Below are 115,343 nucleotides of genomic sequence, written 5' to 3'. Positions count from 1 at the left end.
GGGCAAGGAATATATGGGCGATCCGAAAATTGTGGATGTGAACATCCGACGTTTGCGGCAGAAAATTGAAAACAATCCATCTGAGCCAGCTTTTTTACAAACAGTGTGGGGACATGGATATAAATGGAAAGGTCAGTCTCAATGATCAAAAAGGGGATTCGCCGACAGATTGTGCTTCACTATTTTTTCGTAGTGTTCTTGGCGCTTCTGTTAGTAGAAGTCATTTTTATGTTTGCACTCCGGTCGTACTATTACGATTCCATTTACAAACATATCGAAAGCCGTATCGAATCGGTAAGTGAATTTGCACCCAAATTCAAAGAGCCGGAACAGTCTTTGCAATCGTATTTGTTAAATACATTTTCTCTGCCCTTCACTGAACTGCAGTTGCTTGATGAACAGGGAAATGTAATTGATAACTCGACGAATTTTGCAGCAGATCTAAGTGTGCAAACAAGTGATGTGACACAAGCATTAGCTGGAGATACGGGCAAATGGATCGGAAAGCAACCGAGTACGGGGCAGCAAGTGATGGCGGTATCTCAAAAACTGGACAATATCGTCGGAGACCAGGTGTATGTTATTCGGTATACGACTTCGCTGGAATTGGTAAATGATAAGCTGTTTACGATTACGCTGTTTTCTCTTGGCATCATGGCAGCTGTACTGGTTATTGTATTTGTGGTCAGTACAGGGCTCGCGAATTCCATTGTTAGACCAATTAATAATATCCGCGATGTATCTGCTCAGATGGCTCAGGGGAGGTTTGATGCACGCATTGAAGGCGATTATCGCTATGAGTTGGGTGAACTGGCTTCGACTCTGAACTATATGGCACAGGAAATTGTCAGAACAAATCAAATCAAGGATGATTTTATATCATCCATATCTCATGAATTGCGTACTCCGCTTACATCTATTAAAGGTTGGAGTGAAACGTTAAATTCTGGCGGTTATGACCCGGAAGAGACGAAAATCGGGATGAAGATTATTTCTAAAGAGACGGATCGACTGATTGGCTTGGTGGAGGAAATCCTCGATTTTTCCAAGCTGGAGCAGAATGCCATGAAGCTTGTGATGGGAACGGTGGATCTACGGGAGCTTTTGCAGGAAATTATGCTGAACGTATGGGCCAAAGCAGAAATGAAGCAGATAAAACTTCAGCTGGATTCGGAGGAAACGGCATATCTCGTCCATGGAGACGGTAACCGTCTAAAACAGGTGTTTTTGAACATTGTGGACAATGCTATCAAGTTTTCGCATGAAAGCTCAATTATTTTCCTGTCTCTACAACGGATTGATGGCAATATCGAGATATCCGTACAAGATACAGGGATTGGAATTAGTGCTGAAAATCTTGCCAGAGTCAGAGACCGCTTTTTCCAGGTAGACCACCAAAACGGTGGTACTGGACTGGGATTGGCAATCTCGCAACAGTTTATCGAGCGCCATCATGGTCAGATGCTCATCAGAAGTGAACTGGGGGCTGGAACTACGATTACGGTTTCATTACCTGCTCTGCAAGCAGAACAATCCGTGGAACCATCACAACTTACTGAAGGACAGATTTAAAGCCTACTTATAGGTGTAATTAGAAAAACAGCCAGTCCTCTCAATCGGGAGGGCTGGCTGTTTTTAATTTGGGGGTACGTTATGAGGTAAAACCTTCGGCACGCAAGCGTGTATTGCGCTCGTAAGCTTCTTTTAGCATACGTGTAGTTTGCGGTCGTACCGCCATCTTACCAAATACCGTTTCATTGGGTCCGATGACCATAATTTCGCCCGGGTTACCTTTAATGACAGCACCATCGCGAATCACAGCACCTTCACCGATAATCGCATGTTCAATATGGACGTTACGTCCAATGCGTGTGTCAGGCATAACGATACTTTCTTTGATGGCTGATCCTTTACCTACCTCGACACCACTAAATACAACGGAGCGTTCTATTCGGCCCTCTACTTGGCAGGAATCATGCAGCAAGCTGCCCAATGGTTGTGTTTGACGGTTAGGTACCTTTTGTGCGCTCAACCTTGTGCGGCGTTCACGTGTATACATCGGCCAGTCCTTGCGTTGAAGGTCGATAGCACAATCATCCTGTAACAAATCCATGTGTGAATCCCATAGGCTTTTAACGGTACCCACGTCCTTCCAATAGCCCTGGAATTCATAAACGTACAAGGATTCTTGGTCCGCTAACATTTTAGGGATGATATCTTTACCAAAATCATGACTGGATTGAGCATCCTGTGCGTCTTCTAACAAGTAATTTCTTAAGTAATCCCATTTGAAAAGGTAAATCCCCATAGAGGCCAAATTACTTTCCGGTTTCTCCGGTTTCTCTGCAAATTCTGTGACACGCAGATCTTCATCGGCACTCATAACACCAAAACGGTGTGCTTCATCCCAAGGTACCTCCATGACAGAAATGGTAGCCGCAGCTCCTTTTTCCTTATGGTGGTTTAGCATTTCACGATAATTCATATAGTAAATATGATCACCGGATAAAATAAGCACATGCTCCGGATTTTGGCTGTCAATATATTCGATATTCTTATGAATAGCATCTGCCGTTCCTAAGTATTCAGCGTTACCTGTGTTATAAGATGGAAGCAGGGTAATTCCTTTGTCATCTGTTTTTGTAAGACCCCATGGTGTTCCATCCCCGATATGTTCGTGCAAGGATTCTGCCTCATATTGCGTCAGTACACCTACAGTATCAATGTCTGAATTTACGCAGTTACTGAGAGGAAAATCGATGATCCGGTAATGACCGCCAAAAGGTACGGCGGGTTTTGCAATCGTTGAAGTAAGGGGAGCAAGACGGCGTCCCTCTCCGCCTGCCAGCAGCATGGCAATGCATTCTTTATTAAACATTTCGTTTCCCTCCCGGTTTAGTTGTCAGTGTAGTACATACATAAACGGTATGGGGTACTCTTGAAACCATAAGGTATATAAGATTCCCCCAAAACTAAGGTTTATTTTTTTCCTAGTCATTTTTCTGTTCATTGTGGCTAGAATGGGGTAATAACTCAGGTCAGCTTTGACCCAAAAGCGAATGCATTACCGATTCATACATTTTTACTTACAAAACATATAAGGGTGGTGACGTGATGACAGACCAAACTCTTCCGCAACAGGCTATTTCATCGGAAGATATTTATTTGTTTCATGAAGGAACGCTTTATCACAGCTACCGATCTTTGGGTTCCCACCTTACTGTGGAGAACGGAGAACAGGGCGTCCGCTTTACGGTCTGGGCTCCTCATGCTCTCCATGTCGGGCTTGCTACAGATCGCAACAACTGGAATGGGGAACAGGATTCCTTATATAGGGTTCCCAAATCCGGTTTTTGGAGTCGTTTTTTTCCGGGGATATCCCAAGGAACTTTTTACAAATACGACATTACGGGGGCAAACGGTGAACGATTCCTGAAAGCAGACCCTTACGCGGTACGTGCTGAAGTGAGACCGGCAACGGCTTCTGTGGTAGCTTCTATAGATGGTTATGCTTGGAACGATGCGATTTGGCGCCGAAAACGTAGAGCACCTTATGGAAAGCCTCTGCACATATACGAGCTTCATCTGGGCACTTGGAAGCAAAAAGAAGATGGTACGTTTTATACATACAGGGAAATAGCTGATCTTCTTGTGCCTTATGTGACCGATATGGGGTATACACATATTGAGCTGATGCCGCTGAGTGAACATCCGTATGATCTTTCCTGGGGCTACCAGCTCACCGGATATTTTGCACTCACAAGCCGGTATGGAGAACCGCATGATTTTATGTATTTGGTGGATCGTTGCCATCAGGCGGGAATCGGAGTGCTGATGGATTGGGTTCCAGCCCATTTTGCCAAGGATGCTCATGGATTAAGGCTGTTTGACGGATCGCCCCTGTTCGAATACGCGGATCCGCTGATTGCGGAAAAGCCCGGCTGGGGAACACTGACGTTTGATTACAGCAAGCCGGAGGTGCGTTCTTTCCTGATATCTAATGCGCTATTCTGGATGGATGTATACCATATTGACGGCCTGCGCGTAGATGCTGTGACGAGTATGCTACGGCTGGATTTTGAAAAGCAGGACGGTCAATATCGTTTTAACTCTAAAGGAGGCATTGAAAATGAGGAGGCTATTGCCTTCCTTCAACAACTGAATGAAACAGTATTCCGCTATTATCCGTATGCTCTGATGATGGCAGAGGAGTCCAGTGCCTGGCCGATGGTGACTTCCCCGGTAAGCGATGGAGGACTCGGTTTTAATTACAAATGGAATATGGGCTGGATGAACGATACGCTTGATTATATCGAAACGGATTTCGATCAGAGGCCGGAGCGCCATAATTTGCTGACATTCCCCATAGCTTATGCGTACAGCGAGAATTTTACACTGCCGTTGTCGCACGATGAGGTTGTTCATGGTAAGAAGTCGCTGCTTGATAAAATGCCAGGTAGCTATGAGCAAAAATTTGCCGGGCTTCGAGCACTTCTCGGTTACCAAATCACCTCCCCGGGCAAAAAGCTCTTATTTATGGGAGGGGAATTCGGCCAATTCATCGAATGGAAGGATGAGGAGCAGCTTGACTGGTTTCTGCTGGATTATGACAGTCACCGTTCGCTGCACGCTTTTACGAAAGCGCTGAATCATTTGTATATTCAGGAAAAGGCATTATGGGAACTGGATCATTCGTGGGATGGATATCAGTGGATTGAGGCGGAGGACCGTGGGCAGAGCGTAATTACGTATTTACGTAAAAGTAAAAAGCCGGGAGATACACTGGTCGTGCTTATTAACTTTCAGCCCGTGCCCAGAGAGAACTACCGAATTGGGCTGGAAAAGGCCGGGAGTTATATCGAACTGCTGAACAGTGATCATAAGGACTTTGGGGGAAGGGACCAGCTGAATACGGGAATAATACGGACCGCCCCCATCCCTTGCCACGGACAGCTTCACAGCTTGGAGGTGACCATACCACCCCTGAGCATCGTTATACTCAAGAAAGCGCCTCGGAGGCCTAAAAAAGGAGATTAAACACATAAGGAGGAAGCACATATGAACATTTTGTTTGCGGCAGCAGAAGCACATCCATTTATTAAAACAGGCGGGTTGGCTGATGTCATTGGCGCACTGCCGAAGGCACTTCGTCAGGCGGGGTGCGACGTCCGAATCATTTTACCTAAATATGCGGGGATTCCCGATACTTATAAAAAGTCTCTGCGTCCGGTAGCGGTGAAGCAAGTAGCCGTAGGCTGGCGTAATCAATATTGTGGAATAGAGGAACTGACATTAGACGGAATCAAGGTTTATTTTATTGACAATGAGTATTACTTCGGTCGTGACGGTATTTACGGTTATATGGATGATGGCGAACGTTTTTCCTTTTTTAACCGGGCGATTTTAGAAGTGCTGCCTGAACTGAACTTTCGGCCGGATATTTTGCATTGTCATGATTGGCATACGGCGATGGTTCCGCTGCTTCTGAATGCTGATTATCGACATTTGCCCTTCTACAGTGATATTCGCACGGTGTTTACGATACATAATCTGCTGTATCAGGGGGATTTTCCGTATGAGGTCTTAACTGAGCTGCTCAACCTGGATGGGAGCTATTTCACCCCCGAGGGTGTGGAGTATCATGGCAGACTGAATTTTATGAAAGGTGGGCTTACGTACTCGGATCATGTCACGACCGTAAGTCCAACCTATGCAGAGGAGATTCAAACGGAATTTTACGGATATGGGCTGGAGGGTCTGCTTCGTAAATTGGGAGATCAGGGTCGCTTAACGGGGATTGTGAACGGAATTGACACCAAAAGCTACAATCCTGCCACGGACAATCGTATTTATACGAAGTACCGCACGAGTCTGACAAAGAAAAAGGAAAACAAAATTGGCCTGCAGAAGGAGCTGGGACTGCCGGTGCGGCCAGACGTACCTATGATTGCCATGGTAACCCGGCTTGTAGATATGAAGGGGCTAGATCTGGTAACGAGAGTGCTTGACGAAATCTTGTATTATGATGATATCCAGTTTGTCGTGCTGGGAACAGGGGATCCGGCTTTTGAGCATTGGTTCCGTGAGGCAGCAGGACGCTATCCACTGAAAATGTCGGCGCAGCTCGCTTTTAGCGAACCTCTGTCACGAAAAATATATGCGGCAAGCGATATGTATCTTATGCCATCAAGGTTTGAACCTTGCGGGATCAGCCAACTGCTGGCGCTTCGTTATGGAAGTATCCCTATTGTACGAGAAACAGGGGGCCTTAATGATACTGTGCAGGCTTACAATGAATCCACAGGTGAAGGAAACGGATTTAGTTTCACGAACTACAATGCACATGATATGTTGAACACCATTCGTCGTGCTGTTCATTTTTATCGCCAATCTGAGCATTGGTCGAAGCTTACACAGACGGCTTTTGCAGGAGAATATAGTTGGGATGTTTCAGCCGAAGCGTATATGGATATTTACCATTTGCTAACAAAAACGGACTGGACAGAGTAGGAACACCACAGTCATGTTAATGAAAAAGGGAATCCCTTTAGCCAAGTTTTCTGGCTGAGGAATTCCCTTTTTTGCTATGATCAGTCGCCCCCACCACCACAGCTACTTCCACATGAAGAGCCACTGCTACACGAAGAATGGCTACCAGAATCGCCTGAATCATGATGAGAAGAGCCTCCATGATGAGAACTGTCAAGAGAGGAATGATGGTGCGAGTGATGTGTATCCCAGTTCGAACAGCCGCTTGCCGAGCTACAGCCGGATGAGCTAGCTAATACGGCATTACCTGTAGCATCCGGGTGCATGTGTATGGCAAATTGCTCAGGTTGATACCATGAATACCACACAAAAGCTAATAACAAATAGTCGACCTGTAAATAGTTGGCCTTAGGCAATTGCTTACCCTCAGGATCATCCACCGCTTTATTCACCCGCTCGCGCAGATGTTGTACAATCTTATGAACCGCTTGTTGGGCCTGCTGTGAAATGGCTATATTCTCCTGCGTATTCCAGCGGTCACCTGCTGGCTGCGCGGAAGTTGTGAGTTTGTAATAGCGCGAAAGCTCGTCGCTCGGTAATGGATGATTAAAAAAAGTTCCCCACAAACTGGCGCTATAGCGGTTCCAGCCAAAGCATTCTACATACAACCAGTCAAACCACGCCCGCTCCTCAGGCATCGGCCGAGAGCCGCCAGAATGAGGCGCATGGTGAAGCATACGACCAAAAAAAGCTTCCGAGAATTGCTGATATTCGCGGGTAAACATCAACATTTCGTGCCATAATTCATCCACATCACTACTGAACATAGGCACTCGATTCATAATCGCGCATAGCATAAAATATCGTTTTAGCTCATGCCAGCGCCAATCATATTCTTGCTCCGTCAGCTCAGGGTGGGCTTCGATTACACGACTCCTTACACTATGAGCATAGGAGGCGGGAATGGATTGCTCCAGTAGCTGCATCAGCTCTGTAATCTCTGGATGACGCTCCTGCGCAAGGGACGAAGGGGATGGGGAGCTGAGGAAAAAAGCATTCCGGCTCCGTGTTTTTCTGTTTCCCCGGTTTCTGCGTATTGCACGGAATATAAACCAAAAAATGATGAGGATCACCACAATAAACAACGTCCAAAAGCTGCTCATACTATCCATGATGGCTGACTACTCCTTTCTGAAAGAACACGGAATTAAGATTTAGCGTTCGTTATTCAGCAGAGCGAATTCTTTTTTTATCCGGGCTAGCAGTTCAGGATTCGTGATTACATCGCAAGCAGTCCATGCCAAAGTTCTCGCAGCCAGCAGCATTCCTTCCATGGCCCGGTCCTGTATCGCCAAATCGCGGAATTCTGGTGTATGCAAGGCATGCTTCTCGTCAATAACTTGAATGTAAGGATGGATAGCAGGGCAATGAAGCGATACATTTCCGATATCCATGGAGCCGTGATCTTCGCCTTCCGTTATATCTTCTTGTGAAATGCCAGCCTGCACCAAATTTGCGGTAAACGCATCGGAAAGTACACGGTTCGTGACCATTTCATCATAAGAAGTCTCATAATTGGAGGTCTCCAAACGACACCCGGCCTGTAAAGCAGCTCCTTCAGCAATTTGAATAACACGGCGAGTCAGTGGGTTCAGTTCTTGACGTGTAGCCGCTCTTACATAAAATTGGGCTGAGGCGTAATCAGGAATAATATTGGCTGCTTGCCCACCCTGGTTAATGATCCCATGGATACGCACTGTACTTTTTACTTGTTGACGGAACGCATTGATGCCATTGAACGTTTGAATCACAGCGTCCAGCGCGTTAATGCCTTCGTGCGGGCTGGCAGCCGCGTGAGCAGATTGACCAAAAAATTCGAATTGTACAGCATCAATCGCCAGTGATTTGCCTGATTTTTCGTAACGGTCATAAGGATGCGTCATAAGTGCTATGTCGCAATCATCAAACAATCCGGCAGCGGCCATAGGGACCTTTGCACCGCGTGTTTCTTCGGCAGGTGTGCCATATACCCGTACTTCTCCACCAGTTTCGTCGATGATCGACTTGAGGCCGACGGCAGCACCAGTACTCATCATACATATCAAATGGTGCCCACAGGCGTGTCCTAGACCTTTCAGAGCGTCATATTCTGCCAGAAAAGCGACAACCGGCCCGGGTTTTGCAGCTTTGTAAGTTGCAATAAAGGCTGTTTCTATGCCCAATACAGGTGCCTGGACCTCAAATCCGTGAAAAACCAGTTCTTCTTTTAAACGGGCAGCGGCCAGAAATTCCTCGTTTCCAAGTTCAGGATTTGCGCCAATATATAACGAAATGTCCTTAAACCGTGGGGCATGCTGCTCAATGGTCTGTTGAATGGTCTGTTTAAAATCCATGCTGAAAACTCCTTTATATAAGCTGTAATGTAGGTACTGCGTTAGGTATGCTGAAATTGTACTATAACATTCATTGCATAATCATGCATATTCATTTATAATGACACAATCTTATTTATTATAAAGAATTTAAGGAGAGAAAAAAAGATTGAAAAAGGCATATCGTTTTACCGCCCTGGTTTTGACGGCGGTTATCTTGCTGTTGACTGGTCTTCCCATGCTCAATGCATACGGAACGGAAGCAAAGCCACAGAAAAAACTTGTAGTGGGCATGAGTGCCGACTTTCCGCCGTATGAGTTTCATAAAGTCATTAACGGTAAGGATACCATTGTTGGGTTCGATGTGGATATCGCCAAGGAAATCGCCAAAGATTTGGATGCGGAGATGGTCCCTGAAGACATGAGTTTTGACTCTTTGCTGCCTGCTCTGCAAAGTGGTCGTGTAGACTTGGTACTGTCCGGTATGACACCAACGGATGAACGCAGAAAGAGTATTGATTTTTCGGATGTATACTATCGCTCCAAGCAAGTCATCATGGTACGCCCAGAGGATAAAGACAAATATCCGACGATGGATGCTTTGAAAGGCGAGAAGATCGGAGCACAAAAGGGAAGTATTCAGGAAGAGATTGCTCAAAAAGTGCCCAATGCCTCTGTAACTTCACTGGATAAAATATCTGACCTGGTACTCCAGCTGCGGACCCAGCGTGTGAACGCTGTCGTGATCGAAGATACGGTTGCTAAAGGATACACGTTAGACGGTACCGTAACCCTTGCCAAGGCTGTGCCTGAGGATGCGGGAGCAGAAACAGCTGTAGGTATCCGTAAAGGGAATGCAGAATTGCTTGCTTCTGTAAATAAAACGTTGGCCCGCCTGAAAGCAGACGGGTCGATTGAGAAGTTTTCCACGGAAGCGAGTGCACTTTCTGCGGATCGTCAGGTTTCTTCTAATAACATTGTAGATATTTTTTGGAAATACCGCAGTTTATACGCTACGGGTATCGGCTACACCTTGTTGCTGTCTGCGCTCGGAGTACTGTTCGGATTCATCATTGGTCTGATCATATCCTTGCTACGTATGAGTGGAGTACGCATCATTGAGTGGTTAGGTACCACTTATGTAGAGATACTGCGTGGCACACCTATGCTGGTGCAACTCATGATTATTCACTACGGGGTTGCTTTGACGCTGGGTGTCAATTTTACTCCACTCCAGTCTGGTATAATCACATTATCTCTGAATAGCTCGGCATATCTGGCTGAAATTTTCCGTGCAGGTATCCAGGCAGTAGACCGTGGACAGATGGAGGCTGCCCGTTCATTGGGTATGGGACGAGGCAAAGCTATGCGTCATGTCATTTTACCGCAAGCGTTTAAATCTATTTTGCCTGCTATCGGTAATGAGTTTATTACGATCATTAAAGAATCATCCATTATTTCGACCATTGGGATGGTGGATATTATGTATCAGGCCCAAGTCATTAAGAACATTACCTACGAAGGATTAAGTCCGTTCGTAATCGCAGCCGCTATTTATTTTGTAATGACATTCAGCTTGTCTAAGCTGCTGGGTTTATGGGAAAGGAAGTTGAGAGCCAGTGATCACCGTTAAACAACTGCGTAAATCGTTCGGCAAGAATGAGATTTTAAAAGGCATTGATATAGATATCGCCAAAGGTGAAGTCGTCGTCATCATCGGTCCCAGCGGTTCGGGGAAGAGTACGTTTTTACGTTGCATGAATCTGCTAGAACAGCCTACGGACGGGGAGATTTTGTTTGAGGGCGAGCCGATTACAGCTCGTGGTCATAATATTAATGTAACCCGGGAGAAGATGGGGATGGTGTTCCAGCATTTTAATCTGTTCCCGCATAAAACAGTGTTGCAGAACCTGACGCTAGCACCAACGCAGGTTAGAAGACAGTCAGGGAAGGAAGCGGAAAAAATTGCGCTAGAACTCCTGCGTACCGTAGGGCTTGAGGATAAGAAGAATACCTATCCGAACCAGCTATCCGGTGGTCAGAAGCAACGTATTGCGATTGCGCGTGCTTTGGCCATGCAGCCGCACGTAATGCTGTTCGATGAGCCGACTTCTGCATTGGACCCTGAAATGGTTGGAGAGGTTCTGGATGTAATGAAGAAGCTCGCCGAAGGCGGCATGACCATGGTAATCGTGACGCATGAAATGGGCTTTGCCCGCGAGGTAGGCGATCGAATCATCTTTATGGATAACGGTCAAATTGTGGAACAAGGTACACCAGAGCAGGTATTTGGTACTCCAAGCCATGATCGCACCCGTGATTTTCTTGCCAAAGTATTGTAAGAAAGTGCTGATATGAGCTATAAAAAAGCCCTCCGTTTGACGGAGGGCTTTTTCTTTTTTTGTCACCATTTCACCATATTTTCGTAACAAATATCGATTTCTTGGTGACAAAATTGTAACGAGTATAGTATGATGTTCAAGGTTCCCAACATTTTCATGCGGATAAGGTTACAAAATTGTGATATTATGCAGTAAGCCAAAACTTACCGGGACAGCATGCGGTTATGACAAACGCTGAATGCTGGGCCCAAACTATGGGAAGTGCGGGGGACGTAACAACGGCAGTCTTTCCGAAACGTCATAAGACGATATGGAATATGCCTAGGGGTGAATTGCACAAGCATAGGGCTTCTCCTGAGTCCGAATCCGACAGCTAACTTCGCAGGCATAACAGAGGAGGTACATATCTTTGAAACATCTAAAACATATTGGAAAAACCATGAAATTTGCGGTGCTTGCCGCAGCCATTGCAGGGCTGGCACAGACAGCTGGAGTAGCGGATGCTGCTTCGCTTCATACTGCCAAAGATGGCGATACCTTCTTTTTGCTTGCTCAACGTTATGGAGTATCAGTGGACGAGCTGACGAAGGCGAACCCAAACATTGCCTCTAACAATATATATGCAGGTCTGCAAATTAAGGTACCTGGTGAAAAAAGTGTGAATGCAGCTTCGGATTCGAAGCCTCAGCTTCTTACGGAGAAAGCACCAGCGAATGAGGGGCCAACGATTGAAGCGTGGGGCAAAACATTTAACTATAGCAAAATAGTTGACGTTAAGGCTACTGCGTATTCTGCCGCAGCCGATGAGAATGGTAAATGGGGAGCAGTGGACTACTACGGCAATCCACTTAAACTAGGTACAATTGCGGTAGACCCGAACGTCATTCCGATGGGCACGAAAGTGCTGGTTACAGGCTATTCCCACCCAGGTTTGCCGGATCATTCTTTTGTAGCTGTCGCTCGCGATCAGGGCAGCGCTATTACAGGAAAACGGATTGATATCTTTATTCCTGGCAACAAATCATTTGTGAACGACTTTGGATTTCAAAATGTGAAGCTGTACGTTATTGATAAATAGCATTATACGTATATACGGTTTAATTAAACATAATATATATTATGTAAACTTAATGCCTGTATCCTACCGCATATAACTAGGTCAGACTCTTATCAGGTCCTATCCATAAAAAAGGCTGTCTTGACGAGCAGAAAACTTCTGCTGGTAAGACAGCCTTTTTACGTTGCTTTAGCTTGTAGCTCAATCCTAAACATATGGTTATTTCTGTTCCGATGTGTGGAGTAGCCGGGGGACTGTCACAAATTTGTAGCCCTTAGCTTTTAGAGAGTGAATTAGACCCGGCAGAGCTTGGACAGTGCCTTGCAAGTTGGAACTTTGACCTCCACCTGCGTGCATTAAAATAATAGAGCCAGGCCCAGTAGCTGGGATCACATTGCGCTGAATTTGTGTTTTACTTAGTCCCTTCCAGTCGAGAGAGTCTACATTCCAATTGACAATCATGTAGCCATGACGACGTGCCCACTGGATTTGAGGCTCCGTGATTTCACCGTAGGGTGGACGAATCAACTTGGGGCGAAAACCTGCGCTGGCTTGTAAAATACGTTCTGTTTTTGTAATCTGGTTGCGAAAGCGTTCTGGTGTGGCCTTCCTAAAATCCGGATGAGTATAGGAATGGTTTCCTATAGCATGGCCTTCACGGATAATACGGCGTATGATCCCCGGATGCTTTTCCGCACGGTGACCGACGATGAAAAATGTAGCTTTGATGCCATTGGCGTGTAATACGTCCAAAACCTGCGGCGTATACCTAGAATCGGGCACATCATCAAAGGTTAGGGCAATTTGGCGGGTGTGTGGGCCGCACATTTTAAAAATGTCCGCATGTTTTTTTCGCAGCATTGCTAATGTAGGAGTTGCTCGATCTATGCTCTGTTGTACAGAAGAAGCAACAGTTGCTTCCTTGGGATGGGGCGTTCCGATGTTGGGAGGCGCATCCGCGTGAACGGGTAAACTTGAAAATGCTAGTAACAGTGCCAAGCCTGGCAACACTCCCCTGTACGGCATATGTATCCCCCCTTTCCGTGCAGTGATACCTAGTGGTGCTCTCGACTATTATGTACCTGTCCTATTAAAAATATGCTGGTTACCAAGTTCGGCTCATAAACGACTGGAAAGAAGTCCACGATGAAACGATTATCAATGAAGATGATGGAGCTAAACGTACATATTCTCTTAAACATGACCGAAAACAGGAGCATTTTCGCAAGTTTTAGCCTTACAACGAATTCGGTATACCGTGACAGCTGGTGTATAATGGGGATGCAATTCATAATTATACAGACATGGAATTGAAGGAAGGATGGATAAAAGTGACCGACTTGTTTACTCCTTATCAATTAAAGGGGCTTTCTTTAAAAAATCGGATTGTCATGCCCCCGATGTGCCAATACAGCGTGGAGGCCAAGGACGGAAATCCAACGGATTGGCATCATGTCCATTATGTGAGCCGGGCAGTAGGAGGCACTGGACTTATTATTGTGGAAATGACAGCGGTCCATCCAGATGGACGTATTACAGATCGTGATTTGGGTATTTGGAGTGACGAACATATTCCTGCATATCGTAAGATTGTAGAGGAAGTTCACAAGTATGGTGCCAAAATTGGCATTCAACTAGGCCACGCTGGACGCAAGGCTGAAGATGCTGAGCAACCTGTGGGTCCTTCCTCGATTCCTTTTAGCGAACGCTTTAAAGAGCCGCACGCCTTAAAGACAGCTGAAGTCAGGGAACTGGTTCAGGCATACAAAGAAGGCGCGCGCCGCGCGGTGGAAGCAGGTTTTGACACGGTCGAGATACATGGCGCTCACGGCTATCTGATCCATCAATTTCATTCGCCTTTAACAAATGCCAGAGAAGATGAATATGGGCAGGATTTGTCACTGTTCGGTGTTGAGGTCATACATGCTGTTAAAGAGGTTCTTCCTGCTGATATGCCTGTGCTTATGCGGATTTCTGCCAAAGAATACGTCGAGGATGGATATAATGTGGAATACATAACAGGCGTAGGGGAACGATATCGTGATGCGGGTGTGGACATTTTCCATATCTCTTCTGGTGGTGAGGGTCCGATTGGTTCTGGCGGAGGCCCGTCTGCGCGTGCCGGCTATCAGGTGGATTTGGCTCATACCATCCGTGAAAAGCTGAATGTACCTGTAATTGCTGTTGGCTTACTGGATGATTATGAGGACGCCCGTCGGGTTGTTCAGCAGAAAGAAGCTGATCTGGTAGCAATAGGCCGTGCCATGCTGCGTGATCCCTATTGGGCGTTGCATGCATCGCGGGAGCTAAAAGTACAGGCCGACATCCCAGAGCCTTATTTGCGCGGCTTTTAGATATTTTTGAAACCCTCTTTGCAAAGCTTGCGTAAACATGTGTACAGAGCTTAAAATTTAAGCATTCAACTCTAGGAGGAACTTCACATGTCTATTTTCAAACGATTAAGAGATCTTACGATGTCCAACATTAACGCCATTATTGACAAGGCAGAAGATCCAATTAAAATGACGGATCAATACATTCGTGATATGCAAGAGGACCTGGAAGATGCAGAGAAAGCGGTAGCCGCTCAAATTGCTATTGAAAAGAGATTCAAACAGCAATACGAAGAACAGGCTGCTTTGGTAAAGAAACGCGAAGAACAGGCACATACCGCTGCAAAAGCACAAAATGTAGATCTGGCTCGTCGCGCGCTGGAAGAAAAGAAATCTGCTGAACAAAAAATGAATGAGTTCAAAGCTGGTTACGAACAGAACAAAGCTGCAGCCGATAACCTGCGTGGCAAGCTGGATGAAATGCGCAGACAGCTGACAGAAATGAAAAACAAGCGCGAGACACTGGTTGCTCGTTATAATGCAGCTAAAGCGCAAACTGAAATTAACAAAGCTATGAACGGTTTTAGCTCTGATACGGCAACTGCCGGATTGAAGCGTATGGAAGAAAAAATGCTGCAAGCAGAAGCACGTGCCGAAGCGAGCAACGAAATGTCTTCTAAGGAAAAATCGTTGGATGAGGAGTTCAAGGAGCTGGATAAGAAAAGCGCCGTGGACGATGAGCTTGCCGCTTTGTTGAAGCAATACGAAAATAAATAAGAACATTTTAGCAGTGCCGCCAAGGGTGATTGCTCAGGAAGCGAAGGAGAAACGTTTTCTCCTTCGCTTTTCCCTGCCTGGAGGCGTAAAACATTATATGAAGGTCAAGAAGATGTGGAGGATGGTATGAAATGCATTTTTTAGAAACGATGAAAGCAATGCTTGTATGGACTGGTGCGGGGGCAATTTTGATCTTCGCATTAATGTATGTCGACTCTTTATTTACGAAGTATAAGGATTTTGCCGAAGTGAAGGCTGGAAATATGGCCGTAACGGTACGAATGATTATGAAGTTAGTTGCACAAGGCTATATCTTGTCAGGCTCTATCGCTACAGCTAATAATTTGCTCGAAGCGCTTGTGTATTCTGTGATCGCCTTTGTCATCCTGCTTGTTTTGGAAGTTATTGTACGTCTGCTGTTGCGGTACTGGGCTCAGTTTGATCTGGATAAAGGTACACAGGAAGGTAAAATTGGTTTCGGTCTGTTTTCAGGAGCGCTGCATCTGGTTGGCGCCTTGATCATTACAGCATGCTTCTAGGCTAAGAAAGGCAGGAATATAACCATGGGTGTGTGGAAACGAATTTCAAATCTATTTGCTAAGCCGGAGCCGCCAAAAGCAGAGAAAAGCATGCTTCACTTAAATCCAGGTGATATCTGTGAAGTGTCGCTTGTCACCTATGAAGTGGTAGGTCGTGTACATAATCGTGCCCGGAATGCCGTTGTTTTGACGCTTCAGGATGGTAATCAAGTCAGTTATCTTCATATTGAGGAACGGGAAACACTGCAATTCGGACTATATCAGGCCATCGACGGCAGACTTGACAACCCCGAGGAAGTGCCGACCATTTTAGAGCTGGATGATACAACGTATCATTTGGAGGAGCAGTATTCTGGGCATGTTACCGTCATGGGCCGTGCTCCTTTCCGACAGGGTGGAGAGCAGCATGTGTGGCAGTACCAGTCTGATGATTACCATCTGTTGCGGGTAGAGTGGCAGGACGGTCGCTTTATGCTTTATGAAGGAGAAGAAGTGATTACCGGAGACGTCAGGGTTATTCGGGCGAGCTAGGAGAGGGTTACACATGAGCAAACGCACCTGGCAGTATGCATTAAAGGTCATTGTGGCGCTGAGCTTGTTCGTATCCGTGTTAAGCGGCTGCGGCGCGCCAAGTGTAAAAGATACGTATCCGTTGGAATCGGTTAGTGGCAGCGGAAACTCGACCTCGTATGTATACCGGGCAGCTGGCAAGACAGTCCCGGAAGTAGCGGAGGAATTGAAAGAACAGCGTACACCGGAACAAATGTCACCGCAGAGCAATGAGCGGATGTTTCTGGTATATAGCGATGAGTGGTACCATTTGCAGCAAGATCCAGCTAAGAAGGAAGATACACTCATTGAAATTGACAGTAAAAAGTATGTCGAACAAAATTACAGTTCAAGCTTTCTAAAAGGATACTTAACCGCAACTGTACTGGATGCTCTGTTTGATTCATTGCGTGGTTCAGGCTCCTATCGAGGCTACTCCAGCAGAGATGTATACCGACCTTCTCAGGGCCAATATCGTGCTCCTACGGTGCAGGAGAAAAAGGCGATTCCGCCGATTACGGTGGAGCGGAAAGGTTCGGTTACCCGTAGAGGAAAGAACTCGGATTCTAGCGTTGGATCAAGCGGAAGTTTGTTCGACAGAGGGTCCAGCAGTTCACCGAGCAGAGGCTCGATTTCACGTGACCGGAGCGACAGTGGCGGTTCCAGCATATTTGATTCGCCGCGTAAATCTTATAGTAAGCCCAAAACACGTAGCGGTTCAGGTAAAATTAGCCGACGAAGTCGACGATAATGGGTATCGTCAATTTATTTGAAAACAAAAGATTCTTGGAACTGTGGTACTGATGCACAGTTCCTTTTTTTATTTTTAGAGATGACGTTGGTGATCATCTAGCGGCACAGCCAAACCTACACTTTTATGGATATAATAATGTAGAGATAATCAAAACTTTGTTTGATTGAAGGGATTGAAAATTAAATGGTACTATCTATTTCTTGGCCAGATCTTTCACAAAGACCATTTAATCTAATGGTGGAACGAAAAATGGAGTGTTCTCCGAATGTCCTGTATCAGGCTTGGACGAAGCGGTTTGACAGTTGGTTTGCAGCCCCAGGATCAGTATTAATGGAGGCTGAAGTGAACATGACCTTCTTTTTCGAAACGCATTTTGAGGGGAAGCGTCATCCACATTACGGAAGATTTCTAAGACTTGAGCAAAACAGACTTATCGAGCTGACTTGGGTTACTGGCGAAGGCGGTACCAAGGGAGCTGAAACAGTTCTCACTGTTGAGCTTAAACCTCGCGGTAATGGCACGCATCTTTACTTAACGCATGCAGGTTTACCAGACGAGAATTCAAGAAACCAACATGAGCAGGCTTGGCCGCTTGTACTTGAGCAGCTCGACAAAAGGATGATGCCAGATAGATAATTCAGAAGGTTCCAGGCTAAAACTGCAACAAGAGGACGATTTTAAAATCGTTCTTTTTATATTTTTTGATGACAAAAATAAATATTTACCTTACATAAAAACAAATATTACCAGTTTACTAGATTATTTCATTGCCACATCTAATAGTAAAATATACAATTACAACAGGCGAAATAAGAGGATGGTGTATCTGTGTTATCTGCTTTTTTATATATATCACTTGGTGTATTCGATGCTTTGGCCGCTGTTATTTTGGTCTTAAAGCTTTATATGCTTCCCGTGAGGGAATATCGTAGAAAAATATTATTTTATGCAATTGGCATAGCTTTGTTTTCCTTTCTAATGAGGGAAGTTATAGGCTTGCCTAAATTAGATTTGCCGCTTCAGTATTTGTTAATGGTTATCTTTTTTAGATTTGGTTTAGGGATCAAAACCCATCTAGCAGCTTTTTCTGCTGGTTCTGGTCTAACGGCCTACATTAATTTACAACTTTTTGTATTTCTGTTTGCGTATTTTTTTGGAGTAGCAGAACCAGGTGCTATTAATGATACTTCTGGCTCTTCTATTTACGTTATTCAGTTATCTTCTATTATTATTGCGTACTTTATTTCTTTTGTGATGGGAAAATATAACTTTGGATTCTCGTTTATAATTCAGCCCCCACATGATTTTTTAAGAGCTGAAAATTACTTATCGTCCCTAAATAAGCTGTTGATTCTAGGTGCTCTAATATCAGCTGCCACCATTTTTATTACTTTGTATATGCTCTATAGCTCAAATACCATAGGATTACTATCCATTTCATTGCTTACTTTCGGCTTGTCGTATTTCTTTTCAGAGAGAGGAGATTACGAGGGTGCTAGAAGCGCTATCAAGGTACATCGCAACGGAAATAAAAAAAGCTGATCCTGATGGTCCAACAAGTGTAGAAGTGATGGAGTATGCGCTTGGTATAAAAATTACCGAAGTATCATCAATACTAATGGTTGCGGTTATCGCTTGGATGACCGGGCATTTTTGGGGATCGTTATTTGCTCTGGTTACTATCATGTTTGTAAGAAGATTTTCAGGAGGGGCACACTTCAGCAATCTTACATTTTGTGTCTGTTTTACAACGGTAATATGTGTAACTATACCCTTCGTCTCTTTAAATTTATCTACAATTTCAATTATTAATGCTTGTTCAATATTAGTGTTTTTAGTTTATGCACCCAATCATTTTATTTATATTCATAAGACCAATAACCACAAATATTATAAAACGGTATGTGTTTTGGTTTGCGCAGTGAATTTTTTTATACAGTCCCACATAATATGCTTAGCTTTAGCTATTCAAGCATTCAGCATTCTTCCGTTATGGAAAGGAGGTGAACGAAAATGGATAAGAGATTGGCGAGAGTTTTAAATATAAGACTGGGAAAATACGCTAACGAATCTACCAAAAATGAAAAAACAGTATTTGGTGCTAAACCGATACCGGCTGAGCTTAAGAAAAAAGAAAAGAACTGATGAAGTACCGCGTTTTCAATTTGGGGCATTGCTTTTATACGATCGGGCTAACCACACAGACTTGCAAGGAAGCTTTTCAGCTATCACGACTTGGTTTTGTGAGATCGAGTCTAACGCATTTGGAGGTACGATTCGAAGAATCTGACTTCACTTGCTCTATTTCTCATAATAAGCTTGAAGCACTTATAAAGTTATGGAAATGACCCGTGGAATTCACGGGTTATTTTTATTGCCATACATACTTAGACTGTCAATAGGGGTAAAAGCAACCGAAGTCGAAGATCTAAACACCCCCTCCCGATTTGCCAGATAACGGTTTTAGCGTTATAACAGAAAGAGGGCATTTTAGAAGAACGGAGTGAGATTATGAATCATACATCATTAAACGCAGAAAAATTCCAGCGTAAAGCAGTTCAGGTGGAAGAGGCACAAAGCAGGATAGCTAGCTATGTTAAACAGGGTGAAAGGGAAGACGTAGAGCTGGAGCAGGCGCATGGACGTTATTTGGCGATGGATTTGACCGCACCACACCCGTATCCCCGTTTTCGTCGGTCAGGTATGGACGGTTATGCGATCCTAGGCTCGGACACCGAAGTGTGCTCATCCGGTCAGGAAATCTGGCTACATGTGATTGATGAAATTCCATGTGGCACCGTATCGGACAAGCGGGTGGAGACTGGAATGGCTGCCCGCATCATGACAGGAGCGCAATTACCTGAAGGAGCGGACACGGTTGTCATGCTGGAAGCGACACAGCTGCGTGAGGAAAACGCACAGACATATGTCGGCTTGAAGAAGCGTATAGAAGTTGGCAAAAATGTGACACAGATTGGTCATGAGATTCAGGAAGGTCGGCTTTTGCTTAGTAAGGGAACCTGCCTGGGAGCAGGGCACATCTCGGTACTGGCTACTTTTGGAGTACACCGGGTACCTGTTTACAGGAAGCCAAGGGTGGCCGTATTTTCTACAGGATCGGAATTACTTGCAGTGGATGAGCCGTTACAACCGGGGAAAATTCGAAACAGTAATACATATATGTTGGCTTCTCAAATTAGAGAGGCAGGAGGAGAGCCGTTTATTTTACAAGCCATTCATGATGATTTGAGCCTTGCCCGTACTTCTGTACGTGAAGCGATAGATGCCTATGATATCGTGGTCACGAGTGGAGGAGTATCGGTGGGGGATTTTGATATTATGGGTGATCTGGTACGACAAGAAGATGTGAATATGCTGTTCAACAAGGTTACGATGCGTCCAGGAAGTGTGACCACAGCCGCAGTAATTGACGGCAAGCTGTTATTTGCGCTTTCAGGCAACCCCGGTGCGTGCTTTGTAGGCTGTGAGCTGTTTGTACGGCCGACGATCCAAATGATGTTATCTTCGGCACATCCATATTTACAAACCTGGACGGCGAAGTTAGGCGCAGATTATATGAAGGTAAACAACTATACACGCTTTGTACGCAGCTCTCTGGAGATACGTGGTGGACAAGTATACGCGATTCCTGCGCGAGTAGATGAATCCAGTGTCATGGTGACCATTAAGGACAGCGACTGTCTGATCGTGATTCCTCCCACAACAGAAGGATTACGCGAAGGTGAAGAGGTGCGTGTACTGGTGTTACAAGGTGGACAGGTGACGTGAATACGAAACATCCATTTGTATGTCAAATCGTCGGATTCAAAAATACGGGAAAAACGACCTTTCTCGGAGGATTGATTCGTTATGTGCAGAAGTCAGGTCTACGCGTAGCAGTGATTAAGCATGATGGACATGAATTTGAAATGGATCATGAGGGTACAGATACGTTCAAGCACCGACAGGCGGGTGCTGAAGGCATAGCTATTGTTTCGGCTGGAAGAACAGCCATTTTAGAGGAGAATAGTCAGCCTGTCACCGGACTGATCCGGCATTTTCAGGCCTATGATTGTGTGTTGCTAGAAGGCTTCAAGCAAGAGGATTATCCGAAGCTGGTCATGGTGCGGGAACAATCGGATGCTCAGCTTACCGATAAGCTGACAAATGTACAGGGAGTAGCGGTTTGGGAGCATCAAATGGATTGGGCTCAAGGTCACTACTCAGATGAAATGATACAGATATATCCTGCCGAGGCCAACGGACCCGCAGGCCGCTGGCTACTCGAACAGATTCAAAAGCAGATAGAAGGAATGAGGAATGAGCAGGGGTGAGACATCAATCGGCTGAGTCGGTTAGAGTCTCTACCCGCCGTTCGATCGCCTGAGACATGGTTTTGTCAGTCAGGTGAGCATACACTTCTGTTGTTTCTGTCGAAGCGTGCCCCAGCTGTTCCTTTGTTTTGTAAATATCATTTTGTAAATAATAGTCAGTAGCAAAGGAATGACGAAGCTTATGCACGGTAAGGTAAGGCTTGCCGAACCGTTTGGCGTACTTAATGATCATTGCCTGAATCGCTCTTTTGGTCATTCGTTTGCCTTCTGTACTGCCGTTAGGACGTGTGACAAAGAGAGCCTTTTCTTTTTTTGGAGCGCGGTAACGGGTATGTCTCAGGGACAAATAAAGTACGAGATCATCTTTGGATTGCTCGCGGAAATACACCGGCGTTTTAAAGGTTTCGTCGTTATTGCCTTTGCGGTACACATATAATAGTTTATTGTTTATGTCTAAATCGTCCAGATTCAGATTGACGATTTCAGATACGCGCAGGCCTGAGTTCAGAATGAGGCTGGCGATGCAGGCATCCCGTTCCTTATTTAGTTCATAGGAGTATAAAGCCTGCTTGTTATCGGCCAAATCTTGACCATAGCCTTCATAAATATAACCGATGAATTCAAGCAGTTCTTCCTCTTCCAGTATTTTACCTTTAAGCTTAGCCGCCGTATCCTTGGGTTTATGTATACGCTTGATTTCGACCTTAGCCATAATGTTGCGTTTGAGCAACGGATAAAAATTTTCATCCTCAGCGATCTGACTTAAATAATGAAAAAGCGAACGCAGAGACGATAGCTTACGTGAAATGGTAATACGGGAGTTGGAGCCTTCGCGCTTAGTAGACAGGAATAATCGAAAGCCTGTAATACTGTCCATATGAAGTGTCTCCAACTCTTCCAGTGTAACTTGGGCATTCGTTTCTCCGGTGGACAAGCCTTCCGCGCGAAGCCATGAAAAGAAAGCTTCGTAATCCCGCACATATTCTAGTAATGTGGAAGGGGACAGGTCGGGCAGCTTATAATCCATAAATTGCTGCACGTACCATGGTAATCCCGGCATTTTTTCATCTAGTTTGCGCCGGTCGATGATCTTTTGTATATTCATTGAGTTCCACCTCGTCCGGTCATAATATATATGTATTTTAGCATATTTTGAACAGCACTGGATGGGATGTAATTCGAAGTTAAAGAACAGATTGAACCGCCAAGAGAGGTGAAAGTATGGGGTATAATATCAAATCGGAACTGAAGCTATCTATTAAGAGTGTACCGGAGTCGCAAAAGGACATTATTGTACAGCTCATGCAATTTTATTTATATGATTTTACAGCCTATCTTCGAATTGATGTCACTGAGAAGGGGACATTCCCGGCTTATCCAGACTTGTATCAATATTGGACGAGCGGTGAACAGAAGCTACCTTTTCTGATTTGGAGACAGGATATTCCTGTGGGTTTTGCACTCGTTGACCGAATGTCCAGCAATCGAGAAGCTGACTACTACATGGCTGAGTTCTTTGTACTTCGTCCTTATCGGCATAATGGGGTTGGGACTTGGGCGGCTCATGAGCTGTTTGGACGTTTTAACGGACGTTGGAAGGTGACCCAAATGAGCACGAATAGGCCGGCACAGTCCTTTTGGCGTAAGGTGATTGGAAGCTATACGAAAGGTGAGTACAGGGAACAGACACATCCGGTAAGAGGGAATATCAGTCAGTTTTTCAATACCTGAAAAATTCGAAATAGAAAGTAAGTAATGAAAAAGAGTCGGGGAGAGTATCCTATCGGCTCTTTTTTGTTGTCAATTCAAGTCTTCTATCCATCTATAGAGCATTCCAATTAGAACCTGCATTGACACTATAAAAACGCAGGTATACAGTTATTAACATAATTCATATATATCTGATTGGAATTATCAACAATGAAACATCGGCTCCAATAATGCAATGTAATCATAACATCACCCATCAGATCGGAGAGTGTTTTTAGGTGAAACGAACAAGTCGATTTGCAAAAATGGTAGCTGTAACCCTGTCGATGGTGCTGGTCTTATCGGCATGCTCGGGTAATAGCGGGGCCAATTCTACGAATACTGAGGCGAATGCAGCGGGAGGCGGGCAAGCTGCAGAAGGTGGAGATCTTACCTATGCACTGGCAACATCGCCGGATTCACTGGACCCGCATAAGAGTGGATTGGCAGTAGCATCTCGGGTATATCGTGCGATATTCGATAACTTGGTGGTAAAGCTACCGGACAATACGATTAAGCCTTGGCTGGCAACCGAATGGAGCGTTTCCGAGGATGGAAAAAGCTATACATTCAAGCTGCGCAAGGATGTTAAGTTCCATGACGGAACTCCGTTCAATGCGGAAGCCGTCAAATTTAGCTATGATCGGATTATTGATCCGCAAGCCGTAGTAGGTAATGCCGCTAACTTGCTGGCTCCCTATGAATCCTCACAGGTGATTGACGAATACACGATTAAATTGAATCTGAAACGACCATCGCAGGCATTTTTGAGCAATTTAAGTGTTCCGGCTGTAGCCATTGTTTCGCCAGCAGGAGTTAGAAAATATGGAGATCAATTCGGTAAGCATCCAGTGGGTACAGGCCCCTTTAAGTTTGTAAAATGGGACGAAAATGCAGAAATCAAAATCGAACGTAACCCGGATTACAAATGGGCACCGGAAACTATTGAGAATCAGGGAGCGCCGTATTTGGACAGCGTGACCTTTAAAATTGTTCCGGAGGAGGCGACCCGGATCGGCAGTGTGCAGAGTGGGCAGGCTTTGGCCGCTGAAACCGTCCCACCGCAGAACATTTTGACGTTGAAGAGTGACCCTAATTTCCAATTGTTGCAGGTCAATACCCTAGGATTGCCATATACACTGTTCATTAACCAAAAGAAGACACCGTGGAATGAATTAAAGGCGAGGCAGGCATTGCAATATGGTATTGATGTGGGGACGATCGTCAAAACGCTGTATCTAGGAACTTATGAACAGGCTTGGTCGCCACTCACTCCAGGTATTTTTGGATATGATAAATCACTGGAAAACGGCTTGCAGCCTGATCTTAACAAGGCCAATCAGTTACTGGATGAGTTGGGGTGGGCTAAGGGAACGGATGGTTTTCGGGTGAAGGATGGACAACGTCTTACGCTGCATTATGTAGACGGCACTCCGAACCGTGAAAAACGGAACGACATTGCAGCCATTATTCAGCAGCAGCTGAAGAAAATCGGTGTTGATGTGAAGATTGAAATTACCAAGGATATTGCAACAGTTGTATATACGAACGGAAACTATGATTTCTACGGAAATAGCCAGGTCAATGTGGACCCGAACGCTTTATATGCTTTTTACCACACAGCGGCAACAAATCAGCGGCCTACACTGCCTAACTTCTCCAATCCAGAGGTCGACAAGCTGTTGGAGCAGGGAGCTATTGAACAGGACGATGCCAAGCGGGAGGAGATTTATAAAAAGGTGCAACAGCTAATACGTGATCAGGCCGTCATCATTCCGATTTATGTTTTCCCTTATACGGTTGGAGCAGCCAAGTCAGTGCAGGGTCTCAAATTCGATTTAGTGGGTTATCCGCTCTTTAACGATGTGCGTATTCAAAAATAGTATTGCTAAATAATTTCTGGGGACCATCCAGTAGGGAAGGAGTGTGGGCTATGATCAGAGCTGTTGCAGAAAGACTGGTTACTTCTTTGTTGGTCATTCTGGGTTCCTGTATTTTGGTATTCAGCATTTTGTATCTGCTCCCGGGGGACCCGGTAGATTCGATTCTTGACCCTTCAACGGCCACGCCAGAGATGATCGCCAATTTGCGTCATAAGCTGGGAGTGGATCAGCCTTTTCATGTTCAGTTTTTGAACTATTTCGGAAATCTGCTACAAGGTGATTTTGGAAAATCACTGCTCAATGCTGATCCGGTGCTGCCTAAAATATGGGTCAATCTCCCGCCTACACTGGCGCTGACGCTTGCCGGTTCTGCTATTTCGGTCATTATCGGTGTCCTGCTCGGAGTGCTGTCGGCCATTCATCGGGATAAGCCGATTGATATCATCGCACGAATCGTTGGATTGTTCGGCATTTCTATGCCCACATTCTGGTCAGGCATTCTGCTGTTGCTTATTTTCTCCATTCACTTGGGATGGCTGCCTGCTATGGGCTCGGGCGGTTGGAAAACTCTTGTGCTTCCGTCTCTCACTTTGGGCATTGTCGGTGCAGGGTTCATTGTCAGAATGGTGCGTAACAGTATGCTGGAAGTCATTAATGAGCAGTTCATCGTAACGCTCCGTTCCAAGGGTTTGTCTGAGAAGGTTATTATGTATCGCCATGCGCTACGCAATGCGTTGATTCCAGCGATAACGATGATCGGGATGCTAATGGGAGAAATGCTGGCCGGAGCAGTTGTGAGTGAGACGGTATTTTCACGGCAAGGCATTGGGCGTTTAATTGCGGACGCAATTATGGCTAAAGACTTACCAGTTGTGCAGGGAGTTGTATTGTTCTCTGCCATCATGTATGTGATCGTAAATCTACTGGTGGATATATCGTATACGTTCATTGATCCAAGGGTTAGACGCTCGGCGTAAGCCGGAAGGATTCAGGGAGGAGGAAGTCGGTTGAGAGAAACAATGGCTGCCAAAACAATTTGGAAGGAAAGAAAGCTGCGGGTAGCTCGGCAAACTGGAAGGTGGCGGCTCGGTGGAGTGTCGGATGGGTTCGTATATGCGGCGGGACTGATTATTGTGTTCGTAATCGTCTGTGCGGCGTTTCCACAATGGATTGCTTCTTATGCACCCACAGAAATGTTAAGCGACCATATTTTACAAGGCCCAAGTGCTTCTCACTGGTTCGGAACGGACTATTTTGGGCGGGATGTATTCAGTCTGGTTGTTCACGGAAGTCGGGATTCTCTGTTTATTGGCTTCATGTCGGTACTCGTCGGCGGTCTGGTGGGTGGAATTATTGGTGCGCTCTCAGGTTACATTGGCGGTACAGTGGATTCGATACTGATGCGATTTATTGATATTTTGATGACTATTCCCGGAATTCTGCTGGCTTTGGCGATTGCGGCGGCTCTTGGCCCAAGCTTGTTCAATATTGTGCTGGCGGTAGCCATATCTGCTGTCCCCGGTTATGCAAGAGTTATGCGAGGCCAAATCATGAGTATAAAAGGACGTTCTTACGTCATTGCTTCGCGTTCCATCGGAGTTACACCTTTCGGCATCTTTTGGCGTCATGTGCTTCCTAATTCCTTGTCCCCTTTGCTCGTGATGGCGACGCTTGGCATCGGTAGCGCTATTTTGGCCGGATCGGGATTAAGCTTTCTGGGACTTGGCACGGTAAAGGAAATTCCAGATTGGGGAACAGTATTGTCTCAAGGACGAGGATATTTGACAGTAGCTTGGTGGATATGTACCTTTCCTGGCCTAGCCATTACGTTGTTTGTGTTGTCAGTCAATATTTTGGGCGACAAGCTGAGAGACCAGTTGGACCCGAAAAAGAACGCAAACTAGCATCAGGAAGCCTATTCTTAAGTGCTATAGAAGGAGGGAGTTCGTTTGTCATCATTGCTGGAGATTGAACATTTGTCGGTCGATTTTCATACTAAAAAAGGTTTGCTGCAAGCACTCGACAACGTATCACTGACGATCAGGGCGGGAGAAACGGTCTGCCTCGTCGGTGAATCTGGCAGCGGAAAAACGATTACCTCCAAGGCGATTATGCGGCTAATCGATTATGAGAACGGACGAATTGCCCAAGGACAAATACGGTTGCAGGGCATAGATTTGACCGTTTTGTCACAGCAGGAATTACGCTCACTTCGTGGTAAAAAGATGGCGATGGTATTTCAGGAGCCGATGTCGGCGTTTGATCCGGTGTACACTATCGGGTATCAGCTGATAGAAATCATCATGGAGCATGACCGGAAGACACGAAAGCAAGCATGGGCTCATGCGGTTCATTTGCTGAACAGGGTAGGGATTCCTGAACCGGAAATTCGTATGAAGCAGTACCCCGGAGAGCTGTCCGGTGGGATGCTGCAACGGGCGATGATTGCAATGGCACTTTCATGTGGCCCTGAGCTGCTAATAGCGGATGAACCAACGACGGCGCTGGATGTAACGATTCAGTCACAAATTTTGCAATTGCTTCAGGAATTAAAGACAGAATTCAACATGTCGATTCTGTTGATTACGCATGATTTGGGTATTGCCGCAGAGGTTGCGGATCGAATTGTTGTGATGTATGCCGGTCGAGTTGTGGAGCAAGCAGTAACGGAAGAACTGTTCGAGCTGCCATTGCACCCTTACACTAGAGGGTTGCTTCGTTCGGTGGCAACACTGGATACAGATCGCAGCAGCAAGCTGTTTTCGATCCCGGGGGCAATTCCGAGCCTGAGTGCATTGCCTTCCGGCTGCTTGTTTCACCCGCGTTGCCCGCATGCGACAGATCAATGCAAAAACGAAGCGCCACCGCTGGCAACCAAGGATGAACGCGAGGTAGCTTGCTGGCATTCGGAGCAATTGGCTGCCTCCGACGAGTGGCATATTACAGAGCTATCGATGAAAGGGCAGATCACGGCAAATGCTGTTGCAAAGGCAACCGAAGTAAAGGAAGAATTGACGAACGTATCTGCTGTTGATGGGGCTAAGGTGAGCAGTCATGGCGTACAGGTAAAGAACTCCCCTAAATCCAATGAGACTATCACGGAAACCGTCCAGAACAAGCAGGACTTGTTTAGAGTGGATGGAATTCGCAAGTATTATCCGGTGAAAAAAAGCTTTCCCGGTCGGACGGGTGCTTCGATCCGGGCGGTGGATGATGTATCGTTCTCAATCCGGCAGGGCGAAACCTTTGGATTGGTCGGAGAATCCGGCAGCGGTAAGTCTACTTTAGGCCGGCTGCTGATGCAGCTGGAACGTCCGACCTCAGGGCAGGTATGGTTCCAGGATCGGGAGCTGACACGTTTAGGAAATTCTGAGTTGCGATCCGTTCGCCGTGATATGCAGATGATTTTTCAAGACCCCTACGGATCACTTGATCCACGGTGGAATGTGGGAGATATCATAGGGGAGCCGCTTGCGGTTCATGAAGGGTTGTATGGCAAGGCAAAGCAGGAACGGGTGGAAGAACTCCTGAGCGCTGTTGGATTATCACCTTCGCTGGTTACTCGGTTTCCGCATGAATTTTCGGGAGGACAGCGGCAGCGAATCGGGATAGCCCGTGCCATTGCTCTGCAACCGCAGTTTATTTTGGCGGATGAGGCAGTGTCGGCTTTGGATGTTTCCGTTCAGTCACAAATTGTCAATCTGCTTCAGGACTTACAGCGTAAGCTGGATACAACCTATTTGTTTATTGCACACGGATTGCACATTGTCCGCCATATTTCAGATCGGATAGGGGTTATGTACTTGGGGAAACTTGTAGAAATTGCGCCAAGTGACGAGTTGTTCAGGCATCCTGCCCATCCGTATACCCGGGGGCTTGTTGCCTCGATACCTAACCCAAATCCGAAAAACCGTCGGGAGCTAATTACGGTACAAGGTGAGATTCCTTCGCCTGCGAAGCCGCCATCCGGCTGTCGTTTTCATACCCGCTGTCCACTAGCGACCTCGCGTTGTCGTGAGGAAGCACCTGAGCTGACAGCGATTAGCACAGGACATTATGCCGCTTGTCATTACCCGGCCTAGGTTCAACCCCTTCCTTTGATCTGCTATCGGCATGATAAGAGAGCTACATTCTACAGGCCGTTCATGGTAAGATAAGGATAGAAGTATATAAATTCAATAGTAAAAGAGGGTAGTATGCTAGATAAATGGGTTCAGGAATTAAAAGATGATGAACAAGAGCTGATTGCGTGGAGAAGACATCTACATCAGCATCCCGAGCTGTCTTTTGAAGAAACGAATACGTCTGTATTTATCGCCGATCAATTGCGCTCTTTTGGTATTGAGGTAAGAACGAATGTGGGTGGAAACGGTGTGCTCGGGTTTTTAGAAGGCGGTCAGCCAGGTAGAACGATTGCATTTCGTGCTGATTTTGATGCACTTCCCATTCAGGATGAAAAGGATGTGCCTTATAAATCGACCGTTCCGGGTGTTATGCATGCCTGCGGACATGATGGTCACACGGCTGCGTTACTTGGAGTGGCACGCGTGTTGAGCCATAACCGTGAGGCGCTGAAGGGAAAGCTTGTGTTTATTTTTCAACATGCGGAAGAAAAACCGCCTGGCGGAGCCAAGTTTATGATTGAGGATGGCTGTCTGGATGGGGTAGAGGCGGTATATGGTATTCACCTCGCATCTGAAATTCCTTTTGGTAAAATTGGATTAAAGAGTGGGCCTGCGATGGCGGCTGTCGACGCGTTTACGATCCAGATCAACGGTAAAGGCGGGCATGGCGCACGACCGCATCAGACGGTGGACTCTATTGTTATCGGCAGTCAAATTGTGAACGGGTTGCAGCAGGTGGTTAGTCGCAGGGTGGACCCTATTGAATCAGCAGTGTTAACGATTGGGGTATTTCAAGCTGGAACTGCCTTTAATGTGATTGCAGATAAGGCTAAAATTGAAGGCACCGTACGTACGTTTAATAAGGAAGTGCGTAAGGAAGTCGAGAATGAAATTCGCAGTATCGTCAAGGGGTTGACTGAGGCTTATCATGCCGGATACGAAATTGACTATCTGAATGGCTATCCTTCTTTGGTGAATGCCGAAGCCGAAACGGAACGTGTACGCGAGCTCATCGGCAGACTGTATGGAGCAGACGCTTTTTTGGATTTGAAGCCGGTCATGGGAGCAGAGGATTTTGCTTATTATTTGGAGCATCGACCGGGAGCCTTCATTCATGTGGGTGCACGCAATGAGGATGAACGAACGCATTTTGCTCATCACCATCCTCACTTTGATTTTGATGAGCGGGCATTGCTCGTCTCAGGGCATATTTTTTTAGCACTGGCGCTTGAATACTTGCAATAATAGGCATATGTTTATGACTGACGACATATTAACGAAGCTGGAACCGCGCATAGCGCGGTTTTTTGTTGTAAATCCAAGTATTTTGACACCCATAAAGAATGAAAATTAAGTAATTAATTCACTATATGAAAAATTCATAATAGAATTAAATAAAAGGTATTAACTCTGAAGGAAGTTCAAACCTCCTATTATAAGCTGCGGAGCAGGAGATAAAATTGTATTATCTTGATTTTTCGTACAAGGAAATGGGAAAAAGATGACGAATCTATTGAGCAAGACACCGATGTAAGCGCTAACAAAACCGGTGTTGCACCGTATTTATTGGGAATGAATGGGGGTGAGTCTGAGAGGACATTTGTCAGAATTGTGAGAAGCAACGATAACGATAGGAACGAATTCAGAATCGGCTGATTACTTTTATCTCAAAATGACTCGCATATTCAATTGATAATGAAGAAGGAGGTTGAATTCATTGACTAAGGCAAAAAACAGGTTGAGAATTGCTTGTTTGGCGCTTGTGGTAGCGGGTGCTTCCTGGACAGGAATGATAGCGCCGACTCATGCTGCTCCAAGTGACGATTACAGTTGGAAAAGTGTCGTTACGGGTGGAGGTGGTGGTTTTGTACCTGGCATTATTTTTAATGAAACGGAAAAAGACCTGATCTATGCCCGTACAGATATTGGAGGAGCTTACCGCTGGAATGCTGCCAATGAGAGTTGGATTCCGCTGACGGATTCTGTGGGCTGGGAGGATTGGAACAAAAATGGTGTCGATGCACTAGCGACTGATCCTGTTGATCCGAATCGTGTATATATAGCTACAGGTACGTATACTAATTCATGGGATAAACAAAATGGGCAAATTATGCGTTCCACCGACAGGGGCAATACGTGGCAGACAACCAAGCTTCCTTTTAAGGTGGGGGGGAATATGCCGGGGCGTTCAATGGGTGAACGTCTGACGATTGATCCAAATAAGAATAATATTTTGTTCTTTGGAGCTCGAAGTGGTAATGGACTATGGAAAAGCTCTGATTTTGGAGCAACTTGGAGCAAGGTAAGCAGTTTCCCGAATCCAGGGACGTATGTACAGGACCCTTCCAATGAATATACCAGCGACATTGTCGGTTTAGCGTGGATCACCTTTGACAAAAAAACAGGCTCTTCCAATAAAGCAACGCAGACGATCTATGTAGGTGTTGCAGATAAAAAGCAAAGTGTCTATCGCAGTACAGATGGCGGGACAACCTGGTCTGCTATAGCGGGACAGCCTACGGGCTATTTGCCACATCACGGTGTGTTATCACCGGACGGCAATCTATATATTTCTTATAGCGATGGAGCAGGTCCATATGATGGATCAAAGGGTGAACTGTGGAAATTGAATACAGCAAGCGGGCAATGGACTAACATTAGCCCCGTAGGTAGCAGTAGTGCGGACAATCATTTTGGATATGGTGGACTGACGGTGGATGCCCAGAAGCCAGGTACACTCATGGTTGCTACGTTGAATGCCTGGTGGCCGGATGAAACGATTTATCGCAGCACTGATAGTGGGGCAACTTGGAGTCCTATTTGGGAATTTGATGGTTATCCGTCTCGTAAGCTAAAATACAATCTGGATATAAGCGGTGCGCCTTGGCTGACTTTCAATGCCAACCCTGCCCCACCGGAAGTATCGCCCAAGCTGGGGTGGATGATTGGAGATCTGGAGATAGATCCATTTAATTCAGACCATATGTTGTACGGCACCGGAGCTACGATTTATGGCTCTAAAAATCTGACCAATTGGGATAAAGGCGGAAAGCTGGATATTTCAGTAGCCGCTAAAGGGGTAGAGGAAACGGCAATTTTGGATCTGGTGAGCCCTCCAACCGGCGCGCCTTTGGTGAGCGCAGTAGGTGATGTCTCTGGATTCAGACATGACGATTTATTCAAGGCTCCAGCTAAAATGCTGGATAATCCGACCTTTACAAGCAGCGAAAGCATTGATTATGCCGAGCTGAATCCTTCTTTTATGGCCCGAGTAGGTAAAGCGGATTATAAAAAAGATCCAAATGCCAAATCCATCGGTTTTTCCAATGATGGAGGAGCCAACTGGTATAAAGCAAATAGCGAGCCTTCCGGTACAGCAGGAGGAGGCAGCATCGCCGTAGCAGCAGATGGTAATGGCTTGCTGTGGAGTACATCAGACAAAGGTGTGTTCTACTCCAAAACTGGCGGCAACTCATGGACAGCAAGCACAGGGATTCCAGCGAATGCAAAGATCGTCTCTGACCGAGTGAACCCTAATAAATATTACGCATTTGCCTCCGGGAAAATATATGTGAGCACCAATGGAGGCGTATCCTTTACGCCATCAGCGGCAACTGGCTTACCGACAGCAGGCAATGCTGATATTGATGCTGTACGAGGAGCAGAAGGAGATGTGTGGTTCGCCGGAGGCTCCGAGGATGGAGGACCATACGGCTTATGGCATTCCAAGGATTCAGGTGTTACATTCACCAAACTCGATAATGTGCAGGAAGCGGATTTTGTAGGCTTTGGTAAGGCAGCGCCGAACCGTACGAATGCAGCGGTATTTATCGTTGGTAAAATTGATGGTACACGTGGATTTTACCGTTCGGACGATGCTGGCGCAAACTGGGCGCGCATTAATGACGACAAGCATCAATATGCTCGAGTGACCAAAATTATTGGGGACCCTCGGGTTTATGGACGTGCTTATCTGGGAACGAATGGCCGTGGCATTCTGGTGGCAGATCGTGTGGGTGGTGATCAGCCATCTACCGGGCAAGCAAGTATTACACCAACGACTGCAACCTATGGATTGAATAACAGCAATACGGATCTTACTGTCAAGCTAACACTTAACGGCAATACGTTAGAAGCTATCAAGCAGGGGAGTGTGGTGTTGAACAAAGGTGAAGATTATACGCTTAGTGAAGAAACAGTCGTTCTTACCAACAAGTATTTATCTAAACTTCCTAAAGGAGAGACAGCACTAAACTTCCATTTTAGTACAGGTAATGATGTGTTGTTTACGATTACGGTGAAAGGGGATACGCCAAGTGAGCCGGGAACAGGCGAGGGCGTTCTGAAGGTGCAAACCTTCAATGGGAATGTATCCGCCACAAGCAATACAATCAGTTCTAAATTTAAAATAACCAATATGGGAACCTCATCAATTTCCCTAGCAGACGTGACATTGCGTTATTATTACACCATTAACGGGGAGAAAGTACAAAATTTCTTCACGGATTGGTCGAGCGTCGGTACAGGGAATGTGATTGCTAGCTTCAAAACATTATCCAATGCGAAGCCAGGGGCAGATTCTTATGCAGAAATCGGGTTTAAATCGGCTGCGGGTTCTTTAGAACCCGGTCAAAGTGTGGAGTTGCAAACCCGGATATCCAAAGAGGACTGGAGCAGTTACACACAAACCGATGATTATTCATTTAATCCCACAGCAAACAGTTTACAAGATTCTGCTAAAATAACCGCTTACCTGTCTGGAAGCAAGCAATGGGGAATTGAGCCATAAATCTTAATAAGGATAATCCTAAGTCAGCCACTCTAATGAGTGAGCTGGCTTTATTTTTGACGACCTTATTGTCCCGCATTCTTTTTTTGGGGAAAAAGCAACGACAAGTTGAAAACAGCAACTAATAGAGATTCAAATTAAATAATATAATTATTTCATTATATGAAAAATTCATAATAGAAACAAAACTCTTTCTCGCATACGATCTCCACAAAACAAACACACCACTTTAAGTAGAAAAAAAGAAATACTTACGGGAACATATGTTCTTTTATCTCAAAAAAGAAACGCTCCTGTCCTTAGACAAAAAGCGTCTCTAATCCATTTTTTATATTTATCATACACCTCAAACAAGATGCCGAGATGCTGAAATTAACAGTGTCATCGTAATGACATTCACAATCGTAGAAAGTAATACTGTTTGTGCGGCAAAATCGGGTTCATTTTTATATTCTTCCGCCAAAATACTTGTATTAACGCCGGTAGGCATACCCGATGCAATGAGCAAGGCTTGAGCCGGAATCCCCTTAAGACCCAACAGCAAGACGAGCATAAAACCGACCATTGGACCAGCAATCAGGCGCAGTACCATACTGATGTACACGGCTGTCCGGCGCAAACGAAAGGGATATTGCACAATTTGTGCTCCCAAAGTAAGCAGAGCCACGGCAACCATCGACTGACTAATATAATTCAAAGGTTCAGCCAGTAAATTAGGCAATGGACTATGCAGCAGATTTAGGAGCAAACCTAGCGCAAGCGCATAGGGAACAGGCATTTTTAAAAAATTAATTAATATTTTTCGAGTATTGGCCTTGCCGTTTTGCACAACAAAAGTGCCGTATGTAAAAGTGACAAAGCTTTGAAAGGTCATAATCAGAGCTTGAACGGAAATGGCCAACGGGTCACCTTTGAACACCAACTGATTGATTGGCAGACCATAATTTCCTGAATTATCTAGCATCACACTATTTGTAAAAGCTCCGCGCATTCCGGGGCTGTATTTCAGAGATCTGGCGACGGTAGTGCTGATTACGTACAGAATAGCTATGTACAAGGCATAAAAAAGTGAAACCTCACCCATGAGCATTAAAGAAATTTCCGAGTTATAAAGACCTGTAAACACAACTGCGGGGGTGATATAGTAAAAATTGATTTTAGCTAAGGTATACAAATCCAGTCGAAAATAATATTGCATGATACAACCAAAACCGATAAGTACAAAAATAGGTAAAACAACGTCCAAAAGAATGGTGCCGAACATGTCTGTTTCATCTTCTTTCTATTATGCGAATGTAAAGGCTGATTCTTAAAAATGCATGTGTAATTCTCATTATACTGTGTAAATAGGTTAGGCGTATAATAAAATTTTATAGTGATTTTGACAATATGGACTGCAGCTATAGTAGTGTCTCACACATTAGATAAGAAAAGATAAAAAATCAGCTTAGAGAAGCCGTTAATACATCTAGGGACATTTGAGCCCGGTCTTTACTATAAGGAGGAATCGCATCATGAGAAACACTTGGACAGCTTTACTAGCGTGTATACTGGTCTTGGGTTTGGCAGCGGGAACCGTTGAAGCCAAGCAGGGACGCGGAAATGATCAGGAGAACAAACAGGAAGCAAAGACGTCTGTTAAAGACGGGAATGAAAAGAGCGGGGAAGAGCTAATCAATCCCCATGACTCAGACAATGATCAGTCCAAAAAACAAAAGGACAAAGCATCCGGGAAAAAGGATGAAAACAGTAAAAAAGACAAACACGCAGAAATCAGAAAAACCGAACCTGTTGCAGTAACAGATGATACATACGAGGAGTCCAAAGACCATAATGGTCACAAGGGACGCAACGGTTACAAAGGTCTGCTTCACGCGGTAGAAAATACGAAGGATAAGCCGGCAGGAGCGGTTATTGCGAATCTGCTGCTTACGAAATACCCAAACCGTTTGACTCCGGAGCAGGTTGCTGAACTTGAATTGATCCGGAATTCTGGTAAAGCACTGACTGAGGCAGCTGAGCTACTGGCTGAAAACGGAAATGTGACTGATGCCGTTTACATGCAGGAGGAGGCGGTACTGGCTAATGTGTCCGATCTGGACAGCCACAAAAAGCTGGGTGAATTCTCGAAGAAGGCCGGACGGCCGTCGGGTATGAAGCTGTTCGTGAATGGTGAAAAATACGATGCCAAACCGATTAACCGCAATGGGACCACACTTGTTCCGTTTAGAACAGCTTCCGAAGCTTTGGATGCAAAGGTTTCCTGGGATCCGAAAGAAAAGGCTGTTACTGTCACCCGTAACGGCGTGTCCGTCAAATTATTTGTTAACAGTCCAAAAGCATATATTAACGGTCAGCCGTATTCTATCGAGCAGCCAGCATCCATAGTGGATGGGACGACAATGGTACCTGTAAGGGTAATCGGAGAGGCCTTGGGGACAAATGTTAAATGGGAGCCTGAGAGCCAGTCCGTTGTTGTATACGAGCAGACAACAACAACACCTGCATCAACATCATAACGTGCTGTAAACAAAAAGGGCCCTGACTAACTGTCAGGCCTTTTTGTTTTACCTTGCAATTAATGATTTCGTATTCTTTTTAATGGTGAGAAGATAGATAGCCTTCATAATACTACCAAGCTATTCGCATTATGTGCTGGTCATGTGTACAATTAAATAGAGAACGCTTAGAAAAGGGAGTGTCATAGATGGATTTAGGATTAACGGGAAAAACAGCCTTTGTTGCAGGTTCCAGTAAAGGACTCGGCAAGGCAAGCGCACGAGAGCTGGCACGCGAGGGTGCGAATGTCGTCATTTCAGGACGGAACGAAGCAGAGCTTCAGCGGACGCAGGCGGAATTACTGGAAACAGCGAGTGGCCGCGTTGAATATGTAGTTTGCGATGTAACAAAACCAGAACATATCTCCCAGGCCATCCGCCGTACAGCTGATTTGTTTGGCACCGTGGATATTTTGGTTAACAATGCGGGTGGGCCTCCTGCCGGTACCTTTGATGATTTTACAGATGAAGTGTGGATGCAGGCCTTTGAACAAAATTTACTTAGTCATATCCGGTTGATCCGTGAAGTGTTACCATATATGAAAAAACAACAAAGCGGTAGGATTTTAAATATTGCTTCTTCCTCAGTTAAGCAGCCAATTCCGGGGTTAATCATTTCAAATACGCTGCGTACTGGAGTTGCTGGATTGGCAAAAACATTGTCTCTGGAATTAGCTCCTCATAATATTCTGGTACATACTGTAGCACCGGGGAGAATTGCAACTGATCGCGTGCGTAGCTTGGACGAGCATCGAGCTGAGAAAACCCAGCAAACGACGGATCAGGTTCGCAAACAAGCAGAAGAGGGCATTCCATTGGGACGGTATGGACAGCCTGAAGAGTTCGGTAAAGTCGTTGCTTTTCTGGCGTCTTCAGCTTCATCCTATTTGACAGGGAGTACCATCCTTGTGGATGGCGGAATGATTAAATCGTTATAAAATAAAGATGCGTGCCAGCCTCAGGTTTAATTGAGTGCTGGCACGCTTTTTTAAAATTTATTTAGGAAGTAGAAAATCTTCATTCACGGACTGTTCAGCCCTCACGGCCTGGAAGCTCACAACCCTCATCGGTACATAAACCACCTGCATCTTGTTTGGACGAGCTGCCGCTTATCATGGTGAAAGGTGAGCGTTCATCCCATGCTTTTTGAAGCGCATCATGAAATACTTCCTCCGGCTGGGCACCAGAAATAGCAAATTTTCGATCAAATACAAAGAATGGCACACCCTGAACACCCAATTCAGCGCCTTCGGCTTCATCAGCTCTAACTTCGTCGGTAAAACGGTCACTGGCTAATATAGCAGCCGCTTCCTTTTGCTCCAAACCAACTTCAGTAGCCAGCGCTACCAGCACTTCATGATCCCCTGTATGCTTGCCTTCGATGAAAACAGCTTGGAATAAACGCTCGCTCAGCTCCAGCATTTTGCCTTGTGTTTGAGCCCAAAGTGTTAAGCGGTGAGCATCAAGAGAGTTCGTCGGCACCATGGCATGAATATTATAATCAAGACCCGCAGAGCGTGCGTTTTCGTTCATTCGATCATTCATAGCCTGAGCCTCTTGCAGACTGACCCCATATTTAGCTGATAGTTCTTCATTGATCGTTTTACCACTATCTCTCACAGCATTCGGGTTCAATTCGAAACTCTTGAATGTCAATTGCACCTCATTGCGATGTGGGAATTGCTGTAATACTTGCTCCAAACGGCGTTTGCCGATATAACAGAATGGACACATATAATCAGACCAAACTTCGATATTCATAAGGAAAAAGCCTCCATGTATACGTATTTTATTGAGTAACTGGGAGTGGTGCTCCCCCCTTTAGAATGTGTATTAAGGTGGAACTTCATTAGTTACAATAAGAATTATAAAGCTAAAGCATTCAACGTGCAAATAATTAATGCTTGTCAAAAAATTAATGCTGTGATATTTTATATGTGTAACCGGTTACACATTGGAGTTGAACCTACACTATGACAACAATTAAAGAAGTCGCCAGCTTTGCAGGTGTTTCCGTAGCGACCGTATCCAGAGTTATTAATGAAACTGGATATGTACATGAGGATACACGGCGAAAGGTAGAGGCTGCTGTGAAGCAGTTAAATTACAAGCCTAATGAAGTTGCACGTTCTTTGTATAAAAAGAAATCCAGATTAATCGGCCTGCTGCTGCCGGATATTACGAACCCTTACTTTCCCTTGTTAGCTCGTGGGGTGGAGGATCGAATGCAGGAAAATGATTTTCGGATTATTTTCGGTAATAGTGATGAAGATCGCCAAAAAGAATTGGATTACATGGATACTTTTGTTCAAAATAATGTCGTTGGTGTTATTTCTTCTACCAATGATCCCGATGCCGATTGTTATGCCAAACTGAAGATCCCGGTCGTTTTTCTCGATCGAACTTCCAGTGACAGCCTCTCCGTATATGCAGATGGAGCCCATGGCGGTTGCTTGGCTGCTCAAGAAATGGTTGCCCGCGGCAGCAAACAAATTACAGTCATGCAGGGCCCTGCACATATTCGTCCAGCACAAGACCGTTTTCGCGGGGCGGTTGAAGAGCTTCAGCAATCCGGAATTGCTTACCATGTGGTCGAGACAACCTCCTTTTCGTTCAAGGAGGCCGAGTCGTGGGCCAAAGAGCTGTTTAGCAAGTACCCGGATACGGACGGAGTTATCGCAAGTAACGATATCGTGGCTACAGCGGTGATGCATGAGGCACATAGATTAGGAAAGAAAATCCCGGATGATGTTCAAATTATCGGGTTTGATGATATACCATTAAGTAGTTTGTTATTCCCGCCTTTGTCAACGATCCGACAACCTGCTTATGAAATGGGCTGGGAAGCAGCAGGGCTACTCATTCAGTTGATTGAGCAGTCGCAAGTAACGAAGTCAAGCGTACCTAATCTTCATTCGAAAGTACTTACCTATTCAAGCATACAATTGCCCGTCAAATTTATAGAACGGGAAACGACAAGAAAGGTGGATCATGATGGCTAAAATTTCAATTATCGGAAGCAGTTCTATGGATCTCGTAGTTACTTCGTCCAAACGTCCCGGTGCTGGTGAAACGGTATTGGGTGAAAGCTTTACAACCGTACCTGGAGGTAAAGGAGCCAATCAGGCAGTAGCCGCAGCACGACTCGGAGCAGACGTTACGATGATTGGACGTGTAGGGGATGACCATTTTGGAGAACAGATTTTACGGAATTTTGAAGAAAATCATGTTCATACTGGCTATGTGAAACCGGTTACACATATGGAAAGCGGTACAGCGCATATTGTACTAGCTGAAGGTGATAACAGTATTGTCGTGGTAAAAGCAGCAAATAATGAAGTGACACCCGCCTATGTGGAAGAAGCACTTGACGTCATTCGAAGTTCGGATATTGTGTTAATTCAACAGGAAATACCGTCGGAAACGGTTGTTTATGTAAGCGAAATTTGTGCGAAGTACCAGGTACCCTTGTTGCTGAATCCAGCCCCGGCTCGTGAAGTGGAAGAAAGCGTAATTGCGAATGCGACCTACATTACGCCAAACGAGCATGAAGCTGCCATTATGTTTAAGGATATGAGCCTGCAAGAAGCGTTGCGCAAATATCCCAACAAGCTGTTTGTGACTGAGGGCAGCAACGGTGTACGATTCTTCGACGGAGAACAGGAAGTCGTGGTTCCTACTTATAAAGTAGAAGCCGTTGATACAACAGGTGCAGGAGATACGTTTAACGCTGCTTTTGCAGTGGCATTGGCTGAAGGAAATTCGTTGGCAGACAGTGTGAAATTTGCTAATCGTGCTGCGTCATTGTCCGTAACCAAATTTGGAGCCCAAGGTGGAATGCCAACCCGACGTGAAGTGGAGGAGCAAATATAATATGAAGAAACATGGAATCCTAAACAGTCATATATCCAGAATACTGTCGGATCTCGGCCACACAGACTATATTGTCGTGGCTGATGCTGGCTTACCTGTTCCTGAAGGCGTTACCAAAATTGATTTGGCCCTTAAATTGGGGGTTCCATCCTTTCAGGACGTCGTTGATGTCATTGCAGCAGATATGGTGATCGAAAAAGTAATGCTGGCCGAAGAAATTAAACAAGAAAATGAACAAGCATTACAGTATATTATGCGCACCTTTGCAGGGGAGCAATTAGAACAGCCACAGCTTAATAAGCAGGCAGCCGTCATTGAGTTTTGCCCTCATGAACAATTCAAGGAGCTGACCCGGTATGCGAAGGCGGTCATTCGTACAGGAGAGGCTAAGCCGTTTGCCAATTGTATTTTGCAGGCAGGAGTTCATTTTGGATAAATCAATGTTGAATAAAAAGGAGGGTACAGCATGCAGATTCAAATGAAAGGAATTCACAAAGCCTTTGGAACCAATCAGGTACTGAGTGGTGTTGACTTTGATCTTCGTGAAGGAGAAGTACATGCCCTCATGGGTGAGAATGGTGCAGGCAAATCAACGCTGATGAATATTTTAATCGGACTGCATCGGCGAGATGAGGGAACGATCATCATTGACGGTCAGGAAACCTATTTTGCCGACCCCAAAGAAGCGGAGCAAAAAGGAATTGCTTTTATTCACCAGGAACTGAATGTGTGGCCGGAGATGACCGTGCTGGAAAATCTATTTATCGGCAAGGAAATGACATCCAAGTGGGGCTTACTAGACAGCTCCAAAATGAAAGCGCTAGCAAATGAACAATTCAGCAAGCTTTCGGTAAATCTTCCATTGAACGGTGAAGCAGGCGATTGTTCAGTGGGTCAACAGCAGATGATTGAAATTGCCAAAGCACTCATGACGGATGCTAAAGTTATCGTGATGGATGAGCCGACAGCCGCCTTAACCGAACGAGAAATTCAGAAGCTGTTCGAGGTTATTACTTCCTTGAAAAAAGATGGTGTTTCGATTGTGTATATTTCACATCGGATGGAGGAGATATTCGCGATCTGTGATCGGATTACCATCATGCGTGACGGGAAAACGGTGGATACTCAGGCGATTCCCGATACGCATTTTGATGAAGTTGTACGGAAAATGGTGGGTAGAGAGCTGACTGAACGCTACCCGGTAAGAACGCCTGCTTTGGGAGAAGTGGTGCTGGAGGTCAAAAATGCTTCGCATAAAGGGTTATTTGAAAATGTGAATTTCACTGTACGATCTGGGGAAATTGTAGGTTTTTCAGGCTTAATGGGCTCGGGACGGACCGAGATCATGCGGGCGTTATTTGGACTGGATGCTTTGGATCGTGGTGAGATTCATGTGCGTGGAAAAAAAGTGTCTATTCGTAAGCCGGATGATGCGGTGAAACTTGGGATTGGCTTCATTACAGAAGACCGAAAAGATGAGGGCTTGGTGCTGGACTTTTCCATCCGGGAAAATATGGTGCTGCCAAATCTGTTCAGCTTTACTTCAAAAGGATTTATTTCAGGTAAAAAAGAGCTAGATTTTGTTAACACTTTAATTAAGCGCTTACAAATTAAAACCCAATCGGGCGAAACAACGGTTCGCAGTTTGTCAGGTGGTAATCAGCAAAAGGTGGTTATTGCCAAATGGGTAGGTATTGGTCCAAATGTGCTCATTCTTGACGAACCGACGAGAGGTGTGGATGTGGGAGCCAAGCGGGAAATCTACCAGTTGATGAACGAGCTGACCGAACGTGGAGTCGCGATTATCATGGTATCCTCGGAACTCCCTGAGGTACTCGGCATGAGCGATCGTATTGTCGTGGTGCACGAGGGAAAGATCAGCGGAGAGCTGAGCAGGGAAGAAGCCACACAAGAAAATATTATGACGCTAGCTACAGGAGGACAGTAATATGACAACTATGAATGAATCAAAAAGCAGCAAAGGCTTTCAAATGTCACAAATCACACAGAAGCTTGGCCCGTTGTTGGGACTCATTATTTTGGTAATTATCGTATCGGTTTTAAATCCCAGCTTTTTGGAACCGCTTAATATTTTGAATTTATTGCGCCAGGTATCCATTAATGCGTTAATTGCGTTCGGTATGACCTTCGTTATTCTCACAGGTGGAATTGATTTGTCAGTCGGCTCCATATTAGCACTATCCAGTGCGTTTGTCGCAAATATGATGCTGGCCGGGTTCGATCCTATTTTGGCGATTATCATTGGCTGTGCATTGGGTGGCGTGATGGGCATGGTCAACGGCTTGATGATTACGAAAGGTAAAATGGCTCCGTTCATCGCTACACTAGCAACCATGACCATTTTCAGAGGATTAACACTCGTTTATACCAACGGTAACCCTATTACAGGACTCGGAGACAGTCTGGTATTTCAATTGTTCGGTCGTGGCTATCAGTTCGGTATTCCGGTTCCAGCGATTACGATGCTCATTACCTTTGCTGTCCTATGGATCATTTTGCATAAAACACCATTCGGACGTAAAACGTATGCCATTGGTGGTAACGAGAAGGCTTCGATTGTATCTGGTATTAAAGTACCGCGTGTAAAAATTTGGATTTACTCTCTGGCTGGAATGCTTTCCGCATTGGCGGGAGCTATCTTGACTTCACGTTTGAACTCGGCACAACCGACAGCGGGTACTTCTTATGAACTGGATGCCATTGCGGCTGTTGTATTAGGTGGAACAAGCCTCTCGGGAGGACGCGGACGAATCGTAGGTACGTTAATTGGTGTGCTTATCATCGGTACACTAAACAATGGCTTGAACTTGCTGGGGGTTAACTCTTTTTATCAAATGGTCGTAAAAGGGATAGTCATCGCTATTGCTGTATTGATTGACCGTAAAAAATCCGCATAATACACCTATCTGCGTAGAAGGAGACACATAAATATGAAAAAGCTTATATTAATCATGACTGCCTTGCTGCTCCTGCTCATGACAGGGTGTTCCTTGGAACCGCCCGAATGGGCCAAACCTAAAGCGGCCGCGAACCTGAAGGACATTAAAATCGGCTTGTCGATCTCAACGCTGAACAATCCATTCTTCGTCTCTCTCAAAGACGGAGTTGTGGCAGAGGCCAAAAAACAAGGAATGCAGGTCATTGTTGTGGATGCACAAAATGATTCGGCGAAACAAAGTAATGACGTGGATGATCTGATTCAACAGGGAGTAAACGCGTTACTCATTAATCCGACAGATTCGTCGGCCATCTCCACTGTGGTACAATCAGCGAATGCATTGAACATCCCGGTTATTACACTGGATCGTTCTGCTGACAAAGGAGACGTAAAAGCACTCGTCGCTTCAGACAACGTAGAGGGAGGACGAATGGCTGCCAGATATGTGATTGATCAAGTTGGAAAAGGTGCCAAAGTGATTGAGCTGGAAGGTGTTCCAGGAGCATCCGCTACCCGTGAACGTGGGAAAGGCTTCCATGAAGTAGCAGATAAGGATCTGAAAGTCATAGCAAAACAATCGGCCGATTTTGATCGGACCAAAGGTTTGAACGTGATGGAAAATCTGCTGCAAGGAAACCCGGACGTACAGGCTGTATTTGCCCACAATGATGAAATGGCGTTGGGTGCGATCGAAGCAATCCAAAGCTCAGGTAAGAACATTCCAGTCATTGGTTTTGACGGTAACGAGGATGCGCTTAAATCAATTAAGGAAGGGAAACTGACAGCCACTGTAGCTCAGCAACCCGAGCTTATTGGACAATTGGCGGTGCAGGCAGCCAAGGATGTACTTCAAGGTAAAACCGTGAAAACATCAATTCCTGCTAAGCTGGAGTTGGTGGACCAATCGAAATAAAATGGGTACTTGACCCGACATATTAAGTCTTCGGACTGATGCAAAACATACGCATCAGTCCTTTTTTTGACTAATCTACGATGATGATACATACCACATAAATGGAAGTTTTTAATTTTTGTATTGTAAGAAGAGACGGTAAAAGATAGAATAACAATTATATGATAATGAGAATCACTATCATATTATGAATTGTATATATCTAAGGAGGACGTATATTGTGCAACAAAGGTACAGATTAAAATGGGAATCCACGCTTTGTCTTGTGGTTCTTTTGATGGTTGTATTGAGTGCATGTGGAAACGCAGCTAGCAACAACCAGACAAACGATAAGACCAGCACTAATGATCCTTCCGGGCAATCCAAAACGGTTGTCATGCGCGAATATACTGATGCTACTGGCAATAAGATCAGTATCCCTGCAAATCCACAGCGAGTCGTCACAACACAATATTTGGATGCTATGCTGGCCTTGGGAGTTAAGCCTGCAGGTGCTGCTTCCCATTTGTTAGAAGGAGAATATTTAAAAGGTAAGATTGACGGAGTTGCGGATATTGGGAACCCGACAAATGTAGAAAAGGTGCTGGAGCTACAACCGGACCTGATCATCACAACAGAAGATACCACGCCAGAAGTGAAAGAGCAGCTGGATAAAATTGCTCCAACCGTAGTCGTTTTGTTTGGAGATGGGGATGTATTTAAGCAACTGCGGGATATCGCAGCCGTGCTGGGTAAGGACAAGGAAGCCGAGCAGTGGATCGCTAGTTTCGACAAAAAGGCTGAAGAAGGTCGAAAGAAGCTGGCTGGAAAATTCAAAAAAGATGAAACGGTTACCATTTATATGACCTACGGTAAGGATGTGCTAAGAGTATATGGAGCGCGAAATGTAGGACATGTCATTTACCGTTCACTGGAATTGAATCCTCCTGAGTACATACGACAGAAGCTGGAAAATGACCCGAAGTTTAACTTTGTATACGATAGCATTTCAATGGAAAAGTTACCCGAACTGTCAGGAGACCGTATTATTATGCTGGTTTATGATGAAGCGACTAAGGACGGAATGCTTAAGCAAATTGAGCAAAGTGCACTGTGGAGAAATCTCCCGGCTGTCAAGAACCACAAAGTGTATTTCATCAAAGCCGACCCGTGGTTTACCTACTCACCGCTTGCTATTGACAAATCGCTGGATGAAGCCGTTAACATGCTTTCCATCGATCCTAAATAATCGCTCGAAATTAGAAAGGAGAAGCAATGACTATGCTTAAACGTTTTTTTGAATACTACCGTCCTTACCGGACTTTGTTCATCATTGATTTCTCTTGTGCCTTGCTGGCTGCACTGCTGGAGTTGGCTTTTCCCCTTGCAGTCAATCGGGTGGTCGATGATTTGCTGCCTAGCGGAAACTGGAAATGGATTTTATATGCCTGTCTAGCTCTACTCGGTATTTATGTCATAAGTGCTGCGCTGAATTACGTGGTTACCTATTGGGGGCACAAGCTGGGCATCAACATCGAATCGGACATGCGTAAAAAGCTGTTTGATCGAGTACAAAAGCAATCTTTTCGCTTTTTTGACAATAACAAAACAGGGCATCTCGTTTCACGTATGACCAACGATCTGATGGATATTGGGGAAATTGCTCACCACGGCCCCGAAGATTTGTTTATCGCATTGATGACACTGGGGGGAGCCTTTGGTATCATGCTCGGTATTAACTGGAAGCTGGCTGTACTGACTTTCATTATTGTACCCCTCATGATTTACTTGTCTCTTTATTTCAGCCGAAAAATGTCTGCTGCTTTCCATCGTATGTTTTCTGATATTGCGGATTACAACGCTCGTATTGAAAATAACGTCAGCGGGATTCGCGTTGTTCAAGCGTTCTCCAACGAAGCCCATGAGATGGAACGTTTTGCTGAAAATAATGGGCGTTTCCGTAAAACGAAGCTGATCGCGTACCGGATTATGGCCTGGAATTCCTCAATTAGTTTTATACTAATGAAGCTGGTTTCATTGTTTGTGCTTGTGTGTGGAACATGGTTTGTTATCGAAGGACAGATGACCTACGGGGAATTTATCGCATTTGTGATGTTGTCTAATGTATTCCTGGGGCCGATTAAACAAATTAATTCTGTCATCGAAACGTATCCGAAAGGGATTGCTGGCTTCCGACGGTATCTGGATTTACTGGAAAGTGAATCGGATGTAGAAGATCTGCCAGGAGCCAAGGCGGTTAGCCATCTTAACGGAGATATTCACTTTGCAGGTGTAACGTTTGGTTACGAGAACAAAGATAAGGTATTACGCAAAGTGGACCTATCTATCCATGCGGGTGAAACCGTAGCACTTGTGGGGCCTTCAGGAGCAGGTAAAACGACACTTTGCAGTTTGTTGCCTCGCTTCTACGATGTCGAGGAAGGCAGCATTACCATTGATGGGATGGATATCCGTGAAATGAAGCTGGAATCGCTGCGATCCATGATTGGTATCGTACAGCAGGATGTATTCCTCTTTGATGGAACGATTCGTGAAAATATCGCTTATGGTAAGCTGGATGCTTCGGAAGAAGAAATCTGGGATGCTGCTCGTCGAGCTCAGATTGAAGACCTTGTTCGCTCATATCCGGATGGTCTGGATACAATGATCGGTGAGCGAGGTGTGAAGCTCTCCGGTGGTCAAAAGCAACGTTTGTCTATTGCCCGGATGTTCCTTAAAAATCCGCCAATTCTCATTTTAGATGAAGCGACATCAGCATTGGATACAGAGACAGAAGCCGCGATTCAGCAGGCGCTGACAGAGCTATCCCAAGGCCGTACGACACTCGTTATTGCGCATCGTTTGGCAACGATCAAAAATGCTGACCGCATTATCGTAGTTGCAGATCAAGGGATTGCCGAGCAAGGCAGACATGAAGAGTTATTAGCAGTAAAAGGGGCATATAGCCGCCTGCACCAAGCTCAATATGGAACGTAAATAGGTCGATATGACGCCGTAAATAGAGAGAGGAATGAACGAGTTTGACAAAGAAAATGTGGATTGTGATGATGCTTCTGTCAGTCATTTTAGTTCTTACCGCCTGTGGTGGAAACGTAAAGCAGCCGGATGAAAAGCAGAATCAAACTTCTAATGAACAAAAATCAGAGGAAACGAAAACAGTCAAAACGATTCATGGAGATATTAAGATACCGGTTCACCCTCAGCGGGTTGTAGTGGATTTGTACCTGAATGATTTATTAGCACTAGGAATTAAACCTGTGGGAAGTGTTAAATATTATCTGGATAATCCGTTTTCGAAGGATCTTGTACAGGGAATTACAAGCATTGGAGACCGCGGAAGTGTATCCATTGAGAAAGTATTGACTCTGCAGCCGGATTTGATTCTGATTGGTTCCAAAGATGCTTCTGAATATGAAAAATACAGTAAAATTGCTCCGACCATCGTGATTCCTTATGGAACGTACAAGAATGTGCATGAGGAACTGACAGCTTTTGGTGAGCTGCTTGGAAAAGAACAGGAAGCCAAAACATGGCTTGCTCAATACGATCAGCGGATGCAGGCTGCACGTGACAAGCTAAAGGGAATTGTTCAGCCTGGGGATACTTTCACCGTAATGGAAGCTTCGGAAAAAGAATACTATGTCTATGGTGATAATTTTGGCAGAGGAGGACAGGCGGTATACAGAGGACTGAATTTGACACCTCCGCCGCTTGTCCAAAAAGAATTATTAGGTGAGACTCAATGGAAATCGGTGTCAAAAGAAGTCATTAATCAATATGCCGGCTCTTATATCTTTCTGACGGTTAACAAGGATTTGGGTGGTTACGAAGGAGACAGCATATGGAAATCACTGAATGCGGTCCGGCAAGGTAAGGTTTTTGAGCTCCAGGAGGATCGATATTGGTACTTCGATCCCATCGCTATTGTAGGGCAAGCTGAAGAAATCGCAGATATGATCGTCCAGCGGAATAAAGAGAACGCCGCACAGAAGTAGTCGCTTCGGTGTTGTTGGCAGCCCTTTGGTATTTATGCCGAAGGGCTTTATTTTTTCACAATAGGGCAGATCATTAGGCATTCCTCGAAATTTGCTATTGAAGCCGTTGCCACATTAATTTACAATAGTAAAGATTGCATGATAATAATTCTCATTATCAACATCATCTTCAACACAGTTCGTGATTAGCTACATACTATTCAACAGTAAGGGTGAACAATAGTTATGAAATTATCAGAATCATCGGATAGCCCTGCTCAAAGTAATCATAACCAGTCGCCGACTCAATTCCACTCGCGACCTTGGGCGGCTTCGCTTATCCTGACAGCTGGGCTTGGACTTTTAGCGTTCGGTATCGCGCTATCCCTATCTTTTGGTGCAGCCTCTATTAGGCTAGAAGAGGTATGGAACGCCGTTTTTCATTTTAAACCCGAGTTACAAAACCATCAAATTATTTGGGAAATCCGTCTACCTCGGATTCTGGGTGGGGTTCTAATCGGAGTTTGCTTTGCCGTAGCAGGTGCAATTATGCAAGGAATGACCCGAAATCCGCTTGCTGACTCGGGCTTGCTTGGACTGAACTCGGGAGCCAGCTTGGCGATGGCGATTTGCTTTGCCCTTTTTCCCGGATCTTCCTTTTTACAGTTAATGTTGTATTCCTTTGTTGGTGCAGCTCTGGCTGTTGTGATGGTATATGGAACAAGCTCCATCTCCAAATCAGGTCTTACGCCAGTTCGTCTTGTATTGGCGGGCGCAGCTGTCACGGCATTGCTGTCTGCCTTAGGAGATGCAATTAGTTTGTACTTTAATGTTGGACAGGATTTAGCCTTTTGGTATGCCGGAGGGCTTAGTGGAACCAAGTGGGTTCAGCTCGGTATAGTTTTGCCTTGGGTTGTGGCAGCTTTTATCGGCGCTCTCATGTTGTCGCGCTCCATTACGCTGCTTAGTTTGGGAGACGAAATTGCGTTAAGTCTAGGTCAGCGAACTGGGGTGGTAAAGGTAGTCGGGATGATTCTTGTTCTGATTCTGGCGGGTGCAGCGGTGTCGTTGGTTGGTTCTATAGGTTTCGTGGGATTAATTATTCCCCATATAACCCGCAAGCTGGTTGGCGTCGATTATCGCTGGATTATTCCATGCTCGGCCATTATGGGAGCTTTACTCATTGTATTTGCCGATCTGGCAGCCCGTATGATTAACGCACCTGAGGAAACACCGGTGGGCGTACTTATTGCCTTAATTGGGGTTCCATTCTTCCTTTATCTGGCACGTAAAGAAAGGAGGGCGCTGTAAGATGAATAACGTTACGAATGGGGCTATTGCCAAAGCTAGTCATCGTAAAAAAATCCATGATTGGATGGTTGTAATTATTCTGATCGTATTGCTCATTGCTGCGTTCACCATAAGCGCGAATACGGGAACTATCCGGCTTTCGCCAATGGAGCTATTTAGAACCTTGTTTGGACAAGGGACTCCACAGCAGGAATTAATCCTCTTTGAATTCCGATTGCCGCGAATGGTTATTTCTCTTCTAATCGGTGCAGGTCTCGCTGTTTCTGGCTGCATCATGCAAGGGGTCTCACGTAACGGCCTAGCGGACCCTGGTATTCTGGGGATTAATGCGGGCGCCGGGCTGATGGTCATGCTGTTTATATTGCTTTTTCCATCTATGCAAACTACGAATTCATTGTTTTTACTTCCCGCTCTTGCGCTGATTGGATCAGGAGCAGCTGCTATTCTCATCTACGCGCTTTCTTACAAGAAAGGCGAAGGAATTTCCCCGACAAGGCTACTGCTGAGCGGAATTGGCGTAGCGGCGGGTATCAGTGCTGCGATGATCATTATGACTCTTAAGCTGACACCTGAAAGCTACACGTTTGTAGCTAATTGGTTAGCAGGAAGCATCTGGGGCTCAAACTGGAAATTCGTAATGGCTCTGTTGCCTTGGCTGATTGTATTGCTTCCTTTCGCATACTACAAAGCAAATGTGATGAATGTGCTTAATCTGGGAGATCAGACGGCATCGGGGTTGGGTACACCTATCGAAAAGGAACGTATTCTCCTTCTCGCTGCTGCGGTTGGATTGGCCAGTTCTAGTGTTTCGGTTAGCGGCGGTATCGGCTTTGTCGGTTTGGTGGCTCCACATTTAGCGAGAAAGCTGGTGGGTCCGAAGCATAAAATGCTGCTGGTAACCTGTGCTTTAGTCGGAGCACTCCTGGTACTTGTAGCGGATACGATCACACGATCCTTACCTTTACAGAAAGAAATACCGACAGGTTTGATTGTAGCCATCATTGGTGCGCCATACTTTTTATATCTGCTGAGTCGCTCCAAAGGGTAACATCACGAAAGGATACCACCTGTCAATTAAAATAACCTTCAACACCACTAAGGAAGTGGGGCTGAAGGTTATTTTTTTCATTTGATTTAGCAGCCTTTCATCTCAACGGGAAGTATTCAAGGCATGAGAGGTTTGATGCAGCTCTCTGATCATTTTATGCAACGTGTAATTTTCCTGACGTGTCACGCCGTGTTGATTTTCCTGAACCAGCAACTGATGGATGTTTCGTTTTAGAATTTCACTTCGACGTTCCAGCATTTCGGTACTCATAAATAAATGAACACTCCCTTTGTCATGAATAAACCTACATTTTTGAAATGAGCATAGGCTGAATATAAGTTTGCCTTTCGACTTCTTTAAGTATATCGTGCTAGATGATCAAGGGAAAACGGAGCGAGACTGCAAATTACTTTTTCTCATCATCCATGCTGTGTCGACAGCGACTCACCCCATGAGTTCTTAGATATACTTCCTGATGCTGGCGATAACAGGAGATTAGACGTAATTAACTTCATGTATATAATTTGACTAGCTCATGTTTTTTGATATAAACGGATTTAGTGTATTAATCCATTTAAAATTTTGCTGAAAGCTATGGAGGGGAGCAACTAGAACTGCAAAGGTGTATTCAATGCAATCATTGGTTTATTCCATATCAGCGAGCTCAGTTAACCAAATTTTGCAGTTCTAAATGTCGGAGTCATTACAACTACCTAATGAAAAGAAAAGAATAAGAGGCTATAACATTTTGGAAGTGAGGAGATACAATAATGATTATTTAAAAATCAAATGAAGAAATTGAGCTCATGAGGGGAGCTGGCCGAATTACGACTATTCTGCCAGTCCGCACCACTTGCCTTTGAGGCCGAACTTTTCAAGTCCTGTGTGTACGCCGTAGACGTATACTGGAAGCCATGATCCGAATGAAGCACGGCTCTGGATACGTCTATTTTGTGTGCATTCATAATACCAATTTCTTTATACCCCGGACCGAAAAGATCCGGAATGGTGGAGAAATAGCTGCTTTATTATCATTATTTGTATTGTGGATATACCGGCTGAACGGCTACCTGCTCAGGATCATGACCGAAGAACAACAGATTCGGCTTAACCTCCTGCACAATCTGCTGAATGCGGGCGATTGACTGGCGTGCCTGTTCACGGTCAAAGCCGTCAAACGGCACGTCGTTTGCGTAATTCTCCTGCGTGTAGGCAACATCAATCGTCAGCATGACCGGACCCGATTCCTTTGTTGTGACCAGCGCGGACTGATGACCCGGCGAATGACCCGGAGTATAGAACAGTTGCAAACCTGGAACCAGCTCATGATCCCCTTGAAGCAGTCGGTAATTCAAGTCCGCCTGCACGCATTCCGGTGGCGCATACTCCAGATTACCGATCGCAGCGTCTGCTTCGGTCTGCTGCACATAAATCGGTGTATTCGGAAAATGCGGATTGCCTCCAGCATGATCCATATGCATATGAGAGATTACGAGGGCATGGATATCGTCCGGTTGATAGCCGATCCGATCCAGTACAGCCACGATACTATCATCGGCTGACATATGGGGAATGAAGCGCCCTTCAAACGGTGTACTTTTAAAATAATTTGGATTGTTGATAAACGAATCCGGCATACCGGTATCAATGAGAATCGGACCGTGATCTGTCTCCAGCAGATACGACCAGATTTGCAGGCGCACCAGTTCACCGGGCTGTGCATGATGGTTGAGTGAGGAGCGATCAATATCAAGCTGACCGATCGGTAACCAGTACAATTTGTTAATCATACAATCATCCTCCAATCTTAGTTTACATAATAATTATTATGTAGTTATGAATCAGGGTTTCGGCTGACAGAAAGTGATGTTTGTATTTTCGTTTGTAAGATCCGGGTGCTGGAGCCTCATGCTGTCGTTGTAATCTCACTCTTTCGAAAATTAATTTTTAATAGTTTAAATGATAAGGCATGTAGGCGTCCAGCAGAAATTTGCCCAGAAGCTGGATCACACGGTCATCATCTCGAAAATCGGTGAAATTCTTGGTGATCCACTGCTGCTATTGGGTGAAAATTACAATCAGCTAGCAGGCTATCATATGGAGATGGTGCACGCGCCGGAAGATGATCCGGATAGCGAGCTGGAAACTGCATATGATATTCATGTTTTGGCCGCTATGGCGATTTTGACTGCTACCGATCGAGAGCAGCGCCCCAGCTTGCTGATGAAGTAGAGAAGTGGTGTTGCATGCAAGACTATTGGCTATTTAGTTTTGTTTTGGATATGAATGAATTACATTCGGAGAACTTTTCTTGAGCGTGTTTTAATTTGTCTACATTGTGGGATCGACCCCCTCTGACCCTATGCCACCCCGTTAAGTGCTTTGAAATGTCTGCTTGAAGGCGATACCAGGCTGGACAAGAGGGGAGCGCTTTATTTATACTTAAAAAGCGCTTAAAAAACAGCGTATAATATAAATTATACGCTGTTTAGGTTTAAAACGACTTTTAGAATCCCTCCTGCATAAGATGTCGATTGGATTGTCGATAAAAATCAGACGAAAATGATCGTTTTACAGTATATTTCGGAATATGAACTGAATTGGAGGCGAACGGGATGAAAAAAGAGTTACGACATGTGGGGCTCGATACAACTGAAGAAACTGATGAAATATATACTGAGGAGCTGGAAGCTTTTTTGATCTGGATGAAGGATGCGGGATATACGATACATACGCAAAAAAATTATATGGGGGATGTAAAGCAATTTTTACGCACGTTGCGTGAAAAACCACTCGATCAGGTGAAGAAGATTCATGTTATGTCGTATTTGTCTAAAGCGCGGGAGGGAGGCGCCGGAGATAGTACGCGGAACCGGAAGCATGCAGCGGTGAACAGTTTTTTTAAAGCGCTACAGGAATTTGAGTTATGCAGCACAAATCCGGCAGCGGGAATTAAAAAAGCAAAAACTGAAAAGAATCGTATGCCCGTCTATCTGGATGAAAAGGATATTCATCCGTTTTTGCTCGCGGTGGAGGGGAAATATGCAAATCGTAATATGGCTATTTTTCTGCTGATGGTCTACATGGGATTGCGGGTGGGGGAGGTTCATTCATTGAATGTCTCGGATTACAGCCGAGAAAGACGTACCTTAGATGTGTTCGGTAAAGGACGTAAGTGGCGTACTCTCCCGGTACCGGAAGCCGTATGTGATTTTGTAGAGCATGCGTTGGAGGGAAGATTGACGCCGTGGAGAGGTAAAGAGGATGCGATGTTCATATCCCAAAAAGGCCGCCGTCTGGCAGTGCGCACCATTCAACAGATCGCTACAGAAACGTTCGAACGATTCCAGCAAGATAAGAGTATAGATCGCCGGGAGGCTTATTCCAGCCATAAGCTGAGACATACATTTGCGACAATGCTATTACGTAAGGGAGCAGATCTGCGTACCGTACAGGAGCTACTGGGGCATTCATCCATTCAGACAACCACAGTATATACACATGTCACTGATCGGGAAAAAGAAAAAGCAATGGATAAGCTGGATATTCAGATACCGATATCAGGATTGTAAGTATAGCATGAAAGTTGAGATTAAACGAAAAATAGTTTACATAATAATCATTATGTAAACTCGTCAGAGGAAGTTACATCCTGACTTGAAAATTACATCAACGGCTTTAGGTCATTATGATCATGAACGTAGTATTCTTTTTCATAGCGTTAGTTTTGTTTTTGATTGATTTGCTCCAACCTGATACTGATTAGCTGCCACCCAATCATTTTGCGCATACGATTTGATTTTGGTTCTTCAACAGCATTCTTCAATAGATTAGCCTCCTTATTTTAGCGATCATCTTATGTTAAGCATGAGAATAATTCAGAATCAGCTGGAAAGCAATAGTGAATTAAAGGTTAGTACGAAATTACCTTGACAAAGGTAATATTTTGCTGCAAAATTGGTAAAACAACTTAATAAAAATGGTTTATAAAGTTGTTTTATGATGTTATAAAAAGAAGGTGCTATGTATGGAAAAAGCTAATACAAATTTAATTAAAGAAATAAATCTGAACCTGGTTCGCAAAGTATTGAAACAGATCAGTAAGACAACAAAACCCCAACTAGCCGCATTGACTGATTTAAGTGTAGTAACTATCAATACCCTTATGCAGGAATTGCTTAATAATGGAGAGATCTTTGAAGATGAAATCGTTCCTTCAAACGGAGGCAGGCATGCGTTAACCTATCGTTTTAATTATGAGTATAGTCTAGCACTGATTATACATATTAATGAAAAACAAGGGACAGATGTAGTGTGTACTACGGTAGTGAATTTAAATGAGGATGCTCTGATGAAAGAAGAGCATCCCTTTCAAATTTTTAATGCTACACAATTTTATTCCACGATTCAAGACATCATTTCTCTCTATCCTTCCATTAAAGTTATTGGAATAGGAATCCCGGGACAATCTGTAAATGGAGAAATTACAGTCAGCAGTTATGAAAGATTAAATGGAATTCGGTTGGCAGAGGATGTGCAAAGCAAATTTGGTTTGCCGGTTATTGTGGAGAATGACGTAAATGCCGCTGTATGTGGTTACGTCTATAGAGAACAAATAGATGAAGATCAATGTGTACTGGCTATTTATTTTCCTGAGAATTCTCCACCAGGAATGGGGATTTATTTGCGAAATGGGGTTTTAAAAGGAAAACATGGATTGGCTGGTGAAATCAAATTCCTTCCGTCGATAGTTTGGGATGAGGGCAAGGGAACGGAGGTTTTCTTCAATAGTATATGTGAAATTATTCAAATATTACAATCTGTATTTGATCCTGATCGAATTGTGATCTATAGAGAGAATATAGAAGAGGTGTCTTTCTTTCATTTTTTAGAATCCTACAAATCTAAGCATAAGATGCCTTTGTATCCTGAGGTTATTCTCTCAGATTTATTTTATGATGATTTTAAAACAGGGTTGAGAGGGTTAACTCTAAAAGAATTGGAACGTCCAATCATTGTCTTTAAATAATGTATATATGTGTAGTGAAGAGAGGGAGAGAAATAATGGCAACGTGTTGCCGCGATACAAAATCCCATAACCGAAATCCAATCAGACTACTCACAGAGAGATCACAATACTGTACAAGTTAAGAACATCCCCAAACAAAAGCTAATTCGAATGAAAGGAGTTAAGAACACGCTTATTGCTTTTTTGTTTTATTGTGGTGTGGAAGCCATGGTGGGCTTATGGGGAGCCAGCTATTTGGTAGGGGCCAGAAACATTACAGCCGAAACTGCAGCTGGCTGGATATCCTTATACTACGGTGGAATTACGATAGGCAGGCTTATTACGGGGTTCGTAACTTTAAAAATAAATAATCGTATGTTAATTCTGGCTGGCCAACTTACTGCAATTACAGGAGGACTCATTTTGTTGCTTCCTTTTTATGCTGTTCAGTTCAGAACAAGTGAATCGTACATTGAAAAAGAGAACTTTGAACGGTTAATCCAAGATTATATCTTAAATCATAAACATCCATGACAAAAATGTGCTTTTCTATAATTTATCACTTGACCTGAAACGCGTTTCATCAGCTAAAGTAAACGTGTAACCTAAAAGAGAAAGAGAGGGCACTCTATGATCTCACTGATTTTACTTTGCTCAGTTATATGGGTTGGTACTTATTGGTGCTTAGCATTATCCGGGCAGCCTAAGGAAGTAAAACCTTACCGCTCCATCGATGATTTTTTTGAATAACTTTGTATGTCCACTTAATAAAGAGGCTTTTTTTACTCGCTTTATTAATGTGTTTAATTAAATGGTTTAATAAGTGTACAGGATTTGCAATGCACCTATTAAATGGATCAAGTTCTGGAACTAAGTTGGATTTACGGAAATAAGGAGGTGTGACTGTGTGGGCGATAGAAGGTATTTCATGTATCATAATTTTAATCATTATGTATTTCATGATCAGTAGTTTGGTACATTCTCCTCATGTTCAAAAGCTTGCAGCACGAATGTTTGAAGATTTTAATAGAGATTTTGATGTTGATCCATGGAAAGAAAATGAAAACCCATAAATTAAACTTGACTAATAAAGATCTTTATATTTTAAGGGGGATTTATATATGTTTAAACTGGTAGTAAGTGATCTGGATGGTACTTTTCTGAATAATAGTAGCACTTTCGATGTCGAATTATTTAATCAGGTGTATGGAGAAATGCAAGAAAATAATATTTCCTTTGTAGCCTGTACAGGCAAGCAGTGTGAAAGAGTAGAAGAATTATTTGGCGAGCACGGAAAAGGGATCTGGATCTTAGGGGACAGTGCTACGCGGATTAAAAAGGATGGAGTCGTCGTCAAAGAGTTTACGATTGAACGCAATTTAGCTTTACAAGCGATAAGAGATATCGAAAGTTTTTCCAATGATTTCATTATCATAGCATGTACAACGGAAGCAGCATTTGTTCATTCTTATATTCAAGACGAATACTATAAAATTGTGAAAGGCTCGTATAAAGAAGTGATTAAAATTGATTCATTTGATCAAATCAACAGTAGCTTTCTTAAAATAACTGTATATGATCCAACTGGAAGAAGTTCCTTATTAAGAAAACATGTTGAAAAGACTCTAATGGATCAAATTTATATCGTTGATTCTGAAGCAAATTGGCTGGATATTACAGCCCTTCATACCAATAAAGGGGAGACGGTAAGAAAACTCCAAGAGATATTGGGGGTTACTGAGGATGAGACCCTGTCTTTTGGAGATGGTGAAAATGATGTGGAACTTATGAGTATAGCAAAATATAGTTTTGCTATGAAAAACGCATGTGATAATACTAAAAATGCAGCCAGTTTTATCACTAAATCCAACGAAGAAAACGGTGTCTTATTAACGATAAAAAAAATGATGGATTTACAAAAGCAATAATATTAATTATCGTTATGGAGAGAAGACCCCAAATTGCCTCATGAAAGGACTATACGTAGCATGAAAAATAAAATACTGGTTTTTGATATTGGTGGCTCTTTTATTAAATTTAGTTTGTATTTTCAAGGTGAATTTATGTGCAAGGGGAAAGTTAAAACTCCATTGGACTCACTTGAGAATCTGCTTGTAGCTTTGAAGCAAATTCATAATCAGTTTATGGATGAATGTGAAGGTATAGCCGTCAGCATGCCAGGTATTGTGAATTCGGAAAGCGGTCACATGGTGCATGGCGGTTCATTAAGATATATAAATGATATAAATATGCTTGACGTTTTTAAGAAAGCGTTTCACAAACCTGTAGCGATTGAAAATGATGGAAAGTGTGCTGCTCTTGGAGAAGCATGGCGTGGTTCATTACAAGGGATTACCGATGGTGTCGTTCTGGTCGTTGGAACAGGGATGGGCGGTGGAATCATCTCTCAAGGGAAATTGTTGAAGGGCCATCATTTATCAGCTGGGGAGTTCTCCTTCATTAGAACGAACAACGAAAATGCAGACAATGATGATTATCTGCTTGGTATGCAAGGGAGTAGTTTTGTTTTAACTAAAACCGTTGCGAAAGCCAAAGACCTTCCTGCAGATTCTATGACAGGTGAAAAGATATTCAAGTTCATTGAAGAAGGTGATGGCACGGTCCAAACGATTTTTCGAGAATACTGTAGGAACATCGCAACACAAATCATTAATTTGCAATCCATACTTGATCCTGAAAAGTTTGTAATTGGGGGAGGCATATCTGAAAATCCTTTACTGGTTATTACCATTAGGGAAGAGCTAGAAAAGCTTTATAAGGATTCTTTCTATAATTTTGTGCGTGCAGATATTGAACAAAGTAGATTAGGCAATGAAGCGAATTTGCAAGGTGCTATATATAACTACAAACAATCCTATCATCTTGAATGATAACAAAAGTTATATTTCGATGAGCGCGGGATTGAGTATTACAAACAAATAAAATAACAATAAAAGAGCGTGCCTTAACTTTGGACACGCCTTTTTTGCATTACAGACGTTTGATATAGGAGCTTTATATAATGAAGCTGGATTGAAGGTTAGAAGCCGAGTTTTACATGAACTTGGATGTCTGATTTATCTTGTCCTATCTAGTAAGGAATCATTAAGTTTACATAATATATATTATGTTTTTTTGTGTGGTAAAATCTGCAAGTGGATCACTCTTATCAAGTGTCCGCTTGCAGATTCAAGTTTCACTGACAATATAAAAGTAACTTATTTTTTATATTGAGGATATACGCATGTGTCTATATTTCATTTTCCGGGGGAGATTCAATCATCACTCCTTCGACATGCTTGCGTCCCAGCAGTTTTCGTTTTTTGCGGTTTTCCTTGGTTTCTAAAACAATATCCAGATCATAGTCGTCAGGATACAATTCAGTAGCAGCGATGTGAAGGGCGAGCCTCTTTTTGTTTATGGTTAGCTTCTGTCCTTGGATTAAAATCCCGACATTCCCCCGTTCATCCTCGGTTTTGTATACAATTCCAGTTCGATCCAGGTAGCCTACGTAAACACTATCACCAAGGGCAAATGGCTTGGTTTTGAGAGGAATTTCTTGTTTCCCCCGTTTTGTGACTGTACCGTCTAAAGCTGCTTTTTTAGGGAGAGGCTTATTTGCATCATCAGACTTTTCATCATCTACAGAAGGGGGAATAACAAACGATTCCTGTGTTTTCCGAGACACTCTGCCTGCAGAAATGGCCTCAGAACGCTCGATAATACGTGTCCACATGCCCAGCTTCAAGGCAATCGCATATGCATAGCTTTCTCCGGCCTCTCCAATGTGAAGTCGGTACAATGGTTGCAGCGTTTCGGTATCAAACTCCATACGAGCATTCTGAAATCCCGGTGTGTTTTCAGCAAAATGCTTGATTTCGCTAAAGTGGGTTGTAGCCACTACTGTCGCCCGGCGACGGTGGAATTCTTCTAGCAACGCGATAGAGAGCCCTACCCCTTCTCCCGGATCGGTACCAGATGCCATCTCGTCAATCAGGATCAGAGTAGAGTTGCCCGTCGTTTCTAAAATGCTAATCATGTTGCGGATGTGTGCAGAAAAGGTGCTCAAAGCATGTTCAATGCTTTGTCCATCCCCGATGTCAACCACAATTTCCTCGAATACAGCCATTCGGCTGCCATGCAAAACAGGTACCAGTAGCCCAGATTGCACCATTAATGTTAATAGACCGACGCTTTTGAGGGCCATCGTTTTTCCGCCTGTGTTCGGTCCGGTGATGATGAGTGAGGAATATCCTTCACCAATTGAGAAATCAAGCGGCACCATGGTATTGGACATCAACGGGTGACGTGCACCTCGGATGTCTATAATCCCGTCAAGGTTAAGTTCGACAGGGACAGCATCCAGAGTCATGGCGTATTTGGCTTTTGCCAATAAAAAATCCAGTACACCTACCGTCTCTGTATTGATGCTTAGTTCCCGATTGTATAACTCAGCCATTGCCGTCAGGTCTCCCAGTACTTTCATTTCTTCTTTTGATTCTTCTGCCATGTTCGCGCTCTGATCGAATTGCAGATTCGTGATCTCGGCAGGTTCAACGTAAACCGTTTGACCACTTCCCGATTCATCCAGTACATTGCCTTTCACTTGTTTACGGAATTCTTTTTTGATTGGAAGCACGTAACGGCCATTGCGCTGACTAATCATATTTTCCTGCATAATGGATCGGTGACGGCTGGTGAGAGAGTCAAGTTTTCTCTTGATACGTTCTTCAGTAACCGCAATTTTTTTGCGAATTTTAGCTAGTTCTTTACTGGCGATATCCGTCACACGTCCCGAATGAATACATCTTTCGATTTCGGATAGAAGTGGCTCCATGCTATACATGGAAGATGCATAAGCGCTGACGGTTGGAGCAGCGTCCGCCTTGGAATGCATATATTTTATTAGTTGAATGCAGCTTCTAATGAATTGAGCCATATGAGAAAAATCGAGCTCGCTGAACATATACCCGGTTCCGAGCAGATGAAGAATGTGCTCCATTCCTTCCAACGAAGGAACAGGGACGCTTGCTCCATGGCGAATGATCTGTAAGGCTTCGTTCGTTTCGTCAAGACGAATCTTAATTGTACGGATATCAGCAATTGGCCGCATAGAAGCAGCGTGACGCTTACCCAGGTAAGAAAAAGCACATTCGGAAACTCTTGTTTTAATTTGATCATATTCCAAACGCAGCATTGTAGTTTCGTTCATGAATAAATCGCTCCTTTAGTTGTGTAGTGTCAGGATTTTGGAAACCTTGCTGTTAAAATAAAAAAGGGCGGAGAATGAACAAAACGTTCATTCTCCGCCCTTAAAGAAAGAGGGAATTTATCATCAAATAAGCCTGTTATGCAGCTTTTGTAGTTCCGAGTTCCGTGTTTCCAATTTATTCACGCAACAGCTCTTTTCTAAGCTATTTGGATCGAATGGAAGACGTTTAAAGGGAAGTTACAAAATCTGAAAACAAAAAAACCGCGCTGAACACAGCACGGAATAGGGCCTGGATGAAGATAATCCCGAAGGCGATTTATGATATCCGCATGTTCTTAACTAATATCAGGGTAACAACAAAGCAACAAACAAACCTGTCCCCGAAGGGTACAAGCGCCTGATGATACTCCCTGAATATGCAATTGCTTAGTTAAGAACGTTCACCGACATCAAAATCTCTCCCTTAATTGAAGATATAACCATACTATACGATTGGACAGGCGTTGAAGTCAAGGTCGACTTCTTTAATTCGATACAATGGTGATCATAAAAATAACATAATATATATTATCCTGAATTTCGAAAGCCCGTAAGATCAAAGAAGCCAGAGACTCACCGCTCAAAAAACCTGTAAGAATCAGGGTGTATTAACAGGGGGAATATTCCAAAACGGCTTACCAGCACGTAGATTCCGGAAGAATTCCAGACGAAACCTTGCAAACGTGTAGCCCCTATGAACCGGTTCGCAGCAATCTTGTTTGAATCGCTCGTACAGGTTATAGGCCAGTAATTTGACGAGCAGGTCAATTTCATTGGCTTCAAAAGAGCCCGTGGCGATTTTATCGATGGCAAATCCGCACTTGGCTTCCTGGATGTAGTTTTCCATACAACACCGCTGGTTGTAAAAGCGCCACAAATCGATGGATTCCCACTCCAGGCTCGTGACGATCGCTTCATACTCCCAATCGGTATCCAGCAGGAGACAAGCTTGGTCGTCCTGAACGACTTTCGCCTTGCGGATGACGGCGACCCGCCGCGGTTTCTTCCAAGACGTGGCTTGGTACCAAAGGGCGATGCCTTCAATGATCCAGTCTTCGTCCACGTAACGTTTCCAATACCGACAAGCGGCCACTTCAGCCGCCAAACGTTTGGTCCATTTCATTTTGCCCACATAGCCGATCTGCCGTCCTTTCCAGAGCGAATAGAAGTCTTCGCCGCCAAAGCCCTTGTCAAACCGGGCGTATTGGACCGGGTGCTGACCTAAGAGGTCAAAGGTCTCTTTCAGAAAAGGGGCGGCCTCGGTGGACGAGTGAACGTTTCCTGCCCGTAGCACGGCATTCAGGCAAAGGCGGGACTGTCCTTCAAAAGCGAGCAAGGGATGATAGCTTTTGCGCCCCGGCTTATGGGCATTCACGCCTTTCGCCGCTTGGGCCTGATTGCCGTAGACCGTCTCCACGGTCGAATCCAAATCGAGAATGAGCTTGGAGGGCAGACAAGGCCGGATCACTTCGAGGTTCACTTGCCGGAGTTCCATTCGTACATTAGGATTCGTTTTTCCCAGCCGATCCAGTTCCTTGTACAGAAGCGAGTGGTGTGGACAGCGTCCACCGAGAAACCGCTGAAGGAGGGAGTCCTTTTGCCATCGGCGAAAGTGAAACAGACGCTCACAGCCCAGTATCCAGCCGACGATGAGGTATAGCAGAATGCGGTGCACTGGGAACAGTGCATTGTGAGCTTTGCCTCCGGATAAGGTTTGGAGCACCTGGCTCAGTTTAATTTTTTCGAGATAATCGAGGAAGATCTTGCTTCCTCCGATGTTTGTGGACTGGTTTAGGGGAAATTAGGTCTTGATTTTATGGATGGGTGTGGTAGACTTCACCTAAAAGGTGCTCCTCTCTTTGGGTGATTTTGTTCTCGACAAACACCATTCTACCAAAGATTTGAGCCCTTTTTTTATTTTTTATAGAAGGTTACTTTCAGGATAATGTACAATTGGTTAAAAGGTAAATTTCCTAATGCAATTGTGGAATTTGAAGTGTATATCCCCACTACAAGGCAAATAGCAGATATTTATGTTGAGCATCAAGATGGAGAGTATGAGGGAATGAAATGGGCTTTTGAATTTCAGCATAGCCCCTCTTACCATTGCCCAATGGGAAGAACGTCATAATTTATTTGAGTCCGTTAGTATTCAAGATTTCTGGATCTTTGATAAGTCCAAATTCATAAAATTTTCTTCGGCTAGAGACTATACAGATGCTAGAAAAAGAGTGGATTTCGATGAATACATTTATAAAAAAACAGGTTTGGTATATTTCTCGATGTCGAAGAAGCCAACTTAACCATTGAGTTCAATTACTCTTTAACATCAAGAACGACCAATGTAAACGGCCACGATAGAAAACAATATTTTACTTATCATAATCCTGAAGATATTTCGGTTCCAATATCTAATGTGAGAGTAAGAAAATGCAAAACATACGATTATTGTGTTTTGGTTTCGGATAGTTTAGAACCATTCATGGAAGATCGATTGAGATATATCCTGAATCTTCTTTTACAAAAAAGTTTACAAGAGCGGGAAGAACTTTTTCTAAAAAAACTGCAAGAAATGGTTAGCTTTGCTAGCGCTATCTATGGAGAAAAGTTTATGAATCGCTTAAAGGTAATTATTGGGGATAGTGATAGGGAATTTTCTTATTATCAAACTTCAGTAGGTTCATTTGATGACGGATCTTATGATAAAGAGAGAACTTCAATAAATTTAAAGATAGCGAAGATATTTCATTAAGAGCATTAACAAAGCTTATTTCCCCTAGTGATTTTGTGCTGATTGGTGCTTTAAAGAGACAGGGGGACATGACTCTACGAGAGTATGTAACAAGTAAACACAAAAATGAGATCTCGTTAGTGGAGTATGTGTATACAGAGCACAGAGACACTCTGGATAGATTAACAAGGAGAAATAAAATCTTGGTAAATAAAATGCTGGAAGAGGTTAGTATCAAGCTTTGTGTTCATGGTGGTGCACGTACTTCTACGGACTATGCAATTCAATATTTATACCTTGATTCTATTTACGAAGTGGAGAATTGCATCAACAAGATTAAGGAATTATTATTTATATCAGATCCGTTTGAGTAATTCTGATCATCAATTGTTTAAAAATAGCCTACAATAGCCGGTACCAAAGAATCCTGAATCATGAAATTCATGAACACCGCATAAGAAGAAAGATTTTGCGCTGGTTGTTGATATTATTTATCCGAAAGGAATAAATGTTCGTATATTTATCTGTTCTAAATTGACACTGACGCCCATAACTCGACCGCTATTGAAGGGCATACCAGCTTGTTAAATCCAGAATTCCCCAAGGCGTTGCTCAAGCTCTTATTCCAGCGTATCCGGAACTGGAGAGGCGCTTTGAGCGCGACTTTTTTTGTCAATTCGAGTCCATGCGGTTCTTGTGTTATATAAATGCAGTCCATTTAAAGAGGTTGGGAGGTATAAAGATGCCGAAAACGATATTAGTTGTAGACGACGATGAAGAAATCGTAAAACTCATCACAAAGAGTTTAAGGTACGAGCAATTTGCAATAATTTCGGCATGTTCCGGGAAAGAAGCCTTATCTGCATTGGAAGAAAATCACATTGATTTCATCGTTCTTGATATAGTGATGCCTGATATGGATGGACTTGATGTCTGCAGAAGTATCCGAAATTCTTATAATGTCCCAATTCTGTTTTTAAGTGCGCGTGATAAGGACATTGATAAAATCGTCGGGCTCGAAATAGGAGCAGACGATTACATGACCAAACCTTTCAGTATTCAGGAGCTTGTCTCCAGGATAAAGGCTCACTTCAGAAAAGTGGACAGGCTTTTTAAAGAGTGGGATGAACTTAGTCCCAGTAACGAAAAGGCGGATGCTCCGCTCATTTTGAACGATAAGACGTTTGAAGCATTTCTGAATAGCAGGAAGCTCGACTTATCAACGAAGGAATTTCAGATTCTGTCTATCCTCATGCGCCACCCGAATCATGTATTGACTCGTGAGCAGATATATGAAAACGTCTGGGGAGACGAATACGGAGAAATAAATACCGTAACGGTTCATATAAAAAATATCCGTAAGAAACTTGGTTCTGAATATGACTTTATTAAAACAATATGGGGCATAGGATATAAATACACGGAAAGAGAGCAATAGTATGAAACTGAAAATAAAGCTTCCTCTTTTGTTCCTGCTGATGTTTATAATATTCATGTTTTCGATTGGAATGTATCTGAAGCTTGTCTTTGCAATATATTCCCCTATACGCAGTTCATTGCTGGACTCGCGATATATAGCATTGCTCCTGCCCATATTTGCAATTGCCTGTTTCATATTTATTATTCTGATTATCTATATTCATTTTTGCATAGAGAAACCCATTCAGCTTCTGAATACCAGGCTTGAGGAAGTAAATATTGTACATCCACTGCCTCCGCTAGCTCTGAGAAGTAATGATGAGATCGGAGAACTTTATAAGCACTTCAATAAGATGGAGCATCGGCTTCAACTCGCGCACAAAGAGCAGATCGATATGATCGCGGCAATTGCCCACGACTTGAAAACACCCTTGACATCTATTAATGGTTTTACTGAACTGCTGGCTACACACAAGGATTTACCAGAAACTGAAAAGCAGGAATATTATGATTTGATTCAAAAGAAGTCAGGATATATGGTCGAACTCATCAATGATTTCTCCAGCTTCACCAAAGAAAAACTGGAGTTGGAATCTATGGTAGCTAAACCTGTAAAAGCATCAAAATTATTTGAAAACATTGCCCTTGAATATGAGTATGAGTTGGCGGGACTTGACAACGAGCTTACTTGCCGCCATTCATTCACGGAAAATATATTGCTGATGGTCAATGAACCGATGATCCGTCGGGTTTTCGGTAACCTCTTTAGCAATGCTGTAAGATATGGAGGGAAAAATAAACTGAAAGTGTATATGACCGGATACCCGCTAGGACAGTATGCCTTTTTTCAAATCGAGGATAATGGAATTGGAGTGCCAGATAAGGATATATCTTCTCTGTTCCTCAAATTTTTCACTGTGGATAAATCGCGGCAAATCCAAAAGGGCGGGCTGGGTCTGGGTCTTGCAAGCTGTAAATCCATTATTGAACATCATAGGGGCGAAATTTGCGCCTACCCTTCCGAATATGGCGGTTTGGGGATAAGATTCAGCCTTCCCTTGGCCGCACAACACTGATTTTATTTTTGCACATTTTCTTTTACTACAGGAGTTAAAGGCTGCTGCCAGGTGTGAACACCCAGGCAGCAGCCTTTTTTGTTTTTTCAGCGGTTTATAGTTTTTTATATTCTCTTTATAAACATTTATTTTTCTTTTAAAGAAGCTTTATCTTTGTGTTGTAAAAATTACTTGTAGTAAAAAAACTACAATCACTAGAACTGGAAAAGGAGGATGTTGCAATGTCAATTGAGTTCAGCCGTTGGCCCAATAACTACATGATGTCATACCAAGTCACCAAAGCTTTAGGTATGGCAAGCCTCGGTGCTACGGACGTCACCGAGATCTACGAGGCCTGCAAAAAAATCGACCCCGATGACAAGGACACGTGGCACAGGGAATGGCTCATAACGGCTCAGGCATTGGAAAGACACGGCAAGGAGGCCGAAACGGCTGGAAACTGGTATACAGCACGAAACTGCTACATTCGTGCCTGCAATTACTACAGAATTGCGGAATATGTGGTGATGGATGATGACACCGAGAAAATCCGTATATTTAAGAAAGTAAATGAACTCTTCGAAGCTGCCGGAAAGTACTTCGATGTCCAACCGGAGAAGATCCAAGTCGATTACGAAGATGTCAAGTTGGATGGTTACTTCTTCTCCCCTTCCTGGATAAAAGGTCCGAAGCCGACCCTTTTTGCTCTCAACGGTGGCGACGAGTGGTCAATTGAAAACTATTTCTGGCTAGGTCCCGCTTTTATTTCGTGTGGATATAACTTTCTGGTCTATGACCAGCCTGGCACCGGCCTCTCGCTGTACGAAAAGGGAAAAGGAAGACGAGCGGACAGTGAGGCTTTCCATTCCCGAGCAATCGACTTTCTTCTAACGCGGCCGGAAGTCGATCCCGATAAGATTATCGTGCACGGGGAGAGTTTTGCGGCTTACGACTCGCTGCGATTCGCTTCGTTCGATCACAGGATTGCTGCCGTCATCTCCGACGGCGGTACGCACGCCTTCGACTGGGATGCCATGCTTAAATGGATGCCGCCGAGTCTGGCCGCACACGGCATGAGAATTCTGGGGGCAAAAAGCTTGGAGGATTTTGCGGGGAATCCGCGTTTTGCCTATGATCTTGAGGGCGTGCTCCACCAGATAGAATGTCCGCTTCTTGTAATGCACGGAGCAGAAGAGATATTGGTTCAGCCAAATCCGCTGACACAAGCCTTGAAGAATTACGAGCAAGCGGGTTCGAAAAACAAGACGTTCTACCCGATAGAGGATAGACGACTTGGCGGATTAGAACACTGTCAGGTAGACAACATCAACGTGCTGCATGAGGTAGTGCTGAATTGGCTCTGCTCAATTGGGCTTGGGCCAGCCTCGCCTCGCTTAAGCGATTGCCAGGACATCATAAAGTAGATTTATTGAAAAATTTCTGATTGAGCTTGTTCAGGAGTGTCGTACTTAGAATCCTGAATAAGCTCTCTCTTTATGGAGGAGTTGAAGGCTATGAGTATTTTATCAAAGGAAAAAAATGGAGGAACGCCCGCCATACAAATTGAGGGAGTGCACAAAAAATTTGACGACTATATCGCATTGAACAATCTTTCGCTGGAGGTGAGCCGAGGAGAGATATTTGGATTTTTGGGACTGAATGGCGCTGGAAAGACAACGACCATAAAGATGCTCTTGGCGATGCTCAAGCCAACCTCCGGCAAGCTCTATATGTTAGGTGAAAAGGTCGATGCCGGAAACTATAAATTATGGGACAAGGTTGGATATTTGGAGGAGGCTACTTTTTATCCCGATTTAACTGTAGTTGAAAATCTTGACATAGCACGACGCATGCAAGGGGTGCCTGACAAAGATCCCGTAAATCGGGTTATCTATAAGTTGGGGCTTGAGCCGCACAAACAGAAAAAGGCAAAGAATCTTTCTTTAGGAAACAAACAGCGCCTGGGACTTGCGAAAGCAATGATTCACAATCCGGAAATTCTAATATTGGATGAGCCGATAAATGGCCTCGATCCCGCAGGCGTGGCGGAGATACGGAATATGTTATATGGCCTAGCGAAAAATTTCGGCGTAACTGTTTTTATATCCAGCCATCTGTTAGAGGAGCTCTCGAAAGTTTCCACACGCATTGGGATTATTCACAATGGCCATCTTGTTAAAGAAGTCGCAATGGATAAGCTGGAGCAATCGTTACAGAAAAACTTAGTGGTGAATGGCCGCGACAAACATGCCTTAAAGGAGGTGCTTGAAGAGCATGGATATGAATTTGAGGAGACAATAGACGGCTATATTAAACTAACCGATGACCACGCAGCGGATAGTCCTGAACGACTGGCCGAACTGCTGGTTAAATCCAATCAACCGCCAACATTGCTTCGAGTGATTACGGAGGATTTGGAAGGATATTTTCTCCGCACAATTGGTATGACAAGGGGGAATATATAAGGGGGAATATATAATGAATATTTTTTCTGTCTTACATTGTGAGATTCGCAAGATTATCCGCGCCAATGTGTTTTGGTTGGTATTTCTTATTTTTGCATTTGGGCCAATCATGATGGGTGTCGGAATTATTTTATCCAGTGACGCCGGCGGCATCAATTGGAAAATGTATTTAACCGAATTGCTTGATAGTCTTGCCCCGCTGGGACTTATCGGGTACACCTTTATCGCGGCATGGGTATTTGGACGAGAGTTTTCGGATAAAACAATTAAAGATTTGCTTGCAAAGCCCGTTTCCAGATCGAAAATTGTACTGTCCAAATTTCTTGTAATTTTAGCATGGAGCCTATTACTTTCCATGTATATGTTTGCCATAGGTTTTGCCGTGGGGGGTATTCTAGGAGTTGTGGGCCGGTCAGCTTCTTTTATTTGGAATATCTTCTTTAAATTCATTATAACATCGCTATTGTTTATTATTGTTACCACACCAGGCACTCTTCTGGCCAATGTGAGCAAGGGATACTTGGCACCATTAGGACTCATCCTGATAATCGTCATTCTCTCAAATGTTTTGGCCTCTTTTGGATTCGCCCCCTATTTTCCGTGGACCATCCCGTCGGTATTTCAAAGCACCGGGTTTTTAAAGTTGAGTAGTATAATCATTCTTGCGTCTACGGGAATAGCCGGAATAGTCGGAACATTTGCCTGGTGGAGATTTGCCGAGCAGCAATAAACGCGCTACATGCACTGAGTTGTAGATATATCAATTATGAAAAGGAACAACAATCTCTCCGCTGCTCGCACGTTCATGCTTGACGATAAACTAAGCGCTGGATTGGAGAGTGTACCACCATATCTATCAAAGCGGCCGTAAACTTTATAAAACTGCCAGTGACAAAGGGCATAAATATAACGATCAGAGCAAGTTTTCGAGAATTATTGAATCCAACGGCTCGCATTATTTCATTTCATTAAATTAAATTATCCCGGTATTGTCAAATTGAATATGGAAGATCACCGTATAGAAATTATAGACGAGCGGATAGAACCCGTTCAAAAGATGATCTTTGACCCTGAGCGCGGCTATTTGTCCAACAGTGTTTAGGAGGAGGCGCTGTTTGGATGGAGGAAGCCGGTCTTGCAGTGGAACTGAAAAACATGCCGAGTATACGGTTCCCGAAGAACTGCGGCTTAAATTCGAGGAGCGACCGGTCCTAAAAACGGCGTTTGAAGCGTTGACGCTCGGACGCCAGAGAGCGTATCTGCTGTATTTTTCAGAACCGAAGCAGTTCAAAACGCGCGTTTCAAGGGTTGAAAAATACACACAGCCCATTCTGGAGGGCAAAGGGTTGAACGATTAGAACGGACAAATGGATCGGATAGTCTCAAGAAATACGAAAGGCGAGGAACATCTGCCGAAGAGCAGGTGTTTTTTGCTTAGAATTACAGAGGGAGCAGCAACGATTTTTCAAGAATACTATAGAAACATTGCAACTCAGATTATTAATTTACAAACAATTCTTGACCCTGAAAAGTTTGTAATTGGGGGAGGCATATCTGCGAATCCTTTACTCGTTGTTACCATTAAAGAAGAGCTAGAGAAGCTATATCTAGATTCGATCTTAAATTTTGTACGTGCAGATATTGAGCAAAGTAAATTAGGCAATGAAGCCAATTTGCTAGGCGCTATATATAACTACAAGCAAACACATGATCTTGAAGTATGACATTCATTTTATTTTGACGGGTGCATAATTGAGAAAAATAAACCGTTACAAAAAAGAGTGCCTTTAACCTGAGACACGCTTTTTTGTATGAAAGCCACTAGTATAGGTGACTTCTATGAAAATGGGAAGGATAGGCCCTGTGTGCTCTGTACTTCGTAGTTAAACCTTCAGCTTTGCAAGAATGTCCTCCATCTTCTTCAGCTTACGATAAACAGCGGAGCGATCAATTCCTAGCTGTCTGGCTGCTTCGGCACTATTGCCACCACAGACCTGCAGCATCTGCTGAATGTATCGTCCCTCGGTTAACGCCGTATATTCCTTCAGCCCGCTCAGTTGACTGCGATTGGCCTGAATGAAATGGTCCAATGTGAACCAGTCTGTAACTTGTTCGACCGGCTGCTGCTGGCGCAGCACGGTCTGATCAGTTACGATCAATCGTTCGATGTAATTACGAAGCTCACGCGCATTCCCATGCCATGGCTCGGCTAGCATTCTTTGAAATTCGTCCCCTGGCAATACATACTTTTTATCATATACCTTATTGAAATGAGCAATAAAGCTGGAAATCAGTCCGACGAGATCCAGTCTGCGACTACGTAGCGGCGGGATATGGATCGGAATGACATTGATTCGATAGTACAAGTCCTCGCGAAACAATCCTTTTTTCACCATACTCCATAGATCACGATTGGTAGCAAATATCATCCGGCATTGAATGAGAATGGCTTCGGTGCTCCCCACACGCCGGAATTCACCACGCTCAAGCACATCAAGCAGTTTGGCCTGTATTTCCAGTGGAAGCTCGGCGACCTCATCAAAGAACAAAACGCCTCCTCTGGCCACCTCAAACAAGCCTTGCTTCTCGTCCATTAAGCCGGGCATAGCCCCCTGAACATATCCGAACAGCTCATATTCGAATAATGCGGCTGGAATAGCGGCACTATTAATCGGAATGAAAGGTCCGTTCCACTTCGCGCTCTGGCGGTGAATGTATTTGGCAATTACTGATTTGCCTGTCCCTGATTCGCCCAAAATCAGTACTTTGCTATCGTAAGAAGCGATCTGGTCACACACCTGAATAATTTGCTTCATCGCCAGGCTCTCAGCAATGATCCCGTTATTCTTAAGTACAGAGGCTGAAGTGACTGAACGTTTGCTGTTCTCATACGCATGTGGCAGCGTAGGGGCAGCTATGATGGATAATCCACCTTTATAGTTGTTAGTACTGGTAACAACGAGCTGCACCTCATCTGTACTATCAAGTATTGGAAGAGCAGTGGACTTGAGCTTAAAGCCACGTACAGTGTTGATATACTGAGTTACCTTTTGTTTGGACTGTATTGCTTTCATTGTTATTGATTCCTTGTAGTAGCCGGCTTTCACCAGGTCCTGTACATTGTAGCGCAACAGCTCCTCCAACGGAATGCCGATAGTCAAGGCAGTGAATTCATTGGAGATTAAAATATTACCTTTGGAATCCGTGACAAACAGAGGGGCAGGGGACTGATCGCTCTCATCGGTGGAACGTTTATCTATACGTCGGGTCATGATCGATCAACTCACTTTTGGATTATCGAGGCTATGCTGAAGTGATTGTTTCATTTTTATTATATCTGCTTTACGCTACGAACAACAGAGGTTACCCAGATAAAAATTAGCACGCAAATCTAATCAAAAAACGGACCGTTTCCTATTAAATATGGATATGGTCCGTTTTTTTCTTTGTTTACAAGTTATATTATACTGATGCTATCTGCTCACCGGTAATCTGTGTCTGTCCAAGACGATTTAGCAGTGCCTGCGCTTCGCTGAACATTGTCGTAATCATCTGCTCAACTGTCGTAATCTCGTCGCACAGGCCGCATATTTGTCCTGCCATGACCGAACCGCGATCTGTATCACCTTCGAAGACGGCTTTGCGCAGGGAGCCAAGGCTGATCTTCTCCAATTCGTCACGGGAGGCATGCTCTTGCTCCAGCTTGAGGTATTCGGCGATCATGCTGTTCTTGATGCTGCGGACGGGTCCACCGATGCTGCGTCCAGTAACCGTAGTGCTGGTATCGTCGGCGTCAATGACGGCTTGCTTGAAATTGTCATGCGTCGGGCATTCGACGGTGGTGAGGAAGCGCGTTCCGACCTGAACTCCCTGTGCGCCGAGTGCAAAGGCTGCTGCAATTCCGCGTCCATCGGCAATGCCGCCTGCGGCAACGACAGGGATGGATACGTTGCTAACAACCTGTGGAACGAGTGCCATGGTGGTTGTTTCACCGACATGGCCGCCTGCTTCTGTACCTTCGGCCACGAGGGCATGTACGCCGATAGCCTCCATTTTTTTGGCAATCTTGACGGAAGGGATGACGGCGATCACCTTAATGCCATGCTCCTTGAAGATTGGCATATACGGAGCTGGTGTGCCCGCGCCCGTCGTAACAATGTTGACTTTTTCCTCGACGATAACCTCGATCAATTCGGGAATATTATGCATCATCAGCATCAGATTTACGGCAAACGGCTTGTTGGTGGCTGCGCGAACCTTGCGAATTTCTTCACGAAGTACCTCAGCCGACATGCCGCCAGAGCCAATAATGCCCAGCCCGCCAGCATTGGATACAGCACTTACGAGTGGTTCACGGGCAATTTGGGCCATAGCACCTTGGAAAATAGGGTACTGGATACCGAGCAGTTCTGTAATATTCATGGTTAATTCCTCCAATATAAATTTATAGGTTGTACTATACTTAATACTAAAAATAGTGATTTGCTAATATAGCAACGGATTGATCAAACGGTTTCAACAGCAGCTGGTGCAGGGTTCTTACCATTTTCCAAGGCCTTATACAGGAATGTCACCGCGAACCCGACCAAGGCAATAACGAGCGCAATGTAAAAGGCGTTGGTGAATATGCCGTTATTGGCGGCAGCTACCGAGTTCGCAATTCGCGGTCCAAAGAATGCGGCACCGGAATAGCCTATAAAGGTTATTCCGTAGTTGACACCATAGTATTTCATGCCAAATTTCTGTCCGACGATTGAAGGGAAGACGCCCATCGTACCACCAAAGCACAGGCCGATGCCAATAATGGCAATAGCAAATCCAACTATGGAGCCGGATAATGCAAGTGTCAGCATCATGGTGGCAATGACCAGATAGATCATCATCAGACAACGCAGATGGCCAATCTTGTCTGATATGGCTCCCCAGAAAATGCGTCCCAGACAGTTGCTAAGCGAATAAAGACTCACGAACAAGGCTGCTATACTGGCCGATAGACCGAACATCGTCTGGCCAATGACGGAAGCATTGGATGTAACCATCATGCCAGATAAAGCGCCGATCAGGAACAGGCAAGCAATGACGTAGAACAGGGGTTGCTTGATCATCTGCCGCCAGTTCAAGTTCACGGCAACCGGACGTAAACCTGACGTCTGCGGTGGTGTCCAACCAGCAGGGATATATCCTGCCGGACAAGCTTGAGTAAATAGCCCACCTGCCAAAATGACGATCAGAAAGGAGGTGCCAAGGATCATCATAGTGGTCTGAACTCCTGAGTGGGTAATCATCGCGTTTGCAAGTGGGGCAATGATTACTGTTCCACCGCCATAACCTGCGGTCACGATTCCAGCCGCGAGTCCGCGTTTGTCTGGGAAGAACTTGATGGTGTTACCGATTGTTGCCGCATAGACGACACCTTGTCCAAGACCAGAAATGATGCCATACGTCAGATATAGCATCCAAGGTGCAGTCGCAAGGCCAGTCAAGATGAAGCCAAGTCCAAACATGGTACCGCCAATGAAGATGGCAATTCTGGCACCTCCCCGGTCTACGAGCTTTCCGCCAAGAATCGCCGGAATCGGTGCAATTGCGCCGTTAATCGTAAAGGCCATCATAATTTCAGGCATGCTCACTGCAAGCATTTTACTCAGTGGCAGTGCAAAAATGCTGAAGGCGTAAATAGAGCCGACGCAAATATTGATCAGGGTCGCGGCGATTAGAATGCGCCAGCGATTCAGTTGTACATTTTCCATTTCGTGTTGGTCCTTTCTGATGCAGGATCAGTGCGCGTGGGATGAAGCATTACTCCGCAATTCCATAATTCGTGTCTGGTAGTCCGTTTGACAGCTACCGGTATCTCCTGAGCTGTACTATACAGTAGTCAAAGCGTCATCCTCATGCTTCGCTTGCTCGCTACCCTTGATCGTAATCACGTCATGCAGCTTACCCCAATGTTCACAGAACATGCCGGCGTCCATTTCCTTCAGTTCTGGTGAGATGACAGGCATGAAGTCCATCTGATCGAGAATCTGGGTCTGCAAATCAATGCCAGGCGCGATCTCTGTCAGTGTCATTTTTCCATCTTGCAGCTGGAATACCGCACGTTCCGTCACATAGACAACCCGCTGCTTGACCTTGGTCGCATAAGAGCCACTGAAGGTAATTTGCTGGACCTCCTTCAGGAATTTCTTAGTTTTACCCTCCTGTACAATCCGAAGCTTGCCGTCCTCAACAGCAATTTGCAGGCCTCCTGCTGTGAAAGTTCCGGCAAAGACGAGCTTTTTGGCTGATTGGGAAATGTTGATAAAGCCGCCACAGCCCGTAACACGGGTACCGAACTTGCTGACATTCACATTCCCGGATTCGTCGGTCTGAGCCAGCCCTAGCACGGATAGATCAATACCACCACCGTCGTAAAAGTCGAACTGGGACACATGATCTACGATGGCCTCAGAGTTGTACGCATGCCCAAAATCCTTGATGCCTGCTGGTACGCCGCCGACTGAGCCTGCTTCGGTTGTCAGAATCAATTGGTCGCTGACGCCTTCCTCTGCCGCAACCGTAGCCACACATACCGGAATACCCACGCCAAGATTCAGAACGGTATTTGGTACTAGCTCAGCTGCGGAACGACGGGAGATAATTTTACGCTCGTCGAGCGGAATCACTTCCATGGCGTCCATCGGTACCTTCACATGTCCTGCGAAGGCAGGGCTGTATTGTGTGTTTTCAGTCTGGAAATGATTTTTCGGTTCGGAGATAATTAGATGATCGATCAGAATGCCTGGCACTCTAACATCCTTCGGATGTAGGGTCCCGTTCTTGGCCACAGTCTCTACCTGAGCAATTACGATACCGCCAGAATTGCGCACTGCCTGAGCAATCTGTAGAACCTCCATATGCAGGCCTTCCTTTTCCAGCGTCAAATTCCCGTTCTCGTCAGCTATGGTACCGCGGATCAATGCGACCTGAATCGGGAAGCTCTTATAGAGCAGCCATTCTTCGCCTTCCAGTTCAATCAGCTTGACGATCTCCTCCGTTGTGCAGGCTGACATTTTGCCGCCTTCCACACGAGGGTCGACGAAGGTCTCCATGCCTATCTTGGTAATGACACCTGGGCGCTTGGCAGCAATTTCACGGAACAGCTGTGTGATTACGCCTTGCGGCAAATTGTAGGCTTCACATTTATTGTCTTCAATTAATTTAGCCATAGCAGGCGAAGCAAGGGCGATCCCGCCGATCCAGCGTTTGATCAGACCTTCATGGCCTAGATGGCTCATTCCCTTGGTCCGGCGGTCGCCAACCGCACTGGCATGAACAACTGTTAGGTTGCGAGGATGACCAGATTCCAAGAATCGTTCTTCGATGGCGATACCCATCTCCTCGGCCCAACAGGAGAGCCCAAAGCCGCTTGCGGCAATGGTGACTCCATCCGGGATAAGTGCTGCTGCTTCACTCGCTGAAATGATTTTGGACATAGAGTGCTCACTCCTTCAATAAAATGGATTGAAATCATATGGATATAAGTACATAGATTAGAAGTTCACATTACGTGCGGGCAAGCTGCCGAGTGTCATGTGCAAGCTAATTGCCGTCATCACGGAATAAGTAGAAAAATAGAAAAGCGGATATTCTGTTTATTGTGTGAAAACATTCACTTTCACTCCGGAATGAATTGTGAATATTTTCACTTGAATCATAATGCGTGTTCTTTTTCTCGTCAACGGGGGGCCAACGACTCGGGATAGAGGTGAGAAAGTGTAGCAAAATTGCGAATATGATGAGGGGTGAAAGGTTAGAAAAGCATGCAAATAAGGAAGAAAAATTGTTTATGGCAAGGGGCCTGAGCATAATAGAGCCTTGGAACACGGGATATAAAAGGAACGATGCCTTGTTTCAATAAGAAGAATCAAGGGGAGCCGAGGGAAAGTCTGGGGAAGTTATTATGCGTTGGCAAAAATGCAACACTTTCTTGATCTTGTGAGAATGGACGATGGGCAGAGGAGCCATTAAACCTTGAGTGTACTGGGGATATTCAGCAAGTAAGCACTATGTAAGTCCAATACATAACAATTCATATACCCAGGGCGAAGGGAGAATTCTGCATGAACAGTTTAAGGAGTTCAAAAATAATGAAAAAAATTTATGTTGTCTGTCGAGGTAGATTTTTTCGCAATTTTGCTACGATAGACTTTTTCGGAAATGGAAATACTTGACTGTAGAAACTTGGTATTACTTAGCTATCACAGTCCGTCCCGAGCTAAGAGCTACGTTTCGAGCCCTGTCCTCGAAGGAAGCAAACGCCTGATAAATGAAAAAGATATTGCTGGCTTGCGCAGGAGGATTTTCTACAAGTATGCTGGTGGAGAGAATGAAAGAGGCGGCTCGTGCACAAAATGTGGAAATTGTAATCGAAGCTTGTAGTGAGAGTAGCATAAGAGAGCATATGCCGGTCAATATTGTTATGCTGGGCCCCCAAATGGGACACGCGGAAGATGACGTGAAGAAAGAAGTGGGCAACGAGATTCCAGTCACTGTAATCAATATGATGAATTATGGAATGATGAATGGAGCGAATGTGCTGAAAACAGCGCTGGATATGATTTAAATCGCCAACTTTATAAAGCGTTATCATTCCTCACATTTAAACCTTTAAGACTACTTATAAGCAGTCTTAAAGGTTTTTTATTTCTGTATCCATAAGTTATGTTCAAGCATCCATATTTTGAAAATTCGATAAATTAAACAACAGAGATTAGATATTGATATGTTAAAACTACAGAATAGAAAATTAATCTCGCAATAAATATTATGTTAACTTAGTAGCGAATGGATGTTATTATCTTTTGGATGAGAATGATAATCATTATAATTGTAATCATGAATGGAACTCGTATGCACTACGAATCCAGATAAGGGAGGAAGCGATAACAAGATGAAGATACATAATTCTCCGTCTACATTTAATGATTACTATAACCATATAACCATATAGCCGATTCAAACCTTATAAACGATGAAAATGATCTCACTCAATCGGCATTGAAACATGAACATATTTATCATATACCCGAATAGTGGGGAAGCGGTGTGCATCGTACACATTTTTTACGTAAAGGCTTCGAGCTTTCGCACAGTAAAATGCTATTTCATGATCCAGTCCAGATTACAAGAAGGTTCGTTACGCCTTATTTAGAACTAGCGCTGAACATCGACTATTCAGCCGCCTGGTCCGTGGATGAATTTCGTTCAGAGCGTGAGCATGGAAGGCATGTACAGCTCATTTACATGAATGATGTGAAGATCCATGCGGCGATGCCAGCAAGCAAGGCGATGAATCACATGGAGCTGCGTTTTAACCCTTTGCTATGGAGAGAATTGCTACAAGAACTGGATATTCGTCTGGAGCAATCTTTTGCTTGTATGGAGACGCTAATTACTCCTGACATGCGAGCTATTGCTTAGGAATTGTCATCTCATCCTTATCAGGGCATAACCCGACAGCTTTTTTTGGAGAGTAAGGCACTGGAGCTTATAGCTTTTTTGTACAAGAGATGTGCACCTCTTCCCCTAGACCGACGATGTTGATTAAGCCCAATGATGTACAGTCATTCACGAGGCGCGAGATATTTTACTGCGTACACTGGTTCAACCTCCGAGCCTGATTCGGCTGGCACAGATGGTACATATAAATGAACAAAAGCTTAAAAATGGCTTTAAAGAGCTATTCGGCACGACGGTATTTGGCTTTGTGCGCCAGCAGAGACTGGAAAAAGCCAAGTAACTTTTGGAACAGGAGCAGATTTCCGTCAGTGAGGCGTTAGCGATAGTCGGTTATAGCAACTTTAGTCATTTTGCCGCACTACTCAGTAAAACATTTGGTTATCTCTCGTTGCCAACGTAAAAACACCTTCAAGGTTATCTCCATATCTTACGACATGGTTCGATTCTCTTGAAGGTGTTTTGATTTGTCTCACGTTATGGGGTCAGTCTCATCCCCATTAATGCTAGTAGGGTGTTTTTAAATTAACAGGAGTGTCCTTATGACAAATGGTGAGCATTCCTGGTTTCAAGAAGCAAAAAAAGTATAACCGAGGCAGGGATTTAAGACGTCCCGCATTGCCCGCCCTTTGGGTATTGGTAAATCAGGACAACAGGGCCATGATGAGGGCTCTGAGACCTGCGGAAACCGGGAGGAATAACACTGTAAAATTATAGGAAGAATAGGAGCGATTCAATTTTATTTATAGTATAATGGTTACTTCAATATGGGATGAAAACAGGGAAAGAGGAAACGAATGCCTACTATACTGGTTGCTGACGACGATGCGAACATTCGCGAACTCGTCTGTTTATTTCTACGCAACGACGGATTCGCAACAGCCGAAGCCGCAGACGGCAAGGAAGCACTGACCGTCTACGCTACAACGCATGTCGATCTTGTCGTGCTCGATATTATGATGCCGATAATGGATGGTTGGACGTTATGCAAGGAGCTCAGAAGAGCCAATCCTGATCTTCCCTTACTTATGCTGACTGCGAGAGGCGAAACATGGGAGAAAGTGAAAGGTTTCGAACTTGGAACAGATGATTATTTGACGAAACCGTTTGATCCACTGGAATTGACAGTTCGGGTCAGAGCACTGCTGAAACGCTATCGGATTGGCACCACGCAGATGATCCAGTTCGGCAACGTCATCCTTGATCGGCAGACCTATAAGGTGATGAGAGGGACGGAGTCGCTCACGTTGCCGCTCAAGGAGTTCGAATTGCTGTATAAGCTCGCTGGAACACCTGGACAAGTGTATACGCGCGAGCAGTTGATCGATCAAATTTGGGGGATCGATTATACTGGAGATGATCGAACGATAGACGTACATATTAAACGCCTGCGCGAACGGTTCGCTACAACACCCGATTTTCGTATCGAGACGGTGCGTGGACTTGGCTACCGGCTTGAGGTTTACGAATGATCAGATCCTTATATACACGTGTTGTCCTGACATTTCTGGTCTCCGTCCTCGCGGGCACGATCATTGCTTTTTTTGTAACATTTTGGGTGTTTGAAGAGAAATTGAACGAAAATTTGCAAACCACCTTATTTAACTTTGGTCAGGACATTGTCCGGGTTTACGAAACCATTCCGTTACGTGAAGCGGACTTATTCGTAAGTGGAATGAAACAACTCGATTCCTATTATATTCGAATTTTTGATGAAACGGGGCAGTTCCAGTCTTACGGAACGCTTAACGGACAAAAACCTGTTACTGTGACGATGGATCAAGTAAGGAAAGTATTGGGTGGAGAAGTTGTTCAAGTTAATCCGAGTAGTGTTTCAATGAACCTCTTGGGACTGAGGTTGAAAACGGAAATGGGAATGAAAGCGATGTTTGTGGAGCCGCTTATGTATCCTTCCGTCTCTTTTGCCCAAAAATGGTTATTTACTTTTTTGACCTATTCGTTGGTAACAGGAAGTCTATTGATTTTGGTTGCCTCTATATTCCTAGTCAGACCGATCAAAAAACTGACAAAAGCGACCAGACGTATAGCAGTTGGAGATTTCAACGTCAAGCTGAATATTAAGCAAAAGGGTGAGCTAGGTACTTTGGCTCGCAGCTTTGAAGAAATGATGCATGATCTACAGCAACTTGAGCAGATGCGTAGGGAGTTCGTCACGAATGTGTCGCATGAAGTTCAGTCGCCGCTCACCTCGATATCCGGTTATGCTATAGCACTCAAGCAAGTAGATATAGCAGATAACGAGCGAAGTCGTTATCTCGATATCATCATCGCGGAAGCAGATCGGATGTCCAAGATGAGCGATAGCCTGCTAAAGCTGAGTTTGCTTGAATCGCAGTCACAGCAGATGCGGCTGGTCACGTTCAGCCTTGATGAACAGATCAGACGAGTCATCGTCGCGATCCAGCCGCAATGGTCGGCTCGCAACATCCGTTTCGAGCTCAATTTGAAGACCGTTCGCCTATTGGCGGATCAAGATCAATTAAACCAGGTATGGACGAACATACTCGGTAATAGCATCAAATTTTCCAAGAATGGCAGCGTTATTAACGTCAGCATCAAGCAAGATATCAAAAGCGTAACAGTCCGAATATCCGATACGGGCATTGGTATTTCCCTTGAGGACCAGAAGCGTATATTCGAGCGATTTTTTAAAGCTGATCGTTCCCACAGTCGTAAATATGGCGGTAGCGGTATGGGACTCGCCATCGTTAAACAGATCGTATCGCTTCATCAAGGCGACATTCGAGTGGAAAGTGAACCCGGCCAAGGAACGACCGTCATTGTCACCTTGCCAATCACAACGCCACCAGATTAGTTAGATTCATAGGGTATCATTCGGATTATCTAAACCGCATTTTCCATGATACAGCATAATGTGCAGTTTCCTTGGACAACGTAGCATTTTTTTGCTTGTTCATACTCCGTTCATATTGTCGTCATAGGGAGTACATCTTCTTTCGTTAAGCTTTCATTAGCGGCTCGTTAAGGTAGCCCAACAAACAGAATGGGACAGGAGAAGTTGAGCGTGAAACGAAGAGAGGTAATGAAAATGAGGAATGGAACGAGAACAAATAAAGTACGAAGCATTTTGCTTAAAATAATAGGAACAATAATTATAGCAATCGTGCTTTTTCTAGCCGTTGTCTATACAGTTAATATTATCAGCAGCAAATCAGAGCAAGGAAAAATACAATCCTATGGTCAGTTCGTACCTGTAGATGGGAAAAAAATGAATGTTTTGATTCAAGGAAAAGGCGAAGAGACCGTCGTGTTACTACCAGGTTATGGAACAGCAGCACCAGCACTTGATTTTAAACCGCTAGTAGAAGAGCTATCTCCATTTTACAAAGTCATCGTTATTGAGCCTTTTGGTTATGGATTAAGTGATCTAACCGAAAAGGAACGAAACACAGAGAATATTGTAAGTGAAATTCATGAAGCTTTACAGAGTCTTAAAATTGACCGATATATTCTAATGGGTCATTCCATTGCAGGCATTTACGGACTGGATTATGTGAACAAATATGAAAACGAAGTGAGTGCTTTTGTCGGGATTGATAGCAGTGTTCCAACGCAAGGTGGTATGGATGCTGAATTACCAATAAAAACGTTTAAATTTCTCAAAAAATCAGGTTTAGCCAGATTGGTAATGAAACTTACTGGTGACCCATATGCTGGACTACACTATGATGATGAAACAAAAGAACAAATGAGAATTCTTTCTCTCAAAAACATGTATAATTCCAGCACCTCAAACGAAATGGAAAATATTTATCCTAATTTTAAAGCAGCTAAAAATTTAACATTCCCAAAAAATCTGCCCCTTATTTTCTTTATACAAGCGAATAATACAGATGTGGAAAGATGGATACCACTACATGAAGAGCAAGTCAAAAATTCTGTTCATGGAAAAGTAATGACACTTGAAGGAGAACATTATTTACACCATACCAAATCAAAGGAAATCGTTGAAAACTTCAGGAGCTTTATGAAAGAAATAAAATAAGTGCACTGAAAAAGGCACCTTCACTATTTTCTACAAATGTATAAGTGATATAAAAAACCGTCCTTTGGTCATATCCCTGTCAAGTAGACAGATGAAAAAAGCTATGCAGCCAGCGCGTGCGGATACTCAATCGGTGCGCGCTGTTTGAGTTAAGACTGAAATCACTCGTAGTTATAAAAGTAGAGACAACAACAGGCAGGTGAGCGTATCGTCCAATTGCTGAACGAGCCAGTGATGCTGGGTGACCAGCTGCCTTCGGAAAGACACGACATTGAGCTGAGGCGCATAAGTTTTGGGTATGGTGACCAGCCTGTACTGCGGGATGTGAGCAGGCTTATGCCATTCCATTCTTTCACAGCGCTTGTAGGTCCTTCTGGTAGCGGAAAAAGTACGGCCTGTATGCACGATTGTGGAAAAGACAGCATGAAGGAAGAGAGTCATAATCTGTATGAAATCATGATACAAACATTAAGAAACCGCCCCCGGAGGATGCCATATCATATCTCCAGGGGCGGTTTCTTTTGCTGTTATTTAGAATCATCGGCTATGACAGCTTGTACGGGCTGCCTGTCACGAAGCAATGGTAACAATAGCATCGCTCCGACCAAAAACAAGCCGGCGCTCACGGTATATACGGTGTTCAGGGAGGATTCGTGTTTGAGTGTTCCGCCGATACTCATACCGACGACCATCATCCCAGAGAACAGGGGAGAGAGGGCACCACCGACGCGGCCGATAAAAGCAGCTTCGGCGTTTTTCATCATCATTGTGTTGATACCGATATGAATGCAAGGATAAAATAGGCCGCTGAAAACTTGTAGTGCCATGGTCAGCACAATATTGTGTGACCATCCGACACCAAAGGTTGTCAGTGTGCTGACCAAAAGTCCGGCCACCAGCAGCAATTGCGGCTGTGCTTTTTTGGCAACCCCCATAATCAGGCCGCCTCCCACCAGCATAGCCGCTCCGTTCGCCATTAACGGCCATTGCAGGAATTCCTTGTTTTGTCCAAGGTTCTCGATGGCGACAAAAACCATTAATGGTTGAATAAGTCCGACCGCCAGCCCAATTACGGTAAATGTTCCCCCAAGCGTGCGAAGTGTGCGGTTATTCCATACATAACGTATTCCTTCTTTAAGATCTTGAATGAAATGAGTTGGTTGATCATCTATCTCAAGTGATTGTTCATCTTGTGGAATGCGAGTCAGAACAAGCGCCGAGATGAGAAACAATATTCCGGTTATAGACATTGAAGTGAAAATTCCAAAGTGTTGATAAATAAATGTACCGATAACAGGGCCGATAACCATAAATAATGCCATGAGAGATTGAAAAAGGGCCATCACTCCCTGTAGCTGTTCTGGTGCTACATGCTGCTTAAATATCTTCATCGCAGACGGCTGAGAAAATTGAGATAGAATGGCTGAAAAGAAAGTGGACAGCAAAAGCACCTGCCATGACCCGTACCATAATGCCAACAAAACAATAAAAATAGAGGCCGCGGATAGCAAATCGCAACTAATCATGGTCCGTTTGGGCCGCCAACGGTCCGCGAATGTTCCTCCAATGATAGCGAACAGAAAAATAGGCATGAATTCAGCAACCGAAATGAGCGATACGTATACGGGATCATTATTAGTCAAATCTGTTACATACAACAGTATGGCAAAGTTGCGCACCCAAATGCCCAAATTTAGCAGCGCATTGGAGGCGATAATGGTCCTTATATATGGATTTTTAAACAACAACAAACTCTCCTTTCCTGTTTTCAGGGCGCAACCCCCTTGAAATATCATTTTATATAAACAAAATATATTTTTGTCTATATAATAATAGATAATATAATAAATCAACTACTTATTAGTCAAATGTTTTTTGAAATCATGAAGAAAGTAGAGCATGGAAAATAAAGAGGTCAATGATCCTTAAGGACGTGAATTAGAATAGTGGTAAAAGTACTCACTTTAAACTTGTGAATTGGGAATGATAGCTAAACGAAAAAATGATCAACATAATAAATATTATGTTAACTAAAATGTTTATCTAGTAATAGGGATCTGAATCCGATGTACCTTTTAAAATCATAGTGATATAATTACGCGTACATGCCTGAAAAGGAGCGAATGGAACGTAAATGAACTTTCAAGTGGATTTTTTATCTTTTTTTGTAATTCAGGTAGATGGAAAAGAAGGACAGGGTGGTAAGTCCTATAAGCATTACGCTACAATGGACGACTACGATTATGACGAAAGCGATGTTAAAAAGTTTCTGGACGGGGAATTTGCTCGTATTAGCAAGCGTAAGGTTGAAAAAAACCCCAGCACAGAGCAGGCACCGACCAAAATCGGCCGCTTTATCGTCGAACCGGAGCATGAATTGAGCAGTAATCCGAATTTCAATATGTTCGCCCGACTGCGGGCAGCAGAGGATAAGGAAGATTTTAAAAATGCTTGTGACGATCTGGTGCGGATGTATCTGGATACGAGCGCAGTACGCGGCGGAGCGCTAATCATTGTACAGGCTACCTTGAATACACACTCGGATGATCCGTTTATTTTTGTGCTTAAATGTGATTTTGAACCTAAAATTGCCAGAATTACTGAAAGCAGTCTGGTGAGTGAGGTCGAAATGGCTATTTCTGCCCGTAATATGAAATCCATCATGTATCCTTACATGCTTGAGGAAGGGATGAACGATGAGTGGGAGCTTAAAATTCACCAGTCTTCGCATGCCCGGTATTTTGAAGATTTTTTGAAATTCGTGACCTATGAGCAATCCATGCCGGAAATCGTCAATGAGCATGTCATGGGCTTCGTTCAGAACTATGTAGAAACCAAATGGCCGGATGCATCTAATGAGGAAAGACAGCAGGAAGAGCGCGATCTGGAATTGTGGGCGGCTAGCGAAAAACGGGATCTGCAAGGGAAATGGGAACCCCTTCAGGTCGTAGAGGCTGCACAGCATATTGTCGAGCTGAAACCAGAAATTGAAGTTCGTTTCAAACTAGATGATACGGCCGTGCGTGGGCTACTGTCCGACTTTGGCGCCAAACTGCATATCACGAAACTTCATGATAGATATGCACTTATTATTGAAGGTGATGCATTTACGTTTGAAAAGGGATTTTCACCGATTGAGTTACTCCAACCTGAATCGTTTGAAACGGTGGCTGAGCGGCTAAAAGAGAAACGCCAGCATGAAAATGAGGACGTGGATGGCGATACGCCACCTTGGTAATTCGAATGCATAGCAGGACGACAAACTGAACTTTTACATTATAATGACTAAAAAACTGGCCTCTCAACGGATATTACCGCTGTGGAGGCCAGTTTTGTTTAGTATTTATGTTCGCGATCTACATATGAACTTTGCTAATTTGATCCTTCAGCTTGTCCGCAGATTGAAGCAATCTTGCACGTTCCTCGTCATTGAGCGGAAGATCCAAAATTTCACGTACCCCATTGTGATCTACAATACTTGGAACACCTAAATATACGTCAGATACTCCGTTATAATTTTCCAGCAAGGTGGACACATTAAGTACCGACCCCTCGTCCCCGAGAATGGCGGCTACGATTCGGTCGAGAGCCAGCCCGATAGCATAAGAAGTTGCGCCTTTAGCATCTATAATTTCATAGGCAGCATTCTTGGTATTTTCAAAAATTTCATTTTTCGTTTCTTCACCCAGTTCCAGTGGAGTTCCAGCTACGTTGGCTGTGCTCCATACAGGTAACTCGGAGTCACCGTGTTCTCCAATAATATGGGCGTGGATGCTTCGTGGATCGATGCCCTTTTGCTTCCCGATCAAATAACGGAAGCGTGCGCTGTCCAGCAACGTACCTGACCCAATGACTCTGCTTGAAGGCCAACCACTGCGTTTCCAAGAGATGTAGGAGAGAATGTCCACTGGATTGGTAGCGATCAGCAAAATGCCGTGTGTATTGACCTTAACGATATTATCAATGATACTTTCAAAAATTTCGGCATTACGCTTCAGCAAATCAATGCGCGTTTCTCCCGGCTTTTGTGAAGCCCCTGCTGTAACAATAATGATATCTGCATCACGGCAGTCTTCATAATCACCTGCCCACACTTTGACACCGCCGAGAAAGGGAAGCCCATGATTCATATCGAGCATTTCCCCCTTCGCCTTTTTGACGTTGACATCAATAAAGACAAGTTCTGACATGCGTTGGCGCAGCAGTAGGGTATAGCCGGTTGTTGTACCAACCGCTCCCATGCCGACAATGGCCACTCTACTTCGTTTGTAAGGTTTTAAGCTCATAAAATCCTCATCTCCTTCTCGGGTTGAATACCTTTTCATTTTGGGGTATTTCTTAAAAATTTATCTTTCCAACTTAGTGTACCGTATATATTTACCCACCGCAAAGAAATATGACATTTTTCCTTGACTTCAAAGACGAGCTCGCTAATAATTAATCGAATGATAAGAACACGCACTAAAGCGTTGCAGCACCGATATTGACGCATGAAATTATGGAAAGAGGATTCGGCATATGGACTTATTTCGAAAAAAAACAGGACTGCTCCCGCATGAGGAAAGCGGATCTACAGGTCACTTAAAGAGAACAATGGGTGCCTTTGATCTCACCATGCTAGGTGTAGGATGTATTATCGGTACTGGGATTTTTGTTATTACTGGCAAGGCAGCAGCAGAAAATGCAGGTCCTGGATTGATGCTCTCCTTTGTTATTGCAGGTATTGCCTGCGTACTAGCAGCCTTGTGTTATGCGGAGCTTTCATCTACAGTTCCCGCAGCTGGGAGCGCTTATGCGTATAGTTATATTGTATTTGGAGAAATTTTGGCCTGGGTACTGGGGTGGGACCTGATTCTGGAATACGGAGTGGCGGCCGCCTCTGTGAGTAGTGGATGGTCTGCTTACTTTCAAGGCTTGCTGGCTGGATTTGATGTACATTTACCGCTGGCTTTAACCGCAGCCTTCGATTCAACTAAGGGAACCATTATTGATCTACCAGCCGTGTGCATCATTATGCTCATTACACTGTTACTGAGTCTCGGAGCCAAGGAGACGGTCCGATTCAATTTAATAATGGTTTGTGTTAAAGTAGGAGTTGTATTGCTATTTATTGGGATCGGTATCTTTTATGTTAAGCCTGACAACTGGACACCATTTTTGCCTTATGGTTTTTCTGGTGTTTTGAGTGCTGCGGCAATCGTATTTTTTGCTTATCTGGGTTTTGATGCCATCTCAACTGCAGCCGAAGAGGTTCGCAATCCGCAGCGGAATATGCCCATCGGCATTATTTCTTCTCTAGCGATCTGCACGGTACTGTATATTGCGGTTTCAGTTGTACTAACTGGAATGGTACCTTATACGCAGTTGGGGGTAAGTGATCCTGTTGCGTTTGCTCTCCGCTTTATTCATCAGGATTTTGTAGCCGGATTGATTTCAGTCGGTGCGATTGCGGGGATGACCACCGTTTTACTGGTGCTGTTGTTTGGTCAAACGCGGTTAATTTTCTCTATGTCACGTGATGGCCTTTTACCCGTTTTTTTATCCAAAATAAATGCCAAAACTCAAACACCGATACGAAGCACTTGGCTGGTGGGCAGCATTATCGCATTGGCTAGTGGATTGTTTCCATTACATGCACTGACCAATTTGACGAGTATTGGAACCCTGTTCGCTTTTGCTGTGGTATCGGTAGGGGTTATCGTGCTGCGCAAGAAACGCCCTGATTTGAAAAGAGGCTTTACCGTGCCGTGGGTGCCGTTGCTCCCGCTTTTAAGTGCTTTGGTTTGCATCGGTCTGATGCTTCAGCTTCATATTAGCACCTGGATTGGATTTATTGTGTGGCTCCTGCTTGGATTGCTGATCTATTTCTTCTATGGATACCACAAAAGTTTGTTGAACCGTAAATCTTAATAAATTCTAGTATAAAAAAAGCCGGCATCCTGCACTTTTGTGAAGGGTCCGGTTTTTTTTGACATTACGCGAAAAGTGTCACATAGAGGCGTTTATGGTATAATTCTGTTTCAGATAAGCTTTTGGCACGTGATTACAGCATGCCATCGAGGGAGGATTTTTATATGAAACTGCGCTGGCGTGCGCTCTTAGGGGGAGTACTGCTACTGACGGGCATTCTACTGACTGCCTGTTCTGCTGAAGCCCCAGAAACGTTAACTAAACCTCCGATTGAGGAACCTGATGACCAGGGTCAGACGATTACTATTAATCCACCAGTGACTCCAAAGGTGGGCGATCCCAACGCCAAATATGTAGTTCAGACGCGAATAGCGGATTTTCATTTAATTGATAACAATAAAGGGTTAGTTTGGGGAGTTACCCATAATGAGCTCCGGCTTTATGATACTCATGATGGCGGAAAGACATGGAATAATATTTCCCCCTCCGAAAATGTCCAATTTCAAGACAAACTTGAATATGGAAAGGACATCAGTTTCACTGATTCTCGTCACGGTTGGGTTGTCCGTCAAAATTTGGACAAAACAGCAACCGTCATTCTGAGAACAGCAGATGGAGGACAGAGCTGGGATGTTTCAGCGCTTCCAAGCGGGGATCATGTGAGCTCGATTCAATATGTAAATCCAACTACTGGCTGGATCATGGCATATGTAAAACTGAATGAGCAGGATCAACAAAAACTGTTGTATCACACCACTGACGGGGGAGCCACGTGGAATAAAGTTGCGCAAAGTTCTGGTACGACATCCAACAAAACAGGCTCAGGTTTACCCGATCGGGGCAGTCTGGCAGGAATGAGCTTTTCTTCCAACAATCAGGGATTTGTAGCGATCAATCTGGATAGCAGTATTAAGTTATACAAGACTTCGAATCAAGGGAAAACCTGGACTCCGGTAGCTAACAGAATACAAGGCTGCCCTCAGGCCAAAGCAGAAGCTCAGCAGTCTCTGAAAGGGAGCAGTTCCTCGTATTGGATTCCGGTTCTTTGCTATGGGGCTAACGGCACAAAATATAATGGACTGTTTACAAATGATACAGGGGCCCAATGGAGCGGTGTGCCTTTGGGTCTGAGTAGCAACATTAATTCTATTATCCCTGGACGTACGTTTCTAAACGAAAAGGAAGGGTGGATCATAACTGAAACCGGAATGAGCCGTACATTGGATGGGGGAAAGACGTGGACAAGTCTCACAGGCAACAAAGTGCTACCTTTGAAGCTAAAAGACTACCCACGATCGGTCAAGCTCCGTTTCGCTTCTTCTTCGGTGGGTTGGCTCCTTTTGGAACGCCTTGATGATAAGAAGTCACTGCTGCTGAAGACGACGGACGGCGGTGCGAACTGGAGAATTTTATAATCGCTATAAAGCTGATTGCCCTGGGGTGTTTTTCCCAGGGCGTTTTATTTTTAAAAAATTTAAATTTTATACGACTATATGTGAAAAAAATCACAAACCAACGAATAAGCCGCTGTTATACTAAACCTGTAAACAACGATAGGAGTGATAATCATGACAGCGAATCAGGATCATATGTTAACCCAATACTACCTTCAATTTTGTTATACTTGCCAGGATGCCTATGGTTGCACGACTGAAGAGGACTGCAAGCAGTGTGCAGAGCGTTACGCTGAAGACGAAGATCATGAAGTTCTGGATGAAACACAACGTTATCTCCAGCTTGTACATGTGTAAATCGATGCATCATTCTGATATCGCCATATCTTGAGCCTCCCGGACTATTCCGTGGGGGCTCTTGGCGTTCTTGAGAGTTGCTATCAAATTTGGGCAGGAACATACATATACTATTATAGAAAGCTTAGGTCAGGTCAGGATGCCCGGTAGTTTCCCTGTGGAATGCCTGGCGGAGAGGAGTGCGGTGCATGGGATTTGAGTCATTATGGATGTTCGATTGGCTGGGCACGGTACTGCCCGTATTTTTCGTTGTCGTGTTGGGAATTGTCGTGTTGTCTGCAGGCAGGGAAGTCATGGAATGGAGTCGGAATAAAAGACAGCCTGTATTGACGGTCGGTTCCCGAATTACAGCCAGAAGGACACATCTCCAACAGAGGCGGCAGGAGGAACAAGGGACTCGTACCTATACTTTCTATTACGTAACCTTCGAGGTGGAGAGTGGCGACCGGATGGAGTTCAAGGTATCTGGGGAAGAATATGGTCAATGCGCTGAAGGTGATGAGGGACGGCTTACTTTTCAGGGTACAAGGTATATCGGGTTTCAGCGTCTTAATCGCTATAGCTTGGAACAGGTTAAAATGTAGATTTCAGTCTAATGTTCTTGGATTCATTTACAGCCTTCTGCGAGAAATCAGGGTAGGGGGCTGTAGATGTTTCTTGTACAGCACATTTTGGTACATATATATTAGAACAGAGTAGTTCAGAGGAGGAATGATTTGTGTCATTTGAGGGACAAGTTGTTATTGTAACAGGAGCGGCGCATGGCATCGGGAAAGAGGTCGCTTTTGCCTACGCTGCTCAGGGTGCCCATGTTGTATTTGCGGACCACAATGAGGAAGAGGGTGCCGCAGCCGCTGCAGCGGCCCGGAACGAAGGCTATCAGGCCATTTTTATTCCTTGTGATGTGCGGAAGGAAGAGGATATTGTAGCGCTAATCCGTGCCACGGAAGAAGAATACGGTACGATTCATACGCTAATTAACAACGCTGGCGTGTCCAAATGGAAATCTCCATATGAGTTAACGATAGCAGAATGGGATGACATTTTGAATACAAACGTACGCAGCTGTTTTATTGCCACTAGGGAAGCGGCTAAGGTAATGAAACGAAACGTAGAAGGTGGCTCTGTGGTCAATATGACCTCTACACGAGCTTTCATGTCAGAGCCGGATACAGAAGCCTACGCGGCATCCAAAGGAGCCATTGCGGCCCTTACACACGCGATGGCTATGTCGCTAGGAAAGGACGGGATTCAGGTCAATTGCATCAGTCCAGGGTGGATTGAAACCGGGGATTATGAGCAACTGCGTGCAGAAGACCATCAACAGCATCCGTCTGGGCGAGTAGGAACCCCTAAAGACATCGCACGGGCCTGTCTGTATTTGACACAACCCGGCAATGATTTTGTAACAGGCACGAATCTGGTAGTAGATGGTGGCATGACGCGCAAAATGATTTATGAGCCATAATAAAAGCCTAAATGAGTAGTCCCAGTCTTGGGGCTATTTTTTTGTTTTTCTGGACTGTCACCCATTGGGCATTTGTACCATACGATAGGGTATGTGATGGAGAAGCGAGGAGGGGACGCGGTGGCTGTAATCAAGACCAACTCAGAGGATGTAAGGACCCTCGCCCGACTGATGCGGGCTGAGGCCGAAGGCGAAGGAGAGCAGGGAATGCTCATGGTCGGTAATGTTGGGGTGAACCGGATTTTATCCAATTGCCTGGATTTCCAGGGCATACGTATGATGAATGACATGGTGTTTCAAAGCCCCGGCGGGTTTGAGGCTACTCAGAAGGGGTATTTTTATCAGAAAGCCCGTGATCGGGACATTCGACTTGCCCAGCGTGTAATCAATGGAGAGAAAATACGTCCGGCATCCAATTCATTATGGTTTTTCAGACCTGCCGGAGACTGCCCAGATACCTGGTATAGCCAGGTCAATACCGGACGTTTTAAAGCCCACTGCTTTTTTAGCCCGACTGTACAGGATTGTCCTAATGTATATTAGACAATTTACAGAATGGCTTGAAGAATTAAATTTAAACCATTTTAGGAGGAATTTACATGATTTCACAGCAAGCTTACCGTCCCGTATCTTATGCTTCCGGCAATGGGTATCCCGAATGGCCAAGAGGGATGACTCCAATCGGAACCATGCAGCCTATGACTGGCTTTCCACCTCAAGTAAGTAGTGGCAGCCCTATGACACCAACGGGTACCGTAGTGCAGGTTCAGACTCCGCAATACGAGCAATCATACATCGAAAATATTTTACGCTTGAACTTAGGAAAAACGGGAACTTTTTATATGACCTATGAAAATAACCGGGAATGGAATGCGAAAATATTCAAAGGCATTCTGGAAGCAGCAGGTCGGGACCACATTATTATTAGTGATCCGGCGACGGGCAAACGGACCATTCTACTAATGCTAAACCTGGACTATGCAACATTTGATGAGCCGTTGTTGTACCAATATCCCGGCGTCATCGGGAACCCGGGTGCATCCCCGGTTCGCTGATGCCTTCATATATATGAGTCTACATCCTCTGCCAGACGGCAGGGGATGTATTTTGTTTATAATCTTTCTCAAATATAGTAGCTTTCTTGATGGTAAGCGGCGAAAACGAGAGCTTTACAACCTAAATGATAGAGGAGCTGTTTTTTCTGACATTGCTTGTGGTTTGACTGTATAGAGTATAGTTATATAATTAAATATAAGCTGATGAATGATCTAATCATTTATGCGGAATATGGCTTTGGAAGCCGGAAGGAGTGAATGTGTTGGGAAGTTGACGCTGCTTATGATGTGTTATCGTTCTGTCTATGATGAAACTATCCGAAGGAGGTGCGCCTGTCTGCCGTAATGACGGCTGATGGGGAGCATATTGAGTGACCCTTTACCGAGTATGTTTAACTTATTTATTGTTTTTGCATTAGTACTATTGAATGGTTTTTTTGTATCTGCGGAATTTGCCATGGTGAAGGTCAGAGGCAGCCGTATTGAAACATTGGTGGAAGCGGGCAATAAAAAGGCCGTGTACGCCGCCAATATGTTACACAACTTGGACGCTTATTTGTCTGCCTGCCAGTTGGGTATTACACTAGCATCGTTGGGACTAGGATGGATCGGAGAGCCGGCCATCGCACATTTGATCGAACCTGTATTTACAGCCGCCGGATTAGGAGCGGTATATGTGCACGGTACTGCCGTGGTTATTGCATTTATTGTCATTACGATTCTGCATATTGTCTTGGGTGAATTGGCGCCCAAAACGATAGCTATTCGTAAATCTGAGACCATTACGCTGTATTCAGCCATGCTGATGACTTGGTTTTACAAGTTGATGTATCCATTCATATGGGCGTTGAATGGAATGGCGAACAGCCTGCTGCGTTTATTCCGTCTGGAGCCGGTATCCGAGAATGACGATTCCGCGCATACCGGAGATGAAATACGCATTCTGATGAAAGAAAGCAATAAGAGCGGACTAATTGATAATACGGAATTGGCGCTTGTTGATAATATATTTGATTTTACCGACACGACCGCCAGGGAAATCATGATTCCGCGAACTGAGATGATCTGCTTATACAGTAATGAGTCCACAGAAGAAAATCTCGCGATTGCGACGGAAAGCATGAGAACCCGTTATCCAATCTGCGCCGAAGATAAGGACCATATTATCGGCTTTATCCATATTAAGGACCTTCTACGGGCGAACACACTGGATACCCGTACGATGATTCGACCGATTCTTGCTGTCCCTGAATCTACGCAAATTAGTGATCTGCTCAAACGCATGCAGCGTAGCAAGACGCAAATCGCAATTTTGATTGATGAATATGGCGGTACATCGGGTATGGTAACACTGGAAGATATTATGGAAGAAATCGTTGGTGAAATTCAGGATGAGTTCGATCAGGAACGTCCGAGTTGTGAGCAGATTAATGACGAGGAATTTTCCATTGACGGCATGTTATTAATTGATGAAGTGAACGATCGCTTTGGACTGGATCTTGATCATGAGGATTATGATACGGTAGGGGGCTGGCTATACTCACATGTCGAGGTTATTCCCCCACTGCCTGGCCAGTCTGTAGTGTTTGAGGGATGTATGTTCACGGTAGAAGAAGTTGAAAACAAGCGGATTTCACGTATTCGGCTGATAAAACAGCCTATCATCGTGGAAGAAGCAGGAGTCTCATAACGGAATAAATCTAGAGAGCGACCTTGAACGATGTGGGGTCGCTTTTTATTTTGTCTTCTTTACAGAATGGACATGAATTGATATGATGTTCGTGTAATTGTCAACCTTATTATAATTCTTTAGGTTGACAATAAAAAAAGAACTTCTCTACGCTGAAAATCTTATCCATTTACCTGATCATTAAATTTTGGGAGGCAAGAAGTATGAATTTACTAAACAAGGTTATAGAATGGGACTCGTTGGCTGAAAAAGCAATACACGGCAGCCGTGTATTGCTGGAAGAAGGCATAGCGGTACTGGAAGCCGACGATGAAGAATTATTACCGATTATGCAAGCTTCATTTCGGGTGCGGCATCATTTCTATGAAAAAAAAGTAAAGCTCAACATGATCATCAATGCCAAAAGTGGCCTATGCCCGGAGGATTGCGGTTATTGCTCACAATCTATCGTATCCACGGCGCCTGTGAGCAAGTACAGTATGTTGGACAAGGAATCACTATTGGCTGGAGCTAGGGAAGCAGTAGCGCGGAGAGCAGGGACGTATTGTATCGTGGCTTCCGGCAAAGGTCCAACAGATCGAGAACTGGATCAGGTGATTGAGGCAGTACAAGAAATTAATCGCACGATGCCGCTCAAAATTTGCGCCTGCTTAGGGATTCTCAAGGGAGATCAGGCACGGCGGTTGGCAGAGGCTGGGGTACATCGATACAATCATAATTTAAATACAAGTAAGGCCAACTATCCTTCGATTACAACTACACATACATACGATCAACGCGTCGAAACTGTGAAAATGGCTCAATCTCACGGAATGTCTCCATGCTCTGGCGTTATTATCGGGATGGGGGAAACGAATGAGGAAATCGTTCAAATGGCTTATGCCTTACGGGAGTTAGATGCTGACTCTATTCCGGTTAACTTCTTGAATCCAGTCCCTGGAACCCCGTTGGAGGGAGCAAAGCGAATATCACCTATCCAAGCTTTGAAGGTGCTGGCACTGTTCCGCTTCATCTGTCCATCCAAAGAAATACGCGTTGCAGGTGGACGAGAGTTGAATTTACGCTCGTTACAACCGCTATGCCTGTATGCAGCGAATTCAATTTTTGTAGGAGATTATTTAACGACAGAAGGCCAAGAGGTCACATTTGATCATCAAATGATTGAAGATCTTGGTTTCGAAATTGAGATGTGTGCCCTTTCAACCGTATAATAGAAATTGTACAAACTTGGAAGGGAGAGTTAAACGATGAGCGAAAAAGTATTTATTAGTCCAGGTAAATATGTGCAAGGGAAAAATGTGATTGATAAAACAGGTGAGTATGTTAAGCCATTAGGTCATATTGCCTTGGTTATTGCGGACAAGCTGGTTTGGGAGATCGCAGCCGACCGCGTAGTAAAAAGTCTGGAACAGGCTGATATTACGGCGGTTAAAATTGAGTTTCAAGGGGAAGCATCGAAAAATGAAGTCAACCGTATTGCGGATCAGGGACGAAGCGCCCAGGTCGATATTGTCATTGGTGTAGGTGGTGGTAAAACGCTGGATACGGCCAAAGCCGTTAATGAACTACTCGGTTCCTCGGTTGTGATTATTCCAACAACCGCTTCTACAGATGCACCCACCAGTGCACTATCCGTTTTGTACACCGATGAGGGTGCATTTGATACCTATTCCTTTTTCAGTAAAAATCCGAGCTTGATTTTGGTGGACACGAAAGTCATTTCTCAAGCACCGCCTTTGTTCCTCTCCTCAGGCATTGCGGATGCTATGGCAACGTGGATTGAAGCCCGTGCGGTCATTGAAGCTCGCGCAACGACGATGGCTGGTGGTTTGCCAACCTTGGCGGCAGAAGCCATTGCGACCAAGTGTGAGGAAGTTCTTTTCGATTACGGACTGCAGGCTTACGAATCCGTGAAACGCAAAGTCGTCACACCTGCGCTTGAAGCGGTAGTGGAAGCCAATACGTTGCTAAGCGGTTTGGGCTTTGAAAGCGGCGGTTTGGCAGGCGCACATGCGATTCACAATGGTTTTACCGTTCTGGAAGGAGACATTCATCACCTGACACATGGTCAGAAGGTAGCTTTTGGCACCTTAGTCCAGCTTGCCTTGGAAAAAAGACCTTTGTCCGAGGTGGAGCGGTATATTGACTTTTATCTAAAACTCGATCTGCCTGTCACGCTGGAAGACATTAAGCTCCAGGAAGCTTCCCGAGAGGATTTGTACCGGGTAGCTCAGGCTGCTACCAAAGAAGGCGAAACTGCTCACAATCTACCATTTGCTGTCACAGCGGATGATGTGCTTGATGCGATTTTAGCGGCTGACCAGTATTCACTTGCCTACAAGGCTAAAATTGGATATAGAAACTAACCCCATACGAAATAAAGTAGAATCAAAGGTCGCTGATCAGCGGCCTTTTTCCCATTATTTAACTTGCAGCTTATGTTATGATTTTTATGGTACATAATCAGGAAATGCCGGGAGTATATTTATGGCTCCCCTAAAATTTGAGAGGGGTTTAGCGATGGCAAAATGGAATGTAGAAGATCAAGGTACTCAATATAGTATTGAGTACAAGCGTAGCTTAACTGGCGGAAAAATTATTGTAAATGGAAGCGAGCAGAAGGTTAAAAGCCAGAACGCATTTTTGAACTTGATTGATTTTCCAATTAGATTGAAAGAAAAAGCTGTAAATGTTGTTGTCATTGGCAACAAAGCAGATTTAGCCGTGGACGGTGTGTATCTTGGGTCCAATCAACCTTATGTTCCTGTGAGTAAAGTTCCCGGCTGGAGTTGGGCTTTTGTCGTGGTCAGTTTGGTTATAGGATGGCTATTTGCTGGCATCTTTGGTCTGTGTTTGGGGATATTAGGCAGTATGTTTTATGTGAAATCATCTTTATCCATGCATCAAACCACCAATCGAAGAGTTGTAAATTGTCTTATTGTCTTTTTTATCATCAGCGTGGTACAAATTGTTTTTGGAATTGCAGCGAATTCTTGGATTAACACGTTGTAAAATAGATCTAACATAGCCTATAGGATGAAGCAAGAAGGCTCTCACGCATGAAGCGGTGAGAGCCTTTTTTGCCGTGTTAGATCGCCCAATTTCCTTTACGGAAGATAGGTTCCTCAGTACCGTCCTCGGTAACGCCGTTGATGTCCATTTCACCTGAACCGATCATAAAGTCGACGTGTGTCAGGCTGGAATTCAGGCCGTTGGCAGCCAACTGCTCTTGAGTCATATCCTTGCCGCCTTTAAGGTTAAATGCATAGGCATTACCGATGGCCAAATGGTTAGAGGCATTTTCGTCAAACAACGTATTATAAAATAAAATATTTTTATCAGAGATAGGTGACTTATGAGGTACGAGAGCAACCTCGCCCAGATAGTGTGAACCTTCATCCATTTCTACGAGATGCTGAAGAGTTTCCAAACCGGTCTCTGCCTGTACATCGACAATACGTCCATTTTCAAAAGTCAGTGAAAAGTTGTCGATGATATTTCCGCTGTAGCTAAGTGGCTTGGTGCTGCTGACCTTACCGTTCACTCCCGTTTTGAGCGGAGCTGTAAACACTTCCTCAGTAGGCATATTGGCTACAAAAGTATGTCCCTGTTGGTTGACGCTTTCGGCTGCTACCCACAGATGATCTTTTGCCAATTCGATGGTGAGGTCTGTGCCTGGAGCCAGATAATGCAGCTTTTTATAGCGTTTGGCATTTAAAATATCAGATTTGCTGGAAAGGGTTTTCAAATGCTCTTTCCACGCCTCCACGGGGTTATCCAGATCCACACGCACGGTGCTGAAAATGGCATCCCACAGTTTATCCATTTGCTCTGAAGCTGGCAGATCAGGGAATACTTTGGCAGCCCACTCTGCTGAAGGATAAGCAATCAGAGACCAACTGAATTTGTCGGCCATTTGAAATTCGCGGTATTGACGTAATTCATGTGACCGCACGCGCTGGGCAGCAGTAATTCGGCTGGACGGAATCCCTTTAAGCAAATCCGGATTTTCTGCAATGACATGCAGTACAGCTGCGCCATTTTCGACCTCTTCAGTCATTTCGGCTGCGTACCATTTGGGAGCAATATTAAAAGTTTCATCAGGAGCTAGTTCATACTGTAATCGAGTAATGGTCTCATCACTCCATTTTACTGTAACCAGCTTGGCTCCAGCAGTATACGCTGATTTGACGATAAGTCTCACGAGTTCGGCGGACAAGATTGGCGCATGAACGATGAGTGTCTGCCCAGGATGTACATTGGCGCCGACCCGAACGGCTAACTCGGCATATTTTTGCAATTTTTGTTGAAAATCTGACATGTAACTTTCCTCCATTTCACGAAAAGCCTTAAACAAGGCTTGGGTAACTTGCACAGTTTTTTTGCAAATTCCACACATAGCTTATATATTGTACAATGTAACGAAAAGGTTCACAAATCAGTTTTGGTACTATTTAGTGAAAATGAAAGGGCGGATAGATGAATGACAGAGCAAAATTCACCTCAGGAAGTGAAAGAAGTACATATTCAACAGGCACAAATGACAAAAGATGAGAATGGTGCTTATCTGGGCCAAGTGGTATTTGGAGTAGACGGACAGAGTTCTGTATATGAAATCACATTCCACAGTAAAAGGGGAAAGGAATGGGATTACAGTCTCCATTTTGCAGGAGAGCCACGGGTGGAGGAAGAGATGCTGCAAATGGATAGCTGGATTGAAGAGAACGATGATTTGTTCGATTATTTACTAGATACGGCATGGAGCAAATTACCCGAGTAATGTAAACATGGTCTATTTTCGTGACAAGCGGATTATATTTAGCAGTGTCCGCATAATCTGCTGACATGGGGGAAGCCTAAAGGTCGATATTAACAGGAAATTCCATGTGAATAGGAGGGTGAAGCTTTGGCAAATCATCTGTTCACCGAAGGAATGACGGCAAATGAAGAGGCTGCTCCCGATCTCCTGAGCTTACGGACGCTGTTTGTAAATATGTGTTTTATTGGAGAGCCGGGAAGCCGCTCCTGGGTGCTGGTGGATACGGGGATGACAGGATTTACAGACTCGATTATACGCCTGGCAGAGGAACGGTTCGCTGGCCCTCCGATCGCTATTGTGCTTACACATGGTCATTTTGATCATGTAGGTTCGGTTATTGAGTTGGTACAGCATTGGGGTACACCTGTTTATGCACATCCTTTGGAATTACCTTATTTGACGGGAATGAAGGATTATCAAAAACCTGACCCTAGTGTAGGGGGAGGTTTAATGTCGGGCATTTCCTTCTTATACCCCAATGATGCTATAGATCTCGATGATCGCATCACATCCCTGCCCCAAGATGGCAGTGTCCCCGGTGCCCCTGGTTGGAAGTGGCTGCATACGCCAGGACATACACCTGGTCATGTATCGCTTTTTCATGAGCGAAGAAGGTTAATGGTGGCCGGTGACGCTTTTATTACGGTGAAACAGGAATCGGCACTGGCCGTTATTTTACAGGAAAAAGAAATACATGGACCTCCTGCGTATTTTACAACAGATTGGCAAGCTGCGCAGCGTTCGGTGGAAATGCTGGCCAAGTTAAAGCCTGAGATTGCAGTCACAGGACATGGTCATTACATGCGTGGTGCTGAGCTGACAGATCAGCTGGAGCAACTGGCGGGAGATTTTGAGCACATGGCTGTACCCAAACAGGGACGTTATGTGTAGTGATGTGTGAAGGACGATGCCTTGCGGGGCATCGTTTTTTGTGTGGACGTGGAATTTTTTTGCTCAGCATGGTATAGTCAAGCCAAAAGCTAAACGCTTTCATTAAACATCGTCATTTCATCAAGGAGGATTTTTTGATGACACAACAACATGCTGCAATTGGTGATCTTTATTATGGAATACCGGCGATTCGTCTTAAATTTGGACGATATGAAGCGGTTGCCCTGCCGGGAAACGGCGCAAATCTGATTTCTTTTCGTGACAATGAAACGGGATATTCTTTTCTGCGTGAGCCAGATGCTGAGAGCATAGAGGCTTTTAAGCAAAGCCCGTCCGTTTACGGAATTCCTTTCCTGTTCCCTCCGAATCGGTATGAGGATGGAAAATTCCTGTGGAATGGTGTTACATATGAGCTGCCGATAAATGAAGAGGCGACCCACAACCATCTGCACGGCTTTTTACACACTGTTCGGTGGGAGGTTGAGGACTACGGTTCCGGGGAGCAAGGTAGCTATGTGGTAATGAATCAGCATGTAAGGGAAGGACATCCCATGTTCCGCTATTTACCCTTCACCTTTACCATGAAGTTAACGTACAGCCTGGACGAATTTGGCCTGCATCAGCGTTATGTGATCCATAACGAGGGCGATCAACCGATCCCCAACTTATTTGCCTTTCACACAGCGATTCGCGTTCCGTTCGTACCCGATAGCTCGCCTGAGGATTACAAGATTAAGGTCACAATCGGTGAGCGTCGTGAGCTGACGGAACGGTTGTTGGCCACAGGTCAGTTCCAGCCTTTATCTCCGGAAGAGGAACTGCTGAAGACGACGGGAGTTAGTCCTTATTTTGCCTCTATGGATAATCATTACACGGCAGCTCCGCAAAATGGACGCAACTACATGGAACTGACACACAGTAAGACAGGGGCTACCCTCGTATACGATGTAGGTACAGCTTATAAGCATTGGATGATCTGGAATAACAAAGCGAACAAGGAATTCATCTGTCCTGAACCGCAAATGAACATGATCAATGCACCGAATCGTCCGGACCTACCAGCTGAGGAGATCGGATTGATTGCACTGGCTCCAGGCCATATTTTTGAGGCAACCAGCCGTTTGTATTGTATAACACCTAATAAATCGAAATCCTAGCATTTAATTTATCCTTTTAAGCCTGTATCGTGTCCAACGGTGCAGGCTTTATTTGGGTATGTAAAGCACAGGTAAGGGACAATGGGGAAGGAGGACGAAAAAGGTTGCAGAATGCCAAGCAGTCATAGTATGATACGAAACAGGAGATGATCAGATGAATTTTCCTTTTCAAGCCGTCAAACGCAAGCAAATCGCCGATGAAGTAGCTGAACAGCTGCAACGAAAAATTGCTGCTGGTGAATGGAATGTGGGCACAAAGATTCCAACCGAGCCTGAGCTCATGAAGCTATTCGGAGTCGGGCGGTCTACAGTGCGTGAAGCGGTTAGCGTTCTGGTACATGCCGGTCTATTAGAGAAAAAGCAAGGACACGGAACTTTTGTCTGCCAACCGACGACTTCTCAAGAGCCATTGGATTACCGTCTAAGCCGTGCTGAAATTATTGAAGTTTATGAAGTACGGAGTGTATTGGAACTAGAGATTGCCAGATTGGCTGCATTACGTCGTAATGACGAGGATTTACACTTAATGCGTGCGGCGCTGGACCGTCGTGCTGCAACTTTGGCCGCTGGAGATTTGTCTGGGTACTTAGATGCGGATATCACTTTTCACTTGGCTGTTGCCGGAGCTACACGCAACAAGGTGCTTACAGACGTATATGGCAGCTTTGTAGAGGCCATTCGCAAGGCATTGAACAATCTCATTACCGATCCAGCGATGCAAAATCATTTTACTTTGCAGCATGAAAAAATATATGAAGCAATCCGGGATCAGGATGGCAAGGCTGCCGAGCTGTATAGCATTCAACATTTGGACGGCACCAAGCTGGAGCTGCAAAAGCATATGGGAAGTTCATAAATTTTTTTACTCTTAAACATCAGATGATCAGATGAATGATAAAACGAATTTTAAGCCTTCTACTCGAACATCTCCTAAAATCAATCCAAAGGTGGTATCTGTATGCGTAAAATATGGGTGTTGGACACAACGTTAAGAGATGGAGAGCAATCACCAGGAGTTAGCTTAACCAGCACAGAAAAGGTGGAAATTGCTCTTCAGCTGCAAAAGTTAGGCGTAGATCGGATTGAGACTGGCTTTCCAGCAACCTCGCCTGGTGAGATTATCAGCATGCAGGAGATTGCCAAACAGATTACCCAAGCAACACTGGTTGGTTTTGCACGCTCGAAGGAACAGGATATTGATGCAGTCAGAGAGGCGCTACAAGGAGCTGAGGATGCCTGTCTTCATTTGTTCCTGGCTACCTCACCCATTCACCGCCAACATAAGCTGCGAATGGATAAAGCGAAAGTATTAGAGACCGCTACTGCTGCCATTCGTTATGGACGCAAGTATTTCAGCAAGGTAGAATTTTCAGCAGAGGACGCCAGTCGTACCGAGCTGGACTTTATTTGTGAGGTCGTGGATATGGCGATTCGTGCTGGTGCGACAGTCGTCAATTTACCGGATACGGTGGGATATGCCTCGCCGGACCAGTTCGGTGAAATGTTTAGAATTGTAAAACAACAAGTGCCCGGTATCGAAAAAATACAACTTAGCACACATTGTCATGATGATCTTGGTATGGCAACAGCTAACACGCTGGCGGCCATCCGTAATGGTGTAGACCAATTTGAAGGTACCGTCAATGGCATCGGTGAGCGAGCCGGAAATACACCTATCGAGGAAGTTGCACTGGCCCTTGACACTAGAACCGAGCTCTATGGTGCACAAACGAGTCTGGTTTTGGAGGAGCTGTATGCCACCAGTCGCCTGGTGAGCAAACGTACGGGGATGTCGATACCGGGAAACAAGGCCATTGTTGGAGCCAATGCGTTTGCGCACGAGTCTGGTATACATCAGGACGGAATGCTTAAAGAGCGTACAACGTATGAGATCGTGTCCCCTGAGCGTATTGGTCTGAAGACAAGTAAACTTGTATTGGGCAAGCACTCGGGTAGACATGCATTTAAAGAAAAACTGGCGGACATGGGGTTTGAAGCTTTGACGGAGGAACAGCTGCAAGAGGCGTTCCGCAAATTCAAGGCCTTGACGGATAAGAAAAAACAGGTGTTGGATGAAGACTTGCTCGTCCTGATGGATGAAAGCCGCAATGCCTCGCCTCAAATGTACACACTGGATTCCATTCAGGTGTCCTATGGCAATCAGTCGGTTCCAGTCGCATCCATTCGGTTGAGTAAACAAGATGGGACAGCAATTGATGAAGTAGCAATGGGTAACGGTTCTGTAGATGCGATTTTCCATGCTATAGACAAGGCCAGTGGTGAAGAGGTGGAGTTGGAGGATTATTCGATCCAATCTGTAACATATGGCAAAGATGCGTTGGGGGAAGTACACGCCATTTTGAGGCAAGGTGAGTACACAGCACTGGGAAGAGGCACAAGTACTGATATTTTGGAAGCTAGCGCCAAAGCTTACATCGATGCGCTGAACAAGCTACTGAGTAGAAAAGAAGTCCATGGCAAAAGAAATATCACCATTAGCTGAACTTAGTGACCCAGGATAGTAGCCGAAATCTCCTTTTGCCTCCTCTGGCCTCATCGTAAAAAAGCGCTTGCAAAATAAATGATAACATTTGAAATTTAATGTATAATAGGCAAGAGAGATCACCATATTTTGTCTGAATTACATAGGCCAAGAGGAGGAAATGAGTTGAACTACCGCATCGAAAAGGATACGTTGGGCGAAATCAAAGTACCGGCAGACCGTCTGTGGGGAGCGCAAACACAGCGCAGTAAGGAAAATTTCCCGATTGGTTCGGAGAAAATGCCATTAGAGGTCATACAGGCGTTCGCGGTGCTTAAAAAGAGCGCGGCGATCAGTAACTATAAGCTGGGTAAGCTATCACAGGAGAAGCAGGATGCCATTATTTATGCAGCAGACGAAATTCTCGCAGGGCGAGTTGATGACCATTTCCCATTGGTTGTATGGCAGACAGGGAGCGGTACGCAGTCCAATATGAATGTGAATGAAGTGATTGCTCATCTGGGAAGCCAATGGTTACAAGAGCAGGGAAAAGATACGAAGCTGCATCCCAATGACGATGTGAACATGTCGCAAAGCTCAAACGATACGTTTCCTACAGCGCTTCATGTAGCGGGTGTCATTGCAGTGGAGGATCGTTTGTTGCCTGCCATCGATAAGCTGAAAGAGACTTTTCAACAGAAGTCAGAGCAATTCAAGGATATTATAAAAATTGGACGAACCCATTTACAAGATGCGACACCGCTTACGCTGGGCCAGGAAATAAGCGGCTGGTATGCCATGCTGGACAAGAGCAAGCGAATTATCATCGACACGGTTCAATACATGAAGGAGCTGGCGATTGGCGGTACAGCGGTGGGGACAGGAATTAATGCTCATCCAGAGTTTGGCTCCCGAACCTCTGCGGAAATTTCCAGTTTCACTGGCAAAACGTTCACTTCCGCACCCAATAAATTTCATGCATTGACCAGCCACGATGAAGTGGTGGCCGTACATGGAGCAGTCAAAGCGCTCGCTGCCGATTTGATGAAAATCGCCAATGATGTTCGTTGGCTGGCAAGTGGTCCGCGTAGCGGTTTGGGGGAAATTACGATCCCTGCTAACGAGCCAGGTAGCTCTATCATGCCCGGTAAGGTGAATCCGACCCAGAGCGAAGCACTGACGATGGTCGTTACTCAAGTAATGGGTAATGATGCAGCTATCGGCTTTGCTGCGAGTCAGGGTAATTTTGAACTGAACGTGTTTAAGCCAGTAATCATATACAATTTTTTGCAGTCTGTTCATCTGCTGGCCGATTCCATGATTGCTTTTAATGACAACTGTGCGATCGGCATTGAGCCTGATCTCGTTAAAATTGAGCACAATTTGAATAATTCGCTGATGCTGGTGACGGCATTGAATCCACATATCGGATATGAAAATGCCGCTAAAATCGCCAAACTTGCACATGCAGAAGGACTGTCTTTAAAAGAAGCGGCACTCCGCAGCGGACTGTTGACTGAAGAACAGTTCGATCAATATGTTGTACCTGCGCATATGATTCATCCTAAAGCCTAAAGCACGACGATTGTCTCTGCTTAAGCCTTATAAAAATTATACAAACCAGCTCATCGAGTGCGATTTAGCACAGACCATGAGCTGGATTTTTTGTTTTCTCATATATTTTTTTACTTAAGATTAGTATTCTGTGTGATTTGAGGGTATATAGATAGAAGGCGAAAAATTGAACATCCATTTTCAAGATAGGAGAAGCGTATGGAACAGACAACCCTTATAAATTTGATTGTGCTTTTGCTTTCCAGCTTGCTGCTGGTCGGTGTGCTGACTACCAAATTTTCCAGCCGTTTCGGTATGCCTGCGCTTGTTTTGTTTATTGCCGTAGGTATGGTGCTTAGTCAGTTTATTTATTTTGATAATGCCTTTATCACACAGCTGGTGGGCATTCTCGCGCTCATTGTAATCTTGTTTGAAGGCGGGATGCAGACAAAGTTTGCAGACGTTAAGCCAGTTATTCGACCTGCGTTATCATTATCAACGTTAGGGGTCATCATTACGACCGTAGTCATTGGCGTATGCGCCAAGTTTATTTTAGGCGTAAGCTGGATGGAATCCATGCTGTTTGGCGCTATTGTCGGATCGACGGATGCGGCAGCCGTGTTTTCCGTTCTAGGAGGTAAAAACATCAAAAAACGAATTACCTCGACGCTCGAAGCGGAATCCGGCAGTAATGACCCGATGGCTGTATTTCTCACGGTAACATTGATTGAGCTGATACATCACCCTGAGCAATCCATTTGGATACATATCTTGTTGTTTTTATGGGAAATGGGTTTTGGTTTAGTCGTTGGTTTTGTACTTGGACGTATAGGTGTATATGCGATTAATAAAATGAATTTTGATTCATCCGGTTTGTATCCTGTAATGGCGCTGGCATTTGCAGTCTTGACGTATGCGGCGGCATCGTTACTGGAGGCAAGCGGATTGCTGGCGGTTTATGTCATGGCCATTGTCTTGGGAAATTCCGACTTGACCTACAAGCGATCCATTATTCATTTTAACAATGGTTTCGCCTGGATGGTGCAGATTATGATGTTTGTCCTGCTCGGCCTATTGGTCTTTCCTGATCAATTGCTGGGCATTGCGTGGCAAAGCTTGGCGCTCTCCTTCATCCTCATGCTCGTGGCTCGTCCAATAGGCGTGTTCCTAAGCTTGCTTTTTTCCAGGTACTCTGTGCGCGAGAAGACCCTGTTATCTTGGGCAGGACTGCGGGGGGCGGTACCTATTGTACTAGCAACCTATCCTTTACTGGATGAGATGGATGTAGGACCCTTGTTTTTTAATGTTGTATTTTTCGTCGTGCTCACCTCTGCGATCATTCAAGGTACAACTATTTCGTGGCTAGCGGTGAAGCTTGGCTTGATGGACCCTAACGAAACATCGTCTCCTTCATTGCTGGAATTAGTTTCTCTGGGGAAAACCACTTCGGAAATCAACCACATTCAGGTACAAAAAGGGATGTCGATAGCGGGCAAAGCGATTCAGGATATACAGTTGCCTGAAGATATTTTATTCACAGCCATAATTCGGAACGAGCAAATTATTGCCCCGAGAGGCACGACGGTGATTGAACCTGGCGATACATTGTATGTGCTTAGTCCCAAACTCAAGCGTCAGCAGATGAAAGAACTGTTCATGCTACTCGAACCAGAGGCTGCTCCGTAAAAAGCGTAGGGTACTCTTAATTACAGTCCTTCACATTCATGTGGAGGACTTTTTCCTGTATTTTTTTCAGAGTGGATGAATCTGTTAAAAAATTGACACTATCATTCTACAAAATTAGTTTATGATATTGTCGTTAGATGTCGCTGCCTATCGTTACGGATCATTTGATGGGCAATAGTGATGAATAAGATAGAAGTCACCAATAACAGGAGAGATGATGAATGAAACCGGAAGTCTTGCCACAGCGTGCAGCAGCTCGCAGGCAGAAAAATAGAAAAAAGAAACGAAAAGGAAAATTCGGTCGCTTTATACTGCGACTTTTTATTGTATTCCTGTTAGCAGGAATAGGGGGTGGTGCGTGGTTGTTCCTAACGTCATCTGGCAAGGACATGCGCTATTTGGCCGCGGATACGCTGATCACGACCCAACATCGTCACTGGGCGAAGTACTTTATCGGTGAAGCAGAGGCAAAAAAACGTGTGGCTGAATATTCGGCCCGTTTTGAAGCGATGGGTGAGGAGAAGGACAGACATACAATCAATCTGCCTGATCTGATACCGACCAAAGTACAACAAACGCCGCTGGTTGAGGTGGAAGAGGTATCGGGCCGTAACTATCATGGCTATGTTATGACGGTTCATGATCCCACTAAAATTCGGCTCGGGGTTCCTTCCAAGGTCGGCCGGGGAGAAAGGGTATCTAGTATGGTCGAGCGTTTAGGGGCTGTTGCTGGCGTAAATGGCGGTGGCTTTGCCGATCCCAACTGGAATGGGAATGGTTTTAAACCGATTGGCGTTGTCATTTCCCAGGGCGAGATATACTACAATGATATGGGCAAAAATGCCTCTGTTCAAATCGTAGGTATTGATAAACAGGGAAAAATGATAGCCGGTCACTATTCGTTGTCTGAGTTGTCCAAAATGAATGTGCAAGAAGCGGTTACTTTTCAACCACGCCTAATCGTGAATGGGAAAGGTCTGATTCGCAATGCAAGCGAGGGGTGGGGAATTGCTCCCCGTACCGCAATGGGACAAAGAGCAGACGGGGCCATTATATTCGTGACCATCGACGGTCGTCAGCCTGGGTACAGTATTGGTGCCAACTTGTATGATATGCAAAATATTTTGCTTAAACATGGAGCAGTTATCGGTGCTAATCTGGATGGAGGTTCTTCAACGGTGCTCGTCAAGGATAATACCATTGTGAACAAGCCTTCTTCTGAATACGGAGAGCGGTATTTGCCGACTGCGTTTCTCGTATTTGAGCATCCAGAGACTGTTAGTATCCCGAACATATGGGAAGGTCTGAATCCTGGAGACATTGACGCTGCCAAAAAGAGATAGATTAGGAATGAATAAGTTCATTAAGTGAACGGAGACTGATGACCAGCCAGAGATTCATGGTAAATTAAAAGAAGAAATATACGAGGGAGATCTGGCGACAGCACGCGAAGCGCTAATCCGTTTAGACAGCAGCACTGTCCATCCTTATATAGAAGCACATAATCCTAACACTGAGCTTCTATCCAGTGTCTATATGTTCCCTCAAGGCGAAGCATTGCGCTATTTTACAGTAGGTGGGGGTGTGCTGAATCTGGTTGAAGTGAAGGACGGTTTTCCAGTTGTCACCTATCAAGGGTATGTGGGTGCTCCCTTTGATAAAACATTTACAATGGAATACGATCCGCTGGAGCGTTTTATGGTGAATAAAGCCAAAAATCAGTGGGGAACTTATCCGAAGCTAAATAAGCCGCTGATCTACGAGTTTACTACAGGATGGGGAGACAGCAGCACTACTTATTATGGACGGATTACCACGCTAAATAAAGAAGAACTGCTGGGTACTACGGGTGATCCCGTAACTGGACTCCCGGCTAATACCAAACAAATTATGAAAACCTTCAAGCTGCCGTGGGAATCGCGTACAGATGCCCCAGCAGGCGATGGAATAAGTTAAGAGCAGCAATAGTAAGGAAAATTTAAAAAGCGCGTATCGTTGAAGTAAAGATACTTCCCGGTACGCGCTTTTTTAGATGGAATTTGTACTTTTGTTGCTTCATGCTTGCTTAAGTATCTATTAGGCCTAGTCACAGGGTTGCTGTCATAGACCGCAAAGTAGCAGATAAGTGGAGAGATGATATGAGAAAACAGGAGCAAAGTGTATGCTCCTTATGTTGTTTCTAGGGTCCGCTTCTGAATAGCTCTGTATAAAGAACCTTGTGAAATACCAGTGCCTTCTATAATTTCTTTTACAGAGTATTCCTTACTGTCATACATTCGTAGGGCCAAGGCTATTTTATCCTTGTCGACTTTCGGTCTTCCAAGCTTTTTCCCACGCTTCTTACTTGCTTCCAATCCTTCTTTTACTCGTTCAGCGATGAGATTCCGTTCCAATTCAGCAATCACACACATCATTTGAAACATAGCCTTTCCTGTTGATGTTCGTGTGTCCATATTCTCTTTTAAGGAGACAAATTGTACTCCTATATCTTCAAATTCTTGAATGATACTTAAAATATCGAGCGTTTTACGACCCAGACGTGAAATACTCTCTACTACAACAATATCATTTGCCCTAATCACATTCATTAAATTCTGCAGACCTTGACGGTCTTTCACTGTACCAGTGAATTTTTCATCAATTATCTTTTCGCAGCCATATTCCTTTAGCATGCTAAGTTGTCTGTCTAGGTTCTGATCAATCGTGGAAACGCGGGCATGGTTTTTGGTAATGTAGTTGTAAAAAAAGAGATGTCGTATGTGCTTGAAGGTGATTAAATGACCTCTCAAACACGTTAGTTATTCAAGAAAAGGGCCAGATAATTGAATAACACTTGGTGGTTAAATTGGATATTTTACACATAGGTTGTTTTCTTTTGGATACCCATTTAGGTACCTAACATTCAGTAGTAGAAATTTGACTGTTTGCACTTCACTTTGGTAAAATTATATGTTAAAGAATTATTATGTAACATGGTTTAGATATCGTACCAGTTTGTGCATATATTCTGATTAGAACGCAATAATATAATGTAGAATAGGTGGAATATCATGAATACTAATCATGATTTTATGGATCATTGGTTAACCATAGACTCTATACAAAATAAAATAAAGAAAGAATTGGAGAATGTCCTGCAAGCGGAGTACAGCTTATCTTTAAAAGAATTCTACGTACTCTACTACCTTTCCAAAGCACCAGACAAAAAGCTCAGATTACAGCAATTGCAAGAGATGATCGGTTTAAGTCAGAGTGCGCTTTCTAGGCTAGTAGGTAATATGGAAGCGAACAGCTGTGGTGCATTAGAAAAGCATGTTTGTACAGATGACCGTAGAGGTTCCTATACTCGCCTAACTGACTTAGGTGAGAAGAAACTACAAAGAAGTTTAGTTTCTTTCCGAGAAATACTAAAATCATATCTCTCTACGGTTAATGTTGAAGGATTAATGAAACAGTTAATAGAAGAGTTATAAAAATTCCTAATCAGTCAAAGTACTCATTTTTCAGATGGAGTACTTTGACTTGACATGGAGAAAATTTAGCGTTAAATTATATGCATGTGTCATGCATTTAATTTAAATAAAAAGGAGTTTTTTATCATGGAACATTTATTTAGTCCTTATAAGATAAAAGGATTGGAGTTAAAAAACCGTATTGTGATGTCTCCAATGTGTCAATATTCGGTTGAAAATAAAGATGGGATCGCTACGGATTGGCATTACCTGCACTATGTAAATAGAGCGATCGGTGGAGCTGGATTTATTATGATTGAAATGACAGATGTTGAGCCTGATGGCCGTATTTCAGACTTTGACTTAGGATTATGGTCAGACGAGCAAATCCCTGCTTTAGCAAGAATTGTAGAAGCTTGCCACCGTTATGGAGCAAAAGTTGGTATTCAAATCGCTCACGCTGGACGTAAAGCAGAAGATGCTGCTGTGCCAGTTGCACCTTCTGCTATTCCATTTGATGAAAATTCAAAAACACCTAGAGCTCTTTCAACAGATGAAGTGAAAGAAATGGTAGAAAAGTTTCGCAAGGCCGTACAGCGCGCAGTAAAAGCAGGATTTGACACAATTGAAATCCATGGTGCTCATGGATATTTAATTCATCAATTCCACTCTCCTTTAACAAATAAAAGAAATGATGAGTATGGAAAGGATCTAACTAAGTTTGGCCGAGAAATTATTGAAGCAGCCAAAGCTGAGATACCAGAAGATATGCCGTTAATGATGCGTATATCTGCTAAAGAATATGTAGAAGGTGGATATGGAATTAACCAAAGTATAGAGTTTACAAAAGAATATCAAAAAGCAGGAGTAGATATCTTTGACATCTCTTCAGGTGGTGAAGGTCCTATTGCTGCTTGGGGAAAACCTGGTACGCATGCTGCTTATCAAGTACCACTAGCTCGAGAAATTAAAAAAGCTCTCAATGTTCCGGTCATTGCAGTTGGAAGATTGGATGCCCCTGCATTGGCAAACGCTGTTATCGGAAATGAGGAGGCAGACCTTGTAGCTGTTGGACGAGGAATGTTACGAAATCCTCATTGGGCATTAGAAGCTGCAGCTACATTAAAAAAAGAAACGACTGTGCCTACACAGTACGCAGATGGTTTTAGAAGATAAGTTGAAATGACAAAAGATAAAAACCTAAAGGAGGAGTATAAAAGATGTCATATATTCAAGACAAAGTAGTCATTATTACAGGATCTTCAAGTGGGATTGGAGAAGCAACAGCGATTCATCTTGCGAAGAATGGAGCTTCTGTCGTTCTAGCTGCCAGAAATGAAGAGAAACTAAAAAATCTAGCAGAGCGAATCAATAAAGAAGGGGGGAAGGCTTCTTACAAGGTGACAGATGTTACCGTCAAAGAAGACGTTCAATCTCTCGTAGACTTTACAGTAGATAAATTCGGAAGAGTTGATACGTTAATTAACAGTGCAGGGATGATGTTGTTCTCCATGTGGGATAACGCTCATGTAGACGAATGGGAAACGATGATTGACCTTAACGTAAAAGGTGTGCTGTATGGAGTAGCTGCGGTCCTACCTCATATGAAGAAACAAGGAAGTGGACAAATCATTAATGTAGGTTCTATTGCCGGTCATGCGATTGGTGAAGGTCATGGTGTGTATAGTTCTACGAAGTATGCAGTAAGAGCAATTACCGAAAGTCTACGTAAAGAGGTATCGGTCAAACATAATATTCAAGCTGTTTTAGTCTCACCAGGTGTCATTGCAACTAATTGGCAGGATACAGTGACAGATGAAGATGTAAAATCTGTACTGGGAGAATTAAATAAGGTAGCTATTGACGTAGACTATGTAGCTGAAACAATTGGATTTGTGGTTAATAAGCCTGCGAACGTCATGATTAATGATGTGATTGTCACACCTACAGCACAGGAATGGTAATGAGGTAATTTGAAAGAAAGACTTCTGATTACGAAAGAAAAGAGAGGTAATTTACCCCACTTGATTTTGTCTATAAGAATTAGACAATAAGTTTTTACACTTATAGTTTGTTTTAAATTGAATAGAGTAAAATAATATCAATATGGTCAGACCATGTTAATATCATTTTTATCACTATAAGATAAATACTCATTTAAATTCATTTTTGGGGAGGTTTTTTCATGAAGGTATTAGTAGTAGGAGCTAATGGTCGAGTAGGTTCACATCTTGTTGATAAACTAGTTGAGAACGGACATTTTGTTTACGCAGGAACTAGAAGGGATAACCTCACAAGCAGTTCGAACAATGTTCGCTATGTTCATATAGATTTATTAGCGAGCCCTGAAGCAATAGCTGAGAATATGTATGATGCAGAAGCTATTTTCTTTGTAGCTGGTTCTAAAGGAAAAGATTTATTGAAGATTGACTTAAATGGTGCTGTTAAAGTGATGCGCGCTGCTGAGCACAAGAAAATAAAAAGATTTATCATGCTTAGTTCAGTTTTTGCCCTAAATCAAGACAAGTGGAATCAGTCTTTTCTAAAAGATTTAACAAATTATAATATTGCTAAACATTTTGCTGATCATTGGCTAATTAATAATACCAAGCTAGACTATACAATATTACAGCCTGGTGTTTTAAAAGAGGAGCCTGGATCTGGAAAAATAGATGTCAATATTGATTATCCTGGTGAAAATTCTATAGAAAATGTAGTGGATACGTTAGTTCAGAGTTTGCAAGACCCTAATACCATCGAAAAAGTCATCACAATGAGCGATGGTAAAACTCCTATATCAGATGCTTTGCGGAATTTATAAGAATAGCTTTTATATGTGCTAATTAAATAAAACGAGCCTGGGTTAGAAAACTTTATTATCGTTAAACGGACTATTTATAACTTAAGGGGGATTTAGGAAAAATGAGCAAAACAGCAATAAAAGATTACGATGAGATTATTAAAGTGGTGAATAAGTATATAGAAGGTCTTATTTCAGGGAACAAAGAAGTAGCAAAGCAAGCTTTTCATAAAGATGCAACTATGTACGGTTACAATACAACTGATGGCTTTCTAGGAGGACCTATTCAAAACTTATGGGACTTTATGGATAAAGCTGGTCCTGCAATGGATCTTAAATCAAGGGTTGATATTCTAGATGTTGAAGGAACGATTGCTTCTGTTCGTATAAGTTTAGAGAATGATGCATATGGCGAATCATACACTGATTTTCAGCAATTACTTAAACTAGACGGTGAATGGATCATTATTTCGAAGTTATTCCATCTGCATTCGTAAAAAGTAATTTCCAAATAGAATCATAAGCCTGTCTCAAAAATAGAGGACTGTCCACTGTTTTTGAGACAGGAATTAAAACCTTTTAAACAGTCAGATCGGTGATAATTATGGGTAAAAAAGCAGGACAAAACCAATGTAATGCGAATCCTAGACAAGAAGAAGATTACGTATAACTACTATTCCTACGACAGTACAAAGCTTAATTTTATTGATGTCACCATTTAGATGATTATTGGCTTGTCTAGTTAGTGTTAGCTAAAAATTACGGGTAACTTTAAACGTGGTAACATTCGGAACTTTCGGTCTATTAGCCTTTATAAATGTAAGAGTTTTCATAAAGGGTCCAGAAATAAAAAAGCCTGATATACAAGAGGGGATGGTGAGATAATCCTCTTTTTTCTTTTTATTGAACTAAAAGAAGGAAATTTACGGTATTCAAAGGTTTTAGAATATCTTATAATTTAAAAAACAGGTGTAGATTTGAAACAAAGTACCGTTTGCAAAAAAGTTACGATGCTTTACCCCTTTGGATAAGATTATCTTAGGGGTGTTTTTTAGTGAATTGAAAAGTACATCTGAATTAAAAGGTGAATTAAGGAACTGTTGAGTGACGACATAGTTGTTCCGTTAAAGGGCCAGATTGTGGAGCAAAACTTTTAAAGGGAATTGGATATTTAAATTAAAGTGTAGAAGCAAATAATTGTATAAAGAAATCCAATTAACTTCCTTAAATAACCATTTGTTTTATTTTCGAATTAATATATAATAATGCTAATTAATCTAATTTTATTTAAATTCTATGAAGAGAAAGAGTACGTTATTGTTTCTGTTCCAAAGAGAGCTGGTGTTTTGCTGAAAACCAGTGTTCAGATAATAACCGAAAATCATCTCTGAGAAGTAAAGCCGAATGTTTAGTAAGCTTTATCGGTATCCACCGTTACAAGGGACAACGTATGATTGTACGTTTGTAAAGGGTAATAAAGTGTTATTCAAACATTTTATTAAACAAGAGTGGTACCGCGAGTTTCAATCTCGTCTCTTACTGAGACGGGATTTTTTTTTAGGATGTTTTTTTTACAATAAGAATTTAAGAAAAGCAGGTGAAGGCGTAATGAAGACGCTACTATTTGTAACAGATTTATATTATGAAGCAAAAGGAAGAAACTATTATGAAGAGGATTTATTTCTTACTTCTAAACTTAGAGAAGCCTTTAATTTGGTCATCTGTCATCCTGAAGATATCGAAGCATTTGAAGATCATGCTGATTTAATTGTTTTCCGAAATGCAGGTCCAGTCGCAAATTTTAAAGACAAATATGAAGCGTTCCGCAACCGAATTGTTTCTAAACATTTAAACACATATAATTCGTTTGATGGGAAGGCTGATATGAACGGAAAAGAATATTTAATAGAACTAACAAATGCTCATTTTCCTGTTATTCCAACGATTGATACGCTTGATTCCCTAAATAAACTCCCTAATGTAGACACGTATATCGTAAAGCCGAAAGATGGAGCAGATTCTATCGGGATGGAATTTGTTACGAAAGATGAATTGAGTGAAAAAGTTAATTCACAATCGAAAAATACATTGGTACAACCATTTATCAATTTTGAATATGAAGTCTCATTTTATTTTATCAACAAAGAATTTCAGTATGCTCTTTATGCACCGGATAAAGATAAAAGATGGGAATTGAAAGAGTATGTACCTACGGAAGAAGATTTAGCTTTTGCTAAACGTTTCATTGACTGGAATAATCTTGACTGGGGGATTCAACGAGTTGATGCCTGTCGAAGCGAACAAGGGGAGCTTTTATTAGTCGAATTAGAAGATTTAAATCCCTATCTTTCCTTATTAGAATTATCTGAAGAGACACGTCAGAATTTTGTAGAAGCAATGAAAAAATCATTACAAAAAGCTCTTCAGGTTTAAATTTTTACTGTTCT

104 protein-coding genes, 4 pseudogenes, 1 riboswitch and 1 other annotated feature (1 of these 110 running past the window's edge) are annotated in these 115,343 nt (G+C 44.0%); of the genes and pseudogenes, 88 read left to right on the top strand and 20 right to left on the bottom strand.

What is annotated here, in order from left to right:
* Positions 1 to 145, top strand: the 3' portion of a protein-coding gene (locus tag NSS66_RS06860; RefSeq protein ID WP_023988960.1) for a response regulator transcription factor. It extends 554 nt beyond the left edge of the window; the window shows 145 of its 699 coding nt (coding positions 555-699); its start codon lies off the left edge, out of view; the stop codon is at positions 143 to 145.
* On the top strand, positions 142 to 1,572 hold the full coding sequence (locus NSS66_RS06855) for a sensor histidine kinase (RefSeq protein WP_023988959.1): 1,431 nt from the start codon (positions 142 to 144) through the stop codon (positions 1,570 to 1,572). Before NSS66_RS06860 ends, NSS66_RS06855 begins: the two co-directional genes overlap by 4 nt.
* A 79-nt stretch (positions 1,573 to 1,651) precedes the next feature.
* Here NSS66_RS06855 and NSS66_RS06850 read toward each other — a convergent pair whose 3' ends face one another.
* Positions 1,652 to 2,878, bottom strand: a complete 1,227-nt coding sequence (locus NSS66_RS06850) for a glucose-1-phosphate adenylyltransferase (protein WP_023988958.1) — start codon at positions 2,876 to 2,878, stop codon at positions 1,652 to 1,654.
* 236 nt (positions 2,879 to 3,114) lie between these two features.
* Here NSS66_RS06850 and glgB point away from each other — a divergent pair, with 236 nt between their 5' ends.
* Positions 3,115 to 5,037 carry a 1,4-alpha-glucan branching protein GlgB gene (glgB, locus tag NSS66_RS06845; protein WP_340958632.1) on the top strand — a complete coding sequence of 641 codons (1,923 nt, stop codon included), beginning with the start codon at positions 3,115 to 3,117 and terminating at the stop codon, positions 5,035 to 5,037.
* A gap of 21 nt (positions 5,038 to 5,058) precedes the next feature.
* A complete protein-coding gene (gene glgA / locus NSS66_RS06840) occupies positions 5,059 to 6,510 on the top strand; it encodes a glycogen synthase GlgA (RefSeq protein ID WP_340958631.1) in 1,452 nt (483 codons plus the stop codon).
* An 80-nt stretch (positions 6,511 to 6,590) separates the two neighbouring features.
* Here the strand turns inward: glgA and NSS66_RS06835 are convergent, their stop codons facing one another.
* Positions 6,591 to 7,661 carry a hypothetical protein gene (locus NSS66_RS06835; protein WP_340958630.1) on the bottom strand — a complete coding sequence of 357 codons (1,071 nt, stop codon included), beginning with the start codon at positions 7,659 to 7,661 and terminating at the stop codon, positions 6,591 to 6,593.
* A 42-nt stretch (positions 7,662 to 7,703) separates the two neighbouring features.
* The gene (locus NSS66_RS06830) at positions 7,704 to 8,882 is read right to left on the bottom strand and encodes a M20 family metallopeptidase (protein ID WP_340958629.1); all 1,179 of its coding nucleotides are present in this window, start codon (positions 8,880 to 8,882) and stop codon (positions 7,704 to 7,706) included.
* 148 nt (positions 8,883 to 9,030) lie between these two features.
* On the opposite strand from NSS66_RS06830, the gene NSS66_RS06825 reads away from it, so the two are divergent.
* The 3 genes from NSS66_RS06825 to NSS66_RS06815 all read left to right on the top strand — a co-directional run bounded on the left by NSS66_RS06825 (position 9,031) and on the right by NSS66_RS06815 (position 12,281).
* Entirely contained in the window at positions 9,031 to 10,494 is a 1,464-nt protein-coding gene (locus NSS66_RS06825) for an ABC transporter substrate-binding protein/permease (protein WP_023988953.1), read from the top strand.
* The gene (locus NSS66_RS06820; protein WP_013310491.1) at positions 10,481 to 11,203 is read left to right on the top strand and encodes an amino acid ABC transporter ATP-binding protein; all 723 of its coding nucleotides are present in this window, start codon (positions 10,481 to 10,483) and stop codon (positions 11,201 to 11,203) included. Before NSS66_RS06825 ends, NSS66_RS06820 begins: the two co-directional genes overlap by 14 nt.
* A 234-nt stretch (positions 11,204 to 11,437) precedes the next feature.
* Positions 11,438 to 11,606: riboswitch (cyclic di-AMP (ydaO/yuaA leader) on the top strand.
* 6 nt (positions 11,607 to 11,612) lie between these two features.
* Positions 11,613 to 12,281 (top strand): 3D domain-containing protein, encoded by a 669-nt coding sequence (locus tag NSS66_RS06815; RefSeq protein ID WP_023988952.1) that lies wholly within the window; start codon positions 11,613 to 11,615, stop codon positions 12,279 to 12,281.
* 198 nt (positions 12,282 to 12,479) lie between these two features.
* Here NSS66_RS06815 and NSS66_RS06810 read toward each other — a convergent pair whose 3' ends face one another.
* Entirely contained in the window at positions 12,480 to 13,286 is an 807-nt protein-coding gene (locus tag NSS66_RS06810) for a polysaccharide deacetylase family protein (RefSeq protein WP_028541698.1), read from the bottom strand.
* A 305-nt stretch (positions 13,287 to 13,591) separates the two neighbouring features.
* Between NSS66_RS06810 and NSS66_RS06805 the strand changes: the two genes are divergently transcribed.
* The 11 genes from NSS66_RS06805 (at position 13,592) to mobB (ending at position 21,546) form a co-directional block, all read left to right on the top strand.
* A complete protein-coding gene (locus tag NSS66_RS06805) occupies positions 13,592 to 14,614 on the top strand; it encodes an NADH:flavin oxidoreductase/NADH oxidase (RefSeq protein WP_023988950.1) in 1,023 nt (340 codons plus the stop codon).
* A gap of 87 nt (positions 14,615 to 14,701) precedes the next feature.
* On the top strand, positions 14,702 to 15,370 hold the full coding sequence (locus tag NSS66_RS06800) for a PspA/IM30 family protein (RefSeq protein WP_013310486.1): 669 nt from the start codon (positions 14,702 to 14,704) through the stop codon (positions 15,368 to 15,370).
* Positions 15,371 to 15,501: 131 nt separating this feature from the next.
* On the top strand, positions 15,502 to 15,909 hold the full coding sequence (locus NSS66_RS06795) for a DUF350 domain-containing protein (RefSeq protein WP_013310484.1): 408 nt from the start codon (positions 15,502 to 15,504) through the stop codon (positions 15,907 to 15,909).
* Between the two features lie 24 nt (positions 15,910 to 15,933).
* The gene (locus NSS66_RS06790) at positions 15,934 to 16,440 is read left to right on the top strand and encodes a DUF4178 domain-containing protein (protein WP_076159561.1); all 507 of its coding nucleotides are present in this window, start codon (positions 15,934 to 15,936) and stop codon (positions 16,438 to 16,440) included.
* A 13-nt stretch (positions 16,441 to 16,453) separates the two neighbouring features.
* Complete coding sequence (locus tag NSS66_RS06785) at positions 16,454 to 17,209, top strand: DUF4247 domain-containing protein (RefSeq protein WP_023988948.1); 756 nt, start codon at positions 16,454 to 16,456, stop codon at positions 17,207 to 17,209.
* A 186-nt stretch (positions 17,210 to 17,395) separates the two neighbouring features.
* Complete coding sequence (locus NSS66_RS06780) at positions 17,396 to 17,848, top strand: SRPBCC family protein (protein WP_340958628.1); 453 nt, start codon at positions 17,396 to 17,398, stop codon at positions 17,846 to 17,848.
* A 192-nt stretch (positions 17,849 to 18,040) separates the two neighbouring features.
* Complete coding sequence (locus NSS66_RS06775) at positions 18,041 to 18,754, top strand: hypothetical protein (protein WP_340958627.1); 714 nt, start codon at positions 18,041 to 18,043, stop codon at positions 18,752 to 18,754.
* Positions 18,705 to 19,253 (top strand): accessory gene regulator ArgB-like protein, encoded by a 549-nt coding sequence (locus tag NSS66_RS06770; RefSeq protein ID WP_071558668.1) that lies wholly within the window; start codon positions 18,705 to 18,707, stop codon positions 19,251 to 19,253. The genes NSS66_RS06775 and NSS66_RS06770 overlap by 50 nt, the downstream gene beginning before the upstream one ends.
* On the top strand, positions 19,226 to 19,357 hold the full coding sequence (locus NSS66_RS06765) for a hypothetical protein (RefSeq protein WP_263364475.1): 132 nt from the start codon (positions 19,226 to 19,228) through the stop codon (positions 19,355 to 19,357). The genes NSS66_RS06770 and NSS66_RS06765 overlap by 28 nt, the downstream gene beginning before the upstream one ends.
* 366 nt (positions 19,358 to 19,723) lie before the next feature.
* Positions 19,724 to 21,001: a molybdopterin molybdotransferase MoeA gene (locus tag NSS66_RS06760; RefSeq protein ID WP_053325587.1), complete on the top strand. Its 1,278-nt coding sequence runs from the start codon at positions 19,724 to 19,726 to the stop codon at positions 20,999 to 21,001.
* A complete protein-coding gene (mobB, locus tag NSS66_RS06755) occupies positions 20,998 to 21,546 on the top strand; it encodes a molybdopterin-guanine dinucleotide biosynthesis protein B (RefSeq protein WP_069080608.1) in 549 nt (182 codons plus the stop codon). Before NSS66_RS06760 ends, mobB begins: the two co-directional genes overlap by 4 nt.
* A gap of 4 nt (positions 21,547 to 21,550) precedes the next feature.
* On the opposite strand, the gene xerS is transcribed toward mobB, so the two are convergent.
* Positions 21,551 to 22,651, bottom strand: a complete 1,101-nt coding sequence (gene xerS, locus NSS66_RS06750; RefSeq protein WP_023988943.1) for a tyrosine recombinase XerS — start codon at positions 22,649 to 22,651, stop codon at positions 21,551 to 21,553.
* Between the two features lie 116 nt (positions 22,652 to 22,767).
* Here xerS and NSS66_RS06745 point away from each other — a divergent pair, with 116 nt between their 5' ends.
* The 7 genes from NSS66_RS06745 (at position 22,768) to NSS66_RS06715 (ending at position 34,091) form a co-directional block, all read left to right on the top strand.
* Entirely contained in the window at positions 22,768 to 23,277 is a 510-nt protein-coding gene (locus NSS66_RS06745; protein WP_023988942.1) for a GNAT family N-acetyltransferase, read from the top strand.
* 284 nt (positions 23,278 to 23,561) lie between these two features.
* Positions 23,562 to 25,178, top strand: a complete 1,617-nt coding sequence (locus NSS66_RS06740) for an ABC transporter substrate-binding protein (protein WP_340958858.1) — start codon at positions 23,562 to 23,564, stop codon at positions 25,176 to 25,178.
* 50 nt (positions 25,179 to 25,228) lie between these two features.
* On the top strand, positions 25,229 to 26,155 hold the full coding sequence (locus NSS66_RS06735) for an ABC transporter permease (protein WP_076265280.1): 927 nt from the start codon (positions 25,229 to 25,231) through the stop codon (positions 26,153 to 26,155).
* 30 nt (positions 26,156 to 26,185) lie between these two features.
* Positions 26,186 to 27,082 carry an ABC transporter permease gene (locus NSS66_RS06730; RefSeq protein ID WP_023988939.1) on the top strand — a complete coding sequence of 299 codons (897 nt, stop codon included), beginning with the start codon at positions 26,186 to 26,188 and terminating at the stop codon, positions 27,080 to 27,082.
* 45 nt (positions 27,083 to 27,127) lie between these two features.
* Entirely contained in the window at positions 27,128 to 29,260 is a 2,133-nt protein-coding gene (locus tag NSS66_RS06725) for an ABC transporter ATP-binding protein (RefSeq protein ID WP_340958626.1), read from the top strand.
* A 114-nt stretch (positions 29,261 to 29,374) separates the two neighbouring features.
* Complete coding sequence (locus NSS66_RS06720; RefSeq protein WP_340958625.1) at positions 29,375 to 30,547, top strand: M20 metallopeptidase family protein; 1,173 nt, start codon at positions 29,375 to 29,377, stop codon at positions 30,545 to 30,547.
* 472 nt (positions 30,548 to 31,019) lie between these two features.
* Positions 31,020 to 34,091, top strand: coding sequence for a X2-like carbohydrate binding domain-containing protein (locus tag NSS66_RS06715; RefSeq protein ID WP_340958624.1), 3,072 nt, complete (start codon positions 31,020 to 31,022; stop codon positions 34,089 to 34,091).
* Between the two features lie 346 nt (positions 34,092 to 34,437).
* Here the strand turns inward: NSS66_RS06715 and NSS66_RS06710 are convergent, their stop codons facing one another.
* Positions 34,438 to 35,355 carry an AEC family transporter gene (locus tag NSS66_RS06710; RefSeq protein ID WP_075154260.1) on the bottom strand — a complete coding sequence of 306 codons (918 nt, stop codon included), beginning with the start codon at positions 35,353 to 35,355 and terminating at the stop codon, positions 34,438 to 34,440.
* A gap of 250 nt (positions 35,356 to 35,605) precedes the next feature.
* On the opposite strand from NSS66_RS06710, the gene NSS66_RS06705 reads away from it, so the two are divergent.
* Both NSS66_RS06705 and NSS66_RS06700 read left to right on the top strand, forming a co-directional pair.
* Positions 35,606 to 36,610, top strand: coding sequence for a copper amine oxidase N-terminal domain-containing protein (locus NSS66_RS06705; protein WP_340958623.1), 1,005 nt, complete (start codon positions 35,606 to 35,608; stop codon positions 36,608 to 36,610).
* Positions 36,611 to 36,798: 188 nt separating this feature from the next.
* Positions 36,799 to 37,587, top strand: coding sequence for an SDR family oxidoreductase (locus NSS66_RS06700; RefSeq protein ID WP_053325578.1), 789 nt, complete (start codon positions 36,799 to 36,801; stop codon positions 37,585 to 37,587).
* A gap of 94 nt (positions 37,588 to 37,681) precedes the next feature.
* On the opposite strand, the gene NSS66_RS06695 is transcribed toward NSS66_RS06700, so the two are convergent.
* Positions 37,682 to 38,410 carry a DsbA family oxidoreductase gene (locus tag NSS66_RS06695; RefSeq protein ID WP_053325577.1) on the bottom strand — a complete coding sequence of 243 codons (729 nt, stop codon included), beginning with the start codon at positions 38,408 to 38,410 and terminating at the stop codon, positions 37,682 to 37,684.
* A 212-nt stretch (positions 38,411 to 38,622) separates the two neighbouring features.
* Between NSS66_RS06695 and NSS66_RS06690 the strand changes: the two genes are divergently transcribed.
* From NSS66_RS06690 to NSS66_RS06640, 11 genes are all read left to right on the top strand, one after another.
* The gene (locus NSS66_RS06690) at positions 38,623 to 39,651 is read left to right on the top strand and encodes a LacI family DNA-binding transcriptional regulator (protein ID WP_053325576.1); all 1,029 of its coding nucleotides are present in this window, start codon (positions 38,623 to 38,625) and stop codon (positions 39,649 to 39,651) included.
* Positions 39,644 to 40,522 carry a ribokinase gene (rbsK, locus tag NSS66_RS06685; protein ID WP_068942581.1) on the top strand — a complete coding sequence of 293 codons (879 nt, stop codon included), beginning with the start codon at positions 39,644 to 39,646 and terminating at the stop codon, positions 40,520 to 40,522. The genes NSS66_RS06690 and rbsK overlap by 8 nt, the downstream gene beginning before the upstream one ends.
* A gap of 1 nt (position 40,523) precedes the next feature.
* Positions 40,524 to 40,958 carry a D-ribose pyranase gene (gene rbsD, locus NSS66_RS06680; protein WP_023988928.1) on the top strand — a complete coding sequence of 145 codons (435 nt, stop codon included), beginning with the start codon at positions 40,524 to 40,526 and terminating at the stop codon, positions 40,956 to 40,958.
* A 30-nt stretch (positions 40,959 to 40,988) separates the two neighbouring features.
* Positions 40,989 to 42,470: a sugar ABC transporter ATP-binding protein gene (locus NSS66_RS06675; protein ID WP_023988927.1), complete on the top strand. Its 1,482-nt coding sequence runs from the start codon at positions 40,989 to 40,991 to the stop codon at positions 42,468 to 42,470.
* A gap of 1 nt (position 42,471) precedes the next feature.
* Positions 42,472 to 43,440 (top strand): ABC transporter permease subunit, encoded by a 969-nt coding sequence (locus NSS66_RS06670; protein ID WP_013310465.1) that lies wholly within the window; start codon positions 42,472 to 42,474, stop codon positions 43,438 to 43,440.
* 33 nt (positions 43,441 to 43,473) lie between these two features.
* Positions 43,474 to 44,394 (top strand): ribose ABC transporter substrate-binding protein RbsB, encoded by a 921-nt coding sequence (rbsB, locus tag NSS66_RS06665; protein WP_023988925.1) that lies wholly within the window; start codon positions 43,474 to 43,476, stop codon positions 44,392 to 44,394.
* 220 nt (positions 44,395 to 44,614) lie between these two features.
* Complete coding sequence (locus NSS66_RS06660) at positions 44,615 to 45,622, top strand: ABC transporter substrate-binding protein (RefSeq protein ID WP_023988924.1); 1,008 nt, start codon at positions 44,615 to 44,617, stop codon at positions 45,620 to 45,622.
* Between the two features lie 32 nt (positions 45,623 to 45,654).
* Positions 45,655 to 47,370, top strand: coding sequence for an ABC transporter ATP-binding protein (locus tag NSS66_RS06655; RefSeq protein WP_023988923.1), 1,716 nt, complete (start codon positions 45,655 to 45,657; stop codon positions 47,368 to 47,370).
* Positions 47,371 to 47,438: 68 nt separating this feature from the next.
* Positions 47,439 to 48,389 carry an ABC transporter substrate-binding protein gene (locus NSS66_RS06650; protein ID WP_371918004.1) on the top strand — a complete coding sequence of 317 codons (951 nt, stop codon included), beginning with the start codon at positions 47,439 to 47,441 and terminating at the stop codon, positions 48,387 to 48,389.
* 225 nt (positions 48,390 to 48,614) lie between these two features.
* Positions 48,615 to 49,679: a FecCD family ABC transporter permease gene (locus tag NSS66_RS06645; protein WP_025720646.1), complete on the top strand. Its 1,065-nt coding sequence runs from the start codon at positions 48,615 to 48,617 to the stop codon at positions 49,677 to 49,679.
* A 1-nt stretch (position 49,680) separates the two neighbouring features.
* Positions 49,681 to 50,727 (top strand): FecCD family ABC transporter permease, encoded by a 1,047-nt coding sequence (locus tag NSS66_RS06640; RefSeq protein WP_023988920.1) that lies wholly within the window; start codon positions 49,681 to 49,683, stop codon positions 50,725 to 50,727.
* Positions 50,728 to 50,829: 102 nt separating this feature from the next.
* Here the strand turns inward: NSS66_RS06640 and NSS66_RS06635 are convergent, their stop codons facing one another.
* From NSS66_RS06635 to aiiA, 3 genes are all read right to left on the bottom strand, one after another.
* The gene (locus tag NSS66_RS06635) at positions 50,830 to 50,997 is read right to left on the bottom strand and encodes a hypothetical protein (RefSeq protein ID WP_007432475.1); all 168 of its coding nucleotides are present in this window, start codon (positions 50,995 to 50,997) and stop codon (positions 50,830 to 50,832) included.
* A 515-nt stretch (positions 50,998 to 51,512) separates the two neighbouring features.
* Positions 51,513 to 51,692 carry a hypothetical protein gene (locus NSS66_RS06630; RefSeq protein WP_155613682.1) on the bottom strand — a complete coding sequence of 60 codons (180 nt, stop codon included), beginning with the start codon at positions 51,690 to 51,692 and terminating at the stop codon, positions 51,513 to 51,515.
* Positions 51,693 to 51,761: 69 nt separating this feature from the next.
* A complete protein-coding gene (gene aiiA, locus NSS66_RS06625; RefSeq protein WP_340958622.1) occupies positions 51,762 to 52,517 on the bottom strand; it encodes a quorum-quenching N-acyl homoserine lactonase AiiA in 756 nt (251 codons plus the stop codon).
* A 169-nt stretch (positions 52,518 to 52,686) separates the two neighbouring features.
* Here aiiA and NSS66_RS06620 point away from each other — a divergent pair, with 169 nt between their 5' ends.
* The 7 genes and pseudogenes from NSS66_RS06620 (at position 52,687) to NSS66_RS06590 (ending at position 58,626) form a co-directional block, all read left to right on the top strand.
* Positions 52,687 to 52,959, top strand: coding sequence for a hypothetical protein (locus NSS66_RS06620; protein WP_339200211.1), 273 nt, complete (start codon positions 52,687 to 52,689; stop codon positions 52,957 to 52,959).
* A 383-nt stretch (positions 52,960 to 53,342) separates the two neighbouring features.
* On the top strand, positions 53,343 to 54,299 hold the full coding sequence (locus NSS66_RS06615; RefSeq protein ID WP_340958621.1) for a tyrosine-type recombinase/integrase: 957 nt from the start codon (positions 53,343 to 53,345) through the stop codon (positions 54,297 to 54,299).
* Between the two features lie 455 nt (positions 54,300 to 54,754).
* Complete coding sequence (locus NSS66_RS06610; RefSeq protein WP_338532454.1) at positions 54,755 to 55,756, top strand: ROK family protein; 1,002 nt, start codon at positions 54,755 to 54,757, stop codon at positions 55,754 to 55,756.
* 36 nt (positions 55,757 to 55,792) lie between these two features.
* Positions 55,793 to 56,170, top strand: a pseudogene (locus NSS66_RS06605) (MFS transporter); the annotation flags it as partial.
* A gap of 470 nt (positions 56,171 to 56,640) precedes the next feature.
* Positions 56,641 to 56,808 (top strand): hypothetical protein, encoded by a 168-nt coding sequence (locus tag NSS66_RS06600; RefSeq protein WP_338532453.1) that lies wholly within the window; start codon positions 56,641 to 56,643, stop codon positions 56,806 to 56,808.
* Positions 56,809 to 56,856: 48 nt separating this feature from the next.
* Complete coding sequence (locus tag NSS66_RS06595) at positions 56,857 to 57,663, top strand: HAD-IIB family hydrolase (RefSeq protein WP_340958620.1); 807 nt, start codon at positions 56,857 to 56,859, stop codon at positions 57,661 to 57,663.
* A 60-nt stretch (positions 57,664 to 57,723) separates the two neighbouring features.
* Positions 57,724 to 58,626: an ROK family protein gene (locus tag NSS66_RS06590; protein WP_023988912.1), complete on the top strand. Its 903-nt coding sequence runs from the start codon at positions 57,724 to 57,726 to the stop codon at positions 58,624 to 58,626.
* Positions 58,627 to 58,985: 359 nt separating this feature from the next.
* Here NSS66_RS06590 and NSS66_RS06585 read toward each other — a convergent pair whose 3' ends face one another.
* Positions 58,986 to 60,947 carry an endonuclease MutS2 gene (locus NSS66_RS06585; protein WP_340958619.1) on the bottom strand — a complete coding sequence of 654 codons (1,962 nt, stop codon included), beginning with the start codon at positions 60,945 to 60,947 and terminating at the stop codon, positions 58,986 to 58,988.
* A 694-nt stretch (positions 60,948 to 61,641) separates the two neighbouring features.
* A pseudogene (locus NSS66_RS06580) lies at positions 61,642 to 62,826 on the bottom strand (IS1380 family transposase); the annotation flags it as partial.
* Positions 62,827 to 62,931: 105 nt separating this feature from the next.
* Here NSS66_RS06580 and NSS66_RS26820 point away from each other — a divergent pair.
* The 10 genes and pseudogenes from NSS66_RS26820 to NSS66_RS06535 all read left to right on the top strand — a co-directional run bounded on the left by NSS66_RS26820 (position 62,932) and on the right by NSS66_RS06535 (position 70,380).
* Positions 62,932 to 63,117 carry a competence protein CoiA family protein gene (locus NSS66_RS26820; protein WP_444850690.1) on the top strand — a complete coding sequence of 62 codons (186 nt, stop codon included), beginning with the start codon at positions 62,932 to 62,934 and terminating at the stop codon, positions 63,115 to 63,117.
* A gap of 351 nt (positions 63,118 to 63,468) precedes the next feature.
* The gene (locus NSS66_RS06575; protein WP_340958618.1) at positions 63,469 to 63,738 is read left to right on the top strand and encodes a hypothetical protein; all 270 of its coding nucleotides are present in this window, start codon (positions 63,469 to 63,471) and stop codon (positions 63,736 to 63,738) included.
* Positions 63,739 to 63,920: 182 nt separating this feature from the next.
* Positions 63,921 to 64,091 (top strand): hypothetical protein, encoded by a 171-nt coding sequence (locus NSS66_RS06570; RefSeq protein ID WP_340958617.1) that lies wholly within the window; start codon positions 63,921 to 63,923, stop codon positions 64,089 to 64,091.
* A gap of 368 nt (positions 64,092 to 64,459) precedes the next feature.
* Entirely contained in the window at positions 64,460 to 65,155 is a 696-nt protein-coding gene (locus NSS66_RS06565) for a response regulator transcription factor (RefSeq protein WP_013310135.1), read from the top strand.
* Between the two features lies 1 nt (position 65,156).
* Positions 65,157 to 66,212, top strand: coding sequence for a HAMP domain-containing sensor histidine kinase (locus NSS66_RS06560; protein ID WP_338532448.1), 1,056 nt, complete (start codon positions 65,157 to 65,159; stop codon positions 66,210 to 66,212).
* Positions 66,213 to 66,433: 221 nt separating this feature from the next.
* Positions 66,434 to 67,615, top strand: coding sequence for an alpha/beta hydrolase family protein (locus NSS66_RS06555; RefSeq protein WP_023988906.1), 1,182 nt, complete (start codon positions 66,434 to 66,436; stop codon positions 67,613 to 67,615).
* 90 nt (positions 67,616 to 67,705) lie between these two features.
* Entirely contained in the window at positions 67,706 to 68,656 is a 951-nt protein-coding gene (locus NSS66_RS06550) for an ABC transporter ATP-binding protein (RefSeq protein WP_340958616.1), read from the top strand.
* A gap of 13 nt (positions 68,657 to 68,669) precedes the next feature.
* Complete coding sequence (locus NSS66_RS06545; RefSeq protein ID WP_053325559.1) at positions 68,670 to 69,386, top strand: ABC transporter permease; 717 nt, start codon at positions 68,670 to 68,672, stop codon at positions 69,384 to 69,386.
* Positions 69,387 to 69,766: 380 nt separating this feature from the next.
* Positions 69,767 to 70,014: pseudogene (locus tag NSS66_RS06540) on the top strand (YdeI/OmpD-associated family protein); the annotation flags it as partial.
* A 72-nt stretch (positions 70,015 to 70,086) separates the two neighbouring features.
* Positions 70,087 to 70,380 (top strand): ROK family protein, encoded by a 294-nt coding sequence (locus NSS66_RS06535; RefSeq protein WP_226887809.1) that lies wholly within the window; start codon positions 70,087 to 70,089, stop codon positions 70,378 to 70,380.
* A 159-nt stretch (positions 70,381 to 70,539) separates the two neighbouring features.
* On the opposite strand, the gene NSS66_RS06530 is transcribed toward NSS66_RS06535, so the two are convergent.
* The 4 genes from NSS66_RS06530 to NSS66_RS06515 all read right to left on the bottom strand — a co-directional run bounded on the left by NSS66_RS06530 (position 70,540) and on the right by NSS66_RS06515 (position 76,131).
* Complete coding sequence (locus NSS66_RS06530) at positions 70,540 to 71,928, bottom strand: sigma-54 interaction domain-containing protein (protein WP_340958615.1); 1,389 nt, start codon at positions 71,926 to 71,928, stop codon at positions 70,540 to 70,542.
* A gap of 190 nt (positions 71,929 to 72,118) precedes the next feature.
* Positions 72,119 to 73,078, bottom strand: coding sequence for a DUF561 domain-containing protein (locus NSS66_RS06525; protein WP_023988901.1), 960 nt, complete (start codon positions 73,076 to 73,078; stop codon positions 72,119 to 72,121).
* 83 nt (positions 73,079 to 73,161) lie between these two features.
* Positions 73,162 to 74,406 (bottom strand): L-lactate MFS transporter, encoded by a 1,245-nt coding sequence (locus NSS66_RS06520; RefSeq protein ID WP_340958614.1) that lies wholly within the window; start codon positions 74,404 to 74,406, stop codon positions 73,162 to 73,164.
* A 117-nt stretch (positions 74,407 to 74,523) separates the two neighbouring features.
* Positions 74,524 to 76,131 (bottom strand): acyl CoA:acetate/3-ketoacid CoA transferase, encoded by a 1,608-nt coding sequence (locus NSS66_RS06515; protein ID WP_340958613.1) that lies wholly within the window; start codon positions 76,129 to 76,131, stop codon positions 74,524 to 74,526.
* Positions 76,132 to 76,964: 833 nt separating this feature from the next.
* Between NSS66_RS06515 and NSS66_RS06510 the strand changes: the two genes are divergently transcribed.
* From NSS66_RS06510 to NSS66_RS06485, 6 genes and pseudogenes are all read left to right on the top strand, one after another.
* Complete coding sequence (locus NSS66_RS06510; protein ID WP_023988898.1) at positions 76,965 to 77,261, top strand: PTS sugar transporter subunit IIB; 297 nt, start codon at positions 76,965 to 76,967, stop codon at positions 77,259 to 77,261.
* A 482-nt stretch (positions 77,262 to 77,743) separates the two neighbouring features.
* Complete coding sequence (locus tag NSS66_RS06505; protein ID WP_226887810.1) at positions 77,744 to 78,118, top strand: hypothetical protein; 375 nt, start codon at positions 77,744 to 77,746, stop codon at positions 78,116 to 78,118.
* Between the two features lie 833 nt (positions 78,119 to 78,951).
* Positions 78,952 to 79,626, top strand: coding sequence for a response regulator transcription factor (locus NSS66_RS06500; RefSeq protein WP_023988895.1), 675 nt, complete (start codon positions 78,952 to 78,954; stop codon positions 79,624 to 79,626).
* Positions 79,623 to 80,990, top strand: coding sequence for a sensor histidine kinase (locus NSS66_RS06495; protein ID WP_023988894.1), 1,368 nt, complete (start codon positions 79,623 to 79,625; stop codon positions 80,988 to 80,990). Before NSS66_RS06500 ends, NSS66_RS06495 begins: the two co-directional genes overlap by 4 nt.
* Before the next feature lie 228 nt (positions 80,991 to 81,218).
* A complete protein-coding gene (locus NSS66_RS06490) occupies positions 81,219 to 82,181 on the top strand; it encodes an alpha/beta fold hydrolase (RefSeq protein WP_445671356.1) in 963 nt (320 codons plus the stop codon).
* A gap of 189 nt (positions 82,182 to 82,370) precedes the next feature.
* Positions 82,371 to 82,574: pseudogene (locus NSS66_RS06485) on the top strand (ABC transporter ATP-binding protein); the annotation flags it as partial.
* Positions 82,575 to 82,708: 134 nt separating this feature from the next.
* Here the strand turns inward: NSS66_RS06485 and NSS66_RS06480 are convergent.
* Positions 82,709 to 83,926, bottom strand: coding sequence for an MFS transporter (locus tag NSS66_RS06480; RefSeq protein WP_053325555.1), 1,218 nt, complete (start codon positions 83,924 to 83,926; stop codon positions 82,709 to 82,711).
* Between the two features lie 389 nt (positions 83,927 to 84,315).
* Here NSS66_RS06480 and NSS66_RS06475 point away from each other — a divergent pair, with 389 nt between their 5' ends.
* On the top strand, positions 84,316 to 85,419 hold the full coding sequence (locus tag NSS66_RS06475) for a DUF3900 domain-containing protein (protein ID WP_028541652.1): 1,104 nt from the start codon (positions 84,316 to 84,318) through the stop codon (positions 85,417 to 85,419).
* 118 nt (positions 85,420 to 85,537) lie between these two features.
* Here NSS66_RS06475 and NSS66_RS06470 read toward each other — a convergent pair whose 3' ends face one another.
* Positions 85,538 to 86,467, bottom strand: coding sequence for an L-lactate dehydrogenase (locus NSS66_RS06470; RefSeq protein ID WP_053325554.1), 930 nt, complete (start codon positions 86,465 to 86,467; stop codon positions 85,538 to 85,540).
* A gap of 232 nt (positions 86,468 to 86,699) precedes the next feature.
* Here NSS66_RS06470 and NSS66_RS06465 point away from each other — a divergent pair, with 232 nt between their 5' ends.
* The 11 genes from NSS66_RS06465 (at position 86,700) to NSS66_RS06415 (ending at position 97,067) form a co-directional block, all read left to right on the top strand.
* Positions 86,700 to 88,091 (top strand): amino acid permease, encoded by a 1,392-nt coding sequence (locus tag NSS66_RS06465; RefSeq protein WP_023988889.1) that lies wholly within the window; start codon positions 86,700 to 86,702, stop codon positions 88,089 to 88,091.
* A gap of 164 nt (positions 88,092 to 88,255) precedes the next feature.
* Entirely contained in the window at positions 88,256 to 89,506 is a 1,251-nt protein-coding gene (locus NSS66_RS06460) for a WD40/YVTN/BNR-like repeat-containing protein (protein WP_340958611.1), read from the top strand.
* A gap of 153 nt (positions 89,507 to 89,659) precedes the next feature.
* Positions 89,660 to 89,842 (top strand): hypothetical protein, encoded by a 183-nt coding sequence (locus NSS66_RS06455; RefSeq protein ID WP_028541651.1) that lies wholly within the window; start codon positions 89,660 to 89,662, stop codon positions 89,840 to 89,842.
* Positions 89,843 to 90,030: 188 nt separating this feature from the next.
* Positions 90,031 to 90,426: a DUF2500 domain-containing protein gene (locus tag NSS66_RS06450; protein ID WP_013371386.1), complete on the top strand. Its 396-nt coding sequence runs from the start codon at positions 90,031 to 90,033 to the stop codon at positions 90,424 to 90,426.
* A 134-nt stretch (positions 90,427 to 90,560) separates the two neighbouring features.
* Entirely contained in the window at positions 90,561 to 91,310 is a 750-nt protein-coding gene (locus tag NSS66_RS06445) for an SDR family NAD(P)-dependent oxidoreductase (protein ID WP_023988886.1), read from the top strand.
* 120 nt (positions 91,311 to 91,430) lie between these two features.
* Entirely contained in the window at positions 91,431 to 91,853 is a 423-nt protein-coding gene (locus tag NSS66_RS06440; protein WP_023988885.1) for a cell wall hydrolase, read from the top strand.
* Positions 91,854 to 91,909: 56 nt separating this feature from the next.
* Entirely contained in the window at positions 91,910 to 92,365 is a 456-nt protein-coding gene (gene gerQ / locus NSS66_RS06435) for a spore coat protein GerQ (RefSeq protein WP_023988884.1), read from the top strand.
* A gap of 388 nt (positions 92,366 to 92,753) precedes the next feature.
* Positions 92,754 to 94,055, top strand: a complete 1,302-nt coding sequence (locus NSS66_RS06430) for a hemolysin family protein (RefSeq protein WP_175405309.1) — start codon at positions 92,754 to 92,756, stop codon at positions 94,053 to 94,055.
* A 203-nt stretch (positions 94,056 to 94,258) separates the two neighbouring features.
* On the top strand, positions 94,259 to 95,266 hold the full coding sequence (gene bioB, locus NSS66_RS06425; RefSeq protein WP_340958610.1) for a biotin synthase BioB: 1,008 nt from the start codon (positions 94,259 to 94,261) through the stop codon (positions 95,264 to 95,266).
* Positions 95,267 to 95,302: 36 nt separating this feature from the next.
* A complete protein-coding gene (locus tag NSS66_RS06420; RefSeq protein ID WP_340958609.1) occupies positions 95,303 to 96,421 on the top strand; it encodes a glycerol dehydrogenase in 1,119 nt (372 codons plus the stop codon).
* Between the two features lie 154 nt (positions 96,422 to 96,575).
* Complete coding sequence (locus NSS66_RS06415; RefSeq protein WP_028541648.1) at positions 96,576 to 97,067, top strand: hypothetical protein; 492 nt, start codon at positions 96,576 to 96,578, stop codon at positions 97,065 to 97,067.
* Between the two features lie 76 nt (positions 97,068 to 97,143).
* On the opposite strand, the gene NSS66_RS06410 is transcribed toward NSS66_RS06415, so the two are convergent.
* Positions 97,144 to 98,376, bottom strand: coding sequence for an aminopeptidase (locus NSS66_RS06410; RefSeq protein ID WP_075154252.1), 1,233 nt, complete (start codon positions 98,374 to 98,376; stop codon positions 97,144 to 97,146).
* A 162-nt stretch (positions 98,377 to 98,538) separates the two neighbouring features.
* On the opposite strand from NSS66_RS06410, the gene NSS66_RS06405 reads away from it, so the two are divergent.
* The 9 genes from NSS66_RS06405 (at position 98,539) to NSS66_RS06365 (ending at position 108,600) form a co-directional block, all read left to right on the top strand.
* A complete protein-coding gene (locus NSS66_RS06405) occupies positions 98,539 to 98,835 on the top strand; it encodes a hypothetical protein (RefSeq protein WP_028541647.1) in 297 nt (98 codons plus the stop codon).
* Positions 98,836 to 98,961: 126 nt separating this feature from the next.
* Positions 98,962 to 99,765, top strand: coding sequence for an MBL fold metallo-hydrolase (locus NSS66_RS06400; RefSeq protein WP_023988877.1), 804 nt, complete (start codon positions 98,962 to 98,964; stop codon positions 99,763 to 99,765).
* A 137-nt stretch (positions 99,766 to 99,902) separates the two neighbouring features.
* A complete protein-coding gene (locus NSS66_RS06395) occupies positions 99,903 to 100,922 on the top strand; it encodes an aldose 1-epimerase (protein ID WP_013310435.1) in 1,020 nt (339 codons plus the stop codon).
* A gap of 154 nt (positions 100,923 to 101,076) precedes the next feature.
* Positions 101,077 to 101,778 carry a FadR/GntR family transcriptional regulator gene (locus NSS66_RS06390; RefSeq protein ID WP_023988876.1) on the top strand — a complete coding sequence of 234 codons (702 nt, stop codon included), beginning with the start codon at positions 101,077 to 101,079 and terminating at the stop codon, positions 101,776 to 101,778.
* A gap of 102 nt (positions 101,779 to 101,880) precedes the next feature.
* On the top strand, positions 101,881 to 103,425 hold the full coding sequence (locus NSS66_RS06385; protein WP_340958608.1) for a 2-isopropylmalate synthase: 1,545 nt from the start codon (positions 101,881 to 101,883) through the stop codon (positions 103,423 to 103,425).
* A 165-nt stretch (positions 103,426 to 103,590) separates the two neighbouring features.
* A complete protein-coding gene (gene fumC / locus NSS66_RS06380; protein WP_023988874.1) occupies positions 103,591 to 104,979 on the top strand; it encodes a class II fumarate hydratase in 1,389 nt (462 codons plus the stop codon).
* A 198-nt stretch (positions 104,980 to 105,177) separates the two neighbouring features.
* Complete coding sequence (locus NSS66_RS06375) at positions 105,178 to 106,644, top strand: potassium/proton antiporter (protein ID WP_023988873.1); 1,467 nt, start codon at positions 105,178 to 105,180, stop codon at positions 106,642 to 106,644.
* A gap of 221 nt (positions 106,645 to 106,865) precedes the next feature.
* A complete protein-coding gene (locus NSS66_RS06370; RefSeq protein ID WP_076295096.1) occupies positions 106,866 to 107,987 on the top strand; it encodes a phosphodiester glycosidase family protein in 1,122 nt (373 codons plus the stop codon).
* Between the two features lie 241 nt (positions 107,988 to 108,228).
* On the top strand, positions 108,229 to 108,600 hold the full coding sequence (locus NSS66_RS06365) for a hypothetical protein (protein ID WP_340958607.1): 372 nt from the start codon (positions 108,229 to 108,231) through the stop codon (positions 108,598 to 108,600).
* A gap of 212 nt (positions 108,601 to 108,812) precedes the next feature.
* Here NSS66_RS06365 and NSS66_RS06360 read toward each other — a convergent pair whose 3' ends face one another.
* The gene (locus NSS66_RS06360) at positions 108,813 to 109,376 is read right to left on the bottom strand and encodes a recombinase family protein (RefSeq protein WP_034095184.1); all 564 of its coding nucleotides are present in this window, start codon (positions 109,374 to 109,376) and stop codon (positions 108,813 to 108,815) included.
* Positions 109,377 to 109,694: 318 nt separating this feature from the next.
* Between NSS66_RS06360 and NSS66_RS06355 the strand changes: the two genes are divergently transcribed.
* The 6 genes from NSS66_RS06355 to NSS66_RS06330 all read left to right on the top strand — a co-directional run bounded on the left by NSS66_RS06355 (position 109,695) and on the right by NSS66_RS06330 (position 115,329).
* The gene (locus NSS66_RS06355; protein WP_023988869.1) at positions 109,695 to 110,117 is read left to right on the top strand and encodes a MarR family winged helix-turn-helix transcriptional regulator; all 423 of its coding nucleotides are present in this window, start codon (positions 109,695 to 109,697) and stop codon (positions 110,115 to 110,117) included.
* 126 nt (positions 110,118 to 110,243) lie between these two features.
* A complete protein-coding gene (locus NSS66_RS06350) occupies positions 110,244 to 111,272 on the top strand; it encodes an NADH:flavin oxidoreductase/NADH oxidase (protein ID WP_023988868.1) in 1,029 nt (342 codons plus the stop codon).
* Positions 111,273 to 111,316: 44 nt separating this feature from the next.
* A complete protein-coding gene (locus tag NSS66_RS06345; RefSeq protein WP_023988867.1) occupies positions 111,317 to 112,060 on the top strand; it encodes an SDR family oxidoreductase in 744 nt (247 codons plus the stop codon).
* 221 nt (positions 112,061 to 112,281) lie between these two features.
* Positions 112,282 to 112,917, top strand: a complete 636-nt coding sequence (locus NSS66_RS06340) for an NAD(P)H-binding protein (protein WP_071558682.1) — start codon at positions 112,282 to 112,284, stop codon at positions 112,915 to 112,917.
* Between the two features lie 101 nt (positions 112,918 to 113,018).
* Positions 113,019 to 113,393, top strand: coding sequence for a nuclear transport factor 2 family protein (locus tag NSS66_RS06335; protein WP_023988865.1), 375 nt, complete (start codon positions 113,019 to 113,021; stop codon positions 113,391 to 113,393).
* 790 nt (positions 113,394 to 114,183) lie between these two features.
* Positions 114,184 to 114,436: a binding site (T-box leader), on the top strand.
* A gap of 68 nt (positions 114,437 to 114,504) precedes the next feature.
* On the top strand, positions 114,505 to 115,329 hold the full coding sequence (locus NSS66_RS06330; RefSeq protein WP_340958606.1) for a hypothetical protein: 825 nt from the start codon (positions 114,505 to 114,507) through the stop codon (positions 115,327 to 115,329).
* Positions 115,330 to 115,343: the final 14 nt, after the last annotated feature.

It is taken from the genome of Paenibacillus sp. FSL R10-2748 (genome assembly GCF_038005565.1).
Classification (GTDB): Bacteria; Bacillota; Bacilli; order Paenibacillales; family Paenibacillaceae; genus Paenibacillus; species Paenibacillus polymyxa_B.
The sequence above is the reverse complement of the archived record's forward strand: the minus strand, read 5'-3'. Positions and strand labels throughout refer to the sequence as shown.

Bases quoted from the DNA above. Each gene is read 5' to 3' on its own strand.
- NSS66_RS06855 (WP_023988959.1), top strand. From the start codon at position 142: ATGATCAAAAAGGGGATTCGCCGACAGATTGTGCTTCACTATTTTTTC.
- NSS66_RS06850 (WP_023988958.1), bottom strand. From the start codon at position 2,878: ATGTTTAATAAAGAATGCATTGCCATGCTGCTGGCAGGCGGAGAGGGA.
- glgB (WP_340958632.1), top strand. From the start codon at position 3,115: ATGACAGACCAAACTCTTCCGCAACAGGCTATTTCATCGGAAGATATT.
- glgA (WP_340958631.1), top strand. From the start codon at position 5,059: ATGAACATTTTGTTTGCGGCAGCAGAAGCACATCCATTTATTAAAACA.
- NSS66_RS06835 (WP_340958630.1), bottom strand. From the start codon at position 7,661: ATGGATAGTATGAGCAGCTTTTGGACGTTGTTTATTGTGGTGATCCTC.
- NSS66_RS06830 (WP_340958629.1), bottom strand. From the start codon at position 8,882: ATGGATTTTAAACAGACCATTCAACAGACCATTGAGCAGCATGCCCCA.
- NSS66_RS06810 (WP_028541698.1), bottom strand. From the start codon at position 13,286: ATGCCGTACAGGGGAGTGTTGCCAGGCTTGGCACTGTTACTAGCATTT.
- NSS66_RS06800 (WP_013310486.1), top strand. From the start codon at position 14,702: ATGTCTATTTTCAAACGATTAAGAGATCTTACGATGTCCAACATTAAC.
- NSS66_RS06795 (WP_013310484.1), top strand. From the start codon at position 15,502: ATGCATTTTTTAGAAACGATGAAAGCAATGCTTGTATGGACTGGTGCG.
- NSS66_RS06790 (WP_076159561.1), top strand. From the start codon at position 15,934: ATGGGTGTGTGGAAACGAATTTCAAATCTATTTGCTAAGCCGGAGCCG.
- NSS66_RS06785 (WP_023988948.1), top strand. From the start codon at position 16,454: ATGAGCAAACGCACCTGGCAGTATGCATTAAAGGTCATTGTGGCGCTG.
- NSS66_RS06780 (WP_340958628.1), top strand. From the start codon at position 17,396: ATGGTACTATCTATTTCTTGGCCAGATCTTTCACAAAGACCATTTAAT.
- NSS66_RS06765 (WP_263364475.1), top strand. From the start codon at position 19,226: ATGGATAAGAGATTGGCGAGAGTTTTAAATATAAGACTGGGAAAATAC.
- NSS66_RS06760 (WP_053325587.1), top strand. From the start codon at position 19,724: ATGAATCATACATCATTAAACGCAGAAAAATTCCAGCGTAAAGCAGTT.
- xerS (WP_023988943.1), bottom strand. From the start codon at position 22,651: ATGAATATACAAAAGATCATCGACCGGCGCAAACTAGATGAAAAAATG.
- NSS66_RS06745 (WP_023988942.1), top strand. From the start codon at position 22,768: ATGGGGTATAATATCAAATCGGAACTGAAGCTATCTATTAAGAGTGTA.
- NSS66_RS06740 (WP_340958858.1), top strand. From the start codon at position 23,562: ATGGTAGCTGTAACCCTGTCGATGGTGCTGGTCTTATCGGCATGCTCG.
- NSS66_RS06735 (WP_076265280.1), top strand. From the start codon at position 25,229: ATGATCAGAGCTGTTGCAGAAAGACTGGTTACTTCTTTGTTGGTCATT.
- NSS66_RS06720 (WP_340958625.1), top strand. From the start codon at position 29,375: ATGCTAGATAAATGGGTTCAGGAATTAAAAGATGATGAACAAGAGCTG.
- NSS66_RS06710 (WP_075154260.1), bottom strand. From the start codon at position 35,355: ATGTTCGGCACCATTCTTTTGGACGTTGTTTTACCTATTTTTGTACTT.
- NSS66_RS06705 (WP_340958623.1), top strand. From the start codon at position 35,606: ATGAGAAACACTTGGACAGCTTTACTAGCGTGTATACTGGTCTTGGGT.
- NSS66_RS06700 (WP_053325578.1), top strand. From the start codon at position 36,799: ATGGATTTAGGATTAACGGGAAAAACAGCCTTTGTTGCAGGTTCCAGT.
- NSS66_RS06695 (WP_053325577.1), bottom strand. From the start codon at position 38,410: ATGAATATCGAAGTTTGGTCTGATTATATGTGTCCATTCTGTTATATC.
- NSS66_RS06690 (WP_053325576.1), top strand. From the start codon at position 38,623: ATGACAACAATTAAAGAAGTCGCCAGCTTTGCAGGTGTTTCCGTAGCG.
- rbsK (WP_068942581.1), top strand. From the start codon at position 39,644: ATGGCTAAAATTTCAATTATCGGAAGCAGTTCTATGGATCTCGTAGTT.
- rbsD (WP_023988928.1), top strand. From the start codon at position 40,524: ATGAAGAAACATGGAATCCTAAACAGTCATATATCCAGAATACTGTCG.
- NSS66_RS06675 (WP_023988927.1), top strand. From the start codon at position 40,989: ATGCAGATTCAAATGAAAGGAATTCACAAAGCCTTTGGAACCAATCAG.
- NSS66_RS06670 (WP_013310465.1), top strand. From the start codon at position 42,472: ATGACAACTATGAATGAATCAAAAAGCAGCAAAGGCTTTCAAATGTCA.
- rbsB (WP_023988925.1), top strand. From the start codon at position 43,474: ATGAAAAAGCTTATATTAATCATGACTGCCTTGCTGCTCCTGCTCATG.
- NSS66_RS06655 (WP_023988923.1), top strand. From the start codon at position 45,655: ATGCTTAAACGTTTTTTTGAATACTACCGTCCTTACCGGACTTTGTTC.
- NSS66_RS06650 (WP_371918004.1), top strand. From the start codon at position 47,439: ATGATGCTTCTGTCAGTCATTTTAGTTCTTACCGCCTGTGGTGGAAAC.
- NSS66_RS06645 (WP_025720646.1), top strand. From the start codon at position 48,615: ATGAAATTATCAGAATCATCGGATAGCCCTGCTCAAAGTAATCATAAC.
- NSS66_RS06640 (WP_023988920.1), top strand. From the start codon at position 49,681: ATGAATAACGTTACGAATGGGGCTATTGCCAAAGCTAGTCATCGTAAA.
- NSS66_RS06635 (WP_007432475.1), bottom strand. From the start codon at position 50,997: ATGAGTACCGAAATGCTGGAACGTCGAAGTGAAATTCTAAAACGAAAC.
- NSS66_RS06630 (WP_155613682.1), bottom strand. From the start codon at position 51,692: ATGAATGCACACAAAATAGACGTATCCAGAGCCGTGCTTCATTCGGAT.
- aiiA (WP_340958622.1), bottom strand. From the start codon at position 52,517: ATGATTAACAAATTGTACTGGTTACCGATCGGTCAGCTTGATATTGAT.
- NSS66_RS06620 (WP_339200211.1), top strand. From the start codon at position 52,687: ATGATAAGGCATGTAGGCGTCCAGCAGAAATTTGCCCAGAAGCTGGAT.
- NSS66_RS06615 (WP_340958621.1), top strand. From the start codon at position 53,343: ATGAAAAAAGAGTTACGACATGTGGGGCTCGATACAACTGAAGAAACT.
- NSS66_RS06610 (WP_338532454.1), top strand. From the start codon at position 54,755: ATGGAAAAAGCTAATACAAATTTAATTAAAGAAATAAATCTGAACCTG.
- NSS66_RS06595 (WP_340958620.1), top strand. From the start codon at position 56,857: ATGTTTAAACTGGTAGTAAGTGATCTGGATGGTACTTTTCTGAATAAT.
- NSS66_RS06590 (WP_023988912.1), top strand. From the start codon at position 57,724: ATGAAAAATAAAATACTGGTTTTTGATATTGGTGGCTCTTTTATTAAA.
- NSS66_RS06585 (WP_340958619.1), bottom strand. From the start codon at position 60,947: ATGAACGAAACTACAATGCTGCGTTTGGAATATGATCAAATTAAAACA.
- NSS66_RS26820 (WP_444850690.1), top strand. From the start codon at position 62,932: ATGTACAATTGGTTAAAAGGTAAATTTCCTAATGCAATTGTGGAATTT.
- NSS66_RS06575 (WP_340958618.1), top strand. From the start codon at position 63,469: ATGGAAGATCGATTGAGATATATCCTGAATCTTCTTTTACAAAAAAGT.
- NSS66_RS06565 (WP_013310135.1), top strand. From the start codon at position 64,460: ATGCCGAAAACGATATTAGTTGTAGACGACGATGAAGAAATCGTAAAA.
- NSS66_RS06560 (WP_338532448.1), top strand. From the start codon at position 65,157: ATGAAACTGAAAATAAAGCTTCCTCTTTTGTTCCTGCTGATGTTTATA.
- NSS66_RS06555 (WP_023988906.1), top strand. From the start codon at position 66,434: ATGTCAATTGAGTTCAGCCGTTGGCCCAATAACTACATGATGTCATAC.
- NSS66_RS06550 (WP_340958616.1), top strand. From the start codon at position 67,706: ATGAGTATTTTATCAAAGGAAAAAAATGGAGGAACGCCCGCCATACAA.
- NSS66_RS06545 (WP_053325559.1), top strand. From the start codon at position 68,670: ATGAATATTTTTTCTGTCTTACATTGTGAGATTCGCAAGATTATCCGC.
- NSS66_RS06530 (WP_340958615.1), bottom strand. From the start codon at position 71,928: ATGACCCGACGTATAGATAAACGTTCCACCGATGAGAGCGATCAGTCC.
- NSS66_RS06525 (WP_023988901.1), bottom strand. From the start codon at position 73,078: ATGAATATTACAGAACTGCTCGGTATCCAGTACCCTATTTTCCAAGGT.
- NSS66_RS06520 (WP_340958614.1), bottom strand. From the start codon at position 74,406: ATGGAAAATGTACAACTGAATCGCTGGCGCATTCTAATCGCCGCGACC.
- NSS66_RS06515 (WP_340958613.1), bottom strand. From the start codon at position 76,131: ATGTCCAAAATCATTTCAGCGAGTGAAGCAGCAGCACTTATCCCGGAT.
- NSS66_RS06510 (WP_023988898.1), top strand. From the start codon at position 76,965: ATGAAAAAGATATTGCTGGCTTGCGCAGGAGGATTTTCTACAAGTATG.
- NSS66_RS06500 (WP_023988895.1), top strand. From the start codon at position 78,952: ATGCCTACTATACTGGTTGCTGACGACGATGCGAACATTCGCGAACTC.
- NSS66_RS06495 (WP_023988894.1), top strand. From the start codon at position 79,623: ATGATCAGATCCTTATATACACGTGTTGTCCTGACATTTCTGGTCTCC.
- NSS66_RS06490 (WP_445671356.1), top strand. From the start codon at position 81,219: ATGAAAATGAGGAATGGAACGAGAACAAATAAAGTACGAAGCATTTTG.
- NSS66_RS06475 (WP_028541652.1), top strand. From the start codon at position 84,316: ATGAACTTTCAAGTGGATTTTTTATCTTTTTTTGTAATTCAGGTAGAT.
- NSS66_RS06470 (WP_053325554.1), bottom strand. From the start codon at position 86,467: ATGAGCTTAAAACCTTACAAACGAAGTAGAGTGGCCATTGTCGGCATG.
- NSS66_RS06465 (WP_023988889.1), top strand. From the start codon at position 86,700: ATGGACTTATTTCGAAAAAAAACAGGACTGCTCCCGCATGAGGAAAGC.
- NSS66_RS06460 (WP_340958611.1), top strand. From the start codon at position 88,256: ATGAAACTGCGCTGGCGTGCGCTCTTAGGGGGAGTACTGCTACTGACG.
- NSS66_RS06455 (WP_028541651.1), top strand. From the start codon at position 89,660: ATGACAGCGAATCAGGATCATATGTTAACCCAATACTACCTTCAATTT.
- NSS66_RS06450 (WP_013371386.1), top strand. From the start codon at position 90,031: ATGGGATTTGAGTCATTATGGATGTTCGATTGGCTGGGCACGGTACTG.
- gerQ (WP_023988884.1), top strand. From the start codon at position 91,910: ATGATTTCACAGCAAGCTTACCGTCCCGTATCTTATGCTTCCGGCAAT.
- NSS66_RS06430 (WP_175405309.1), top strand. From the start codon at position 92,754: ATGTTTAACTTATTTATTGTTTTTGCATTAGTACTATTGAATGGTTTT.
- bioB (WP_340958610.1), top strand. From the start codon at position 94,259: ATGAATTTACTAAACAAGGTTATAGAATGGGACTCGTTGGCTGAAAAA.
- NSS66_RS06420 (WP_340958609.1), top strand. From the start codon at position 95,303: ATGAGCGAAAAAGTATTTATTAGTCCAGGTAAATATGTGCAAGGGAAA.
- NSS66_RS06415 (WP_028541648.1), top strand. From the start codon at position 96,576: ATGGCAAAATGGAATGTAGAAGATCAAGGTACTCAATATAGTATTGAG.
- NSS66_RS06410 (WP_075154252.1), bottom strand. From the start codon at position 98,376: ATGTCAGATTTTCAACAAAAATTGCAAAAATATGCCGAGTTAGCCGTT.
- NSS66_RS06405 (WP_028541647.1), top strand. From the start codon at position 98,539: ATGACAGAGCAAAATTCACCTCAGGAAGTGAAAGAAGTACATATTCAA.
- NSS66_RS06395 (WP_013310435.1), top strand. From the start codon at position 99,903: ATGACACAACAACATGCTGCAATTGGTGATCTTTATTATGGAATACCG.
- NSS66_RS06390 (WP_023988876.1), top strand. From the start codon at position 101,077: ATGAATTTTCCTTTTCAAGCCGTCAAACGCAAGCAAATCGCCGATGAA.
- NSS66_RS06385 (WP_340958608.1), top strand. From the start codon at position 101,881: ATGCGTAAAATATGGGTGTTGGACACAACGTTAAGAGATGGAGAGCAA.
- NSS66_RS06375 (WP_023988873.1), top strand. From the start codon at position 105,178: ATGGAACAGACAACCCTTATAAATTTGATTGTGCTTTTGCTTTCCAGC.
- NSS66_RS06370 (WP_076295096.1), top strand. From the start codon at position 106,866: ATGAAACCGGAAGTCTTGCCACAGCGTGCAGCAGCTCGCAGGCAGAAA.
- NSS66_RS06355 (WP_023988869.1), top strand. From the start codon at position 109,695: ATGAATACTAATCATGATTTTATGGATCATTGGTTAACCATAGACTCT.
- NSS66_RS06350 (WP_023988868.1), top strand. From the start codon at position 110,244: ATGGAACATTTATTTAGTCCTTATAAGATAAAAGGATTGGAGTTAAAA.
- NSS66_RS06345 (WP_023988867.1), top strand. From the start codon at position 111,317: ATGTCATATATTCAAGACAAAGTAGTCATTATTACAGGATCTTCAAGT.
- NSS66_RS06340 (WP_071558682.1), top strand. From the start codon at position 112,282: ATGAAGGTATTAGTAGTAGGAGCTAATGGTCGAGTAGGTTCACATCTT.
- NSS66_RS06335 (WP_023988865.1), top strand. From the start codon at position 113,019: ATGAGCAAAACAGCAATAAAAGATTACGATGAGATTATTAAAGTGGTG.
- NSS66_RS06330 (WP_340958606.1), top strand. From the start codon at position 114,505: ATGAAGACGCTACTATTTGTAACAGATTTATATTATGAAGCAAAAGGA.